The organism is Acinetobacter sp. SWAC5 (assembly GCF_003419885.1).
Taxonomy (GTDB): domain Bacteria; phylum Pseudomonadota; class Gammaproteobacteria; order Pseudomonadales; family Moraxellaceae; genus Acinetobacter; species Acinetobacter cumulans.
Genome location: NZ_QUWR01000001.1, coordinates 230,484 through 345,826 on the forward strand (window position 1 = coordinate 230,484; position 115,343 = coordinate 345,826).

99 protein-coding genes, 8 tRNA genes, 1 other RNA gene, 1 pseudogene and 1 riboswitch (2 of these 110 cut by a window edge) are annotated in these 115,343 nt (G+C 40.2%); of the genes and pseudogenes, 48 read left to right on the forward strand and 61 right to left on the reverse strand.

Going from position 1 to position 115,343, the window contains the following annotated elements:
* Together DYI81_RS01045 and DYI81_RS01050 are read right to left on the reverse strand one after the other, a co-directional pair.
* Positions 1–461, reverse strand: the 5' portion of a protein-coding gene (locus DYI81_RS01045; protein WP_106984473.1) for an amino acid ABC transporter permease. The gene continues 283 nt to the left of window position 1, outside the view; the window shows 461 of its 744 coding nt (coding positions 1–461); its start codon is at positions 459–461; its stop codon lies off the left edge, out of view.
* Positions 462–529: 68 nt separating this feature from the next.
* Positions 530–1,480 carry a transporter substrate-binding domain-containing protein gene (locus tag DYI81_RS01050; protein WP_106984474.1) on the reverse strand — a complete coding sequence of 317 codons (951 nt, stop codon included), beginning with the start codon at positions 1,478–1,480 and terminating at the stop codon, positions 530–532.
* Between the two features lie 630 nt (positions 1,481–2,110).
* Here DYI81_RS01050 and DYI81_RS01055 point away from each other — a divergent pair.
* The 3 genes from DYI81_RS01055 to DYI81_RS01065 all read left to right on the forward strand — a co-directional run bounded on the left by DYI81_RS01055 (position 2,111) and on the right by DYI81_RS01065 (position 5,547).
* Positions 2,111–3,781, forward strand: a complete 1,671-nt coding sequence (locus DYI81_RS01055; protein WP_117006469.1) for a sensor domain-containing diguanylate cyclase — start codon at positions 2,111–2,113, stop codon at positions 3,779–3,781.
* A 112-nt stretch (positions 3,782–3,893) separates the two neighbouring features.
* Positions 3,894–4,937: a molecular chaperone DnaJ gene (locus tag DYI81_RS01060; protein WP_117006470.1), complete on the forward strand. Its 1,044-nt coding sequence runs from the start codon at positions 3,894–3,896 to the stop codon at positions 4,935–4,937.
* Between the two features lie 235 nt (positions 4,938–5,172).
* Positions 5,173–5,547, forward strand: a complete 375-nt coding sequence (locus tag DYI81_RS01065) for an endonuclease domain-containing protein (RefSeq protein ID WP_117006471.1) — start codon at positions 5,173–5,175, stop codon at positions 5,545–5,547.
* A gap of 100 nt (positions 5,548–5,647) precedes the next feature.
* Here the strand turns inward: DYI81_RS01065 and DYI81_RS01070 are convergent, their stop codons facing one another.
* Both DYI81_RS01070 and DYI81_RS01075 read right to left on the reverse strand, forming a co-directional pair.
* Positions 5,648–7,933 carry a P-loop NTPase fold protein gene (locus DYI81_RS01070; RefSeq protein WP_117006472.1) on the reverse strand — a complete coding sequence of 762 codons (2,286 nt, stop codon included), beginning with the start codon at positions 7,931–7,933 and terminating at the stop codon, positions 5,648–5,650.
* 108 nt (positions 7,934–8,041) lie between these two features.
* Positions 8,042–10,936: a valine--tRNA ligase gene (locus DYI81_RS01075; RefSeq protein WP_117006473.1), complete on the reverse strand. Its 2,895-nt coding sequence runs from the start codon at positions 10,934–10,936 to the stop codon at positions 8,042–8,044.
* A gap of 178 nt (positions 10,937–11,114) precedes the next feature.
* Here DYI81_RS01075 and DYI81_RS01080 point away from each other — a divergent pair, with 178 nt between their 5' ends.
* Positions 11,115–11,780 carry a hypothetical protein gene (locus tag DYI81_RS01080; RefSeq protein WP_117006474.1) on the forward strand — a complete coding sequence of 222 codons (666 nt, stop codon included), beginning with the start codon at positions 11,115–11,117 and terminating at the stop codon, positions 11,778–11,780.
* A 41-nt stretch (positions 11,781–11,821) separates the two neighbouring features.
* A complete protein-coding gene (locus DYI81_RS01085; protein WP_117006475.1) occupies positions 11,822–12,628 on the forward strand; it encodes an SDR family oxidoreductase in 807 nt (268 codons plus the stop codon).
* Between the two features lie 91 nt (positions 12,629–12,719).
* Here the strand turns inward: DYI81_RS01085 and DYI81_RS01090 are convergent, their stop codons facing one another.
* From DYI81_RS01090 to sdsA, 9 genes are all read right to left on the reverse strand, one after another.
* A complete protein-coding gene (locus DYI81_RS01090) occupies positions 12,720–13,145 on the reverse strand; it encodes a hypothetical protein (RefSeq protein WP_117006476.1) in 426 nt (141 codons plus the stop codon).
* Between the two features lie 32 nt (positions 13,146–13,177).
* Positions 13,178–13,612 (reverse strand): heavy metal-binding domain-containing protein, encoded by a 435-nt coding sequence (locus tag DYI81_RS01095; RefSeq protein WP_106984484.1) that lies wholly within the window; start codon positions 13,610–13,612, stop codon positions 13,178–13,180.
* A gap of 4 nt (positions 13,613–13,616) precedes the next feature.
* Entirely contained in the window at positions 13,617–13,973 is a 357-nt protein-coding gene (locus tag DYI81_RS01100; RefSeq protein WP_106984485.1) for a YbjQ family protein, read from the reverse strand.
* Positions 13,974–14,080: 107 nt separating this feature from the next.
* Positions 14,081–15,529 carry a multidrug efflux RND transporter AdeIJK outer membrane channel subunit AdeK gene (gene adeK, locus DYI81_RS01105; protein ID WP_117006477.1) on the reverse strand — a complete coding sequence of 483 codons (1,449 nt, stop codon included), beginning with the start codon at positions 15,527–15,529 and terminating at the stop codon, positions 14,081–14,083.
* The gene (locus DYI81_RS01110; protein ID WP_117006478.1) at positions 15,529–18,708 is read right to left on the reverse strand and encodes an efflux RND transporter permease subunit; all 3,180 of its coding nucleotides are present in this window, start codon (positions 18,706–18,708) and stop codon (positions 15,529–15,531) included. Before DYI81_RS01110 ends, adeK begins: the two co-directional genes overlap by 1 nt.
* 12 nt (positions 18,709–18,720) lie before the next feature.
* The gene (locus DYI81_RS01115) at positions 18,721–19,968 is read right to left on the reverse strand and encodes an efflux RND transporter periplasmic adaptor subunit (protein ID WP_117006479.1); all 1,248 of its coding nucleotides are present in this window, start codon (positions 19,966–19,968) and stop codon (positions 18,721–18,723) included.
* 32 nt (positions 19,969–20,000) lie between these two features.
* Positions 20,001–20,606, reverse strand: a complete 606-nt coding sequence (locus tag DYI81_RS01120) for a phosphatase PAP2 family protein (protein ID WP_117006480.1) — start codon at positions 20,604–20,606, stop codon at positions 20,001–20,003.
* A 153-nt stretch (positions 20,607–20,759) separates the two neighbouring features.
* The gene (locus DYI81_RS01125) at positions 20,760–22,811 is read right to left on the reverse strand and encodes a site-specific recombinase (protein ID WP_106984490.1); all 2,052 of its coding nucleotides are present in this window, start codon (positions 22,809–22,811) and stop codon (positions 20,760–20,762) included.
* Positions 22,812–22,835: 24 nt separating this feature from the next.
* Positions 22,836–23,813: an All-trans-nonaprenyl-diphosphate synthase gene (gene sdsA, locus DYI81_RS01130; RefSeq protein WP_106984491.1), complete on the reverse strand. Its 978-nt coding sequence runs from the start codon at positions 23,811–23,813 to the stop codon at positions 22,836–22,838.
* Between the two features lie 453 nt (positions 23,814–24,266).
* Between sdsA and rplU the strand changes: the two genes are divergently transcribed.
* The 8 genes from rplU to DYI81_RS01170 all read left to right on the forward strand — a co-directional run bounded on the left by rplU (position 24,267) and on the right by DYI81_RS01170 (position 30,753).
* Positions 24,267–24,578: a 50S ribosomal protein L21 gene (rplU, locus tag DYI81_RS01135; RefSeq protein ID WP_106984492.1), complete on the forward strand. Its 312-nt coding sequence runs from the start codon at positions 24,267–24,269 to the stop codon at positions 24,576–24,578.
* Between the two features lie 19 nt (positions 24,579–24,597).
* Positions 24,598–24,852 (forward strand): 50S ribosomal protein L27, encoded by a 255-nt coding sequence (gene rpmA / locus DYI81_RS01140; protein ID WP_106984493.1) that lies wholly within the window; start codon positions 24,598–24,600, stop codon positions 24,850–24,852.
* A 209-nt stretch (positions 24,853–25,061) separates the two neighbouring features.
* Entirely contained in the window at positions 25,062–25,757 is a 696-nt protein-coding gene (lolA, locus tag DYI81_RS01145) for an outer membrane lipoprotein chaperone LolA (protein ID WP_106984494.1), read from the forward strand.
* Positions 25,758–25,960: 203 nt separating this feature from the next.
* On the forward strand, positions 25,961–26,749 hold the full coding sequence (locus tag DYI81_RS01150; protein WP_106984495.1) for an RsiV family protein: 789 nt from the start codon (positions 25,961–25,963) through the stop codon (positions 26,747–26,749).
* 131 nt (positions 26,750–26,880) lie between these two features.
* Positions 26,881–28,152 carry a serine--tRNA ligase gene (serS, locus tag DYI81_RS01155; RefSeq protein ID WP_106984496.1) on the forward strand — a complete coding sequence of 424 codons (1,272 nt, stop codon included), beginning with the start codon at positions 26,881–26,883 and terminating at the stop codon, positions 28,150–28,152.
* A 77-nt stretch (positions 28,153–28,229) separates the two neighbouring features.
* Positions 28,230–29,606, forward strand: a complete 1,377-nt coding sequence (gene cysG, locus DYI81_RS01160; RefSeq protein WP_117006481.1) for a siroheme synthase CysG — start codon at positions 28,230–28,232, stop codon at positions 29,604–29,606.
* 36 nt (positions 29,607–29,642) lie between these two features.
* A complete protein-coding gene (locus DYI81_RS01165) occupies positions 29,643–30,122 on the forward strand; it encodes a tRNA (cytidine(34)-2'-O)-methyltransferase (protein ID WP_106984498.1) in 480 nt (159 codons plus the stop codon).
* A 163-nt stretch (positions 30,123–30,285) separates the two neighbouring features.
* The gene (locus DYI81_RS01170) at positions 30,286–30,753 is read left to right on the forward strand and encodes a hypothetical protein (RefSeq protein WP_227865864.1); all 468 of its coding nucleotides are present in this window, start codon (positions 30,286–30,288) and stop codon (positions 30,751–30,753) included.
* 148 nt (positions 30,754–30,901) lie between these two features.
* Here the strand turns inward: DYI81_RS01170 and DYI81_RS01175 are convergent, their stop codons facing one another.
* The 6 genes from DYI81_RS01175 to rpoD form a co-directional block, all read right to left on the reverse strand.
* Positions 30,902–32,290, reverse strand: coding sequence for an APC family permease (locus DYI81_RS01175; protein WP_106984499.1), 1,389 nt, complete (start codon positions 32,288–32,290; stop codon positions 30,902–30,904).
* A 277-nt stretch (positions 32,291–32,567) separates the two neighbouring features.
* Positions 32,568–33,752 (reverse strand): iron-containing alcohol dehydrogenase, encoded by a 1,185-nt coding sequence (locus tag DYI81_RS01180; RefSeq protein WP_117006482.1) that lies wholly within the window; start codon positions 33,750–33,752, stop codon positions 32,568–32,570.
* A 3-nt stretch (positions 33,753–33,755) separates the two neighbouring features.
* Positions 33,756–34,289 carry a hypothetical protein gene (locus DYI81_RS01185; RefSeq protein WP_106984501.1) on the reverse strand — a complete coding sequence of 178 codons (534 nt, stop codon included), beginning with the start codon at positions 34,287–34,289 and terminating at the stop codon, positions 33,756–33,758.
* 75 nt (positions 34,290–34,364) lie between these two features.
* Positions 34,365–35,021: a lipoyl(octanoyl) transferase LipB gene (gene lipB / locus DYI81_RS01190; RefSeq protein ID WP_117006483.1), complete on the reverse strand. Its 657-nt coding sequence runs from the start codon at positions 35,019–35,021 to the stop codon at positions 34,365–34,367.
* Positions 35,022–35,159: 138 nt separating this feature from the next.
* Entirely contained in the window at positions 35,160–35,447 is a 288-nt protein-coding gene (locus DYI81_RS01195) for a DUF493 domain-containing protein (RefSeq protein WP_106984557.1), read from the reverse strand.
* Positions 35,448–35,573: 126 nt separating this feature from the next.
* Positions 35,574–37,463, reverse strand: coding sequence for an RNA polymerase sigma factor RpoD (gene rpoD / locus DYI81_RS01200; protein ID WP_106984503.1), 1,890 nt, complete (start codon positions 37,461–37,463; stop codon positions 35,574–35,576).
* A 407-nt stretch (positions 37,464–37,870) separates the two neighbouring features.
* Here rpoD and DYI81_RS01205 point away from each other — a divergent pair, with 407 nt between their 5' ends.
* A complete protein-coding gene (locus tag DYI81_RS01205; RefSeq protein ID WP_106984504.1) occupies positions 37,871–38,080 on the forward strand; it encodes a hypothetical protein in 210 nt (69 codons plus the stop codon).
* Positions 38,081–38,149: 69 nt separating this feature from the next.
* Positions 38,150–38,674, forward strand: coding sequence for a YecA family protein (locus DYI81_RS01210; protein ID WP_106984505.1), 525 nt, complete (start codon positions 38,150–38,152; stop codon positions 38,672–38,674).
* A gap of 59 nt (positions 38,675–38,733) precedes the next feature.
* Here DYI81_RS01210 and DYI81_RS01215 read toward each other — a convergent pair whose 3' ends face one another.
* From DYI81_RS01215 to DYI81_RS01225, 3 genes are all read right to left on the reverse strand, one after another.
* On the reverse strand, positions 38,734–39,186 hold the full coding sequence (locus DYI81_RS01215) for an ABZJ_00895 family protein (protein WP_205669733.1): 453 nt from the start codon (positions 39,184–39,186) through the stop codon (positions 38,734–38,736).
* A gap of 147 nt (positions 39,187–39,333) precedes the next feature.
* Positions 39,334–39,960, reverse strand: coding sequence for a DedA family protein (locus tag DYI81_RS01220; protein WP_106984507.1), 627 nt, complete (start codon positions 39,958–39,960; stop codon positions 39,334–39,336).
* 194 nt (positions 39,961–40,154) lie between these two features.
* Positions 40,155–41,087 carry a rhodanese-related sulfurtransferase gene (locus DYI81_RS01225; protein ID WP_117006485.1) on the reverse strand — a complete coding sequence of 311 codons (933 nt, stop codon included), beginning with the start codon at positions 41,085–41,087 and terminating at the stop codon, positions 40,155–40,157.
* 189 nt (positions 41,088–41,276) lie between these two features.
* Between DYI81_RS01225 and DYI81_RS01230 the strand changes: the two genes are divergently transcribed.
* Entirely contained in the window at positions 41,277–41,768 is a 492-nt protein-coding gene (locus DYI81_RS01230; protein ID WP_106984509.1) for a DUF1289 domain-containing protein, read from the forward strand.
* 49 nt (positions 41,769–41,817) lie between these two features.
* Positions 41,818–42,429 (forward strand): LysE family translocator, encoded by a 612-nt coding sequence (locus DYI81_RS01235; RefSeq protein WP_117006486.1) that lies wholly within the window; start codon positions 41,818–41,820, stop codon positions 42,427–42,429.
* On the opposite strand, the gene DYI81_RS01240 is transcribed toward DYI81_RS01235, so the two are convergent.
* A complete protein-coding gene (locus DYI81_RS01240) occupies positions 42,421–42,984 on the reverse strand; it encodes a TetR/AcrR family transcriptional regulator (protein ID WP_117006487.1) in 564 nt (187 codons plus the stop codon). The genes DYI81_RS01235 and DYI81_RS01240 overlap by 9 nt on opposite strands.
* A 105-nt stretch (positions 42,985–43,089) precedes the next feature.
* Between DYI81_RS01240 and DYI81_RS01245 the strand changes: the two genes are divergently transcribed.
* The gene (locus tag DYI81_RS01245) at positions 43,090–43,614 is read left to right on the forward strand and encodes an HPP family protein (protein WP_117006488.1); all 525 of its coding nucleotides are present in this window, start codon (positions 43,090–43,092) and stop codon (positions 43,612–43,614) included.
* A gap of 94 nt (positions 43,615–43,708) precedes the next feature.
* Here DYI81_RS01245 and ribB read toward each other — a convergent pair whose 3' ends face one another.
* Positions 43,709–44,368 carry a 3,4-dihydroxy-2-butanone-4-phosphate synthase gene (gene ribB, locus DYI81_RS01250; protein WP_106984513.1) on the reverse strand — a complete coding sequence of 220 codons (660 nt, stop codon included), beginning with the start codon at positions 44,366–44,368 and terminating at the stop codon, positions 43,709–43,711.
* Between the two features lie 104 nt (positions 44,369–44,472).
* Positions 44,473–44,622: riboswitch (FMN riboswitch) on the reverse strand.
* Between the two features lie 269 nt (positions 44,623–44,891).
* Between ribB and DYI81_RS01255 the strand changes: the two genes are divergently transcribed.
* The gene (locus DYI81_RS01255) at positions 44,892–46,691 is read left to right on the forward strand and encodes a DUF2157 domain-containing protein (protein ID WP_117006489.1); all 1,800 of its coding nucleotides are present in this window, start codon (positions 44,892–44,894) and stop codon (positions 46,689–46,691) included.
* Positions 46,688–47,221 carry a GDYXXLXY domain-containing protein gene (locus tag DYI81_RS01260; RefSeq protein ID WP_117006490.1) on the forward strand — a complete coding sequence of 178 codons (534 nt, stop codon included), beginning with the start codon at positions 46,688–46,690 and terminating at the stop codon, positions 47,219–47,221. The genes DYI81_RS01255 and DYI81_RS01260 overlap by 4 nt, the downstream gene beginning before the upstream one ends.
* Positions 47,222–47,333: 112 nt before the next feature.
* Here DYI81_RS01260 and panD read toward each other — a convergent pair whose 3' ends face one another.
* The 11 genes from panD to DYI81_RS01315 all read right to left on the reverse strand — a co-directional run bounded on the left by panD (position 47,334) and on the right by DYI81_RS01315 (position 53,776).
* Positions 47,334–47,714, reverse strand: a complete 381-nt coding sequence (gene panD / locus DYI81_RS01265; protein WP_067668515.1) for an aspartate 1-decarboxylase — start codon at positions 47,712–47,714, stop codon at positions 47,334–47,336.
* Between the two features lie 151 nt (positions 47,715–47,865).
* Complete coding sequence (pth, locus tag DYI81_RS01270) at positions 47,866–48,441, reverse strand: aminoacyl-tRNA hydrolase (protein ID WP_106984516.1); 576 nt, start codon at positions 48,439–48,441, stop codon at positions 47,866–47,868.
* A 19-nt stretch (positions 48,442–48,460) separates the two neighbouring features.
* A complete protein-coding gene (gene rplY, locus DYI81_RS01275) occupies positions 48,461–48,757 on the reverse strand; it encodes a 50S ribosomal protein L25 (RefSeq protein WP_106984517.1) in 297 nt (98 codons plus the stop codon).
* A 99-nt stretch (positions 48,758–48,856) separates the two neighbouring features.
* Positions 48,857–49,810, reverse strand: a complete 954-nt coding sequence (locus tag DYI81_RS01280) for a ribose-phosphate pyrophosphokinase (protein ID WP_106984518.1) — start codon at positions 49,808–49,810, stop codon at positions 48,857–48,859.
* 37 nt (positions 49,811–49,847) lie between these two features.
* A tRNA-Gln gene (locus DYI81_RS01285) sits at positions 49,848–49,922 on the reverse strand.
* 91 nt (positions 49,923–50,013) lie between these two features.
* A tRNA-Gln gene (locus DYI81_RS01290) sits at positions 50,014–50,088 on the reverse strand.
* Between the two features lie 18 nt (positions 50,089–50,106).
* Positions 50,107–50,181, reverse strand: a tRNA-Gln gene (locus tag DYI81_RS01295).
* A gap of 28 nt (positions 50,182–50,209) precedes the next feature.
* Positions 50,210–50,284: transfer RNA gene (locus DYI81_RS01300), tRNA-Gln, on the reverse strand.
* Positions 50,283–51,119 carry a 4-(cytidine 5'-diphospho)-2-C-methyl-D-erythritol kinase gene (ispE, locus tag DYI81_RS01305; RefSeq protein ID WP_106984519.1) on the reverse strand — a complete coding sequence of 279 codons (837 nt, stop codon included), beginning with the start codon at positions 51,117–51,119 and terminating at the stop codon, positions 50,283–50,285. Before ispE ends, DYI81_RS01300 begins: the two co-directional genes overlap by 2 nt.
* 323 nt (positions 51,120–51,442) lie before the next feature.
* Positions 51,443–52,054: a lipoprotein insertase outer membrane protein LolB gene (gene lolB / locus DYI81_RS01310; protein WP_106984558.1), complete on the reverse strand. Its 612-nt coding sequence runs from the start codon at positions 52,052–52,054 to the stop codon at positions 51,443–51,445.
* A 9-nt stretch (positions 52,055–52,063) separates the two neighbouring features.
* Positions 52,064–53,776, reverse strand: coding sequence for a tetratricopeptide repeat protein (locus DYI81_RS01315; protein ID WP_117006524.1), 1,713 nt, complete (start codon positions 53,774–53,776; stop codon positions 52,064–52,066).
* A gap of 78 nt (positions 53,777–53,854) precedes the next feature.
* On the opposite strand from DYI81_RS01315, the gene hemA reads away from it, so the two are divergent.
* Entirely contained in the window at positions 53,855–55,138 is a 1,284-nt protein-coding gene (gene hemA / locus DYI81_RS01320) for a glutamyl-tRNA reductase (RefSeq protein ID WP_106984520.1), read from the forward strand.
* Positions 55,139–55,201: 63 nt separating this feature from the next.
* Here hemA and DYI81_RS01325 read toward each other — a convergent pair whose 3' ends face one another.
* Both DYI81_RS01325 and DYI81_RS01330 read right to left on the reverse strand, forming a co-directional pair.
* Positions 55,202–57,136 carry a CHC2 zinc finger domain-containing protein gene (locus DYI81_RS01325; RefSeq protein ID WP_117006491.1) on the reverse strand — a complete coding sequence of 645 codons (1,935 nt, stop codon included), beginning with the start codon at positions 57,134–57,136 and terminating at the stop codon, positions 55,202–55,204.
* 222 nt (positions 57,137–57,358) lie between these two features.
* Positions 57,359–58,351, reverse strand: coding sequence for an outer membrane protein assembly factor BamD (locus tag DYI81_RS01330; RefSeq protein ID WP_117006492.1), 993 nt, complete (start codon positions 58,349–58,351; stop codon positions 57,359–57,361).
* Positions 58,352–58,422: 71 nt separating this feature from the next.
* On the opposite strand from DYI81_RS01330, the gene rluD reads away from it, so the two are divergent.
* The 4 genes and pseudogenes from rluD to DYI81_RS01350 all read left to right on the forward strand — a co-directional run bounded on the left by rluD (position 58,423) and on the right by DYI81_RS01350 (position 62,567).
* Positions 58,423–59,475 carry a 23S rRNA pseudouridine(1911/1915/1917) synthase RluD gene (rluD, locus tag DYI81_RS01335; RefSeq protein ID WP_106984523.1) on the forward strand — a complete coding sequence of 351 codons (1,053 nt, stop codon included), beginning with the start codon at positions 58,423–58,425 and terminating at the stop codon, positions 59,473–59,475.
* Positions 59,476–59,577: 102 nt separating this feature from the next.
* Positions 59,578–60,318 carry a peptidoglycan editing factor PgeF gene (gene pgeF, locus DYI81_RS01340; RefSeq protein ID WP_117006493.1) on the forward strand — a complete coding sequence of 247 codons (741 nt, stop codon included), beginning with the start codon at positions 59,578–59,580 and terminating at the stop codon, positions 60,316–60,318.
* A gap of 40 nt (positions 60,319–60,358) precedes the next feature.
* Positions 60,359–60,910: a flavodoxin family protein gene (locus DYI81_RS01345; RefSeq protein ID WP_117006494.1), complete on the forward strand. Its 552-nt coding sequence runs from the start codon at positions 60,359–60,361 to the stop codon at positions 60,908–60,910.
* Positions 60,911–61,142: 232 nt separating this feature from the next.
* A pseudogene (locus tag DYI81_RS01350) lies at positions 61,143–62,567 on the forward strand (hypothetical protein).
* Between the two features lie 86 nt (positions 62,568–62,653).
* Here the strand turns inward: DYI81_RS01350 and smpB are convergent.
* Positions 62,654–63,133, reverse strand: coding sequence for an SsrA-binding protein SmpB (smpB, locus tag DYI81_RS01355; protein ID WP_086176263.1), 480 nt, complete (start codon positions 63,131–63,133; stop codon positions 62,654–62,656).
* A gap of 136 nt (positions 63,134–63,269) precedes the next feature.
* On the opposite strand from smpB, the gene coaD reads away from it, so the two are divergent.
* The 4 genes from coaD to DYI81_RS01375 all read left to right on the forward strand — a co-directional run bounded on the left by coaD (position 63,270) and on the right by DYI81_RS01375 (position 64,580).
* On the forward strand, positions 63,270–63,761 hold the full coding sequence (coaD, locus tag DYI81_RS01360) for a pantetheine-phosphate adenylyltransferase (protein WP_106984528.1): 492 nt from the start codon (positions 63,270–63,272) through the stop codon (positions 63,759–63,761).
* 1 nt (position 63,762) lies between these two features.
* Positions 63,763–64,026 (forward strand): YfhL family 4Fe-4S dicluster ferredoxin, encoded by a 264-nt coding sequence (locus tag DYI81_RS01365; protein WP_106984529.1) that lies wholly within the window; start codon positions 63,763–63,765, stop codon positions 64,024–64,026.
* A gap of 26 nt (positions 64,027–64,052) precedes the next feature.
* Positions 64,053–64,430: RNase P RNA component class A (rnpB, locus tag DYI81_RS01370), an RNA gene on the forward strand.
* Positions 64,431–64,503: 73 nt separating this feature from the next.
* A tRNA-Met gene (locus tag DYI81_RS01375) sits at positions 64,504–64,580 on the forward strand.
* Positions 64,581–64,683: 103 nt separating this feature from the next.
* Here DYI81_RS01375 and DYI81_RS01380 read toward each other — a convergent pair.
* The 6 genes from DYI81_RS01380 to carA all read right to left on the reverse strand — a co-directional run bounded on the left by DYI81_RS01380 (position 64,684) and on the right by carA (position 72,835).
* A complete protein-coding gene (locus tag DYI81_RS01380) occupies positions 64,684–66,123 on the reverse strand; it encodes a hypothetical protein (protein WP_117006495.1) in 1,440 nt (479 codons plus the stop codon).
* Positions 66,124–66,155: 32 nt separating this feature from the next.
* Positions 66,156–66,770 carry a CatB-related O-acetyltransferase gene (locus DYI81_RS01385; RefSeq protein WP_117006496.1) on the reverse strand — a complete coding sequence of 205 codons (615 nt, stop codon included), beginning with the start codon at positions 66,768–66,770 and terminating at the stop codon, positions 66,156–66,158.
* A 56-nt stretch (positions 66,771–66,826) separates the two neighbouring features.
* A complete protein-coding gene (locus tag DYI81_RS01390) occupies positions 66,827–67,699 on the reverse strand; it encodes a class I SAM-dependent methyltransferase (protein ID WP_117006497.1) in 873 nt (290 codons plus the stop codon).
* A gap of 178 nt (positions 67,700–67,877) precedes the next feature.
* Positions 67,878–68,357 (reverse strand): transcription elongation factor GreA, encoded by a 480-nt coding sequence (greA, locus tag DYI81_RS01395; RefSeq protein ID WP_106984533.1) that lies wholly within the window; start codon positions 68,355–68,357, stop codon positions 67,878–67,880.
* Positions 68,358–68,448: 91 nt separating this feature from the next.
* Entirely contained in the window at positions 68,449–71,679 is a 3,231-nt protein-coding gene (gene carB, locus DYI81_RS01400; RefSeq protein ID WP_117006498.1) for a carbamoyl-phosphate synthase large subunit, read from the reverse strand.
* Positions 71,680–71,692: 13 nt separating this feature from the next.
* Entirely contained in the window at positions 71,693–72,835 is a 1,143-nt protein-coding gene (gene carA / locus DYI81_RS01405; protein ID WP_106984535.1) for a glutamine-hydrolyzing carbamoyl-phosphate synthase small subunit, read from the reverse strand.
* Positions 72,836–73,143: 308 nt separating this feature from the next.
* Between carA and DYI81_RS01410 the strand changes: the two genes are divergently transcribed.
* Positions 73,144–73,623: a hypothetical protein gene (locus DYI81_RS01410; protein ID WP_106984536.1), complete on the forward strand. Its 480-nt coding sequence runs from the start codon at positions 73,144–73,146 to the stop codon at positions 73,621–73,623.
* A gap of 322 nt (positions 73,624–73,945) precedes the next feature.
* On the opposite strand, the gene DYI81_RS01415 is transcribed toward DYI81_RS01410, so the two are convergent.
* The gene (locus DYI81_RS01415; RefSeq protein ID WP_117006499.1) at positions 73,946–74,485 is read right to left on the reverse strand and encodes a DOMON-like domain-containing protein; all 540 of its coding nucleotides are present in this window, start codon (positions 74,483–74,485) and stop codon (positions 73,946–73,948) included.
* A gap of 9 nt (positions 74,486–74,494) precedes the next feature.
* Entirely contained in the window at positions 74,495–74,818 is a 324-nt protein-coding gene (locus tag DYI81_RS01420) for a YhbY family RNA-binding protein (protein WP_106984538.1), read from the reverse strand.
* 194 nt (positions 74,819–75,012) lie between these two features.
* Between DYI81_RS01420 and rlmE the strand changes: the two genes are divergently transcribed.
* The 4 genes from rlmE (at position 75,013) to DYI81_RS01440 (ending at position 79,099) form a co-directional block, all read left to right on the forward strand.
* Positions 75,013–75,663, forward strand: a complete 651-nt coding sequence (rlmE, locus tag DYI81_RS01425) for a 23S rRNA (uridine(2552)-2'-O)-methyltransferase RlmE (RefSeq protein WP_106984539.1) — start codon at positions 75,013–75,015, stop codon at positions 75,661–75,663.
* A gap of 131 nt (positions 75,664–75,794) precedes the next feature.
* Entirely contained in the window at positions 75,795–77,684 is a 1,890-nt protein-coding gene (gene ftsH, locus DYI81_RS01430) for an ATP-dependent zinc metalloprotease FtsH (protein ID WP_106984540.1), read from the forward strand.
* 125 nt (positions 77,685–77,809) lie between these two features.
* Positions 77,810–78,667: a dihydropteroate synthase gene (gene folP / locus DYI81_RS01435; protein ID WP_117006500.1), complete on the forward strand. Its 858-nt coding sequence runs from the start codon at positions 77,810–77,812 to the stop codon at positions 78,665–78,667.
* A 117-nt stretch (positions 78,668–78,784) separates the two neighbouring features.
* On the forward strand, positions 78,785–79,099 hold the full coding sequence (locus DYI81_RS01440; protein WP_106984542.1) for a DUF5713 family protein: 315 nt from the start codon (positions 78,785–78,787) through the stop codon (positions 79,097–79,099).
* Between the two features lie 482 nt (positions 79,100–79,581).
* On the opposite strand, the gene DYI81_RS01445 is transcribed toward DYI81_RS01440, so the two are convergent.
* A tRNA-Leu gene (locus tag DYI81_RS01445) sits at positions 79,582–79,668 on the reverse strand.
* A gap of 199 nt (positions 79,669–79,867) precedes the next feature.
* Here DYI81_RS01445 and DYI81_RS01450 point away from each other — a divergent pair.
* Positions 79,868–81,646, forward strand: coding sequence for an alkaline phosphatase D family protein (locus tag DYI81_RS01450; protein ID WP_106984543.1), 1,779 nt, complete (start codon positions 79,868–79,870; stop codon positions 81,644–81,646).
* A 59-nt stretch (positions 81,647–81,705) separates the two neighbouring features.
* Here DYI81_RS01450 and DYI81_RS01455 read toward each other — a convergent pair whose 3' ends face one another.
* Positions 81,706–82,440 (reverse strand): hypothetical protein, encoded by a 735-nt coding sequence (locus DYI81_RS01455; protein ID WP_106984544.1) that lies wholly within the window; start codon positions 82,438–82,440, stop codon positions 81,706–81,708.
* Positions 82,441–82,619: 179 nt separating this feature from the next.
* On the opposite strand from DYI81_RS01455, the gene DYI81_RS01460 reads away from it, so the two are divergent.
* Complete coding sequence (locus tag DYI81_RS01460; protein ID WP_106984545.1) at positions 82,620–83,126, forward strand: hypothetical protein; 507 nt, start codon at positions 82,620–82,622, stop codon at positions 83,124–83,126.
* Between the two features lie 80 nt (positions 83,127–83,206).
* On the opposite strand, the gene DYI81_RS01465 is transcribed toward DYI81_RS01460, so the two are convergent.
* The 3 genes from DYI81_RS01465 to DYI81_RS01480 all read right to left on the reverse strand — a co-directional run bounded on the left by DYI81_RS01465 (position 83,207) and on the right by DYI81_RS01480 (position 87,651).
* The gene (locus tag DYI81_RS01465; RefSeq protein ID WP_117006501.1) at positions 83,207–84,547 is read right to left on the reverse strand and encodes a CitMHS family transporter; all 1,341 of its coding nucleotides are present in this window, start codon (positions 84,545–84,547) and stop codon (positions 83,207–83,209) included.
* A gap of 662 nt (positions 84,548–85,209) precedes the next feature.
* Complete coding sequence (locus DYI81_RS01475) at positions 85,210–86,535, reverse strand: hemolysin family protein (protein WP_106984548.1); 1,326 nt, start codon at positions 86,533–86,535, stop codon at positions 85,210–85,212.
* Positions 86,536–86,661: 126 nt separating this feature from the next.
* A complete protein-coding gene (locus DYI81_RS01480; RefSeq protein ID WP_106984549.1) occupies positions 86,662–87,651 on the reverse strand; it encodes a LysR family transcriptional regulator in 990 nt (329 codons plus the stop codon).
* Between the two features lie 645 nt (positions 87,652–88,296).
* Between DYI81_RS01480 and DYI81_RS01485 the strand changes: the two genes are divergently transcribed.
* Entirely contained in the window at positions 88,297–89,901 is a 1,605-nt protein-coding gene (locus tag DYI81_RS01485; protein WP_106984550.1) for an isocitrate lyase, read from the forward strand.
* Between the two features lie 154 nt (positions 89,902–90,055).
* Here DYI81_RS01485 and DYI81_RS01490 read toward each other — a convergent pair whose 3' ends face one another.
* Positions 90,056–90,439 carry a diacylglycerol kinase gene (locus tag DYI81_RS01490; RefSeq protein WP_106984551.1) on the reverse strand — a complete coding sequence of 128 codons (384 nt, stop codon included), beginning with the start codon at positions 90,437–90,439 and terminating at the stop codon, positions 90,056–90,058.
* A gap of 258 nt (positions 90,440–90,697) precedes the next feature.
* Here DYI81_RS01490 and DYI81_RS01495 point away from each other — a divergent pair, with 258 nt between their 5' ends.
* Positions 90,698–92,044, forward strand: coding sequence for an MBL fold metallo-hydrolase (locus DYI81_RS01495; RefSeq protein WP_117006503.1), 1,347 nt, complete (start codon positions 90,698–90,700; stop codon positions 92,042–92,044).
* Positions 92,045–92,134: 90 nt separating this feature from the next.
* Here DYI81_RS01495 and DYI81_RS01500 read toward each other — a convergent pair whose 3' ends face one another.
* A complete protein-coding gene (locus DYI81_RS01500) occupies positions 92,135–95,236 on the reverse strand; it encodes a multidrug efflux RND transporter permease subunit (RefSeq protein ID WP_117006504.1) in 3,102 nt (1,033 codons plus the stop codon).
* 547 nt (positions 95,237–95,783) lie between these two features.
* On the opposite strand from DYI81_RS01500, the gene mgtE reads away from it, so the two are divergent.
* Both mgtE and DYI81_RS01510 read left to right on the forward strand, forming a co-directional pair.
* On the forward strand, positions 95,784–97,124 hold the full coding sequence (mgtE, locus tag DYI81_RS01505; protein ID WP_228199173.1) for a magnesium transporter: 1,341 nt from the start codon (positions 95,784–95,786) through the stop codon (positions 97,122–97,124).
* Between the two features lie 61 nt (positions 97,125–97,185).
* Entirely contained in the window at positions 97,186–97,782 is a 597-nt protein-coding gene (locus DYI81_RS01510; RefSeq protein WP_117006506.1) for a DUF4112 domain-containing protein, read from the forward strand.
* An 82-nt stretch (positions 97,783–97,864) separates the two neighbouring features.
* On the opposite strand, the gene htpX is transcribed toward DYI81_RS01510, so the two are convergent.
* Both htpX and DYI81_RS01520 read right to left on the reverse strand, forming a co-directional pair.
* On the reverse strand, positions 97,865–98,770 hold the full coding sequence (gene htpX / locus DYI81_RS01515) for a protease HtpX (RefSeq protein ID WP_106986435.1): 906 nt from the start codon (positions 98,768–98,770) through the stop codon (positions 97,865–97,867).
* A 134-nt stretch (positions 98,771–98,904) separates the two neighbouring features.
* Entirely contained in the window at positions 98,905–99,720 is an 816-nt protein-coding gene (locus DYI81_RS01520; RefSeq protein ID WP_227865920.1) for a lytic transglycosylase domain-containing protein, read from the reverse strand.
* A gap of 561 nt (positions 99,721–100,281) precedes the next feature.
* Between DYI81_RS01520 and ttcA the strand changes: the two genes are divergently transcribed.
* Both ttcA and DYI81_RS01530 read left to right on the forward strand, forming a co-directional pair.
* On the forward strand, positions 100,282–101,211 hold the full coding sequence (gene ttcA / locus DYI81_RS01525) for a tRNA 2-thiocytidine(32) synthetase TtcA (protein WP_117006507.1): 930 nt from the start codon (positions 100,282–100,284) through the stop codon (positions 101,209–101,211).
* A 223-nt stretch (positions 101,212–101,434) separates the two neighbouring features.
* Positions 101,435–101,818, forward strand: a complete 384-nt coding sequence (locus DYI81_RS01530) for an SCP2 sterol-binding domain-containing protein (protein WP_106986432.1) — start codon at positions 101,435–101,437, stop codon at positions 101,816–101,818.
* 92 nt (positions 101,819–101,910) lie between these two features.
* Here DYI81_RS01530 and DYI81_RS01535 read toward each other — a convergent pair whose 3' ends face one another.
* Positions 101,911–103,023 (reverse strand): transglycosylase SLT domain-containing protein, encoded by a 1,113-nt coding sequence (locus tag DYI81_RS01535; protein WP_117006508.1) that lies wholly within the window; start codon positions 103,021–103,023, stop codon positions 101,911–101,913.
* Between the two features lie 1,167 nt (positions 103,024–104,190).
* On the opposite strand from DYI81_RS01535, the gene DYI81_RS01545 reads away from it, so the two are divergent.
* Positions 104,191–105,108, forward strand: coding sequence for a LysR family transcriptional regulator (locus tag DYI81_RS01545; protein ID WP_117006509.1), 918 nt, complete (start codon positions 104,191–104,193; stop codon positions 105,106–105,108).
* Positions 105,109–105,176: 68 nt separating this feature from the next.
* On the opposite strand, the gene greB is transcribed toward DYI81_RS01545, so the two are convergent.
* Positions 105,177–105,656, reverse strand: coding sequence for a transcription elongation factor GreB (greB, locus tag DYI81_RS01550; RefSeq protein WP_117006510.1), 480 nt, complete (start codon positions 105,654–105,656; stop codon positions 105,177–105,179).
* 271 nt (positions 105,657–105,927) lie between these two features.
* Here greB and DYI81_RS01555 point away from each other — a divergent pair.
* From DYI81_RS01555 to epmA, 5 genes are all read left to right on the forward strand, one after another.
* A tRNA-Ser gene (locus DYI81_RS01555) sits at positions 105,928–106,018 on the forward strand.
* A 319-nt stretch (positions 106,019–106,337) separates the two neighbouring features.
* Positions 106,338–106,428: transfer RNA gene (locus tag DYI81_RS01560), tRNA-Ser, on the forward strand.
* A 299-nt stretch (positions 106,429–106,727) separates the two neighbouring features.
* Positions 106,728–107,480 carry a class II aldolase/adducin family protein gene (locus tag DYI81_RS01565; protein WP_106986428.1) on the forward strand — a complete coding sequence of 251 codons (753 nt, stop codon included), beginning with the start codon at positions 106,728–106,730 and terminating at the stop codon, positions 107,478–107,480.
* A gap of 185 nt (positions 107,481–107,665) precedes the next feature.
* Positions 107,666–108,733: a 4-phosphoerythronate dehydrogenase gene (locus DYI81_RS01570; protein ID WP_117006511.1), complete on the forward strand. Its 1,068-nt coding sequence runs from the start codon at positions 107,666–107,668 to the stop codon at positions 108,731–108,733.
* The gene (epmA, locus tag DYI81_RS01575; protein WP_106986426.1) at positions 108,730–109,707 is read left to right on the forward strand and encodes an EF-P lysine aminoacylase EpmA; all 978 of its coding nucleotides are present in this window, start codon (positions 108,730–108,732) and stop codon (positions 109,705–109,707) included. The genes DYI81_RS01570 and epmA overlap by 4 nt, the downstream gene beginning before the upstream one ends.
* 38 nt (positions 109,708–109,745) lie before the next feature.
* On the opposite strand, the gene DYI81_RS18065 is transcribed toward epmA, so the two are convergent.
* The 4 genes from DYI81_RS18065 to DYI81_RS01595 all read right to left on the reverse strand — a co-directional run.
* Positions 109,746–109,955 carry a GNAT family N-acetyltransferase gene (locus tag DYI81_RS18065; protein WP_276310159.1) on the reverse strand — a complete coding sequence of 70 codons (210 nt, stop codon included), beginning with the start codon at positions 109,953–109,955 and terminating at the stop codon, positions 109,746–109,748.
* A 331-nt stretch (positions 109,956–110,286) separates the two neighbouring features.
* A complete protein-coding gene (locus DYI81_RS01585; protein ID WP_117006512.1) occupies positions 110,287–111,522 on the reverse strand; it encodes a multifunctional CCA addition/repair protein in 1,236 nt (411 codons plus the stop codon).
* An 81-nt stretch (positions 111,523–111,603) separates the two neighbouring features.
* Positions 111,604–113,883, reverse strand: a complete 2,280-nt coding sequence (locus DYI81_RS01590; protein ID WP_106986423.1) for an NADP-dependent malic enzyme — start codon at positions 113,881–113,883, stop codon at positions 111,604–111,606.
* Between the two features lie 143 nt (positions 113,884–114,026).
* Positions 114,027–115,343, reverse strand: the final stretch of a protein-coding gene (locus tag DYI81_RS01595) for an EAL domain-containing protein (RefSeq protein WP_106986422.1). The gene runs 1,548 nt beyond the window's last position; only the last 1,317 of its 2,865 coding nucleotides appear in the window; its start codon lies beyond the right edge, outside the window; it ends in the stop codon at positions 114,027–114,029.

Sequence of the window (115,343 nt, forward strand, 5' to 3'; positions counted from 1 at the left end):
TGCGCCGTACTAAAGCCCATGGCATAACCCGCATTGGTCTGGCCTTTGGGCACCGCTTCAATACCTGTGCGTACTTGTTCACAGACACGGGCTGCGGTAAATAAGCCAAGCCCAATACTTGCAGAAATTAGTGCTGTGGTATTGGCACCTAAGTCATTAATCCACCAGTTTCGAATGCCTTCTGGTAAGAAGTTTGGCACGACATAAAACCAGATAAACAATTGAACCAGCAATGGAATATTACGGAAAATGGTGACATAGGCAGTGCCGATTGAACGTGCTAATGGACTAGGGAGAGTGCGCATAATGCCTAAAATGCTACCCAGTACCATCGCAATGCTCCACGCGACAGCAGCAATCACCAGTAGCCAGCCTAAGCCTGTGAAGACCCAGTTCAGGTAAGTGGTATCGCCAATGCCCGTGGATTGGAACAATACGCCCCAATTCCAACTATAATTCATAGTGACTCCTTTTACGGCGTCAGCCAAAGTTAGTCGGCTGACGCAAAGGCATGTATGGCGGTTAAGGGTTAAGCATCACGGTCATGCGGGTTGCTAATCAGCTGTTTCAGCTGTTCAGACATCTCAAAGTTCAAATTAATATTTTTTGGTGGAATTGGAGAAAGGAACCATTTCTTATACATTTGGTTGATTTCACCAGAGCTATATACCTCTTTAATTGCGCCATCGACCACTTGTTTGAAGCTTGTATCGCCTTTACGTAGCATACAACCATAAACTTCATGAATTGGTGGTGTACCCACAATTTCCCATTTGTTTGGATCTTTGGCTTTCGACTTTTCACCTGCCAGTAAAATATCATCCATCATAAAGGCCGCCGCACGACCATTTTGTAGCATAAGGAATGATTCAGCATGATCTTTGGCTGAAATTACTTCGCCAATGCCTAGCTCTTTTTCATGCTGGCGAATATAGCGCTCTGAAGTTGTACCCGCTGTAGTTACCAGTTTTTTGCCTTTTAGGTCTGCAAAGTCTTTCACCCCAGAATCTTTAGCGGTGAGCAGGCGAGAGCCAACTTCAAAGAATCCGACAGAAAAGTCGACCTGTTGTTGGCGTTCTTTATTGTTGGTGGTTGAACCACACTCTAAGTCGACAGTACCGTTAGATACCAATGGAATACGGTTTTGGCTGGTCACAAGGTTATAGCGAACTTTCAAATCTGGCATGTTCAGCTGTTTTTTTAGCGCTTCAACCACTTTGAGTTGTAGATCATGTGCATAACCTACGGGTTGGTTTGGATTGTCTGCAATATAAGAAAATGGAATAGATGAGTCGCGGTAGCCCAGCACAATGGTGCCTGACTTTTTGATTTTATCCAGCGTACCCGAATTTGAGGAAGCTGCTGAATCTGTACTTGCACCTTGTTCTGCGGATGGTGCTTTATTGTTACCACAAGCAGTTAAACCGAGCATTAGAGAACTGGCGCAAAAAAGCGCAGTCAGTGTACGTTTTTGTGTCATGAGCAAAACTCCTTTTATTGTGCTGCATTGTTTGCTGTCATTTTCGATGGAACTTTTAAAATCCTAAATTCCTTGTTATGCAAAAATGCTTTTCTTTTATGTATGAAAAACATACTGAAAATCATCTTAAGCGAGATTTGAATGCTTGCTCAAGCAAAATTCTTTACCGAATTGTTAACGGTAACTCTTTAGGAATTAACATAATTTCAAATTTAGGTTTATGAGAAAGGTGGAGCAAAAAATATGCCATTCTTAGCTTTTTAAAGTGATCTTTATTTGCTGAAGTACTTGTGTTTATGGTGTTTTTACGGATAAAACAGGTTTTACTGCCAATGCATTATTTAAATTAAGCACGGCATAAATAATTTGGATTTTGTATGTATTTTGTTCAGCATATACTTTTTAGCATCATGTTTTTGCTTATGGGTATAGACCAAAGTATAAGCAATAAAAAACCACTATGGCTTTGCTTATATACCCAAGCATGCACATTGAGATGATTCATTTCGGCCGAGTGCTGAAATGAGCGTAGAAAAAATGATGGAAGGTTAGCTTTGGGGCAGACGTTGCAATTTTTTTTGTTATATAGTTATTCTTAAATCAATCACTTGAGTACTGGAGCTGTAGGGAATGCTGAATGTAGATACTTTCCGCAACCGCCTGCTGGTTTTATTTGCTGGCCTAGCATTTGTATTGGGTTTATCCATTACCTTATATATTGGCCACAAAGCCTCTGCGCAGATGACCAAAGCCAGTGCTCAAACTTTGAATTTGGTTGCCAAAAGCATCAGTACGACCTTGGCAAATTCGCTGACAGAACGTGAACGGGAAATGGTGCTACTGAGCGAATCGCCATTTTTTATGGCCACAGATTTTAAAAATGAACAACTGCAAGTGAAGTTGGATCAGGTTAAAAGTTCGTATAAATATTATGCGTGGTTAGGCATTGCCAATGTAGATGGTGTGGTAGAAGTCGCTGCAAATAAGATGCTTGAAGGGGCAGATGTTTCTGCTCGACCTTGGTTTAAGGAAGGCTTACAACGCGTATATTTGGGCGATGTACATGAAGCGATCTTATTGGCAAAGAAACTCAAAGCTATTAACCCGAATGAGCCAATGCGTTTTATTGACTTTGCCACGCCCATTTATGATGTCAAAACTCAGAAAATCCGTGGTGTGCTGGCGGCACATGCGGATTGGAGTTGGGCTAGCCAAGTACTACAAAGTGCACTGCCAGAAGATGCTGCTCAGCAAGGGATTGAAGTCTTTATTGTTAATGGCAAAGGCGAAATTCTGTATCCTTATAAGAGTATTGGACAAGTTCAGCTCCCCAATCAAAAAACTTCTGCACAGCCTTATTTTATTGATGACTGGCATGAAGGGCAGAACTATGTGACCACAGATGTACCTGTGGTCTCTAACACGCAAATGAGCATGGGTTGGCATGTAATTGTGCGTCAGCCAGTATCTGCAGCATTGGCAGATGTACGTGCCATGCAAAAACAAATTGGCTTGATTGGTTTGATTGTGACTTTGCTGATGCTGGTGGTGACTTACCGTTTAGCCAACCGTTTTAGTCGCCCGATCGAAAATCTGGCAAAAAGTGCCTATGCGGTCGAAAAAGGTCAAGACGATGTACATTTTGAGGCACAGAGTAGCATTCGTGAAATACAAGGGTTGTCTCAGTCTTTAAATAGCATGACCACCACGCTACTGACTCAAAAATACCAATTGGAAGAGGCAAACGCCACTTTAGAACAGAAAGTGCAAGAGCGTACGCTGGCATTAAAAGAAGCCAATTTGGAGTTGGAAAAATTAGCCAATCATGATGGCCTGACTGGCTTGTATAACCGTCGTGCATTTAACGACTATCAGGCTTATTTGTTTGCTCAGTTTCAGCGTCAGCAACAAGCCTATGCTGTGCTGCTGATGGATGTCGATTTCTTTAAAAAGGTTAATGATAGCTTTGGTCACGAAACAGGGGATCATGTATTGCAAAGTGTAGCCAGCTTAGTGGCAACAGCTGTACGCTCGACAGACTTTGTGGCGCGCTTTGGGGGCGAAGAGTTTATTGTGCTATTGCCAGCAACTGAGCAAGATGGTGCAGTATTATTGGCTGAAAAAATTCGTCAAAGCATTGAAAATGAAAATATTATTCAGGACTACCCAATTACTGCCAGTATTGGTGTGAGTGTTGTATTGGTTTCGGATCAAGATGGCAATGATGCGATCCGTCGCGCTGACCAAGCTTTATATACAGCGAAAAAACAGGGCCGTAATCGAGTTGTATCCGATGCATAGTTGGTGTAAATACAAGCCTGTTGTCTTAGGCTTAAAGGACATGTAGCTACTCGGATAGTCGTGCCATTTGTTTTATAATAGGCTTAAATTTATCTGTTCATTTCGCCTAAGTATGTCTTTCGATTTAAAAATCAGTTTGTTGCCTGAAACTGCAGCAACGCTTTCACCGCAGCATAAAAAGCTGAATAAACTGATTGAGCAAATTGAACAGCAAAAGCTAGATTTAGCACTTTGGCAAAATGCCAAAAGTGAAATTCAAAGCTATATCCAACTCAAACTCGTGCCGATCTATCGTGATTTGCATGCGGTCTACTATCGTCAGCTTAATCAACTTTGGCAGCACTTACAGCAAGAAGACTTTGCCAAAGCAGATTTAGTACAGCTCGATGTGAAGCTTGCGAAACTGGCAAAGCAGCTGAAAAAATCAAACTACTTAAATAGTGCCGAACTTGAAAAAATCGCAGAGGTCGATGTTTTTTATCAGCAGCACCATGCACATAATCAGAAGCCAAATAAAAAGGCCAAGTCAGCCCAAACTGAACAGAGCAACGTAAAAGGTCATGTTGATATAGAACAAGAAACTGCAGAAGAACACAAGTCTTATGAAGAATGGGACAGCGAACAATATCAACGTGAAAAAGAAGAGCATCAGCGTAAACGCTTAGCGCAAAAACGTGAGCAAGCTGAAAAGTTAGTGAACCAATCATTGAAAACCGTATATTTAAAAATCACCGCCATGATTCACCCAGACCGTGAACCTGATGAAACTAAAAAAGCGGAAAAAACCGAATTGCTACAAGTGGTGAACCAAGCCTATGAAGCGCAGGATTTGTTTTATTTACTAAAGCTGCAACTACAGCTTGAGACCAATAAAGGCAAAAGCCCTAAAGCTTTAACGGATGAACATTTAAAGTTTTATAAGATGGCTTTAGAGGCGCAAAGCCAGCGCCTAGCCAGTCAGATTGATGACATCACGAATAGTTTTCACTGGAGTGAAAACCCGAAGTCGAAAAATATGCAGGTGAAAGATGTGTATAAGGTGATTGATGGCGATGTTTCAGTCCTGAAAGAGCAAGTGAAGTGGGAAAAAGAACGGCTGAAATATATGGGAAAGGTGAAAGGGCTGGAAGTGTTGTTGGCACAGAGTGTACTTTGATGCTTTTCTCTCTCTCCTTTGGGATGAGAAGCACTGCTTCGCAAGGGGGTGAGGGCTGAAGTTATAATGAAAAATATTTAAAAAGCACCTCTCCCTAACCCTCTCCTAGGAGGAGAGGGAACGTTATCAATCGAATAGTTATTGAAATTCACATTGGAAATTCCCTCTCCCTTTGGGAGAGGGTTAGGGTGAGGGTAATCTGCTATAATTTTCAAAAATAAAAACTAAATCCAAAATGAACAATAAACTCGACCCCCAACTTTTAATGTTCGCCAAATCCATGCGCCACACCGCCACCGATGCAGAACAACTGATGTGGCAACTTCTACGCGCTAAACGCTTTATGAACCTGAAATTCCGCCGTCAGCATGTAATCAAACCTTATATTGTGGATTTTTACTGTCATGAAATTGGTTTGGTGATTGAGTTGGATGGCAGTCAGCACAATACGGAAGATGGGAAAGAATATGATGCTGAACGGACTAAGTTTTTAGAGGCTTTGGGCTTAACTGTAGTTCGGTATTGGAATCATGATGTGTTGGAACGGACGGATGTGGTCTTAGAACATTTATGGTCTGTATGCACTGAATTAAAAAATACCTCTCCCTAACCCTCTCCTAAAAGGAGAGGGAACATTCATTGAGTATCAAACTACAGTGGAATTCACAAAGATTGCTCCCTCTCCCTATGGGAGAGGGTTGGGGTGAGGGCTAATCATCAAAATCATCATCATGATTGTTAGCTTTATTTTCGAATCCTTTTTTTAGCATTTTGATTAAGTCATTTTCCTCTTCTGAAAGAATGGAAAGATCAGCAGAGTTTATTATGTTTGATATGCGAGGAACGTTTAAGAAATTTATAACAGTATCAGCTTTAATATATCTTTTAACATGAGGTTTAGTATATGAACTACGATAAGATGTAGTACTTTGGATCATTGTCTTAAGTATCTTTAGCATACCTTGTATATCCTGAGTTTGGGATTCAAACCAACTAAGAGTATCAGAAGAGTTCCCCCATTCCTTCCAACGCAACATAAGTGAAAGGAATGATGGATTTTTAATTATGCTGTCAGGATTTGAGATACTAAATTGACTCAATTTAAGGATGAAATCCTTTTTGAGTTGTTCAAAATCAGGATCATCTAATAGTGTATCAGTATTTCTTTCTCTATTTTTTTGTTCTTCAACTAAGATATTTCTAATAATGGAAAAGTTCGTAAATTGATTAACGTAATTATTAAGAAGTCTAGCTCTCTCTTGTCTGTCTTCAATACTTTCTAAACACCAGAATGATAATAAGAATAAATTTTTCTGTGCTGTGTCGAAGAAAGAGGTACTTGATTCAATATTTAATTCTTCCACAGCATCTAACATTGCATATATATATGACTCGAAATTTTCTTTCGGAACTTGTTTACTATATGCTTCAAATTTAGATAGAAAATCTTGTGCTAAATTTCTTGCATCTAGGGCAAGTATTTTTTCCTTAAGTTTTTCTCTATCGTTTGTTAGTTCTAGGAAATTTATAAATTCTGACGTAGAAAAATCTTCGCTATCAAAACTAAGTTTGAAATATTTATCAAAGTGGTCTTTATGGCATACTCTTAGTTGCGTAAACCATTCTTGATATGAACTATAATCGTGATAATAGTTACTTATGATCCACTGAATAGTGGGAAAGAGGGTTTTCAAAATACCTTTGACAGATTCTCTATTTATTTCTGACGCACTATTTATAATATCTTCAATTATTCGTGTATATTTTACTTTACTGGTTTCATTGTTACTTGAGGTAAAGCCTAAAGTGGTAAAAGCTTCTTTAGAGTTAGAGAGTTTGTTATAAACATTCGGTTCAAATACTCTTAAGCATTCAATGGCTATCAAATCTATTGGATCTGCTTCAAAAATGTCATTGTTTTTAAAAAGATTGAAGTTAAAACAAAGAGTCGAATTGAATCTATAAACATTTCTTAGATTAGTAAAATAGTTTTTTAAGCCTTTGCGATAAATCTCATGCCATCTATTTTGGTCAAATTTTTTATCAGCATCAGTATGACTATTTATTACATTGTTTAATAGATTAAATAAAACTTCGTGAACTTGTTGTAATTGAATCTGAGGAATTGTAAAAGGTATTTGAATAATTTTTTCTAGATAATTTTCACCAGACTGTGTGCAGTCAGTAAGTTTTTTTTCGACAATATCTTTCTGAAATAAAAGTAGAAATATTACATTAGGAAAATCAGTATTTGCCTTAATTAATTGAAAAATCATTCGTAACTCTACGGTTGTTAAACGATCAATATCATCCATAACAATTAAAAGAGGAGTTGTTCTATCCTTTAAAGCTGTAATTAACTCCTCACGAATTTCTGCTAAGTTCTTTTCATTTAATTTAGATTTTTTTTCGTAGTTTTCTGAAAGTTTCCCTAAAAATTCGCTCCCTTTTTCTGTGGCTGGTAAGATTAAAGCTATAAAAGATGTAATAGTTGCAATGAGTATTGGCAATTGTGAATTGTCAGTAAAGTAACTGCTAATTAAACCTGTACTTAGGATGGAAGTTACGAGAAGAGGTAGAGCTAAATTAGCACCCTTGAGAAAAGTGTGTGCCGTAGATAAATGATTGCCATATTTCGCAAATATATTTGCTAATTTTTGATCTTCTTTAGATGAATCCTTTCTTCCAATAGATTTTGATATTTCATCAAAAAAAGCCTGAACGATCTTATCTTGAGCTGACCATTCCCAAGGTGAAAATTCTATAATTGTGGGCGAGTCATCTTGTTGCTTTGAATACGATAACGCCATATTTTTAATTGATGATTTCCCTGACCCCCAATCGCCATGTAATGCAATAACTAAGCTTTCGTCACCCTTCCATTGAGAAATAGCGTCACTCAAGTTTTTCGCAAAATCAGCTCGACCTAATACATCTTGTTCTATTTTTTTAATTGGTCTATCGGCAGAAAATGCGAATTTATCAATATTTGTCATGTTGAGATATTTATAAAGTTTTAATCAAATAATTCTATCAAATATCATTATGATTTTAATAAAAAATCCCCTCACTAGGAGGGGATTTTTTTGAATCAAACTACAGCATTAAAGCGCTGCAATTTGCTCCATATTCGCTTTAATCTTCGCTAACTGGTCAGCAAACTCAGCAAGTTTCACTTTCTCGCCTTCAACCACAGCAGCAGGCGCTTTCGCCACAAAACCTTCATTGCCTAACTTAGTAGCAATTTGGTCATGCTGTTTTTGAACCTTGTCTAAGTCTTTTTGTAGACGACCCAATTCCGCTTTAGGGTCAATTAAACCCTTCATTGGAACAAATACAGACACGTGACCCACTACAGAAGAAGAAGACAATGGCGGTTGTTCACCGTCAGCCAAGAACGTAATGCTTTCAACTTTCGCCAACGCTGTGAATAACGCTTCAATACGAGTGATCTGCGCTTTTTCAGCATCAGTGGTGTTTTGAAGAAGAACAGGCAATAAGCGTGCATTACCTAAGCCCATCTCACCACGGATGTTACGTACCGCACCAATCAAACCTTGCAGCCATTGCATATCTGCTTCAGCTTGTTCGTTGATTTTCGCTTCATCTGCAACAGGGTACTGAGCCAACATGATTGTTTCGCCAGAAATGTTTAGTTTCGGCGCAAGCGTTTGCCAGATTTCTTCTGTTAAGTAAGGCATCAATGGATGAGCCAAACGTAAAGACGCTTCCATTACAGCAAGAAGAACACGACGTACTTCAGCTTTACGCTCAACCGATACGTTTTCATCATTGAGAACAGGCTTAGTCAGCTCTACATACCAGTCACAGTATTCATTCCAAATGAACTCGTAAATTGCTTGAGCAGCCAAGTCTAAACGATAAGTCGCGAATGCAGTTTGCACCGCTTGTTTCGCTTTTTGCAAACGGCTGACAATCCATTGTTCAGGCAATTCCCAAAGGTCTTGACGCACTTCTTGACCAATCACTTGCTCTTCACAGTTCATCATCACGAAACGCGTAGCGTTCCAGATCTTGTTGGCAAAGTTACGGTAACCTTCAACACGTTTCATGTCGAACTTAATGTCACGGCCTGTGTTGGCAAGCGCACAGAATGTGAAACGAACAGCGTCTGTACCGTAAGATTGAATACCTTCAGGGAATTCTTTACGGGTAGATTTTTCAATCTTCGCCGCTTGTTTCGGGTTCATCAAACCAGTCGTACGTTTTTGTACTAAAGTTTCAAGATCAACACCGTCAATCAAGTCTAATGGGTCAAGCACGTTACCCTTAGATTTAGACATCTTCTGACCTTCGCCATCACGTACCAAACCGTGAACGTACACAGTTTTGAACGGAACTTGCGGTGTGCCGTCTTCATTTTTCATGAAGTGCATGGTCATCATGATCATGCGGGCAACCCAGAAGAAGATGATGTCAAAACCTGTTACCAGTACATCAGTCGCGTGGAAAGTATTTAAGAAATAGTTTTCTTTATCTTTCGCAGCGTCGCCAGTCCAACCTAAAGTTGAGAATGTCCAAAGACCTGAAGAGAACCATGTATCGAGCACGTCTTCGTCTTGTTTCAATTCAACATCAGGTGCAATGCCGTTTTTCGCACGAACTTCAGCTTCATCACGACCTACAAATACGTTACCTTCAGCATCGTACCAAGCAGGGATACGGTGACCCCACCACAATTGACGCGAAATACACCAATCTTGGATGTTGTTCATCCACGCCATGTACATGTTGCTGTATTGCTCAGGAACGAATTTAATCTCGCCATCTTTCACTGCTTTAATTGCAGGCTCAGCAAGCGGCGCAATTTTTACGTACCATTGGTCAGTCAGTAGTGGTTCAACGATCACGCCTGAACGGTCACCGCGAGGTGGCTTCAATGTGTACGGTTGAATTTGGTCTAACCAGCCTTCAGCTTCTGCTTGAGCAACCAATTGTTTACGTGCAGCAAAACGTTCTAAACCAATGTAGTCCGCAGGTGCAGGAATGGTTTTAGAAATTTGCTCGCCCGCTTTCGCGATGTATTCAAACTCAGCAAGAACTTCCGCATTTTTGTTGAAGATGTTGATGATTGGAAGTTCACAGCGTTTGCCCACTTCATAGTCATTGAAGTCGTGCGCAGGGGTGATTTTCACACAGCCTGTACCAAATTCTTTGTCTACATATTCGTCTTTAACGATAGGAACAGCACGGCCTGTAATTGGCAAGATAATGTTTTTGCCAACAAGTGCTGCATAGCGTTCATCATCCAGTGCAACTGCAACGGCTGTATCGCCAAGCAATGTTTCAGGACGAGTCGTCGCAACAACGATGTGATCTTTACCGTCGTGGGTACGAAGTGACTTATCTTCAAAGAAATATTTGAAGTGCCATAATGAACCTGCTTCTTCTTTATCAGACTCTACTTCTAAGTCAGAAAGGGCAGTTTGTAGTTTAGGGTCCCAGTTTACAAGGCGTTTACCGCGGTAAATTAAGCCTTCTTCATGTAGCTTAACAAATACTTCTTTCACCGCATTTGATAAACCTTCGTCCATCGTGAAGCGTTCACGAGACCAGTCTACAGAAGAACCTAAGCGACGAATTTGACGGGTAATGTTACCGCCAGATTGTTCTTTCCATTCCCACACTTTTTCAATGAACTTTTCACGGCCAAGGTCATGACGGCTAATACCTTCAGCACCCAACTGACGTTCAACAACCATTTGCGTTGCAATACCCGCATGGTCCGTACCTGGTTGCCAAAGCGTATTTTTGCCAGACATACGGTTATAACGAGTCAGAGCATCCATGATGGCATTGTTAAAACCATGACCCATGTGCAAGCTACCAGTGACGTTTGGCGGTGGAATCATGATACAGAATGATTCACCTTTTTCAGACGGTTTGAAGTAACCGCGCTCTTCCCAAGTTTGGTACCATTTTTTTTCGATCTCGGTTGGATCGTAGGTCGTAGCAATATTTTGCGCTGAATCAGTCATAGTCTAAACAGATCAAAAGTGGATAAAAAATTAGACCTATTGTAGCAAAAAAAATGGAGATTTAGGGATGTTGCAAGAATGTAAACTTTCGCCAATTGGCAGTACCAATCCTTAGCATTATGATAGGCTTAAGAAAAGAACACGTAGACCGTTAAACACTATAACAAGGAGGCCTGCAATGAGTTATACAATTTTCCTTAAAATTCAGCCAGAAACACACCAACGTTTTATGGGCATACATCAAAAAATCAACGAAAATAATACCGATAGCATGGCAAAGCCCTTGGGGGATACTCTGGCGGATATAGCCTGCGATATTATCGATCAAGTCTTTGGAAGTATGGCAAAAATGTCCAGCTCAAGTGATCATGAGTCAGAAAAAATCATTAAGCAGGTGACTGAAATGACCCGCAAATATATGCCGTGGTCGGTGTCATTTTTTGGCAATGATCGTCTCAAACCCATGGTCAATTATCTGCATGAGCTGACTGTCGATCAAAATGGCAACACCTTTGTAACTTATCCAGTCGACAATGCCTTGATTACAGAATTACTGGGCTGTGTTGAACAGATTAAACTGGGTAATAACCAATATGTACCGACTGCACTGAAGGCATTTACCGAAGTGGTCGATCAAGGGGTTACACATTTGGTGCGTGAGCCTAAAAAAATGTTGAAATTCAATATAGTATTGGATAAAACCTTAAATGGGGTGATTAATCTAACTACTCAGCTGGGCTATAAGCGCTTTGATAAATTGGGTTCAATTTATAATGCCCAAGCAATAAGCCCATATTTTGATCATTTTATTGGCTTTATTCAGCAAGAAGCAGTAAAAAGTTAAATATCGAGTTTGATTTGCAGTTCGCATAACAGGGGAAGAACATGGCGCAACTGAAAAGTTTGCAAGGCAAAGTTGTTTGGATTACAGGTGCTTCATCTGGTTTAGGCAAGGCGCTGGCACAGGAATGTGCATTGCAAGGTGCACACGTTGTGCTAACTGCACGTCGTTTTGAGGAGTTGGAAAATGTACGTGTTGGCTTACTAAAACCTGAACAGCATTTATCTATAGCAGCGGATATTACTGATGAAAATCAAGTCCGCCATGCCTATGAACAGGTCTTACAGTGCAAAGGTCGTATCGATTGGCTGATTAATAATGCAGGCTTAAGCCAGCGCGCGCTCATTACAGAAACCACCATGCAGACTGAACGCGCCATTATGGAGCTGGATTACTTTTCACAAGTATTTTTGACCAAAACAGCATTACCATCTTTCTTGCAACAAAAATCAGGCCGCATTGTGTTTGTTTCTAGCGTGGCTGGTCTATTGGGTACGCAGTATCGCGCTTCATATTCGGCAGCTAAAGCAGCCATTCACTTATGGGCCAACAGTTTACGTGCAGAAGTTGCTGAGCAAGGGGTCGATGTATCTGTCATTTTCCCAGGCTTTGTCAAAACCAATGTCTCTATTAATGCTTTAAATGGAGAGGGCAAGGCGCAAGGCTATGATAATGAAGCCACGGCCAATGGTTTAGAAGCAGATGAGTTTGCAAAAATTACAGTAAATGCATTGCTCAAAGGGGAAGAATACATTGTGGTTGGTGGTCGTAAAGAAGTTTTGGGCACATGGGTATCACGCCTGTCGCCAAGTACGCTATATAAAATGATCCGTAAAATGAAAGTGAAGTGATTTTTTGATCTCACATTCATTAAATTAAATATAAAGTGAAATGACGCTTATTTAAATTTAAGCGTCATGAGATATGCCACTACATTGGGCATCAAATTCTGCACAACTTTTTATCAATTGGAATAGTTTGTAGAATTTGGTTGTTGGTATCCTTATAAATAAAATCGTAGTGAATGTTATGTTCAAATGTATGAGCAACTGATGCGCATAAATTTTCCTTGTGTCTTTGAGTTGAATAATTCATTAAAGGACTATTCTGAATCTGTGCAGCATTCAGTTCGGATGTGTAGGCAACACTTAATTCACGTCGATCAATAGCAATTAACGTACTATATTTATCTATTCTTAGTGGTAATTTACGACGTAAATGATTTAATTCTTCATCAAGTGCTATTGTGATCTGCTCTTGAACTTTATCTGCATTGCTTCCAAGAAAATAAGGTGAAATCACATAGTGACTAAATATATACCCACCAATTCCACCTAAAATATAACCAATAACTTTTTTCTTATTCATGATTTAAGCCGAATATTTTTTCTAACGATTTATTATTTTTGAATGGCTGTTCCATAAGCAAATACTTCTACCATACCACCTTCCATGCCCATTTCAGTGGTGCTGAGGCGTAACCCTAATATTTCAGATGCGCCGATTTTTTCTGCTTCAAGCTTTAAGCGAACTACGGCTTCGCGGCGCGCACGTTCTACGACTGTTTCGTAGCTGCTCAGGTTGCCGCCAAAAAAATTCTGAATATTGGCAATCACATATTTAAAATAATCATGAGAAATGACCACATTGCTGCTGATCATTTGTCCCGGCTGTTCGCTGGTTTTAAAACGACTACTGTCTAAGCGGATATAGGCAAGACGTTTTTCCTGTACCTCAAGCTCAGCCAAGTGTTTACTTTCGGCACGACGGCCAAAACCCCAACCGATAGCAAATAAAATAACAAAAATGACAACTTTAAAAAGAAAAGCATCCATAGCCTTAGCCTTGTGTTGGGAATGGATCAGGCAGTTTTGGCTGATTGGCTTCTACGCGCACAGCAGTCCCATAAACAAACAATTCAGATGCACCTTGCGCAATATTTGAAGTCGAAAAGCGAATACCCACGATTGCATTGGCACCCAAAGCTTGCGCCTTTGCCACCATACGGTCCATGGCTTCTTGGCGTGATTCTTCTAATAGTTCGGTATAGGCTGTAAGTTCGCCACCAACAATATTTTTAAGTCCTGCTAATAGGTCACGTCCCACGTGTTTACTACGTACAGTGCTCCCATAAACCACATCAAGTTGTTGGGTAATGGTATGGCCAGGTACAGATTCAAGATTACTCAGTAGCATTTTTAGTGATCAATATCAAAAAAAGAATACAGTGAAGATAGAAAAGTTATAGCTAAAAAGCAATAAAAAAGCCCACCGAAGTGAGCTCTTTATTAAGTGTCGCGCAATTATTTGGTAGTTGCTGCTTTACGTTCTGCACTTGATGGCTGTTGTTGTACAGCATCGCTAGTGTTAGCCTTAATACCACCACCGAGTGTTTTGTATAACTCAACTTGGTTGTTTAAATTTGCTTGCTCAAGGAGCAACAAGCCTTGTTCAGAAGCATAAGACGTACGCTGTGCATCTAATACAGTTAAGTAGCTATCAATACCAGCACGGAAGCGGGCATTCGATAGTTTGTAAGTCGTATTGGTTGCATCAACTAAGCGTTTTTGTGCAGATAGACGGTCGCCAATGTTTTGACGTACAGCTAGTGCATCATTCACTTCACGGAATGCTGACTGTATTGATTTTTCATAATCAGACAAAGCAATTTGCTGGTCTGTTTCTGAAATTTTAATGTTGGCTTGACGTGTACCCCAATCGAAGATTGGTAAGTTTATGCTTGGACCTACACCCCAAACAAAGCTACCTGACTTAAATAAATCACCTAAGTCTGTAGACGCATAACCCGCAGAGCCTGTGAGGCTAATCGTTGGGAATAAACGTGCTTTGGCTGCGCCAATATTTGCACCTGCAGCTGATAATTTATATTCAGCAGCGCGAATGTCAGGACGGTTGTTCAGGAGTTCGCTTGGTAGACCAGAGCCAATAGTATTGTTTGACGTAATACGTGTTACACGTTGTTTCGCTAACAAACTCTCAGGCACTTGCTCACCCACCAAGAGGTTGAGTAAGTTTTGTGCTTGAGCAACTTGGGTCTTGTAGTTCGCAACATCATTACGTGCAGTTTCTACAGAAATTTGTGCCTGACGAACAGGAACTTCACTGTCAATACCTACATCAAAGCGTTTTTTGTTGAGGTTATAAGACTCAAGCTGTGCTTTTAAAGTTTGATCAGCAAGCTTTAGATTCGCATTGGCAAATGAGTAGTTTAACCATGCTTGTGCAACTTGGCCGATGAGTGCAATTTGAGTCGCATCACGTGCGCTGGCAGTGGCAAGATAACTGTCTAAAGCATTGTCTTTTAAGCTACGTACACGACCCCAAAAATCAAGCTCATAAGCAGTCACACCAAGGCCGACGTTATAACGTGTTTGGGCACCCGCACCTTGGTCTTGGCGTAGCACATCACCACTTGCACCAATGGTTGGAAGTTGGTTATTTGCCGTAATTTGATACTGTTGTTGTGCACGTTGAATATTGAGTGCAGCAGTACGTAAATCACGGTTATTTGCTAAAGCCAAATCAAGAACTTGAACCAAACGCTGGTCAGCGAAAAAGTCTTTGTAACCTTGCGCAGCCACAGACGTGCCAGAAGCACTTGCTGTATAGCTTTGTGGGATATTTGCCTGTGCGACCGGTTCTGGACCGCGCATGCTTTGGCAGGCAGCCAAAGCAAGCGCAAGTGAAGAAACCGCAATGCTACGACCTGTAATAGACCATATATTTTGCATCACGATGTGTGCTCCTGATTGTTTTGTTGTTTTGGTTTGTATTTAAAGATACTTCGAATCCATACGTAGAACACAGGAATGAAGAAGATACCTAACAGCGTCGAGCTGATTACACCACCCAAGACACCATAACCTACAGAATGCTGACTACCTGCACCCGCGCCAGAAGCTAAGGCAAGCGGTAATACACCAAAACCGAAAGCTAAAGTTGTCATAATGATTGGACGTAAACGCATTTTTGCTGCATGCATTGTTGCATCAAATAGCTCTTCGCCTTTTTCCTGAAGTTCTTTGGCAAATTCTACAATCAAAATCGCGTTTTTGGCAGCCAAACCAATGACTGCTACGATCGCGACTTGGAAGTAAATGTTGTTTGACAGGTTCGGATCTTTAAACAACACCATACCTAAGAATGTTAATGCAACAGCACCCATTACACCCAAAGGTACGACCAATAATACAGAGAATGGAATAGACCAGCTTTCATACAACGCTGCTAAGCACAGGAATACGATAAGCAATGAAAGTGCGTATAAGAATGGAGCTTGTGCGCCAGACTCACGTTCTTCAAGAGATAACCCAGTCCATTCGTAATCGAAACCTTGTAAGCCCATAGATGGCAATTTCGCAACGATTTCTTCCATAGCCGCCATCGCATCACCCGAGCTCACACCTGGTGCTGGCGTACCTTGAATGTTCATGGATGAAATACCATTATAACGCTCAAGACGTGGTGAACCATAAGTCCATTCGCCAGTAGCAAATGTTGAGAATGGAATCATTACACCTTGTTTATTACGTACATACCACTTATTCAGGTCTTCAGGCATCATGCGTGAGTCTGATTCACCTTGGATATATACTTTTTTCACACGGCCACGGTCAATGAAGTCATTGATGTACGAACCGCCCCAAGCCATACCCATCGTGGTGTTAATTTCAGAAATACTCACACCCATTGCACCAGCTTGCGCTTGGTCAACAATGATTTTGTACTGAGGTGTATCTTCTTGGCCGTTTGGACGCACACCCATTAAGCGTTTGTCTTGAGCAGCCATGCCTAGGATTGCATTACGTGCATTAAGAAGCTGTTGATGACCAGCACCACCAGAATCTTTCAACTGTAAGTTAAAGCCTGCGCTCACACCCAATTCAGGCATTGCTGGTAGTTGTAATGGCATGATGTAAGAAGCATCTTTAACAATCATGTTTAATGCCATACCACGGCCAATAATTGCACCTACTTGAGACTCAGGTGAAGTACGTTCAGACCAATCTTTTAACTTAATAAATGCCAAACCGGCATTTTGCCCCACACCTGTAAACGAGAAACCAGATACGCTGAATACAGATTCAACATAATCTTTTTCTTTATGCAGGAAGTAGTCTGTCATGGTGTTAATGGTTTTGTCAGTACGTTCTAAGGTTGCGTTAGGTGGTAACTGAACCAAAGTCATGACTACACCTTGGTCTTCATCTGGTAGGAATGAAGAAGGCAGTTTGGTAAACAAGAAGCCTAAAATAACGATTACAACACCGTATAACAAGCCAGAGAAGAGCTTGGCATGGGTCATGCGGTTAACGCCGTTTTGGTATTTACCTGCAACTTTATCGAAGCTTGTGTTAAACCAACGGAAGAATCGGGCAGGTAAGCTGTTACTCGGCGCTTTGTTTGGATCATGTTGTTTCAACAAGGTCGCACAAAGGGCCGGGGTAAAGGTAAGAGCCACAACTAATGACAAAATCATTGCCGTTACAAGCGTAATAGAGAATTGACGGTAAATAACACCTGTTGTACCACTCATAAATGCCATAGGTACGAATACCGCAGACAATACAGAGGTAATACCAATTAATGCACCCGAAATTTGCTTCATTGAAATTTCAGTCGCATGTACTGGGTCTAGGTGTTCTTCCACCATAATACGTTCAACGTTTTCGACCACAACAATCGCGTCATCCACTAAAAGACCAATGGCAAGTACCATCGCAAACATAGTGAGAGTGTTGATTGAGAAACCAAATACATTAATTACAGCAAAAGTACCAAGTACAACAACTGGTACAGCCATGGTTGGAATGATCGTTGCGCGCCAGTTCTGTAAGAACAAGAACATCACAAGGAATACCAAGATCACCGCTTCAATCAGTGTATGTACAACACTTTCAATTGAAAGTTGAATAAATGGTGTTGTATCAAAGGCCAATTGGTCTTTCATACCTGTTGGATAGTTCTTGCGCAGTTCAACCAAACGCGCTTCTACTGCTTTTGCAGTATCTAGGGCATTTGCGCCTGTAGCCAGTTTAATGGCTACACCACCAGCGGGCTTACCATTGAACTTAGAGTCGAATTGATAGCTATCGGCACCAAGTTCTACGCGCGCAACATCGCCTAAGCGAACTTGAGCACCATTAGATGTATTTTTTAAGAAGATATTTTTAAATTCATCAGCCGTTTGCAATAAGCTTTGTGCATTGACTGTCGCATTTAGCACTTGGCCTTGTACCGCAGGTGCACCACCTAACTGACCCACTGCAACTTGTGCGTTTTGGGTTTTGAGCGCACTTGCAATATCGCTAGGAGTGACTTGTAAGTTGGCCATTTTGGATGGATCCATCCAAATACGCATAGCGTATGACCCACCAAATACTTGTACTTCACCTACACCTGCCACACGGCTTAGAGGTTCAGAAATATTTGAGTTTACATAGTCTTTAATGTCATCTGCTGACAAGTTGCCATCTGGTGAGTAAAACGCTAAAACTTGTAAGAAGCTTGCGCCAGACTTGGTTACTTTTACACCTTGACGTTGTACGTCTTCAGGTAAAAGTGCAGTAGCAGATTGAAGTTTATTTTGTACTTGAACTTGGGCGATATCTGGATCAACGCCTTGTTCGAAGTTTAACGCAATCGATGCTTGACCATTACCTGCGCTGTTTGAAGAAATGTAGCGCAAGCCATCAAGGCCATTCATTTGCTGTTCGATAATCTGTGTAACTGTGTTTTCAACAGTGGCAGCAGATGCACCAGGATAAGTCGCAGAAATCGTGACCGTTGGTGGAGCAATGGTTGGGTACTGTGCAATCGGCATTTTTGTCAGCGTGATAATACCCGCCAACATAATGACTAATGCAATCACCCACGCAAAAATGGGGCGATGAATAAAGAATTGTGCCATTCAGTCTACCCCTTATGTATTTGAAGTAGCTTTTTGTTCAGGTTTAGCGGCAGCTTCAGAAGCTGGTTTGGCTTGACCTTGAGCACCTTGTGGAGCAGCAGCTTGAGGCTGGTAAGGTTTAGCAACCACTTGTTGCTCAGGTTTTACTTTTGCAATACCGTCTACAATCACTTTATCACCTGTGGTTAGACCTTCAGTGATAATCCAATCTTTGCCATGTACACCAGCTGTGGTTACAGGGCGAGACTCTACAGCACCTTTAGCATTCACAATCATGGCAATTGCTTGGCCAGTAGGTGTGCGTGTAATCGCAATTTGTGGTACCAAATATGCATTTGGAATTACGCCTTGAACGATTTTAGCATTGGCAAACATACCAGGAAGCAAGAGGTGATTTGGGTTAGGGAACACCGCGCGCAGTGTAACTGTACCAGTATCAGGATTCACGCTGGCATCAGAGAAAGCTAAACGACCTTCTTGTGAATACTCACTACCATCTTCTAGCGTTAACTTCACTTTAGTGTTGTTACTGCTGTCCAAAGAACCTTTGCTTAATTGCTGGCGTAGGCGAAGCAATTCTGCGCTTGATTGGTTAATATCAACATAAATTGGATCTAAACGCTGAATTGTGACCAATGGGCTTTCTTGGTTCATTGTTACCAAAGCACCAGATGTCACTGTAGAGCGGTTAGTTTGACCAGAAATTGGCGCACGAACTGTAGAATAACCTAAATTGATTTCGGCATTTTTCAGTGTTGCACGGCTCGCATTTAATGTAGCTTCAGCAAGTTTAACCTGTGCAACGATATCGTCGTATTCTTGTTTTGAAATCGCATTGCTACCAACCAATTGGCGGTAACGACCTTCTTTAACACGTAATACGCCTAAATTCGCTTCTGCACTTGCAATCGAGGCACGTGCATTGTCTACATTAGCGCGATTGGTACTTGAGTCGATTTCATATAATGCTTGACCTTCGCGTACATAACTTCCTTCAGCAAAAAGACGTTTCAGAACGACACCGCTGGTTTGCGGACGCACTTCAGAAATTTCAAATGCTGTCGTACGGCCTGAAAGTTCAACAGACTGTTCAACGCTTTGCGGTTGCGCAACGATAATTCCAACTTCAGTTGGTGGCATTTGCTGAGCAGCGCCTGCTTGCTGTGCCTCCTTTGGATCTTTACTGCAACCAACAAGTGCAATACTTGTTGCTAATGCGCAAGCGGTTAGGGCAGGGGCCCAAAGCTTTGCAGACATCATTCTTCCACCTCAATTAGATTTATATCTAAAGTTTATTTTTTATTTGCGCTTTGGTATTTGCTTATCGCGAGATATAAAAGCGTGATCCAAATAAAACTTATGCTCCAGCCAGAAAGGACATCGGAAGGATAATGCGCACCTGCGTACACTCTGGATATACCCATAACAATCATCCATAAACTCATCGCTAAACAAATGAGTTTATGGTGTGTATACTGCAGATATACGTACATTGCAAGACACCCCAGCGTTGCCGCATAGAGGCTATGTCCACTTGGAAATGAATCTCCATAGGTTTGCACTAAGAAATACATTTCAGGTGGACGTGGTCGAGAAATGAAGTATTTGAGTGCCCAAGTGAGAACAATACTTCCAATAATTCCTATACTGATAAAAACAATATTTATATATTTTTTATACCATGCCAAAGTTAAACACCATAGCGTGGTCATAAATAATACAAATGGCATGCCACCAATAATTGATAATCCAATAGCGATGCTGTTGAGACTGTGGCTACGATGAGCAAACATCCATTGCACTGCACCTAAATCAGAAGCTTTAAATGCAGGAATTTTCAGTAAAATTATACTGATTAACAACAACAAACCGCCGAGGAACAGCAATTGCTTTGGCATGCATGTATCCTTGTCATGTTAACCGAGTGAAACTGGGTTAAATAATGGGTTAAAGTGTACTCATCAGTACACTTTATTTCAAGTGTGTGTAAATTATGCTAATTTCTTTTTCGTACTTTTTTAACACTGTGTAAAATAAAATAACAAATCCTTTTAGTGGGAATTCTTTTGAGGGGCGTTATTTTCACGAATTTCTAAAGCTTGTTTAGGTGGCCAGAAAAAATCACTTGGGCGTGTGAGGAAGTGTGTTAGCACCAGTTTTGCGAGCGGTTTCCATTGTTCAAATCGTACACGACGTGCACGAAGTGCCACAATAATGGTTAAAGTAAAACTCACAAATAAGTTGGTTAAACCAATCATGAGTACGCCCATAAAGGACACAATAATGAGTCCGATATCTGGGCTACCATTAATTTGCATTAAGCCTTGAATAAAATTGGCAGACGCAAAAGCAATGTGTCGAATATCTAAAGGCAGACCTAAAATATAACCAATGGTGCCCATACTGCCGAGCATAATCCCGAATAAGAAGTTACCCGCCAAAGCCCCTAAATTTCGTTCTATATAGGCTGCAAAGGCGTTTAAGCGCTCTTGGCTCATTATTTTTTTCAGCTTAGGATGAGCTTTAATTCGAGGCCCAACCTTGCGATAAATGGCCATATTGTCAAAATACCCCGCCAACAGGCCTGACAAAAACAAGCAAATACCCGCTATAGCGGCATGGGGAACGGCCAAAGAGGTAAAGGGATTGAGGTCATGCAAAGTTTTGGTTGCTTTGGCATGTGTCATGAGGTGTTCATGTAACACCACATCCCAAAACATCACAATGAGTGCGGCCACGGGAATCGCAATTGAAATATTACCTAGAATTGCAATAAATTGAGTGCGGATAATATTAATAATCAGGGCGGCCAATTCTGCAATTTGCGTGGTCTTTGAGCCTTTACGATGTTGTACTGTGGCTGCAAGTGCTGCCGCTGTCATAGCTGGCTGTTTGGTAGCTACGGTAAAGTGCATCACATGTATGAGCATAAAGCCTAAAGAATAATTCATGCTATAGCTAAAGGCCTGCATTAACGGGGCCATCGATACGCGTGCCATCAGGGTTTTAAGTGTTGCCATTATGGCAATAATCACACCGGCGCCTGCTGCCGATTTGTACATCGAAAAAAAGCCTTTTTTGTCTGTACTTACATAATGTTCACCAGTTTTACTGGCATTTTCTGTGACTTGTAAGGCCATCAATTCACTGTTGGTTGCCAGTAAAGAGCGTACGCTTTGCTCACTGTAGATTGCATCAGTGATATCTGCAAGGAGTGTGCCTAAGGCAAAGTAACGCTCGTTGTCTTCTTCAACAATGAGTTTTAAGAGAAGTTCTACGCGGTCGAGGCACTGTTCTAATAAAGACAACAAATAGGTGAGGCTGACGCTCACGCCAATTCGTTTAGTGGCACGGCGAATTTTAAGAACGACTTCACGACATTGATCCAACATGACGAGCGCTTGTGATGCGTCGGGTGGCACAACTGCATGCATGAGTTCTGTCGATTGGTGAAGTTGTTTATATTGATGAATAAATTCGTTAATTTCTCGGTTTTGAACCAAAAAAGGGGATTCGTATTCTGTTAAATCTGGCTGTGCATTAATAAACTCGGGGTATAGACCAATTCCACTCACACGATAGGACAGTACCGTTATAGCTTTAATTAATTCACGGCGAATTTGTTTTTTTTCGTCTTGGTTACTGTGGCCTTGATTGAGAAGCTTAAACAGCTTTTGCCATTCATGCGCATCAATTTGATCAAGCCAATATTTATCACTACGTTCGTGAAATACACGGCGGACTAGGTCTTGTAACTGGCTTTGATCATTAATCAGCGGTAAAAAATGTGCACCTAGACGTTGTGAGAGCTGATTCCAAAAGCCATCGAGCGATAAAATACCTGTATCAGCATACAGTCCTGTTTGCTTATATTGGCTAATGAGCTTTAAAACAAAGCTTTGCAGTGTAGATGCTGCATCTGGTGTTAGTAGGAGTGCTTGTAAAAAAGCATTAAACTTCGTATGTATTTCTTCGTTATTTTTACTGTTTTCTGGACGGATACGATCAACGAGATCAATCAGTAATTGGTCATCTAACACAGCCCGAGGTTGCTCGAGCTGATGTTGCATAGATAAAAATAAATCGTTGAAATTTATATGCATAGGCAAAGTAAAAATGATAAAAGATTACTGAATTCGATGAAGTGCCAACTGTGCCAAATTCATCAGCGCTTGGCGGTAAATTGTATCGGGTAGAGCTTGCAGTGCATTTAATGCTGCTTGAGTTTCTTCCTCAGCACGTTTGCTGCAGTAATCGAGTGCGCCTGAGCTTTGTACGATAGCAATCACGCGCTCTAAATCTGCTGTTCCACCAGTGGCAATACTACGACGAATAATGTCGTGTTCTTCACCTTGTGTATTTTTCAATGCTGAGATTAAAGGTAAAGTTGGTTTACCTTCCATTAAATCATCACCAATATTTTTACCTAATGTTTCAGCATCTGAGGTGTAATCTAAAATATCATCAATAATTTGGAAGGCATTACCAAAGTGACCCGCAAATTTGCGTAGCGGTTCACGGTAGTCCTGTGTGCCTGTCAAAATAGCAGCACCTTCAGTTGCTAATTCAAACAAACGTGAAGTTTTGCCATGAATAATATCTAAATAGGTCTGTTCATTTGTATCTGGTTGATGCTGTGCTTGTAATTGTAGGACTTCGCCTTCAGCAATTTCGCAAGTTCCAGTCGAAAAGTCTTTGAGCAAGACCATATTGTCTAAATCAACCAATAAGTCAAAAGCACGAGAAATAAGAAAATCGCCCACTAATACCGCAGTTTGATTGTTCCATGTTGCATTTGCTGTCGGACGACCACGTCTTAAACCAGATTCATCAACCACGTCATCATGAACAAGCGTTGCTGTGTGCAACATTTCAATAATTGCGGCTAATTTACGGTGTTTTTCTAAATCTTCTGCACCACACGCTTTGGCTGCCAGTAAACACATAATTGGACGCATGCGTTTACCGCCTGCTTCTACAACATGCTTACTTACGGCCATGACTAAAGCCACTTTTGAGGTAATTCCTTCATTAATAAATGTGTCCATCGCGGCAAAATCAGTTGCAACAGGAGCGAGTATATCTTGCTTAAAGTCGATGGTCATGTGAAGAAAAACCTCATTTGGTTTGAAATTACTCTAAATTTTAAAAGAGCAATTGTGGTGGTATTTACAGATAGAAGCGACCAGTTTTGTCGCAAGCATAAGGCTTTCATGCGACAAAAATCATCCTTCTAATCTCCCTATGCGAATGCACATGGCTGATTTCTGGCAATAATAGCGCATGTGCTTATGTTTATAAGGACTATAGTAACGAATAGTTTTTAAAAATCTATGTCATTTTTCAAAGAAGTATAAGCCTTAAGCAATATTTAATCATGTTCTAAGATATTGTTTATTAAATAATCGTTAATTCTAGATAATTTTTTGTGCAAATGACTTGTTGTTTGTTCTATTATCACTTAAAATCCTTGCCCTTGTATAACCCCAGTGGCGATCGTATTAAGATCGGTATATTCCTTTATCGGCACGACGACACGGGCATGTTTGGAGTACGTTATGTACGCAGTTATCCAAAGCGGTGGTAAACAACACCGTGTAGTTGAGGGTGAAACCCTTAAAGTAGAATTATTGAAAGCTGAAACTGGCTCAACAATTACGTTTGATGACGTATTGATGCTTGTAAACGGCGACAGCATTCAAATCGGTGCTCCAGTTGTTGCTGGCGCTACTGTTACTGCTGAAGTAGTAAGCCATGGTCGCCACGACAAAATCCGCATCATCAAAATGCGTCGTCGTAAACACTATCGTAAACAACAAGGTCACCGTCAATGGTTCACTGAGTTGAAAATTACAGCTATTTCAGGCTAATTACGAGGAGTAAAGAGACATGGCATCTAAAAAAGCCGGTGGTTCGACTAAAAACGGTCGTGACTCGAACCCAAAAATGTTGGGTGTTAAAATCTACGGTGGTCAATCTGTGACTGCTGGTAACATCATCGTTCGTCAACGTGGTACTGAATTCCACGCTGGTCAAAACGTAGGTATGGGTCGTGACCATACACTTTTTGCTACTGCTGATGGCGTAGTAAAATTTGAAGTGAAAGGTCAGTTTGGCCGTCGCTACGTATCTGTTGACGCTTAATCGCTGATATAGAAAAAAGCCCACTGTAAAGTGGGTTTTTTTATGCTTAAAATTTGACAAACGTCTTCATCATGATGAATAAAACTATGCATTTTGCATTAATAACAATACAAAACTTCTTATTTTCTCTCATTTTAGTGATTCAAATTGGTTTAAGATGTGTGCATAGATTGAAATTGCGATCACGCAAATATTAGAAAAGGTGAATTATGAAAATGCTTCGTAAAACCGTATGTGCAATGACATTGGGTGTAGTAATGTTAGCACCAGCCATGAGTACGACTGTGTTTGCTGCTACAGCAGCGTCGGAGCAGCAAGCGACAGCAAGCTTAGTTAAGCAGTTAAATGGCATTCGTAGTCTAAGTGCAACATTTGAGCAAACTTCTAAAGCAACTGCAGGTGCAAAGCCTGTGCAGAAAAAAGGTTTATCTGCACAGCACATGAATCAAACTTTTAAAGGGGTGATGAAGGTTGAACGCCCAGGTAAATTTTACTGGGAAACCACCAGCCCATCTAAGCAGACTATTGTGACTTCGGGTAAGACGGTATGGATTTATGATCCAGACTTACAGCAAGCAGTAAGACAAGGTTTGGATGATCAAGTTGCAAATACACCTGCATTGTTACTTTCGGGTAATACCAATCAAATTATGCAGTCATATCGTGTAACACAGCCAAACAAAGCTAAAACTTACTACACGCTATATCCAAAACAAAAAGATGGTGTTTTTCAAAGTTTAACCATCAGCTTTGGTGTCAATAAAGCACCAAACTTAATGATTTTAGCGGATTCTTTAGGTCAAACCACTTATGTGCGCTTTAATAATGTAAAAGTGAATGCGTCTATTCCAGCATCGACCTTTAATTTTACCCCGCCAAAAGGCACAGATATTATTGATCAGTAAGATGATGATCTTGAATAAATCTGAGATACAAAAAGCAAGCTGAGGCTTGCTTTTTTTATGTCTATGCTGAGTGAGTTAAGTATATAACGCTGATGCATCAATGAATTATTTTTAGGAGCTTTGGTGTTTTGGCTATACTTTTGACTTTGAATAATGTGAAAATTCAACTTTACTTCGGCTAGAAATAACCATAGGGATTTCGGATGAACTCAGTACAACTTAAACCAGTGTTGTTAATGACCTTGCTGGCGACAATGTTTGTAGGTTGTCAGCGCCATGACTTACCTAAAAAAGATCAAGAGGCTGCAGCATCTGCGCCTGTGGTCGCTGAGACACCATCTGTTCCGTTGTTACAAGTTAAAGCGGTGAATGTAGCGAATTACCAGAAGAATGTTTGTGAAAAAGAAGGTTGTACTCAGTTTGTGTTGCAAACCGTTGAGTCGGGTGTGCCTTGGATCGATGATTATTTTAATGATCGTATTCGTAAGGCTGAACCGATTGCATTTGCAGAACATGCGCCACAAAAGGTGGATGTTTCTGAAGGGAGTCAAGCGGGTTTAAATCAGCAAAATATGTCTGTTCGTTATATTGGTCAGCAGTATAATCTTGCGACGTTTGCAATTTATAGCTATAGCTACAGTGCAGGGGCTGCACATGGTATGTATCATATTGAATATGTAAATTTTGATTTAAAAACGCATAAACGATTGTCTTTACAAGATATATTGAAAAAAGGTGCGGAGCAAAAAGTACTAGATTCACTCTATGATGCCAATATCAACTGGTTATATAACCATAAAATTGAAAAGGCGCAGTTAAAACTCAGCGATAATTTTTATTATGGCCCGAATGGTCTGATGTTTGTTTATCCATTGTATGAATTGGCCAGCTATGCTGAGGGAATGTCTGAGCTTAAATTGCCCTATGAATCTGCGGGTGAAGTGATTCAGGCGCAATATTTGCCAAGTTTGCCAAAATATAACAATCAATAATCGCGATGAGGATTTGTACAAAATCTTCGCAATATTGTTCTAATAAGGCACAGCTGTATGCCCAGTCACTGTATTTTTTAGCATGAAGAGCTTACACTATAGCCAGTTTTTTTCTTATTCCAAGACTGGCTATGATCGACCCGAAATTACTCAGAAATAATATTGAGGCTGTAAATTTAGCCTTAGCTAAACGTGGTGTGCAATTAAATGTAGAAGAGTGGGCATCACTTGAAGCACGTCGTAAAGAAATTCAATCAAAAACTGAATCTTTGCAAGCAGAGCGTAATGCGGGTGCGAAGCAAGTGGGTCAGCTTAAAAAAGCAGGCGAAGATGCTTCTGAAATTATGGCGCGTATGTCGGCTATTGGTGATGAAATTAAAGCCGCTGAAGTTGCTTTAGCAGAATTACAAGCAGAGTTAGAAGAAAAATCATTATCGATTCCAAACTTGCCAGATGAGTCTGTACCAGAAGGTAAAGACGAAGCGGATAACGTTGAGATTCTAAAGTGGGGTACACCACGTACATTTGATTTTGAAATCAAAGACCATACTGACCTTGGCGAAATGATGGGCGGTTTGGAATTTGAAACTGCAACAAAATTAACAGGTTCGCGTTTTAGTGTATTAAAAGGGCCTTTAGCGCGTTTACAACGTGCGATTACTCAGTTCATGTTAAATACGCATACTGAGCAAAATGGCTATACAGAGGCGTACGTACCTTATCTTGTTAATGCGGATTCTTTACGTGGTACAGGCCAGTTGCCTAAATTTGAAGAAGATTTATTCAAGCTTCAAGGCGAAAAAGAATTTTATTTAATTCCTACAGCTGAAGTGCCAGTAACGAACTTTGTCCGTGATGAAATCATTGATGCAGATCGTTTACCACTTCGCTATGCGGCGCATACACCGTGTTTCCGCAGTGAAGCAGGCTCATACGGTCGTGATACACGTGGTCTGATCCGTCAGCACCAATTTGACAAAGTAGAAATGGTTCAGATTGTAAAACCTGAAACTTCTATGCAAGCGCTAGAAGATCTTACAGGCCATGCAGAAGGTATTTTGCAAGCTTTAGGTTTGCCATACCGTAAAATCATTCTTTGTGGTGGTGATATGGGCTTTGGTGCAACCAAGACTTACGATTTAGAAGTTTGGGTGCCGAGCCAAAATACCTATCGTGAAATTTCTTCATGTTCAAACATGGGTGATTTCCAAGCACGTCGTATGAAAGCGCGTTACCGTGCAGACCAAAAGAAAACTGAATTTGTGCATACACTTAATGGTTCAGGTTTGGCTGTCGGTCGTACTTTGCTTGCAGTGATGGAAAACTACCAACGTGCAGACGGTTCGATTGAAATTCCAGAAGTATTACGTCCATATATGGGTGGTAAAACTTACATCGACTAAGTTCGAGTTGAATCAAGTGCACACAAAAGTGTGCACTTTTTTTTAAGCAGTCAGATATAGTTTTTTTGAGGTCTCTTGTGGATATTTTTCCAATCTCGCTAAAGTTGCAACAGCAACCTTGTCTGATTGTTGGCGGTGGTCATATTGCCTATCGTAAAGCAGTCTTATTGGCCAAAGCAGGCGCAGTCGTCAATGTTGTTGCACCAGCAATTGAAGCTAACTTATTAGAGATCGTTGAGCAATCGCAGGGGCAATATGTACAAGCACCATTCAGTGCTGACATACGACTGCGTCAATATCGCTTGGTGATTGCTGCTACAGATCATGCTGAAGTCAATCGTCATGTATTTGAAGCCTGTGAAGCTGAGAATGTGTTGGTAAATAGTGTTGATGATCCGCCACATTGTCGTTTTATGGTCCCAGCCATTATAGATCGTTCACCCTTGGTCGTGTCTATTGCCAGTAATGGCACATCACCTGTGTTGTCTCGTCAAATTCGTACCCAGCTTGAAGCCAGTATTCCGCATGGAATGGGAGCTTTGGCAGAGTTTTCGGGAAAATGGCGCAGTGTCGTAAAAGCCAAAATTATCAATCCAGATGAACGCCGTATTTTTTGGGAGGACTTATACGCCAGTCCACTCAAAGAGCAGGTGTTTAATGGCAATCTTGCTGAGGCAGATCGTTTAATTGAACAAGCTTTAATTGAATGGACAAAGCCGAAAGGTGAGGTGTATTTGGTTGGTGCAGGGCCGGGCGATCCAGAGCTTTTGACTTTGAAAGCCTTACGTCTGATGCAACAAGCTGATGTGGTGATTTACGACCGTTTGGTCTCTGCCCCAATCATGGATTTGTGTCGTCGTGATGCAGAAAAAATCTATGTGGGTAAGGCGCGTTCAAACCATGCTGTGCCCCAAGAAGGTATAAATGCCTTATTGGTTCAATATGCACAGCAAGGTAAGCGTGTTTGTCGCCTAAAAGGTGGCGATCCGTTTATATTTGGACGTGGCGGTGAAGAAATTGAAGAGCTGTTTGCAGCAGGTATTGCTTTCCAAATTGTACCTGGGATTACCGCAGCCTCTGGCTGTTCTGCTTATGCGGGTATTCCTTTAACGCACCGTGATTATGCGCAAAGTGTACGTTTCTTAACGGGCCATTTAAAGGAAGGTTCACCTGAACTCCCTTGGCAAGAATTAGTTTATGAAAACCAAACACTTGTGCTGTATATGGGCTTGGTTGGATTGGAAAAAATCTGCCAACGTTTGATTGAACATGGTCAACGTGCAGATATGCCAGTGGCTTTGGTGTCTAAAGGCACTACACCTGATCAAAAAGTTGTGGTCGGGACATTGGCAGATATTGCCTCCAAAGTGAGTGATCATCAAATACAAGCGCCAACGCTAACCATTATTGGTGAAGTAGTACGCTTGCGTGAACAATTACAGTGGCAAGGCTAAGCGCCTTGCGACATTGAAAAGAGTAGAGTAAATCCTGTGATTCATGTTGTTTTATACGAGCCAGAAATTCCAGCAAATACAGGGAATATCATTCGTTTATGTGCCAATACAGGAGCGCAATTACATCTAGTAAAGCCATTAGGTTTTGAGTTAGATGATAAAAAATTGCGTCGTGCTGGATTGGATTATCATGAATGGGCACACATGAAAGTATGGGAAAATTTTGCTGAGTGTCTAGCACATTTAGATAGCGTAGGCATTGCAGCAGATGCGATTTATCCTTTGACGACCAAAGGGACAGAAACGCCACATACTTCTAATTTAAACCGTCCTGTTGCCTTGCTGATGGGGCCAGAAACACGTGGTTTACCTGAAGATGTACGTTTAATGTTCCCACAGTCTCATTGGATTCGCTTACCAATGGCTGCGAATTCGCGCAGTCTAAATTTATCTAATGCGACGGCTGTGATTTTATACGAAGCATGGCGTCAGCAAGATTTTAAAGAACTGGTTTAAAACTCCATAAAAAAACCACTCGAAAGAGTGGTTTTTTTATGCCATTTCATAAGCAAAAGGCGGGACTAAAGTTTGTGTTTTATGTAAGTAAAATGTGTTGAATATTTTGCTTGATGTTGAAACTGTGTATAACTAAAAACAATAAAAACTGAGCTGATGAGGGATGATTTTGAAATATCGCCAATGGATCAATGTAAGTAGTATGTTGTTCGTTAGTTTTTTGTTCTCTCAGTATGCATCTAGTGCTACAGATAGCGAGCCGAGTGCGAGTGCTACACAAGCAACAACAACTGTCTCTCCAATCACTTCTGCCGAAATGGAGCAAGGTTTAGCACAAATGATGCAACGTCAGAACCAGCGTATTGAAGATTGGGGGAAGACTTTGACAGATAAGGACTTTGAACGTAGCTTTTTGTTGGGGCGTCAATTGAATAAAACCAAGCGACAAGAAGTCTGCGGTATTTTTCAACGTACAGTCGATGAAATGTTTAATAGTGCTGTTACTAATCGTGAACGTTTGAGTGAGCAAGATCAGAAGCTTTTGACCGATCGAAATTTATTTATTCAAAGCTTGGGCTATAAAGATAATATTGTAGATACGCGCATGGGCTTTAATTGTCGCTTACGTTAAGAAAATATAGTACGTAAAGGTTTGAGTGGATATTTTAAAGCAATATTTTTAGATCATTTATAAGTTAGTTATTTTGAAGTGTTCTTTTTCCGTCCCGTTGAACGGAAAAAGAATTTATTTGATTAATTAAGCATGAATCATCTTAAAATTATTCAAATTCATTATGCTGTGGTGCAGGGTGTTTAAAGCCCTTAGTTTTGTAGCCTAAGTACAAGATACCAAACATCGCCCACCATAAACCATATTTCAATGCTGTTTCTTCAATCTCTAACCACATGGCAAAGATACTGAGGAAACCACACATTGGGATGACGACAAAACTGAAGATATCCTTGAAGTTTTTAGTACGACCATCACGTAGTGCATAGCGTGAAATGACAGAAAGGTTCACAAACGTAAAGGCAGTTAAGGCACCGAAGCTGATCATAGAAATCACAATATCAAGATCCATGAAACCAGCAGTTAATGCAACAACGCCTACAATGATAATGTTATAAGACGGTGTGAAGCTTTTTGGACTGATATGACCAAAGATCTTCTTGTTAATTACGCCATCACGACCCATAACATACATTAAACGTGATACACCTGCATGCGCAGAGATCCCTGATGCCATAACGGTAACGATTGCAAATGCAAGTACATACGATTGGAATAAAGAGCCACCGACAAGCAGTAAAATTTCTGGTTGTGTTTCGGCAATATTCTTAAAGTACGTTCCTGGTGCAGAAGGGAAGTACAATTGCATGAAATAAGTACTGATAATGAAAATTACACCTGCAATCAACGCTGTTAAGAAAATCGCTTTAGGTAGGGTTTTTTCAGTATCTTTGGTTTCTTCAGCCAGTGAACTTAATGAGTCAAAACCGGTAAATGAGAAACACAGTAAAGTTGCACCAGTAATGAGGGCACCAACGCTAGTGAGTTCATTCCAAAATGGTTCGAGACTCCACAATTGCGCACGTGTTTCTGCTGTAATTGGGCCATCTGCATTGAATCCAGCTTGAAGCTTGCTGTATACCAACCACGTAAATGCGCCAATCACGATCAGCTGAATCAATACAATTAAGCTGTTAAAGTTGGCAACAAAGCGTGCACCACGAAGGTTAACACCCGTCATAAATGCTGTAAGCACAATGACCCAAACCCAGTGGTTTACAGAAGGGAATAATGCTTCAAGATAAATAACGGCCAAAATAATGTTGACCATTGGCGACAATAAATAGTCAAGCCAAGACGACCAACCCACCATAAAACCGACGTTTGGGTGAATTGACTTTTGTGCGTAGGTATATGCCGAACCCGAAGAAGGGTAGCGACGGATCATATGACCATAGCTAATAGACGTAAATAAAATTGCAATTAAAGCAATAATATAAGAGGTAGGCACATGAAAATGACTTTCTTCAGATACTAATCCGAACGTGTCAAATAAGGTCATCGGTTGGATATAGGCCAAACCAATGATAATGATGTGCCAAAGCCCGAGTGTTTTTTGCAGTTTAGCTGCCGATTGAGTCCCAGATAAATTTGTCAACGGCGTTATCCTCTTAATCGTTGATCAAGGATCAGTCTTATTGTGTCAGGATCGTTTGAGACGAACGATCCCCCCTACATTTTGAAACAAAAGCGCGCCAATTTACTCCAAGATGTAAATTTTTGCCAGTGATTTTATTTCTTTTCTGAGCAGAAAACATGCCAACTTACATGAAGATAAAGTGAAAGTCGCTGTTTTTAAGGCTTACAGATAAAAGCCTGATGCTTAAAAAAACATCAGGCTGGAATTTTCGCTATATTGGCTTATTTTTCAGTAATTACCAAGCTTTTTCTAAGATAGTTTTTAAATCTTTGAGTGTTGCTTCTTTCGGATTGTAAATGATCGAACCATCATTTAAAGCCTTTTCTGCAACATCGTCGAGCTGAGCTTGAGTTACTTTGCCAGTCTCACTCAGTGTACGTGGTAATTTTGTTAGGCTATAGATACGATCACGCATGGCTAAAATAGTTGAAATCGCCTTATCTGCACGTAAGTGAGCAGGGGTTTGCGAGTAAATATCTGGGCCAGCAAGTGGAAGTAAAAGATCTGCGATTTTATCGGCATTCACTTCTTTGTTGTATTCCAGTACATAAGGCAAAAATAGATTCATACATAAGCCGTGGGGCAGATGTGCAACTGCACCTAAAGCGTGACCAAGAGAATGTACTAAGCCAACCATCGAGTTTGAAAATGCAATGCCTGCCATTGTAGATGCTTGAGCTAATTCTAAGCGGCCTTGTGCATCAGTTGGGTTATCCAGTACGTTAAATAAATGATTACTTACCTTTTTAACGGCTGCTGTTGCATAAGCATCAGAAATTGGATTGGCTGCAAGGCAGGTATAGGCTTCTACTGCATGTGTCATGGCATCCATTGCCGTCATCGCAGTGAGGTGCGGTGGCAAAGTTTGCGTCATACGCGGATCTAAAATAGCTGCATGTGGCATCAAGTAATAAGATGCAAACGGCATTTTGACATTTTTTTGGTTATCGGAAACCACGGCAACCATGGTCACTTCTGAGCCTGTGCCTGATGTGGTTGGAATCACAAAAAAAGGTTTTAAAGGTTTTGGCAGATTATGTGCACCCGAATATTTCAGCAGGTCATCACCACCTTCAGACACTAAAATATTAGTGGCCTTAGAAGTATCAATGACTGAACCACCACCGACAGCAATAATCGCGTCGCAATTGTTATCGCGATAAAGCTGAGCGGCTTTACGTACAGTTTCAAGGCTTGAATCGGGTGGTACATCGTCAAAAATATGCCCAATAACGGCATCTGTAGATTCAAAAGCCGCTTCAATCGGTGCCAATAGGTTGTTACTGCGTACGCCTTTGTCTGTAATAATTAAGGGACGAGTAGCACCTAAAGTTGCAAGTTCAAAAGGGATATGCTCTAGCGCAGCATGCCCAGCAATGACTTTAACTGGACAAAAAAATTCGTAATATGGTTTAGCCATGTGTTATGCGCTCCGCTTGAAATAGGATTGAGCTACCTTAAGATAGATATTTGCAGCTCCAGTTAATTTTTCTTTTAGGCTTAAATCGCTTGGATATTCTTTGACTGCCAGCTCTGCAACCAGTTTTGGCAAAATCAGCGCTTCCATTTTATTTAGGCAACGAACCAGTCGAATCGCATAAGAAATATCACCATTAGCAATCATGCGGTCATTGGCAAATGCTTGCGCAGTACTTTCTTGGAAAGAAAATACTAAAAATGCATGATTAAGATGCTTAAAGGTAATCGTTAAATCTGGCTTTGTTGCTAAATCAGGAACCAATTCTAATTGCTTATTTGCCGTCACACGTGCAATGAATGCTGGCCCATTGGGGAATACATTCATTGAGAGTGTGAAATGATCTGGAAACTGAGCGACTTCCTGTTTAACTTCTGCATCGACTTGACTCGCCATCACTAAGCCTCTGCCAATCACATCCATCATGAGTTTGACATAGGCTAGCTGCAAAGCGGGCTTGACGGATTTAGTTGCAATCACGTATTCATCCCTTTTCAAAATATTATTTATTTAGAGTAAATACTCTAATTTATTTTATGTATGAAAGCAAAGGCTTTATTTTTGTTCGACGTGAACGTCTTTAAAGTAACCGCTGTTCTGCAATGTTTCAATCATATCGACGCATAAGTTTTCAAATTTAGGGTAGTCTGCTACCAGATCTTGTATGCGGACCATTTCTAAACCTGCATAACCGCATGGATTGATGGTATGGAAGCCAAATAAATCACAGTCAATATTCAATGCTAGCCCATGATAAGAGCGACCTTTGCGGATTTTAAAGCCGAGTGAGCCAATTTTACGCTCGTCTACATATACACCGGGTGCATCTGCTTTGGCGTATGCTTCAATGCCATATTTTTTAAGCAGATCAATCATGAGGTTTTCAGCATAGCTGACCAGAGTACGTACATTCCAGCCTAAGCGATTTAAATCAAACATGAAGTAAGCCACCAATTGACCTGGGCCATGCCAAGTGACTTGTCCACCGCGATCGCTTTGTACAACGGGGATGTCACTGTGCAATAAAATATGTTCGGGTTTGCCAGCTTGGCCCTGTGTAAGGACATCATGATGTTGCAAAATCCACAATTCATCTGGTGTGTGTTCGTCACGTTGTTCGGTCAATTGTTTCATTTCCAGAAAACGCTCTTCATAAGAGGTTAACTGAGTGTAATGACGAATGATCAGTTGTGGTTTAGCCTCAATCTCCACGATTTTAAGTCCTTAAGGAATGCATGATAAAAATCTATTATAGATAAATTGGATGAGATAGGGGGCGAGAATGGACAGATTTTGTCTGTTCGTTTGGTGAGGTTTGCATAAAAAAACACGCCCGAAAGCGTGTTTTTCTTAGAGTGCTGTTTTGATCAGTGGACAAGCTGCAAGGTCTGCATAGACAGCATGTACTTGCTCAAGTTCTTCAAAACGCAGTTGTGCAGTAATTGAGTGGTATTTCCCTGTGCGTGATGGCGTAACAGTCATTTTTGCACCATCAAATTCTGGAAAATGTTTCACGAAAATTTCATTTACTGCTTGGCGTAATTCATCGCCTGCATTACCAATGAGTTTAATCGGGTAGTCCATTGGGAAGACCCAAAGATGCTCTTGTAATTCACGTGATGGAGTACGATCAGTCATGTCAGTCATAGGACACCTCAATATTAAAAATACCTGCAATGTGCAGGTATTTTGATTCATTTGCTACATGCTCTTATTATGGGGGAGCTTCCCCCATATTCAAGCCTGTATTATCCCACTGATGGGTTAGTCATTCTCAAGGAATGAACGTAAGTGTTCAGAGCGAGAAGGATGACGTAATTTACGTAATGCTTTTGCTTCAATCTGACGGATACGTTCACGTGTTACGTCAAATTGTTTACCAACTTCTTCCAAAGTGTGGTCGGTAGGCATATCAATACCAAAACGCATTTTCAAGACTTTCGCTTCACGTTCAGTCAAGTTTTCCAGTACTTCGCGTGTTGCTTCTTTTAAGCCTTCAGAGGTTGCGGCATCAATTGGAGAGGTAATGTTACCATCTTCAATGAAGTCACCAAGATGCGAATCTTCGTCATCGCCAATCGGCGTTTCCATAGAAATCGGCTCTTTGGCAATTTTCAGTACTTTACGTACTTTGACTTCGTCCATTTCTAGACGTTCGCCCAATTCTTCAGGTGTTGGTTCACGGCCCATTTCTTGAAGCAATTGACGAGATACACGGTTGATCTTGTTAATGGTTTCAATCATGTGCACAGGAATACGAATCGTACGTGCTTGATCGGCAATTGAACGGGTAATCGCCTGACGAATCCACCATGTTGCATAAGTTGAGAACTTATAACCACGGCGGTATTCAAACTTATCTACCGCTTTCATCAAGCCGATGTTACCTTCTTGAATCAAGTCGAGGAATTGTAGACCACGGTTGGTATACTTTTTCGCAATCGAGATTACAAGACGTAAGTTTGCTTCAACCATTTCTTTTTTAGCACGGCGTGCTTTCGCTTCGCCTACAGCCATACGTTTAGAAATTTCTTTAATTTCTTTAACGCTTAAATTAAGGTCTTTTTCAATGTCTGAGATTTTTTGCTGGAAAGCTAAAATATCAGGGCGTACTTTTTCTAAGTAGCCTTTCATTTCTGCAGGTGCTTTCGCAATTTGCTCATCTAACCATGCTTGGTTTGATTCTTGACCTGGGAATGAGGTACGGAATTGCGTACGATCCATACGACCACGACGTACTGCATAACGCATCACTTCACGTTCTGATGTACGAATTTGTTCGTGTGTACCGCGAATCATTTCACTAATGATATCAAATAGGCGCGGTGTAAATTTAAACATCATAAACACAGAAGCTAAATCTTCGAGTGCTTGTTTGCCTTCTTTACTGTTACGACCATGTTTTTCAACCAGTAATTTGGTATTGGTCCACGCATTTTCTAGTTCAGTAAAACGTGCTTTGGCAATTTCAGGGTCTGGGCCTGAATCACCTTCAGAGTCGTCATCACTTTCAGATTCTTCGTCTTCATCATCATCATCCAATTTTACATCTTTGGTTGATTTGTTTGATGATGCATCGTCTTCGTCTAGATCTTCAGACTCATCTTCTAAAACTTCAGGAATATCATCGTCAGTTTCAGGGTCTAGGTAACCCGATAAAATATCAGCAAGACGACGTTCACCTGCTTCATAATCTTTATATTCTTTTAAAACGACTTCAACTGCGTTTGGCCAATAAGCGATTGAATTTAAAACGTCACGAATACCTTCTTCGATACGTTTTGCAATGCTAATTTCGCCTTCGCGTGTAAGGAGTTCAACTGTACCCATTTCACGCATATACATACGTACAGGGTCAGTGGTACGGCCTGGTTCATTTTCAACTGATGCAAGTACAGCAGCGGCTTCTTCTTCAGCAACTTCATCCGTTGCGTCGCTGCCACCTTCAAACATGGCATCATCAGTTTCAGGTGCACGGTCATGTACAGGAATACCAACGTCATTCAACATTTGAATGATGTCTTCAATCTGTTCGCTTTCTGTGATTGAATCCGGGAGATGATCGTTGACCTCAGCGAAAGTTAAGTAACCTTGTTCTTTGCCTCGGCTAATCAGCGCCGCTACTTGTGAAGTAGGGGAATTCATATCGCTCATCTATGCTTACTCTTCGTTGAATCTGTGACAGTAAAAAATCGTATAGTAGACTTATACGATTCATCTCAATAAAAATTTATCAATAGCTTGCTTATTCCATCAAATATTCAGTCTTATTTGAAAGACGATTCGATGGAATATTAAAAAATTAAATTCAGTAATTTAGGTGGGGCTGAAATTGTTGTTTTCAAGTTCATCCCGTACGTATTTGGTCAGATGAAATCATCTCGATATTCATAAAACTGAAAGACGCAGGGTGGATTATATCATGCCATAACTTAGGTTAAGAAAAAAGCCTAATTTACGGCTTTAACAGCTAAAAATACAAATAAAACTTGACAAGGTTCTATAACCCATATAAATAGCGCCTAGACCCCTTTAAATTTTTTCATTATGAGGTAGTTTCAGTGTCTTCGACAGATTTTGAACTAGATGATAACTACGGTGATGATGATGTTAATTTCGATGAGGCCGGCGGAAAAATTAGCGCTAAAGAATCGCTAGAAAAACGTCGCTTGATTGATGAACTTCTTGCACAACGTCGTTTAGAGCGTGAACTCAAAGATTTTGACTATGACTTTGACGATGACGACGATTTTGGCGATGAAGACGACTAAAATCAGTTTTGGCGTAGTGTTTTTAAATGCTATGCTTACACATTAAGTTTCTATGTTTGTGGATGTAAAATGAGTGCTTTAGATTTAGACCGTTTGAGCGACTATCTAGACGGCGATCAGAATGAGTTTGGTCTGGATTTTGCTGCAACTCATGGTTTTTTGTGTGCAATTGCAGTTGGCCCGCAATTTGACAAATGGTTAGAAGAACTATTTGACAATAACCATAAAAAAGTTCCTGCAGACATTATTGCTCAGGTGAAAGCTTGGTTAGAATCACTGCGTCAAAACTTAGCCAATGAAGAAGGAATTTCATTTCCTTTTGAAGTGGAAGAAGCAGACGTAGAGTCAAGCCTAGGCGACTGGAGCGTTGGTTTTGTTGATGCAATGTTCTTAAATGAAGAAGCATGGTTCGCGCCTGAATTTGAAGAACAATTAGTTGATTTGACTTTGCCAATTATGGTGTTTAGCGGTATTGATGAAGAAGATCCTCAAATGGAAACCTTCCGCCGTAATGGTCAATTAATGGATGAGCTTGCAGAAGAGATTCCAGAGAACTTAAACGAATTGTATTTGATGTATCACACACCAAACTAATTCAAATAAGTTATAAAAAAAGCACCGAGTTTGGTGCTTTTTTTATATAAGTTTGTCGTTCAGCTTATTTTGGATTTACGTTGCTTTTGCTTTTGCTTTTGTTTTTGTAAACCTTTGACGGCATTATTTGCCATCCAGCCAAAACTCATGGCAAGAATTAAATAATGAATAAATAAGGTAAAGCCGACTGCAACACAGATGATCCAAAGTGGTAGTGCTGTGAATAAAGTGAAAATAGCAAGCGATTTAAATACTACAAGTATAATGATGATGGTGGTGATGAGACTGATTGCAATAGAGGTTGCAAGACACCCCCAGATGAGTTGTATTTTCTCTGCTGCTTCAGGCGCTCTTTGATGGTCTTGCACGAATTTATTGGCAGTTACAAAGCCTGCAGTCATGATGCAGGCAACAGATGTACCGTTAGGTAGGTTAAAGAAATAAATAATTACTGCCATGATGGCCATAGCGATTAAATAGGTTATAGCAAAATATATAATGTATTTTTTCATCAGTTTTAGGTTCGAATGTTATTGGTATAAGGCGTCACCACAGTAGGGTGTTAAGCATTTTTTTTGTGATGAATGAGTATAAGGGATTGTTTATTCATGTAGAAGTGACATTGAGCGATTTGATATATCACTCAATTGGCTGTGCATTTATTTTTGTTGTGATGCGGCTTTTTTACGTTGCTGGCGACGGTATAAAATCCATAAGATGATCATGATGGCGATCGCAATAATCACGTAGCCAACGCGACTGAAGATTTCATGCATGAGTGCTTGGTTTTCACCAAAGTAATAGCCAACACAGGCTAAAAAGGTGGTCCAAATAATGGTGCCTAAAGCGCTGTAAAGCATGAATTTCCAAAAAGGCATTCGGCTCATGCCTGCAGGAATGCTGATCAGTGAGCGTACAGCAGGGATCATGCGACCAAAAAATACAATACGATGACCATATTGCTCAAACCAAGCCAATGCTGTTTTAACATCTTCTGTTTTAATGAATAAATATTTTCCATATTTATCAACACAGCGAAAAATATGCTCGTTATTGAACTTATAGCCCACCCAGTAGAGTACAGCGGCTGCAATCAATGAACCAATACTTCCTGCAATAATGACCCCTGTGAGCAGAAGCTGGCCCTGCGATGCGGTATAACCCGCAGAAGGCATAATGATTTCTGAGGGAATGGGCGGGAAAACATTATCTAGAAACATGAGGAAGGCGATACCCAAATAACCGAGCTGTTGCATGATGGTTAATATCCATTCGGTTAAATTCATGGGCCTTCCAAAAGTAATAGGGGTAAATAAAAGGAAAATCTCATTTGAGTATGCAAGATATTCCGCATAATGTGTGTTACAAAATCATGAAATTTGTGTTTAAGGCAGATTTGGAGCATGTGTTTGCCATTTAAATAAGGGCCAATAAAAAACCCTCCTGAGGAGGGTTTTTCAAGCTGTTAGTTCAATACAACTTAGAGGCGTTTACGTTTAGCCGCTAAAATTTGTGATTGACGCATACGGAAGCCTTCTTTTTGCTTATCGGTTGTTTTGTCGATGCAGTAGACACAAGATACACCATGCTCGTAGCTAGGCAGTTCAACTTCTGCAGGAACAAGTGGCCAACCACATGCGTGACATTTAATGTTAGCGCCTTCTTCCATGCCATGTGTTACTGCGGTACGGCCGTCAAATACGAAACATTCACCTTCCCACATGCTTTCGTCAGCTGGGGTTTCTTCTAGGTATTTAAGAATACCGCCTTTGAGGTGATAAACTTCATTGAAGCCTTCTTGAAGAAGCAATGATGTTGATTTTTCACAGCGAATACCGCCTGTACAGAACATCGCAATTTTTTTATCTTTGTGTTGTTCCAACTCTTTTTTTACATAGTCTGGAAATTCACGGAAAGTTTCTGTTTGTGGGTCAATCGCGCCTTTAAACGTACCAGCTTTGTATTCATAGTCATTACGTGTATCAATTAGAATCACGTCATCACGCGCAATCAGCTCGTTCCATTCTTTCGGGTCTAAGTAATGGCCTACTAGATCACGTGGTTTTACTTCTACACCTAAAGTGACAATTTCTTTTTTGAGTTTAATTTTCATTTTACGGAAAGGTTTTTCCGTACTGTGTGACTCTTTATATTCCATAGACTTAAAGCCTTCGTCTAAAAGAAATTGATGGATGGCATCAATTGCTGCGCGGTCGCCCGCAACAGTACCGTTAATGCCTTCGTCTGCCACAATAAGAGTACCGCACAAATTGATTGAGCCGACTAAGTTCAATAGGCGTTCTTTTAACGCAGCTGCGTCTTGAACTTCTTTAAATTGATATAGCGCGGCAACAACCCAACCTGTGGTCGCTTGCTGTTCTACAGGTGCAAGCTGTTCTACAGTAGCGTTCATGGAGTACTCCAAAATAGAAAAATAAAAAAACAGGAATTTCGAAAGGCGCATATTTTAACGTGTATTGATGGAATATGCGAGTAAAACAGTACATGCAGATGACTTCTATTCATGTGCAACTGCGTGTATATTCGGGGCCTCACGTTGTGTTTTGTTTTAATAGCAACAGCAGAATTTTAGGAGTTTGTTTTGAGTAATGACCGTCGAATTGCTTCACTTACGCCATGTGCAGGGCGTTGTTCAACGGTATTTGGTGATGCAGTGTGTCGTGGCTGTCGCCGATTCAATCATGAAGTTATTCAGTGGAATACTTATAATCCAGTACAACAAACCGCTGTGTGGAAGCGCCTAGATGCACAGTTAGATCAAATTTTAGTGCCCATGCTGCCCTTTGCAGATCTTCGTCATGTTGAAGGTTTTGTTTTGTCTAAGCGTGTGCGTCTGCGTCCAGATGCGAGTAAAGGGCGTAAGTTGTACCATGCCTTAAAATTGTGTGAAAAAAACCGTCATTTTACCGATGATAGTGGACTTGGTATTCACTACAAACAAGTGCGCCCATTGTGGGAAGAATTCGAGCGTCGCGTGTTGGCACTTGCGACAGCCAGTTATGATTTTGCCTTTTTGCGAGCAGATGGCATTAGTCATCATTTACTGAAAGGATATGAAGAAGAGGACGAATAGTCCTCTTTTTATTTAATGAGGGAATATAAGCTGATCTTGGTATACAAATATGAACTACTCTGAATATTTTTTATATTGCGTGGCTGTGATTGTGATGATTGCAACGCCTGGCCCAGTCATGCTTTTGGTGGCAAGTGCTGGTTTAAAAGGTGGATATAAAAAAGCCCTACAAACGATTTTTGGCACGAATTTGGCCTCATTGGTTCTTATTGTATTTTCTGTATTGATTTTAAAAGGTGCGTTGAATATTAATGAGCAATGGCTCAATGCAATTAAGGTGCTGGGATGTATCTATATTGCTTATATTGGTCTACAGGTTTTAAAAGAAGCACGTGAAGCTCAGCCTGAGCAAAGTCAGGTGGTACTCCCAGATACGCAGGGTGGCTTTAAACAAGGCTTGCTGGTGGGTATTTCTAATCCTAAAGATATTATTTTCTTTGCATCTTTCTTTCCGCAATTTACAGGTATTACAGCGGATTTAAATTTGAGCCTGAGTATTTTAACCATCAGTTGGATTATTCTAGATTTTGCTACGTTGTCTTTAGTTTATTTAGCTTTTAATCGTTTATCGCGCTCAGCAGTCTATCCAAAATTACTGGGAATCTGTGGCGCCGTACTGGTTGTGGTGGCTTTATACGGCATTTACAGTGCTTTATTTTGAAGGCTGAGCCATCAGTAAATAGATTAATTGAAAGATCAGCGCTTTTTGTTGGTTGCAGGTTTGGGCATTAAAACCATCGACCAATATTGTGCTGATGAGTCCTTCAAGCTGAAGATAAAACAAGGCACTTATTTTCTGCTGCTGAGGAAGGCAGGCAGTTTTGCTTTGAATTAAATCACGGATCCATTGTTTATGTGCCTGAGAAATGGCAAGTATATCTGTGTCTGCAGCATTTGATTCACCCACAGCTCGAACAAATAGACAGCCTTTGAAATGATCTGCTTGAAACCAGTGGATATGCCAGTCATAAATTTTTTCTAAAGCCTCTAGACCTTCAAACTCTTGAACGGCTGTCAGTAAGCTTTGCCTAAAGCGTTCATCTCGCGCTTGCAAAACGCTGTAAACCAGCTGGTGCTTATTTTTAAAATAGGTATACAGCGTAGTTTTAGAACAGCCTGATTCATCTCGAATCAGATCGACACCAACAGCACTAAAACTTTGCTGATTAAACAGCTGTTCTGCAGCATTTAAAATTTTCTGTGCTGATTTAGACATCGCGGTTTTACCTCATCTGAAATAGCATATTTACAAATAGTACAGATCTGTACTATTTTAATTATAGCGCGCGCTGTATCTAATATCAATCAAGAGGAAATCAGCATGAATATATTCGCGGGTAAAGAGAAACTAGCACCTCGACCATCAGGGCGGGCCTTGCTGCGTGGATTTTGTGGGGGAACGCTCAGTATCTTTATTTTGTTGCTGATTGGGCAGTATTCACATCATGCATGGATCATGGCACCTTTTGGTGCGAGCTGTGTACTGTTGTACGCTGCAGCGCAGTCGCCATTGGCCCAGCCACGCAATCTTATTTTTGGTCATGTCATTTCTGCGACAATCGGTTTATTTTTTGCTTTATATCTTCCTATTAATATTTTCACAATTGCAATTGCGGTAGGCCTTGCTATTGTTGGTATGCAATATCTACGCTGTGTGCATCCGCCCGCGGGAGCGAATCCATTGGTTATTTTATTAACTGCGAGTACAACCGCTTATGATTGGAGTTTTTTGCTTTTTCCAGTGCTTTCGGGCGCGGTGAGTTTGGTATTGGTTGCTTATGCTGTAAACAATATTGGCAAAGGAGCAGTGTGGCCTGAATATGGTTTAGGCTTGATGAAAAAGTAGGAAAATAAATTTTGATCTAAAGCTGATCTTGCATATCCATAAAAAATCCCAGCAGGAGAGTTCCAACTGGGATGCATTTTAAACTGCGTATGAATTATAGATTGTGTGCTTGACGATACTGTACCAGTTCTTCAATGTTAATGAGCGTGAGCTTGTGCTCATTCGCATAATCTAAGACTTGCTTGCCTGAGGCCATACTGCCATCTGGATTTGTGACCTCACAGAGTACTCCTGCGGGCTGAAGACCTGCTAAACGGGCAAGATCAATAGAGGCTTCAGTATGACCACGGCGGCTAAGTACGCCACCATCACGTGCACGTAAAGGAAATACATGTCCTGGGCGGTTTAAATCACTTGCTACAGCACCTGTTTTAATTGCCGCATGAATGGTGGTCGTGCGGTCTTGTGCAGAAACACCTGTAGTAACCCCTTGAGCAGCTTCAATTGTGACAGTGAATGCTGTTTTGAATTGGCTAGAGTTGTTTTGCACCATAGGTGGAAGTTCAAGGTGATCTGCGAGTGCATTGGTGAGCGTAAAGCATACAATTCCAGATCCATCACGTATCATACGTGCCATGGTTTCGACATTCAGTGTTTCTGCTGCAACGATAAGGTCGGCTTCATTTTCACGGTCAAAATCATCCATGACTAAAACAGGTTTGCCTTGACGAATATCTTCCAGTGCTTGTAAAACACGTTGCTCAGATGGGGGAAGGGCTTTAAAGAAAATTTCGGGTTGAATTAAATTAGACATTGAAACGCTCGCGTAAGTTTTAAGGTACGGTTGAACATTTCAGGACATGTGAAATAGTGTGGCGTTACGGCATAGCTTGAAAATAGCAAGCTATTAAAATGTGACGTCGTCTTCTTTCATCCGGACTATACCGTCGGCTTTGGAATCTCACCAAATCTGCCATCTCATGCAATGAGATCGGCTCGTGGGCTATGGGGGATTAATATCCAACCAATTACCACCGGTGGGGAATTACACCCCGCCCTGAAGCGATGTCATTTGATTATAAGCCGATTGCGCATAAAGGCCAGCTTTTCTATATGACTAGTCAAGCTATACATATTCAAAATATGAGAAAGTCTTTTGTGAAGCTAGGTTTATAGTGCTTTATCACTGGTATTATTGGGTGTGTCGCTTTAAGCTTTAGCATTAAAATATAGCGTGCTATGCACGTTATTTACGTATGATAAAAATAAAAATGTATATGTAGCACTGAGCATTTACGGGCCCCAAGATAAAGAAGAAAAGGGTTAAAACAGAAATTATGGAAAATTTACTGAATCGGCAGAGTTTTCAGCATCATTTAGTTGCAATTGGTTTTGGCTTATTGGGCGTGAGCATCCTGTACTTAATTGCAGCCAATTGGTGGATGCTACCTCAGATTATACAACTGGCTTTACCACAAGTATTACTGTTGATTATTGCCGTACTGAGTGTGTATTTTTCTCGTGCGTCTGAAGCGGTGATACAAACATTACACGCTTTGTGTGGGTTAATGCTCGGTTTGTCTCTTGCAGTGATTGGGCAGGTGTATCAAACAGGAGCAAACAGTTATTTGTTATTTCTGTTGTGGTCTATTTTGTTGCTTCCTTGGTTGTATCGGCAGAATGCAGGGATTTTTATTTTATTGGGTTTGACTGGTTTTTTAGCACTTTACTTGGCCTCGGTGCAGTTGGGTTTTCATGATTGGCAGAGTATTGTGTTATTGCAAATTTGGTGGTGTGGCATGTGGTTGCTGGCTTATTGGCAATATCATGCTTTAGAAAAATATACTTTGCTTTGGATTGTGGTCTTATCTGTAGTGAGCATGGTTGGCTTTTTCTATGCAGACCACCTAAGTGCTGCCGTTTTATTGATCAGTGCTTTTGTGCCACTTTCTTTGCTGGCTTGGCAAAGCTACCGCAAGCAAGATACCTTGGCTGTGAGCTTGCTCAGTGCAGGCATAGGTATCAATATTTTAATGTGGGTAGCGTATGGGCTGATTGATCAATTAAATTTAGGTACCTTCGGGTTTTTAATTTTGGTCATTTTGAGTCTTGGAATTTTTTATTTAATTACACGATTTATATTGCAGGTCTTACCAAAATCTTATGTGAGTACTATTCCCTTGGGGATTGGCGCATGGTTAGCAGGCATATTTCTCTCGGCCTTTATTTTTGGCATGGTGCGCTCCGCATGGGGTGCATTGCTGTGTGGCGCTATTGCGTATGTGGTAGTAGTTTTTCAATTCAGAAAGGGAGAGCAAATCGGCCATCATTTTAAAAATCAATTACTGTATTGCTTACTGATTTTTTCACAAGTTGGCATGTATGGTGGGGTACTTGGGCTGACAAAAAATCCTGTGTGGGCAATGCTAGTAATGCCTCCATTGATTCTGGTTAGTTATGTATTATGTCTACGCGCTTGGTTGCTGTGGTTACAGTTGATTTCTTTTTATTCGATGTTATTGCTGTGTTTGAACTTCGCAGTTTATGAATGGCAGATGGGGCAGGAGCTGTTTAGTTGGCTTTGGTATGCCTTGCATTATGTTGTATATAGTTTGGTCGTGGTTGGTTTATTTGTTTTAGATCAAAAATATCAGCGTAGTTTATTGTTTTGGGGTTTAGCAATTTTATTAATTGGCCCAGCATCACTCATGATGGGGCGTGACTTGTTTGCCCCATCAGGCAGTTTAATTACTGTTGAGTGGTGGGCTAAGCTGATCTTTGTAAGTCTATGGTGGCTTGCATTTGCCTATATATATCAACACTTTTGTTCGCAACGATTTACGATTTTTCAGTGGGCGCTGTGGGGGATATTTTCCATAGTTTTATTGGCTTTAGGGTATTTTGAAATTTTTCTGTGCATGTTGATGCTGGCATGGGCGTTGGAGCGCAAAGATCGGCTGATCTATGCATGCAGTATTGTCGTACTATGTCTATTGCTTACTCATTTATATTATTTCTTAGGGCTGAGCTTTTTGGTGAAAAGTCTGAGCATTTTTATTTCTGGTCTCGCTGTATTGTTATTGGCTTATTTGGTGCGCCGTAATCAGTTGCCAAATACTCAGCAGGAGCAGATATGAAAAAAATAATTCCGATCTTGTTGACCATCTTAAGTCTGATTTTATTTGAAACCTTAATTGCAAAGAATGAGCAACATTTAGCAACAGGTCAAAGCATTTATGTTTCTTTGGCACCAGCTGACCCGCGTGCATTGCTTCAAGGGGATTATATGGCGCTCCGTTATAACTTAAATTTTGTGGGTGCTATAGTGCAAGCCCCCTGGGGTGCATTGCCTTTGGCTTATGTGCTGGTTGACTCACAAGGGCGTGTTTTAAAAACCAGCTTTAAACAAGATATATTGCTGGGGCAGGGCCGTGTTTATCCTTTACAGCTCAAAATGGGGCATGGTGAGCGCCCATTTCCAGCATCAGACAGCTACTTTTTTGCAGAGGGTTTAGCAGGTTGTTATGAACAAGCACGGTTCGCCTTATTTAAAGTGTCGGCTGAGGGTAAACCATTACTGGCGGATTTGGTGAATGAGCAATTGCAACCACTGCATTGTGAAGCACAACAAAAATGGCAAGAGGGTACTGAAAAACCAGTGAGTTAAATAAAATTAATGGTTTTTTTTGAGTCGTTGTGAGCAAGCGTGATGCAATTAATTATGAGTGTTTAGGTATAAAAAAACCCGCAGTTTACGGGTTTTTTAAAATCTTGGACTTTTAAGCCACTTGAACTGGAATACAGTTAGCTGTGTGGTTTACAGTATTGTTTGGGTTTGCATATACCAAACGAGGTTTATGAGCATTTGCTTCAGCTTCAGTGAAATCACCAAATGTTGCAATAATCATTAGGTCGCCAACGTCAGCTTGAAGTGCTGCACCACCATTGACAGAAATGATGCCTGAACCTTCTTCGCCACGAATTGCATACGTTGTAAAACGCTTACCATTAGTCACGTTCCACATGTGAATTTCTTCATATTCGCGGATACCGGCTAAATCCAAAAGAATGCCATCGATCGCACAAGAACCTTCATAATGTAATTCTGCTTGTGTTACGACACAACGGTGGATTTTTGCTTTTAATAAACGAGATAGCATGGCTAGCGTCTCCTTAGTGGACCTAAGATTTTGATCTTATGGTTAAATCAGTTTTCTACTTACAGATTACGTTCAGCAAGCAAGCGCATTTTGCTCTGAAATGAGCAACATGGCAAGAAACATTGTTCAACAATTTATGGATTGATCAGTTCTATTTGTAAGCATTGATTTGGTTCATGGCTTGTTGTATGTCTCCGTTTATCAGTAGTTTGCTACGTGATAAAGCATGAGCAATAGCATCATCCATTAAACCTTGTTCACTGCTAGGGGCTTTACCCAATACATGTCCAGATACACGGTCTTTAGAACCTGGGTGACCAATACCAATGCGTAAGCGATGGAAATTAGGACCTGTATGCGGAACGATATCACGTAAACCATTATGACCACCGTGACCACCACCTGTTTTAAGGCGAATGACACCTGGGTTCATGTCCAGTTCATCGTGTGCAATGAGCATTGCTTCAGGAGCAATTTGATAGAATTTTGCGAAGGGAACAACACTTTTACCAGAAAGGTTCATAAAGGTTGTAGGTAATAACAGACGAACGTCCTGACCTTCAATATTACCGCGACCACTAATTCCGTGAAATTTTGGGTCTGCTTTGAGCGAGATACCATAAGCTTCGGCTAAACGTTCTACGAACCAAAAGCCAGCATTATGGCGGGTTTGGGCATACTCAGAACCTGGGTTACCCAAACCTACAATCAGTGAAATATTTGACACTAATTTACACCATTAACACTTATGCGCGTTTGAAGTCAGCGTGCATAGGAGTGTTTTTAGACGGGTGACGTTGTAAAGCTTGGATTTTAACGCTTTCAACTTTACCGTCGATGTTGATTTCTACAGTTTCTTCAAAGAAAGCTTTGTTTTCTAAAGCTTTAACAAGCTCACGAAGCTCTAAAGTTACTGCTACAGGAGCTGCTTCGCCACCGTAGATGATTGCTGGAACTTTAGCTTGAAGACGAAGGCGGCGGCTCGAACCTTTCCCTTGTACTGCTTCTTCACGTGCTACTGCATTTAATACGAAGTTTGCCATGATAGACATCCTTAATTTAAGTTTAATTGACTAGACCTTCGACCAGTCTAGTGAGTAAAAGCCCCGCCAAAAGGCAGGGCTTAGGAATTCAGCGCTATATTATAGATAAGAATCAAACATTGCGCTAATAGATTCTTCGTTGTTAATACGACGAATCGTTTCAGCAACCATACTTGCTACTGAAACTTGACGAATCTTGCCAAGAGCTAAAGCTTCTTCTGAAAGAGGAATTGTGTCAGTAACAACAAGTTCATCAATAACAGAGTTCTTTAAGTTCTCAATTGCTTTACCAGACAATACTGGGTGAGTTGCGTATGCAACAACTTTACGCGCACCAAAAGTTTTTAATGCGTCAGCTGCTTTACACAAAGTACCCGCTGTATCTACCATGTCATCAACAATGACACAGTCACGGCCTTTTACATCACCAATCAAATGCATCACTTGTGATTCATTTGCTTTTTGGCGACGTTTATCGATGATTGCAAGATCGATATCACCCATTTGTTTAGCAACAGCACGCGCACGTACTACACCACCAACGTCAGGAGATACAACCATAAGGTTGTCATGTGACTGTTGACGAAGATCAGCTAAAAGAGCAGGTGTACCGTAGATGTTGTCTACAGGAATATCGAAGAAACCTTGGATTTGGTCTGCGTGAAGATCGATCATCACAACACGGTCAATACCTACAGTAGTGAGCATATCTGCTACAACTTTAGCAGTAATAGGCACACGGCTTGAACGAGGACGACGGTCTTGACGAGCATAACCAAAGTAAGGGATTACAGCAGTGATACGGCCAGCGCTCGCACGGCGTAAAGCGTCTGCCATAACCAAGACTTCCATAAGGTTGTCATTTGTTGGGGCACACGTAGGCTGTACGATAAATACGTCTTTACCACGAACATTCTCAGTGATTTCTACAGCAATTTCACCATCAGAAAAGGTAGAAACGGCAGCAGCACCTAGAGGAATATGTAAATGGCTTACGACTTTTTGAGCGAATTGTGGATGCGCAGTTCCACTAAAAACGACAAGATTGGGCATGAAGCACCCTTGGCGGTTGATATATAGGGAAAATAGATGGCAGGGGTAGCTGGATTCGAACCAACGGATGCCGAGATCAAAACCCGGTGCCTTACCACTTGGCGATACCCCTAATGCGGCAGAACTTTAATATTTTTACAGCTTTTTGTCAAGATTATTTAACATCGAAGCTACAAAAGAATGTTCTGTCTTTTTTGAGAAAATGGCAGGGGTAGCTGGATTCGAACCAACGGATGCCGAGATCAAAACCCGGTGCCTTACCACTTGGCGATACCCCTAATTTGATGACTGTAAGATGGCAGGGGTAGCTGGATTCGAACCAACGGATGCCGAGATCAAAACCCGGTGCCTTACCACTTGGCGATACCCCTAATACAGTACATCTACAGGTGAATTAAATGGCAGGGGTAGCTGGATTCGAACCAACGGATGCCGAGATCAAAACCCGGTGCCTTACCACTTGGCGATACCCCTAACACACCTTGAATTTGCGTAATGGCGATTCTTGTAAACTATTGACCAAGTAAGCTTTACATGGTGAATTTTCAAGAATGTCATTTACATTCAAATTTTCGGTTAACTCAATAAACACACAAGCACCTGTACCTGTAAGTTTTGCAGTACCGAACTGATCTAAGTATTGCATTGCTTCATCTACTTCTGGATATAAACTTCTTGCCAGTGGCTCAAAGTTATTGCCGAAACTCGATGGCGTTAACTGATAGGCGCAAAATTTAGAGGGCTTTGAGTTTCTTGTCAACGTTTTTTGTGAAAAAAGTAGTTGAGTGCTGATAAAACAGTCAGGTTTGAGCACAATGAACTTTTTTTGAGCTAAATCTATGAATGTTAAGTGTTCACCGATGCCTTCAGCCCATGCATTTTGACCGTGTACAAAGATTGGAACGTCTGCACCCAATTGAACGCCGAGTGCTGCGAGTTGTTCAATTGTTAGCCCGCACTGCCAGAGTTGATTCAAAATAAGCAGTGTAGTGGCCGCATTAGATGACCCACCGCCCAGACCTGCACCCATTGGAATATGCTTTTCGATGCTTATTTTTAAGCCAGTCGGTGTTTTTGCATACGGTTTTAGGATTTGTGCGGCTTTGTAAATCAAGTTTTGTTCTAATTCAACCGAACCAATGCCATCAATTTCGATGTTCTCTGAATTTGTTTGTTTAAAATCTATCCAGTCGTATAAATCGATTAGCTGAAAAATGCTCTGCAATTCGTGGTAACCATTTTCACGGCGCCCCGTAATGTGCAAAAACAAATTTAATTTGGCTGGGGACGGAACTCGAATTACATTCACGATCGTTTTTTCCTAAAGCTTTGTGCTTATAAATGCATCATATATAGGCTGGCATTATAGTCGAATATTGTTTTGTGTTGATTGCAATTTGAAATTGTGAGGGATGTGCTTAGTTTGAAAAAAAATAAGTGATGGAATTTTGCTCGAAAGAAATGGGCATGAGTTGTTTAGTACTTTGCTTGTTTGTGCTTGTTTTAGGTTGAGCAAATTAAAAAAAGCTCATGATGTATTCATTTGCTGTTTTATTATCAAAATAAAAGATTAGCCACTGGTTATAGCCAAGCACTTGTTGATTGGGCTTGGCTATACCTTAACTCTGGTGTTTAACGATTTTGAATTACCATGGTAATGCGGTTTTCTTTACCCGATTCGAGGGCTTGTTTCAAAATCAATTTATTTGGCAAGGTTGCATGTTCTGCATAGCTTAAGTCAACATTCCAGTCATCTTCAATAATTTGAGTTATGCGTTGCTGTTCATCTTTGTTTAGTTGGGCAGATGCTGTCGCGGGTTTTGCTTGTACCCATTTGATTAAATGTGTAATAGGTGCATGCCATCCTGTTGCGCGTTCGAGTAGCTCTTCGGGGCTATCTGCGTGGATTTCACCAGTTTTAGCACTGTTAAGCGTTACTTGGCCTGTGTGGCCTGTAATTTGCGTTTTACCCACGCCTAAGATGCCACTTAGCTCGATATCAAATTTATCTTGTTGCTGTTGCCACGTAAAAAATGCACTACCAGATTGTTGTGGTGTACGTACACCAATTTTTCCTTGTAGGGCAAACTGATCTTTAGCTACGTTTTGCGTTTGGGTTTCTTCAGGCGCGGTTGGTTGGATAGCTTGTGGGGGAAGCTGTGGTTTACTAAATTGTTGGCAACCTGTCAAAGCCAAAGTACTGCATGCAAAAAAGGGAAGGGTGTATTTGGACAGTTGGCGCATCATGCGGGTTTAACTCTTTTTAATATATTGAGGTAACAATAGCGAATTTAATTGATCTAATTGCGGATCATTTGGGTATTTTTGTTGCAGTTGCTGTAACACTTGGTTGAATTTATTCATATCACCTTGCATAAAAATAGCACGAGCATAGCGTGTGCCAATATTGACGCTATGGCTTAAGTTGTAAGCTTTTTCGAGCACTTGTGCAGAGGTGATAAAGTCATTTTGTAAAAAGCAAATATAGCCCAATGTATCTAAAATAGATGCTTGTTCTGGTGCATATTCCAGCGCATGTTCGACATAACTACGCGCTTCATCTAAGCGTCTATTTTGCATTGCCAAGGTGTAGGCATAAGCATTGAGATAGGTTGGGCTATTGGGTTCTAATTTGAGTAGTTTTTTGAGTAAGTTGTCGAGTTTTTCCCGATCTTGAAAAGGATCAAGCATCAGCACTTCGGCATAAATCAGCTCTGGATCATCAGGCAAGTTTTTAACGGCTTCATCTAATAAGCGCACAGCTGCTTTTTTATTGTTCATTCGCTTTAAAATATCAGCCTGAGCAAGATATAAAAAGCTGGCATGCTGGGGGTAGTTCACACGCTCTTGGGTTAAAAATCGTAGTGCATCGTTAAGTTTGTCTTGTTCAGCAAATATATGAATCATATTGCGACGTGAAACCGTATATAAACTGCCGTCTACTAAGCGATAGTAGGCTTTAGCAGTTTCAAAGTGTTGTTTTCGCTCAGCATTGACTGCAAGATAATAGTAGGCTTCATTTTGATATTGTGCTGAATAACGTAGTTCGACCAAATATTTTTCGGCCTGTTCATAATGCTCTAAATCAATACTGGTTAAGCCTGCAATAAAAAGTGCCTCATCGGTTTTTGGCCATTTCTTGAGTAAATCTTCTAGTTTGCTCAGGGCTAATTCTGATCGATTGATATTGATTAAATACTTTGCTTCCGCAAGGCGAATATCGATATTGTTGCGATGCTTATGACTGGCTTTAGCATACCAATTGACGGTGTCATCCACATTGCCTAAAGCATTTAAAATATTGGCTTTTAATAAAATATAACTGGTGACTTTAGGGCGCTTATTGAGTGCAAGATTAATAGTGCTGAGGGCATTCTCTAGCTGGTTGTTTTGAGCTTCTAAGCCTGCAATAAGTACCAAAATAGATGGGTTGGAACTCTCTTTGCTTGCCCTTAATGCGCGAATTAAAAAGTCACGATCTTCCTCAGACTCAGGAGAAATTCCAGTTAAAATTTGAGCTAAATCAGCATTTGGATCAATATTTAATATCTTATTTAAGGTATCTGCAGCCAAATCATATTCATGTGTTTTGAGGGCAATATGCGCCAAGTAGAACATGGCTGGCACATCTTCAGGTTCTTGTACCACCCAAAATGTTGCGATGTCTAAAGCCGCACGTAGATCATTTTGTTCAATTGCAATATTTAATGCGCGTTGTTTAACCGTTGTTGAATTGCTTTTTATGGCCAAAACAGTGTAATTATGAACTGCGGTAGGAATATCGTCATAAGCCAGTGCAAACTCAGCAATCATGCTTTGCTTGAGTGCATCATAATTTGAATTTGCATGGTAAAATTCTCCAGATGCTCGAATTTGAGCACTAGAAGCCATGCTACCAAGTAACAAGAATGTGGTAGAATACTGCTTTATTGTCACGCCACTAATTCGGCTATTTGTTTGACGCAATTTTTCTTGATCCAAGTAATGCTTTTTATGACACCGATGTTGCACAATAGCATAAATTTAGCGAAATGATGACCTGATATGTCTTTCTTTGCATTAGGTGTCAATCATCAAACCGCCTCTGTAGAGCTACGCGAACAGATTGCATTTAACCCAGAAAAGTTAAGTGCTTTACTCGCGGAGCAGAGTCAGTGTGCCGATTTAAACGACATGGTTGTGGTCTCGACTTGTAATCGGACTGAAGTCTATGCGATGTCTGAAAATGCAGACATGGTGATGAATTGGCTCGCACAATCAAATGGTTTAGATGTTCGGCAGTTAAGCAATCATGTTTATCGCTATGAAAATGCCAATGCGGTAACACATCTGATGCGTGTGGCAAGTGGTCTTGATTCATTGATGTTGGGCGAGCCACAAATTTTGGGTCAAGTCAAAACAGCATTGTCTTTGGCCAAAGATGCTTCTACCGTTTCACCAAATTTAAACCGTATCTTTGAATATGCCTTTTATGCAGCCAAGCGTGTACGCTCGGAAACTGCTGTAGGTAGTCATGCTGTATCAATGGGATATGCTGTAGCGCAACTGGCGTTGCAGGTGTTTAGTAAGCCTGAACAGCTGACCGTCATGGTGGTGGCTGCTGGCGAAATGAATAGCTTAGTGGCAAAGCATTTGGCTGAAATGGGTGTGGGTAAAATCATTATCTGTAACCGTACTCGCAGTCGTGCCGAAGCATTAGCACAAGAAATCGCACATCGTGTTGATGTAGAAATTATCGAATTTTCTCAGTTAGCAGAAAATCTGCACCGTGCAGATGTGATTTCGAGCTGTACGGGGAGTTTGCATCAGGTCATTCATTTTGCAGATGTAAAAGCAGCACTCAAAAAGCGCCGTTATAAGCAGATGTTATTGGTTGATTTAGCTGTACCACGTGATATTGAACCTAAAGTTGAAACACTAGATGGCGTGTATTTGTACGGTGTAGATGACTTACAGTCTGTAATCGATGAAAACCTTGCACAGCGTCGCCAAGCTGCAGTAGAAGCAGAGGTGATGGTCAATCAATTGGCCACAGAATTAATTACACAGCAAAAAGTAAATCTTGCGGGTGAGACAATTCATGCTTATCGTCAGCAGGGGCAAGAGTTGGGTCAAGCAGAGCTGAGCTTGGCATTGGCACGTTTGCAAAAAGGTGAAGATGCGAGCAAGGTGGTAGAAGAGCTAACGCATCGACTTACTCAAAAGCTACTCCATCCGACATCTGTATTATTGCGTCATGCAGCAGCATCAGAAGATCCAGCATATTTTGAAATGCTTCAGCAAGATTTAATTGAAACAGCAGAAAAGCGTCGTAAACCTAAAAAGTAAATACATGAAAAGGTTGCTTAAAGTTTGTGCTGTATTTTAAGTCAAAAAGAAAATGAAGATCGCTTATTCGTCTATGAGGGTAAGCGATCTTTTTTTATCAATATCATAAATGCGCTGTTTTAAATTTCTCATCTCAGACAAACTGGCAAATTTTTTCGATTTTAATTTTTGCTGTAGGAACTGATATTGCAGTTTGGTCGAAAAGTCGGCTGCAAGTTTATCAGCCTGTTCGGGTGAAGAAGTATAGTCGTCTACATTGGCCTGAGGCAGAATCTGGGCTAATTCATGATGATAATTCGCACAAGCGCCCATCACATAATAACTCGACAATTCTGGATCATCAGGTAAGTCATCAAAAATGATGTTTAAGACATTTAAGATTTTAAATAACAGTTGATCTTGTGGAACCAACGCACGTAAAGGTTCAAAGTGAATATATAAGTAAGGATGATTCATTAAAATTGCGATGACATATTCTTCAGCATCAATTTTAGTACTAAAGCTGAGGGAAGCATCTGTGTTGACTTGAGGTTGCCAACGTTTATTAAAACCAAGCTTTTCTCGGAAATACTGCTGTAATAAGTAGCGATATGACCCCGCTTTTGGTAAAAGTTCAGTTAAGTTGCGTAGTTCACCCATCACCTGACTTTTGCCTTCAGGTGAAGCAATATCTTGTTCACGTGTCAGCTGAGCAAATACAAATTCGGACAGAAGCGGAGAGGTGTCTAATAAACGACGGAAGTTTTCAATTCCTTCACGACGGATTAATGAGTCTGGGTCGTGATCATTTGGTAGTACAAAGAATTTTAATTCACGACCGTCATTGAGTAAGGGTAAGGCAATTTCCAGTGTGCGACGGGCAGCTTTTTGGCCTGCAGCATCACCATCAAAGGCCAAAGTAATACGGTTATTCTTTTTATCATTTTGATTAAAAAGAATATTGAGATGTTCTGTATTACTGGCTGTTCCTAAAGTCGCCACTGCACCAGCAACACCATATTGTTGCAAGGCGATTACGTCCATATAGCCTTCGACCATAAGCCAGTCATGGGCTTTTTGCTTACGTCCTTCATATAGGCCGTACAGCAATTGGTTTTTATGGAAAACTTCGGAATCAGGGGAGTTGATATATTTGGGTTTAATTTCGTCGTTAAGTGCACGACCACCAAAGCCAACAACCCGACCTTTTACATCTCGAATTGGGAAAATCACACGGTCGCGTAATAAGTTAAAGCTACGGCCATTATCATTGGTACGAATAAGTCCCAGTAACTTAATGCCTTCAATATCTTGCGGAAATGCTTTTTCTAAATGTTGCCAATCTTCGGGTGCATAGCCCAAACGCCAATAAGCAATGGTGTCGCTTGTTAGGCCACGTTGTTTAAAATATTGCTGTGCTGTTTGGCTTTGAGGTAATTTTTGTTCATAAAATTGCGCAATATTTTCCAACAAATCATACAAATTACCATCTTGAGCAGCCTCTTCAGGCACATTGAATTGATCAAAGCCTACGAATGGGTCTTGAAAAGCAGATTCGTCAAATGCTTGAAATTCAGCAAATGGGTCATGTTCTAAATTAGGGGTAAATGCGTCATTGCTGGTTTGTGCTTTAGTTGGATTGTCTTTATTGGGCGCAACTGTAGCTGCAGTGACTTTGGGTTTGGCTGCTTCGCGTTTGTATTTAAGTTTATTGGCGTCGCGGTTATCTTTAGGTAACTCAATTCCTGTCTGACTCGACAAATCCTTCATGACATCCACAAAATTGCGACTGCCAATATCCATTAAAAAGCGAATGGCATTCCCGTTGGCTTGGCAACCAAAACAGTGGAAATATTGTTTATCGCGATAAACATGAAAAGAAGGTGATTTTTCTTGATGGAAAGGGCAACAGCCTGAATAGGTACGGCCAGTCTTTTTCAATTTCACGAATTGACCAATCACATCGACAATGTCGGTGCGATCTAAAATTTGATCAATTGTATGTTGAGGGATAGCCATGCCGTTGCCGATTTAATCTAGAAATTTAATGTGAAACAAATAAGAAATTGTTTTTACAGCACAAATATTGAGTGATTCAATAAACGTAGCTGTAGGGTAAAAGGTTTAAGTCTATCTTTTATACAATTGTTGAGCTGTTGAGCACAAGCCCAAAACTAAAATATAAAAGGGCAAGTATGATAACTTGCCCTATGAAAAATTGCACCCAGAATAGCGGTGGAATTACTCAGCTGGTTTCTCAATGGTCGTCGTTTCAGTTTTTGGACGGTCCAGTAGGCCGAAACTCAAACGATTTGTGAGGCTACGCTCGTCATTGTCAGCAGAAGACTGCGTTTTGCTGTCTTGCTCAGAGTGGGTACGACCTTCTTTACCAAAAATACCAAGGGTGGCACGGTTGATTAAACTGCCGTCACTACGTGCTGCACGCATATTCACTGTGCCATCTGCTTTTACAAGCTCAGGATAGTTTTGTTTTAAAACGTTAATATATTGTTGAGCAGTGGCTTTATCACCAAGTTTATCATAACCGTATGCTGTGGTTGCCAGTGCTTCTGGAATTTGTGGGGTTTGAGGATAGTGTTCAATGACCCAAAGTGAACGTTCAACAGCAGCTAAATAAGCCTTACGTTTGATATTAAAACGAGCCGCATTCATTTCACTTTCAGCCAATTCTTGGCCAATAAATTTCATGCGCTGTGCTGCATCTACCGCATATTCGCTAGATGGATAGCGACGAATAAAGTCGACAAAGTTTTGATATGCAAGTTTTAAATAGCTCACATCACGATGTGCTTGCTTTAAAGAAGTGTAACGAAGTAGGCCATCATAGTTTTGTTCCATGTTTGAAACGCCACGAACATAATAAGCATAGTCTACTTTCGGGTGTTGTGGGTTTAGGCGAATAAAGCGGTCTGCTAAAGCCACTGCACCTTCATAATCTTTTTGCTGGAATTTCACATACAACAATTCAAGCTGCGCTTGTGTTGCATAATTACCTGTTGGGTAATACGTTTCTAAAGCTTCTAGGTGTTTTGCGGCATCTGTATATTGATGACGATCTAACGCTTTTTGTGCTTTTTCAATATAAACTTGCTCACTAGAGAGTGGGCCAGTATCTACAACTTCTTTTTTGGGATTGCTGCTGCAGCCTACCATTGCCGATGCAATGCCAATTGTTAGAGCAAGCATTGTCATTTTATAATGTGGTAGTGACATAAAAATTCCTCTGTTATTACGGGCAATGAGCTACAATTGCACTATTAAACCACTTTTGTCTGAATGAGCAAATGAGTCAAGCACAATCTTCCAATTCTACTTTCCCTGAAACTGATTTCAATTTACTTGAAGATTCTGAGGATGCAGATAACCATACTTCAGACTCAACTGCAACACGTTTATCGTTGCAATTTCAATTGGATGAAAGCTATCTGGGACAGCGTATAGATCAAGTTGCAGCAGCAGTTTGGTCAGACTTTTCACGTGAGAAGCTAAAACAATGGATTAAAGACGGCAGTTTGCTGGTCGATGGCGTAGTCGTAAAGCCAAAATTTAAATGTGAAGGTGTTGAATTATTAAGCCTTGATGTTGAATTAGAGCCTCAAACACGCAGTTTGCCTGAAAATATTCCACTGGATATTGTTTATGAAGATGATGATATTATTGTCATTAATAAACCCGTAGGTATGGTTGTACACCCAGGTGCCGGTAACATTACAGGTACTTTGGTGAATGCCTTGCTGTATCACTATCCAAAATCTGTTGAACTTGCACGTGCAGGTTTGGTACATCGTATCGATAAAGACACGTCAGGCTTATTGGTTGTTGCAAAAAACCTAGAAGCTCAGTTTGCGTTAAGTCGCCAACTCGAGAAAAAATCGGTTTACCGTATTTACGATTTAGTCGTGTACGGCAACATTATTGCCGGTGGCACGGTTGATCAACCGATCAAGCGCCATCCAGTTGACCGTGTAAAAATGGCTGTATTGCCAGGCGGTAAAGATGCAGTAACACACTATAACGTTAAAGAACGTTTCCAACATTTTACACGTGTACAAGCTCGCTTAGAAACAGGTCGTACGCACCAAATTCGTGTGCACTTTACCTATATTGGTCATGGCTTGGTGGGCGATCAAGTATATGTGCCACGTGTGCGTTTACCTGCGGGTGCTTCTGAGTTATTAGAAGACACTTTACGTGGTTTTAGACGTCAAGCACTTCATGCAGCTAAACTCGGTCTAGTGCACCCACGTACACGTGAAGACATGATGTTTGAAGCACCTTGGCCTGAAGACTTTACACAATTGGTTGAAGTCTTACGCACAGAAAATAAAGCGTACTAATTTCAATATGAAATTAAGCCCATATAAAGGCAATCTAAGTTGCCTGAGTATGGGCTTTTTTCGTTATGATGGGTTTAATGTTGTAAATGAAAGGGAATGGACATGCAGTTTGTTGAAGGCTTGCCGAAAGGGATCTATGTTGGTCAGACCCGTGTACACCACGCGCAGACCTTGGCAACTAGCAATGAAGCACTCAGTGGATTTAATTTAGCATTACATGTTCAGGATGATGCACAGCGTGTGCAACGCCATCGTATGGCATTGCTCAACGATTTTGCTACTTATGGCGTAAATAAAGTTACATGGATGACGCAAACCCACAGTACGATGTGTCATACCATTAATGAACAAATTCCTTTTGAAGCATTAGAGGGAGATGGCTTGGTCACTCAGCGTCAAGGTCATGCGCTGATGATGATGACAGCAGATTGTTTACCTGTGGTTTTGGGCAATGCAATGGGCACTGAAGTTGCAAATTTGCATGCAGGTTGGCGCGGTTTGGCAGGCGGTATTATTGAAAACACCATTGCAGAAATGCAAACAGCGCCAACATGGGCGTGGTTAGGTGCGGCCATTAGCCAAGCGTGTTTTGAAATTGGTGCAGAAGTAAAACATGCATTTTGCTCAAAATATCCTGCCTTAGAAGATGCCTTTAAAACAGGTGAAAAAGCCGATAAATATTATGCAGACCTATATGCTATTGCACGTTACATTTTAGCCCAACATGGGGTACAGACCATTTTAGGTGGCGATCAATGCTCATACAGCCAAGCAGACGAGTATTTTTCATATCGCCGTCATGCCGAAACAGGGCGCATGGCAACATTCGTGTTTATGGCTTGAAAATGTTAAACTTGAGTGAATCTATCAGCTTTTAATTGTTATGTCTTTGTCTGATCAATCTCTCGCTATTGTTTATCACAGTCCATACGGGCATACCGCTAAAGTTGCTGATTTTATTGCACAAGGGGCTAGAAAAGTCGGGGTTCAAGTTCATTTAATGGATATTGAACATTTAGATTGGGAAGCACTAGATGCAGCTCAAGCGATTGTATTTGGTTGCCCAACTTATATGGGTAATCTTACCTCGGGCTTAAAGCTATTTATGGAGCAGTCTTCTAAGCGTTGGCTCGCGCGTTCATGGCAAGGCAAATTAGCTGCGGGTTTTACCAATGGTGGTGGATTGAGTGGTGATAAGTTGGCTGTCTTACAGCAAATTAACTTATTTGCCATGCAACATGGCATGTTGTGGTCAGGCTTACCGATGATGCCTACAGGCCGTGGCACTCAAGATTTGAATCGTATGTCGAGCTTTTTAGGATTAATGACACAATCTGACAATGCACCTGTAGAAGTAACACCACCTTCAGGAGATTTGGAAACTGCACTTTGGTTTGGTGAGTATTTGGGCTTATTGTTAAGTCGCCTTAAATAATAATGTATTGTTGGAATTAATTGTTAATATATATTTCAACTATAAATGAATGAAAAGCCAAAAGAAATTGCTTGCTTTTGGCTTTTTTTTGCCTTGAAATTGGCATTTTATAGGGTTTTAGTGTGATTTTAGTCACATAATGATATATAAATTTGAGATATTTCTTGTTCTAATCTTCTCATAAAACCGCCGAGGACGGCGCGATTAAAAAAGAAAAGAAGGATGAGCTAAAATGAAAAGAACAACACTTGTCGTTGCGCTTACGCTCTGTTTTGCAAATAGCGTATATGCAGCAGATGGGCTAAATCTCTTGGACGATCAGTAGCTCTCCAAAGTCAATGGTCAAGCTTTACTGAGCATGACCGTAACCGATCCAGAATTTACCAATGCGCAAATGAAAGCAGAAAATATTGGCTTTTATAAGCTTGGTATGGATGCTGTCATGGATTTAAATATTAATGTGAAGAGCTTAAAACTCGGCTGTGGCGGTGTAAATGGTGCAGGTGGCTGTGATATCGATATTGATAATTTAAGCCTGAGCGGGCAAAGCAATACTGCAGATGGACGAGCATCATCTTCTGCTCAACTCACCAATCCGTTTATTGAATTTGCAGTGAAAAACCCTAAAAGTGCAGCTGCACGTGAAATCGTAGGTTTCCGTCTTAGTGCAGATAAAGTTGTGGGCTTGCTCACCACGGGGACAGAAAATAGTTCTAAACCCAATGGGATTAATAGTTTATCTGGCTATATGAAAGTACAGTCAGACAGCAGTGGCACCATTAAAGGCTTAGCCAGCACAGCGGCGACGCGATACAACTTATATGGCTCAAATCAATACGGCAATCTTTCTGTAAATGGTCGATTACAAGCCTTAGGTTTAGGCGGAATTGCAGAAGTTGCATTTACCACCACGGCGGGTGGTTTTAATATTCCAGATATCAATAACAACCCATTTACCACGCCCGCAATTGTGGTGAATGGTACGCGTATGAAATCCGTCACACTGGTATCTCGGGTAAATGTACCTGATATTTTGTTGGGCGATGATAAGAGTGGTTATGCGCCTGAAGGTAAAGTTAATTACGACCCAACCACTGGATACCCAACAGGTGTTACTGCTTTGGGCGGAAAGGTAACAGCAACCGTGACCAGTTGTAATTTATTGGCTTGTTTATTGGCACCAACAAACTCTAAGTTTGAAAATGTATATATGAACGGAAAAATTACAGGCGTAACTGCGGATTTAACATTGAATCAGTCTTTGGGCTTAATTCATAATTTACCGATCAACTCCGCCGTATCCCTAAGTTTGCAAAAGCAAGCGGTCAAATGGTTGGGCACCAATGATGATGATATTGCACAAAAAGGTTGGTGGTTGTCTGCAAAAGATCCAGTCAATATTGGTGAAGTAATTCCACAAGATTTGATTAATATTGATCAACTGTTCCCACAAATTGGTACGGCCGTCAGTGATTATTTACAAAAGAATCCTGCCAAAACCAATGATTTGGGGGGCTTGTTAAAGCTAGGTGCATTAACTGCCAATATTGGTAATATTGATTTGAGTAACACGCCATTGAAATTAAATGTTGAAAACTTAATTTTAAAAGGCCAAAGCTTTGCATCTAACTGCTATGGTGGTTTGAAATTCTGTTAATTGAAGATATTTAATTGACTAAGTTGAAGCATATAAGTAAAAAAACCTCCGCATTGGGAGGTTTTTTTACAGATAAAAATAAATTTTTATTTGTGCATAATGCGGGCTTTGTCACGTTGCCAGTCACGGTCTTTTTCAGTTGCACGTTTATCGTGCAATTGCTTACCTTTTACTAAGGCAATTTCTAGCTTGGCATTTGGACCTTTCCAATAACATGCCAGCGGTACACATGAATAACCTTTTTGATTAATCGCACCCATGAGTTTTTCAATTTCACGGCGGTTGAGTAAAAGCTTACGTGTACGCGTTGCTTCAGGTACAACATGCGTAGAAGCACTGAGTAGGGGCTGAACCTGCGCGCCAAATAGAAAAGCTTCGCCATTTTTAAAAGTAATATAACTTTCAACAATGGTCATACGGCCTGCACGCATTGATTTGACTTCCCAACCTTGTAAAGAAAGTCCTGCTTCAAATTTTTCTTCAATAAAATAATCGTGGCGTGCACGCTTGTTGAGTGCAATAGTGCCGCCGTTATTTTTTTTAACTACAATACTTGCTTTCGCCATAATCTGATACTTCCAAACTTAAGACTATTGTACCCGAACTTACATAGATATGAAGTTTTTAAATGATGGAGTTTCTTCACCCAAAAACAAGATTTTGCTAAAATATAGTCCTACAAAATAAACTGAGTACAAATGGATGTCTAAAACTCGCGTAATTTATCCGGGTACATTTGATCCTATTACCAATGGGCATATTGATTTGGTTACACGTGCAGCCCGCATGTTTGATGAGGTTGTGGTTGCAATTGCGATTGGGCATCATAAAAATCCGGTATTTAGTTTGGAAGAACGTGTCGAGTTGGCAAAGGATTCTTTAAGCCATTTGAACAATGTTGAATTTGTAGGATTTGATGGTTTGCTGGTGAATTTTTTTCATGAGCAAAATGCCACAGCGGTATTGCGCGGTTTACGCGCCGTATCGGATTTTGAGTATGAGTTCCAATTGGCTAACATGAACCGCCAATTAGATCCACACTTTGAAGCGGTGTTTTTAACACCATCTGAACAGTATTCATTTATTTCAAGTACCTTGGTACGTGAAATTGCTCGCTTACAAGGTGATGTAACGAAATTTGTTCCTGCAAATGTCGAAGCTGCCTTTAAGCGCAAACTTAAACAAGGCTGGTAGAGTGTCTTTATATATCACCGATGAATGCATCAATTGTGATGTTTGCGAACCTGTATGTCCAAATGAGGCAATTTTTATGGGGGAGGTCATTTATGAAATTAACCCTAATTTATGTACAGAGTGCGTTGGGCATCATGATAAACCGCAATGCCAATTGTTTTGTCCTGTCGACTGTATTCCGCTTGATCCCAATCATGCGGAAACGCAGGATGAGCTATTTGCAAAGTATGAAAAACTGACTGCTCAAAAAACATCAAGCAATTAGTTCAAATTTTTGCTAAGATGCGCCTCGAAGTGAGCCAGACGATCGCTGCTGTGGAAATCTCCGTGATTGAAGCAGGGGAGGAAAGTCCGGGCTTCATAGGGCAAGGTGCCAGGTAACGCCTGGGCGGTGTAAACCGACGGCAAGTGCAGCAGAGAGAAGACCGCCTTCATTATGTTTTCGAGCAATCGGAATCGGAGGTAAGGGTGAAAGGGTGCGGTAAGAGCGCACCGCATGGCTGGTAACAGTTCATGGCGAGGTAAACCCCACCGGAAGCAAGACCAAATAGGGATCCAATAGGCATGGCCCATGCTGGATCCGGGTAGGTCGCTTGAGCGTATGAGTGATTGTGCGCCTAGAGGAATGATCGTTCTAGACAGAACCCGGCTTATCGGCTCACTTCAACAAATTTTGATCAATTAAGCGCATTAGGTACTTGACGTGCCGTGGATAAAACCACATAATGCGCGCACAGTTTAAGGCTATGTAGCTCAGTTGGTTAGAGCACCGCACTCATAATGCGGGGGTCACAAGTTCAAGTCTCGTCATAGCCACCATATTCTGAAAAAACCCGCTCCGATTGAGCGGGTTTTTTTATCTAAGGTAAATATTTTTTAATTAAAAAAAGCACCTAAATTTCAGGTGCTTTAACTAGATTTATTAACTACGTAGTCCTAAGTATTCCCAATAAGAAATATGTATTGACCAAGTGAAATCATTATTTCTATTCATCTGGGTATTAAATAGATCAGGATTATCATTATATGAGGTAAAGTTATTTTCATCTTTTCGAGAAATTAAACCTATTTTATAAGCAAAATTTCCTAGGTCATGTGCATCTTTGTAATCTAAACCATCAATTTTACCTATTTGTTCAGGTGAGCGTCCTCTTATGAAATAACTCTCAATAGCAAAAATTAGTTCGTTATAATTATATTCTTTTTTATGGCCTCTAAAGCTATCAATGAATTTATCTAACTCTTTAAATTGATGCTTGTGCTCTTTAATTAGATCAGATTTTCTTTTTTCACCGAATGTGTGCAAAATTTGATTGATATGCTCTAAGCTTACTTTTTGCTTACGTGGGTTTTCGGCGGCTTTTTCTAATGCCATTCGACATACTTGATTTAGCCATCTTGGTCTCTTATTTGAAAAAGATTGGATAGCAAAAAATATAGATTGTTCTTTGTTTTGCCAAGTAATAGGAGATTCAAAGACAACTTTAATTAAATCATGATATTGATTTTCATAATTATATTTTGCTTCTTTTGATGTTGGATATTTCCTATTTATATAGGCTAATATTTGTTTTGATAAAATGTCTCTTATTTGTCTAGATGACCAACTTATTTCTGTAATGTACTGTTCCCATTTATCTAAATCCTCTAATGTTCTGAGATTGGACCATACATCAGATCTAATTGTTGATCTTATAAAAAGACCGTTCATTTCATTGGAAAGTGATCTAATAGCACTGAAGAATGCGCCAACACGTGCTTGATTGAGAGCGTCATCTAGATATTTTGCATCGATATCATCTATAAGAAACCAAATTTCAATATTTTGATTTTCTTCTTGGAATCTATTGAGCAATGCAATTGGATCAACTTTATTAGTAATTTTTTTTTCGGGTAATAAAGGGATCTTTAGTGTAAGTCGATCGATCAAAGCACTTAGTAAATTTCTGCCCTTGAGACCATTTAGTTCGGATGCTTCAACTAAAGATATATCTGTATCATTCAGTGCAACAGAAATTTTAGAACCAATTTCAATATTTATTCTTTGGCAAATTACTTGTTTCCAGTAATTTTCGAGATAAGCTTGGTCAGTACTATGGAAATTCCCAAGACCTAATAAATTATTTCCTGTTTCCCTAATTACAAACTTTTTATTATTATCTAAAAGTTTTTGGTGAAAGACTGATAATAAAGCAGATTTTCCCATACCCTTTTTAGCGCTAACTACACTAATTTTCTTGTCAAAATTAAAAAATTTGGAAAATTTAGGATTCTCTACGAAATAGCTTTCGAGAACGTTAATATCCTCATCTTCGCCAGCCTCATTACCAAAAATTTCATCATTTAAATTTATTCTAAGCATTTAAAAATTTTCAAAAATATAGTTGGATGAATTTACAGTATATTAAAAAGTCTTTCAATATCATTACTTTGAAAATCATCTCGCATCTTTAAAAACTGCTTTTCATCTAAGTCATAGAGTCTTAGAGAAAGCAGTTTTTCTATATCTTCTTCGGAGAAGCGGTATTTAATAATTTTTGCAGGTACACCGCCTACGACTGCATAAGGTGGCACATCTTTGGTCACTACTGCGCCTGTTGCGACCACAGCACCTTCGCCAAGTGTCACACCTTGCATTATCATGGCGCGTGAACCAATCCAGCAACCATCGCCAATGATTGTATCGCCAGCAGGTACAAAACTACGCGTATCGAATGGAAAAGCTGAAATCCAGTCCGTACGGTGCAATTGATTGCCACCCATCATAATCACGCACTCTGCGCCAAAACAGACAAAATTACCGATATGTAGCTGATCAATTGGTTTATCTACAGTTGAAGGCTTGTCATGCAAATAACGCACGACACAGCGCTCAAAGCCCTGATCCCAGTAAGCTGAGTAATAGCTGTAATTGCCCTTAATATGAATGTTGGGGTTTTTAACTGTTTTAGAGATAAACTCAAATTCACACCAATGATTCACAGGAGAATTAATCAATTTTTCAGACATACAATTTAAAAAGCTAAACAAGTGCAGTGCTATTTTATATCACTGGGTGCAAAAGTCTAAATAAACTGTAAACGGATTAAATGTGCTGCATCTGTATGACGCATTCCATTCTTACGCCATGCGAGATAACGCTCTGTAATATCTTTTCCAGATAAATCTTCTACAACAAGATAGCCCAAATCCCACATTAAGTCGTGCAGTTGTTGTGTATTAAAAAAACCAATGATTGGTTCATTGAGTAAGTGTGTCACTTGACTGAGTAACATGGTGCCAAGGCGTTCAATACCCTGTAAATTTTGATATGGCACCGAATAATCAAACACAAGTTCACTGTCAGTGGCGGCGCAACTTGCCAGATCTTTTAAAGTACTGAGTGTTGTTTCTGGTTTGAGATAATGTGTTGTGCCTAGCCAAGAAAAATGTGCAATTTGATTGGCATCGTAGCTACTTTTTCCAAGTGCCTCACTGAGTTTTTCTTGTTCAAAATTAATGGGCACAAATGCGACATTCTCTGGAATTTTTCCATGTTCGCTTAAAATTTTAATTTTTAGTGCTTGAGTATCTGGATGATCGACTTCGTAAATTTTGACATCAGGGTATTTGGCTGCAGCACGTAAAGCAAAAGAATCTAGGCCAGCGCCAATCATCACATATTGCTTTACGCCACGATCGAGTGCTTCGTATAGCCAGTCCTCACTATAAGCCGAACGTAATGCAACTTGTGTGACCAGCAAATCCCATGCGTGTCGTACGGGCGATGTTTTTAATAGTCGCATGAGCGCCTTATTTGAAAGTATAAATCGCCATGCGGGACTGGTCATGTTGATAGCATAAGCATCATGAAATAACGGTCGCTGATTGCTAAGGTTGTCGTATGCGCGAATAGCGGCGGCTGCTTGAGCGGTATTGCTGGCACGTCCAGTTTTCATAATGCATGCACACTTCAATTATTTTAATTTGATGTGATTACACTAATAGAATGCGCAAAATTTGCAATGACAATAATGATTTAAACGTTTGAATGTTGTTGCAAGTTGGCAAGTAAGTATTTTCAAATGGCAATAAAAAACCCCTCTAAAGAGGGGCTTCAATGGTGAATCATTTCAATTAAGAAAGGTATTCAACTTTAACAACTTCATATTCAACTTCACCATTTGGTGTTTGAATTTTTGCTTCGTCGCCTTCATTTTTACCCAAAAGACCACGTGCAATCGGTGAGTTCACAGAGATTTTATTAATTTTAAAATCAGCTTCGTCATCACCAACAATACGGTAAGTTTTTTGTTCTTCAGTGTCTAGGTTTTCAATCGTCACTGTTACACCAAATACGACACGACCGTTTTGCTCAAGGTCTTTTACATCAACAACTTGGCATGCACCTAGTTTGCCTTCGATGTCCTGAATACGACCTTCACAGAAACCTTGTTGCTCACGGGCTGCATGATATTCTGCATTTTCTTTTAAGTCACCGTGTTCGCGTGCTTCAGCAATAGAAGCAGTAATACGTGGGCGATCCACAGTTTTAAGTTGGTGTAATTCTTTCTCTAAGGCAATTTTGCCTTCAGGAGTCATAGGATAACGTTGCATGGTTGTCCCTCAAAAAATTGTCAAAAAGACAAAGTATATAAATGAAAAAAGCCCGCCACCAAGAAGGTGACGGGACTTCTCGGTAGCTTAATTAACCTTTGGTAAGGTCTTGCAAGCGGTATACATCCATTGGCAATTTAATTGCTAGGGCTTGGCATACAGCATCTGCACCGTTTAATGTAGTGGTGTTGTACACTTTACCTTGGAGTGCTGAACGGCGGATAGAGAATGAATCCTCTTGTGCCTTTTTACCTTCAGTCGTGTTGATCACAAGGTGGATTTCGCCGTTTTTAATACGGTCCACAATGTTAGGACGACCTTCAGTGACTTTATTCACGCGCTCACATTCAAGACCAGCTTCACTGATAACGTTAAATGTACCATCAGTCGCAAGAATCTTGAAGCCTAAATCAATAAGTTGTTTCGCAATGCCTGCAGCACGTGGCTTGTCTGAATCACGCACTGAAATAAATGCATGTTTCACTTCACCTTCAGTTGGTAGGCCAGGTAAACGTTCGTTTGCACCTAAAACAGCTTTGTAGAATGCTTCACCAAATGTTTTACCCACACCCATTACTTCACCTGTAGATTTCATCTCAGGTCCAAGAATTGGGTCAACGCCAGGGAACTTGTTGAATGGGAACACTGCTTCTTTTACAGAGAAGTGCTCAGGGATAATCTCTGCAGTGAATCCTTGAGATTCTAGAGATTGACCTGCCATACAACGTGCAGCCACTTTCGCTAAAGATTCGCCGATGCACTTAGATACGAATGGAACAGTACGTGATGCACGTGGGTTCACTTCTAAGATGTAAACGTCATTACCTTTAACAGCAAACTGTACGTTCATCAAACCAATTACGCCAAGCTCTTTCGCCATTGCAATTGTTTGACGGCGCATTTCGTCCTGTACTTCTTTAGATAAAGAGTAAGGAGGGATAGAACATGCAGAGTCACCAGAGTGAATACCAGCTTGTTCGATGTGCTGCATGATACCGCCGATCACAACGTCTTTACCGTCAGATACGCAGTCTACGTCAACTTCGATTGCGTCATCTAGGAAACGGTCAAGAAGTACTGGCGCTTCGTTTGATGCTTGAACCGCATCACGTAAGTAGCGTTTTAATTCTTCGTCGTTGTAAACGATTTCCATTGCACGACCACCCAATACATAAGAAGGGCGTACTACAAGTGGATAACCAACTTTCGCAGCTTCAGCCATACCTTCTTCAGCAGATTTTACGATGCTGTTGTTTGGTTGGCGAAGTTGTAGACGTTGAATCATTTGTTGGAAACGTTCACGGTCTTCTGCACGGTCAATCGCGTCAGGTGAGGTACCAATAATTGGCGCACCAGCTTCTTCCAAAGCACGAGCCAATTTTAAAGGTGTTTGACCACCGTACTGTACGATAATGCCTTTAGGCTTCTCGATACGCACGATTTCAAGTACATCTTCAAGTGTAATTGGTTCGAAGTACAAACGATCTGATGTGTCGTAATCTGTAGAAACAGTTTCAGGGTTACAGTTCACCATGATTGTTTCATAGCCGTCATCACGCATAGCAAGCGCTGCGTGTACACAGCAGTAATCGAATTCGATACCTTGACCAATACGGTTAGGACCGCCACCAATTACCATGATCTTGTCACGAGTTGAAGGATTTGCTTCACATTCTTCATCGTAAGTTGAGTACATGTAAGCTGTGTCAGATTCGAATTCTGCAGCACATGTATCCACACGTTTGTAAACTGGCGTTACGCCCAAGTTCCAACGGTGTTTACGGAATTGTTTTTGTGAAATGCCCATCAAGTTCGCAATGCGAAGATCTGATAAACCTTTACGTTTGAATGAACGGATGTTGTCCGCGTTCAAATCACCAAAACCTAAAGTTTTGATTTGGTTTTCAGATTTGATGATGTCTTCGATTTGGATTAAGAACCAACGGTCGATATTGGTTGCAGCAAATACTTCGTCTAGTGTGAAACCATGACGGAATGCATCGCCTACATACCAAATACGCTCAGGACCTGGAACTTTAAGCTCTTGTAAGATTTTCTCACGCGCGCCCTCAGAACCCACTTCGATTTTTTCGTCAAAACCACAAGCGCCAACTTCAAGACCACGAAGGGCTTTTTGTACAGACTCTTGGAAGTTACGACCAATCGCCATCACTTCACCTACAGATTTCATCTGAGTTGTAAGCGTTGCGTCAGCTTGTGGGAATTTTTCGAAGTTGAAACGTGGAATCTTTGTTACAACGTAGTCGATCGCAGGTTCGAACGAAGCAGGAGTTGTACCGCCAGTGATGTCATTTTTCAATTCATCAAGGGTATAGCCAACAGCCAATTTCGCAGCGATTTTTGCAATTGGGAAACCAGTTGCTTTAGACGCAAGGGCAGATGAACGAGAAACACGTGGGTTCATCTCGATCACAACCATACGGCCGTCTTTCGGGTTGATACCAAACTGAACGTTCGAACCGCCAGTTTCAACACCAATTTCACGAAGTACAGCTAAAGATGCATTACGGAGTAATTGGAATTCTTTGTCTGTTAATGTTTGTGCAGGAGCAACAGTGATTGAGTCACCTGTGTGCACGCCCATTGGGTCAAAGTTTTCAATGGTACATACAATGATACAGTTGTCGTTTTTGTCACGAACAACTTCCATTTCGTATTCTTTCCAACCAATTAACGATTCATCGATCAATAATTGTTTAGTCGGAGAAAGATCGAAACCGCGTTCACAGATTTCAATGAACTCTTCACGGTTGTACGCGATACCACCACCTGAACCACCCATCGTGAATGATGGACGGATAATCACAGGGAAGCCGAAACGTGCTTGGATTTCCAAAGCGTGTTCCATGCTTTCTGCAACGTCAGCACGTGGACATTCCAAACCGATTTTGCGCATTGCGATATCGAAAAGTTTACGGTCTTCCGCTTTTTCGATTGCTTCTTTTGTCGCGCCAATCAATTCAACATTGTATTTTTCTAAAATACCGTGCTCATCAAGTGCAAGCGCACAGTTCAATGCAGTTTGACCACCCATTGTAGGAAGAACAGCATCTGGGCGTTCTTTCTCAATGATTGCAGCTACAGTTTGCCAAGTGATTGGCTCGATGTAAGTTGCGTCTGCCATAGCAGGGTCAGTCATAATCGTAGCAGGGTTCGAGTTTACAAGAATAACTCGGTAACCTTCTTCACGAAGCGCTTTACACGCTTGAGCACCTGAGTAGTCAAACTCACATGCCTGACCGATGACAATCGGACCAGCACCAATAATTAAGATGCTTTTAATGTCAGTACGTTTAGCCATGATGCTTCCTTAATTACTTCTTAGATGCTTCGATAAGTTCGATGAAATGATCGAACAATGGTGCGCAGTCATGTGGACCAGGGCTTGCTTCAGGGTGACCTTGGAAACTGAACGCAGGTTTGTCTGTACGATGAATCCCTTGAAGAGTTTGGTCGAACAGTGATTTGTGCGTAGCTTTAAGGTTTGCAGGAAGAGTTTCTGCATCCACTGCGAAGCCGTGGTTTTGCGAAGTAATCATCACTGTGCCAGTTTCAATGTTCTGTACAGGATGGTTGGCACCGTGGTGACCGTGAGGCATTTTCACAGTCTTAGCACCGCTTGCAAGTGCAAGAATTTGGTGACCCAAGCAAATACCAAATACAGGTACGTTGCGAGCGTCTTCTACAATTGTTTTTACAGCTTCAATTGCGTAGTCACATGCAGCTGGATCGCCGGGGCCGTTCGATAAGAACACGCCATCTGGATTCAACGCAAGTACGTCAGCAGCAGGAGTTTGCGCAGGCACGACAGTCAATTTACAACCGCGGTCTGCGAGCATACGCAAGATGTTGGTTTTGACACCGTAATCGTATGCAACAACATGGAATTTAAGTTCAGGCTGAGAAAAGCCTTTGCCAAGTGTCCAAGAGCCTTCAGACCATTCAAAGCCTTCAGGGTCGCAACATTCTTTTGCGAGGTCTAAACCATTTAAACCACCAAAAGCGCGTGCTTTTTCTAATGCTTGTTCTTCAGTGATATTTTCACCAGCAAGAATACAGCCGTTTTGCGCGCCTTTGTCACGTAAGATACGTGTTAATCGTCGGGTATCGATATCCGCAATGGCAACAACATTATGTTCTTTTAAGTATTCACCTAATGACTGCGTAGATCGGAAGTTGCTATGCAATAAAGGTAGGTCACGAATGATCAATCCGTTGGCCCATACTTTATGAATTCGACCTGACTCAGCGTCTTCATCATTACAACCTGTATTACCGATATGTGGGTAAGTTAGGGTTACAAGTTGTTGTGCATAACTTGGGTCAGTCAAAATTTCTTGATAGCCAGTCATGGCAGTGTTGAAAACGACTTCACCAGTCGTACTACCCGATGCACCAATAGAAGTACCTTTAAAGATAGTTCCGTCGGCAAGGGCTAAAATTGCTGGGGTGCTCAAACCAAAGCTCCTGAAATTTAGGCTGTAAAAAAGCGAGAAGACGAAAAAAAAGGAAGGTTACTTTAAAACCTACCCTCCCTATGTCTGCTCGCTTGAACTTAACACGGCATTATACGCAGGAACCCCTTGAAAGTCCATTCTAAAAGTCGTGAATATATGAGATAAAGCGCTTGCATTTCTTTAAAAAGTTTGTTTTTGCTGTTTGTCAAAAAATGTAAGCAATTAATTATTGTCTGACAAATCATAAATTAAAATTTATCAACAATCGCTAATATGTAGTTTCATGAATAACTATAGGTATAACAATCATGGCAACTCAAGAAAAAGCAAGTACAGAGAAAACGACCCTGAAGGCTATTGCAACAGAGGGTGCTGATAAGCTTGAAAAAGTGGCGAAAGAAGCAACTGAACAAGCTGTAGAGGCAGTTGTAGATAGTAAAGAAAAACTTCAGGAAGAAGCGAAAGTGCTGAATGCAAATGTGCAAGGTCAACTACAGCAATTGAAACAAGACATTTTGCAAAAAATTGAATTGTTAAAAAGTCATTTTGGTACATCGCAAAAAGATTTCACTGAGTTGAAAACATTTGTCAAAACTGAATTTAATGCTGTATTAGATGATTTATCTAAATTAGGTAAAGAATTGAAAGCAGATGTCTCTGAAATTTCAGGTAAGCACAAAGAGCAAATTACGGAAACGTTTAAGCGCTCAAAAGAGCATACGTTAGAAGCATGGAAAAAAGTGAATCCAGTTAAAGCAGATGCTCAAAATTCAACGTTAAAAAACTAAATATTTCAGCTGAAGTTCACTTGAAAGGGAAATTTACTGAGTAATGAATATACATAAGTAAACTCAAGTGGGTGTTTAGTATAAAAAATGGGTAGGGCAGGGACTGCCCATTTTTTTGTCTTAATTTTGAGTTTTGAATTTAGCCTAGTTGTTGTGTTAGTTCTGAGTTTGGCTATGCGTGCAAAATTTAAGGTAAAACAAATAAAGAAATAAGTTGTCGTTGAATGACGATTAACATGAGTGAAGTATTTGTTATTAAAGCTAAGTTCTAGGCGAAAAAAATGAGGCTAATCGCCTCATTTTTTTGTGCTTTTGATGGACATCAAAATTGATGTAGCCAGTCGCGCTTGTTATGAAAATCTGCTTGTGGGCTACTATGTTGCATTGCGTAATACTGTTCACCTTGTGAGGTTTGGAGTACTGCGCTTAGACCAATATAAAGATCGCTCCACTTTAATTTATGAACCAGCATAAATTCGGTCAGATCAAGACTGACATTTAATCCGTAATGCGTGCGCTTTAATTGGTTCAGCTCAATATCATACGCTGCTTGCGGCGGCATATTTTCCGGATAGCGGTATTCTTCAAACTGATAGGCTTGCCATGCTTCGGAAGGAGAAAGATTGATTTCACGGTAATAGTCTTCACCGTGTACACCAATAAAAATCTCGAAGCAGGTCTGTTCCCATAGAAAGTCACGGCGCGGATTAGATGCAGCAGCTTCTGGCCATTGGATCATTAGATTAGGGTCACGTATCCAAAAACCTGTGTTTAAGGTAAACGGACTTTGTTGTTCAATTGCACCAACTACAGAAATCGCTTGAAACCGGCGATCAAAGGCACTGAGTTCGAAACTAGCCATATAGGGAGATTAGTTTGACAAATGTGCGTGACGAACAAGATTTGAAAGTTTTGGATTTTGCTTTGGTGCTTTTTTGTAAAGCAATGCAATTTTACCAATTGTTTGTACAACTTCAGCACCAGACACTGCCGCCACTTCAGCAATAAGCGCAGCACGTGCTTCACGGTCTTCAGCTACAATTTTAACTTTAATCAGTTCGTGGTCGTTAAGCGCGCGGTTTAATTCTTCAGTTACGCCTTCAGATAAGCCTTTGTCGCCAAGCATTACAACAGGATTTAATGCATGACCAATTTGACGTAAGCGTTTACGTTCTTGAATAGATAAAGCCGCCATAAGTATAACCTAAATTTTAAAACGGCTTAGTATAACAAAAGTGAGATTGAAACGCTGTAAATTCTATGCAATTTATCGATGTAATTTATTGGAAAAACATGTGTTGGATAATGATTTATATACACATGCATACTGCAAAAAGTGTGTTTTTCACGTACAATAAAATATTAGAAGTTATTTTTATTTAGAGAGTTATGGCGACGCGCATTACCAACCAAAAGTTATCTAAAAGTAGTCGTGATTGGATGCGAGAGCATTTAGATGATCCTTTTGTGAAAAAAGCACAAAAGGAAGGCTATCGTGCTCGTGCAGCTTACAAGCTTCTAGAAATGCAAGAAAAATATAAGCTTATTAAGCCGGGCATGGTCGTTGTAGACTTGGGTGCTGCACCAGGCAGTTGGTCGCAAATTGCGGGTAAATTGGTTGGTGAAAAAGGCTTAGTTATTGCTTCTGATATTTTGGAAATGGATGCATTGCCCGATGTTACTTTCTTGCAAGGTGACTTCCGTGAGCAAGAAGTGTTCGATAAATTGTTAAATATTTTAAATGGACGCAAGGTTGACGTTGTAATTTCTGATATGGCCCCCAATACATCAGGTAATAAGGCCGTAGATCAGCCACGTCAAATTTATCTTTGTGAGCTTGCGCTTGATTTTGCGAACAAAGTACTTGGTCCAAATGGTCAATTTGTTGTTAAGGTTTTCCAAGGCACAGGTTTTGATGAGTTTCGTAAGCAGATCGTAGACAGTTTTGATGTATTAAAAACTGCTAAACCTGCTGCATCGCGTGCTCGATCTAAAGAAGTATTTTTAGTCGGGCAGGGGCGTAAGAAAGCTTTGAAATAAAGTTTACTTGCCAATGCGTTAAAAATTGTGCATTTTGTACGGTTTACATTATTGCTTGCTGATCTGCAGCGTTAAATTAGGGTCACCCAGTATTGGGCATGATCAAATTAGATTGAAATGGGAATAAAGCTTTGAGCGATCTTTTTAAGAATGCCGTGTTGTGGCTTGTCATACTGGGTGTGCTGGTGCTTATCTTCAGCAACGTCAGTGACCGCAATCAGCCGACAGCGCTGAATTATTCAGAGTTTGTTGCAGCGGTGAATGCTGGTCAAATTAAACGCGTCACTATTGATGGTGAAAGAATCCGTGGTGAAAAATCAAACGGTTCTGAGTTTGAAAGCATTCGCCCAGCGGTTCAAGATCCTGAACTGATGCCGAATTTGATTAAAAATAACGTTGTTGTTGAAGGTACTGCACCTCAGCGTCAAGGTTTATTGATGCAACTTTTAATTGCAAGCTTCCCAGTATTGTTAATCATTTTGTTATTCATGTTCTTTATGCGGAATATGGGTGGCGGTGCTGGTGGCAAAAATGGTCCGATGAGCTTTGGTAAGTCTAAGGCCAAAATGCTGACAGAAGATCAAATTAAAGTAACATTTACCGATGTTGCTGGCTGTGATGAAGCGAAGCAAGAAGTTGTTGAAATTGTTGATTTCTTAAAAGATCCTGCAAAATTTAAACGCTTAGGTGCAACAATTCCTAAAGGCGTGTTGATGGTTGGTCCTCCGGGTACAGGTAAAACTTTACTTGCGAAAGCCATTGCGGGTGAAGCCAAAGTTCCATTCTTTAGTATTTCTGGTTCTGACTTTGTTGAAATGTTCGTGGGTGTGGGTGCGTCTCGTGTACGTGACATGTTCGAACAAGCAAAACGCCATGCACCATGTATCATCTTCATCGATGAGATTGATGCAGTAGGTCGTCATCGTGGTTCGGGTACAGGTGGTGGTCACGATGAGCGTGAACAAACACTGAACCAAATGTTGGTAGAAATGGACGGCTTTGAAGGTAATGAAGGTATTATCGTGATTGCTGCCACTAACCGTGCAGACGTTCTCGATAAAGCTTTACTGCGTCCAGGTCGTTTTGACCGTCAAGTGATGGTGGGCTTACCAGACATTAAAGGCCGTGAACAAATTTTAAATGTTCACTTGAAGAAATTGCCATCAACAACTGGCGTTGACGTTAAAGTATTAGCTCGTGGTACACCAGGATTCTCTGGTGCGCAATTGGCGAACCTTGTAAACGAAGCTGCATTATTTGCTGCTCGTCGTAATAAAAACACTGTCGATATGCATGATTTTGAAGATGCAAAAGACAAGCTTTATATGGGCCCTGAACGTAAATCGATGGTACTTCGTGAAGAAGAGCGTCGTGCAACGGCTTATCATGAAGCAGGCCATGCAATTGTTGCGGAAATTTTACCGGGCACTGACCCTGTACATAAAGTAACGATCATGCCACGTGGTTGGGCATTGGGTGTGACTTGGCAGTTGCCAGAGCATGACCAAACGAGCCATTACAAAGACAAAATGTTGAATGAACTTTCTATTTTGTTTGGTGGTCGTATTGCGGAAGAAGTGTTCATTAATCAAATGTCGACTGGTGCTTCAAATGACTTTGAGCGTGCAACTAAAATGGCACGTGCAATGGTAACGAAGTACGGTATGTCTGATAAATTAGGCGTTATGGTTTACGAAGATGATTCTCAACAGTCGTTTATGGGAAGCATTGGTAGCCGTACGATTTCTGAAGCAACGCAACAACAAGTAGATGCTGAAGTTCGTCGTATTATTGATGAGCAGTACCGTGTAGCTCGCGATATTCTTGAAAACAACATGGATATTGCACATGCAATGGTGAAAGCATTACTTGAGTGGGAAACGATTGATCGCGAACAAATTCGTGACATTATGGAAGGTCGTGAGCCTCAACCACCTAAAGTATATGTAGCAGAAAATCCTGTGATTGATGTTACGCCTACAGATGGTCCAGCTACGCCACCGCCGTTACCTGCAAATTAATGCATTAACTGCGTAAGTTTAAAAAAGAGTCTCAATGAGGCTCTTTTTTGTTTTTGGGTTAGCACAATTGCGCCTTCACATACACAAAATTGATAACATAGTCAGATTCATGTAGGAGATGTTGTATGCGCTTAATGCCTTTACCAAATAAAATCTTAAAGTGTGGCAAATTGACATTAGATCTGTCGACACCACATGTGATGGGGATTTTAAATGTGACACCAGATTCATTTAGTGATGGCGGGCAACACAATGGTAAAGATGAAGCGGTAGCACGTGCAAAGCAAATGATTGCCGAAGGGGCAACAGTCATTGATGTAGGGGGCGAATCAACCCGACCAGGTGCATCTGTAGTTGCTATCGAAGAAGAAATCCGACGCGTGGTACCAGTAGTAGAGGAATTAGCAAAATTAGGTGTGGTGATCTCAATTGATACCTCTTCACCAGAAGTGATATCTGCAGCTGTAAACGCTGGAGCACATATTTGGAATGATGTACGTGCCTTAACTCGTCCACAAGCATTAGAAACTGCAGCTCGCTTAGACATACCAGTGATTATTATGCACATGCGTGGTGAGCCAACCACGATGAATCATTTGGATCAATATAATGATGTAACTATGGATGTCATGGCGGAAATCTCACAGCGAGTACAAGATGCTCTAGATGCAGGTGTAAAAGCTGAAAATATCATGATTGATCCAGGCTTTGGTTTTGCTAAAAATGCCCAGCAGAATTTAAAATTATTAAAAGAGTTATATCAGTTGAATGCACTTGGTTATCCAATTTTGTCAGCGTTGTCGCGTAAGCGATTTATTGGTGAGGCTGTGGGGGCTGTGGATGCAAAAGAGCGTGCAGTTGGATCTGTAGCAGCACATTTGATGAGTATTCAGCAGGGTGCTTGTATGGTTCGTGCGCACGATGTAAAAGCCACTAAAGATGCAATTTTAGTGTGGAATGCTATGCGTTCGGCCGAAGACTAAACATAATATGACACAGGAGGTAAATCTTGTGGTATGAAATTTTAAGCGGTTTCATTTGGCGAAATTTAATCAATATGGTATATAAGCTCGCTTAATGTGTTTGTATTGAGAACCTGTATGTTTGCAGATCTTCTTCTCCCGATGTTTGACGATGATTATTACCCAGATATCTTGGTTGCTGAAGTTAAACAATTGATTGTCCTGTTTGCTAAAAAAGTCGCTAAAGCGAATCTTTCTGAAACTGATATTTATCAATTTGCCAATGAAACAATTTCACTGGTGAATAAGATGAAACCTCAGTTTGAAGATTTGGACTCTTCACTTGATGATACGGCTGCTGATTATATTGCTGAAGCAATGATGATGGCTGTACAAGAGGAAGGGTATATGGATATTGAAATGGAAGAGTTGGTTGCAAATAGAGAGTGGTAAGCCACTCTCTTGTTGTATCTGGCTATTGGTTTTTTAGTGATTGAGTCTTAGGAGTTGTTTAGTAAATTAATCAGTGGTTGGTTGAGGTGAGGCGTTCAGAAATCTTTCTGCAATTTTAAGTACTGATAAGTTGTAGCGAACATTTTTATTTCAGTATATACACGTAAATCTAGCTAAAAATTTTATGTCCCAGCATGATTTTTATTAACTGTAATTTATCTGACTTAAGCTTAGAGCTGGGTGCGAATTTCGAGCTTTATTGTTTTATGGTTAACATTGAGGATGTTTTTTCTCATGGTATGAGACGGCACATTGATCACAATAAGTCTTCATATTGGGTTTTGGTTGAAAAACAGAGAAATGAAGATCTAAAGGGTTGAGAAAGTTTTAATTATTTTTTGATGAGATATTTTTATTAAATTTTAGACATAAAAAAAACAGCTTAAAGCTGGGTTCTTTATTTGTACCATCTAGTAGAAGGATGGTGCCCGAGGCCAGACTCGAACTGGCACGACTTGAAGGTCGGGGGATTTTAAATCCCCTGTGTCTACCGATTTCACCACTCGGGCATGAGCGCAATAATAGAGGAGCAAATGTAACTTGGCAAGCATAAATAACATTAATTGTTTTATTTTCAAGCAAAACATGAGTTTATGTCTAAAAAAAATCCAAAAATAGCCATTAAGTATGAAAATTAATCAAATATTCATGTGTTTGAGATGAAATTGAAATACGGATTTCTTATTTTGCTTAAAAAAGGAAATCTTTATGAAACCAATTTTAAATCGACGTGAATTGATTCAGCGTGCATTGGCTGGAGTGAGTGCGGTGTCATTGCCTATTGGTTTAACCGCCTGTGGCAGTGATGATGCATCTGACGCATCTAATACAATTGCATTACAATTTTTGCATGGGGTTGCAAGTGGGGATCCGCTCCAAGATAGAGTCATCCTTTGGACGCGGGTAACGGTCGCTGATGTAAATTTACGTTTGGAACTAGATTGGGAAATTGCCACAGACTCCGAATTTAAAAATATACAAAATCGTGGTAAGGCCCAAACCAGTAGTGCAGATGACTTTACCGTGAAAGTAGATGCCGATAAATTAAAAGCCAATCAAAATTATTATTATCGTTTTAAATTTGGTGCTGTCATTTCAGCTGTGGGGCGTACCAAGACTTTAGCTGAGCCGTCTACAGCGCTCGAGCAGGTCCGTTTTGCTGTGTGCTCGTGCTCAAATTATCCAGCGGGTTATTTTCATGTGTATAAAGAAATGGCCACGCTTGATGTCGATGCAGTTTTGCATTTAGGTGATTATATTTATGAATATGGCCAAGGTGGCTATGCGACAGAAGATGCTAAAGCCCTAGGTCGTGAGTTTGCATCTGACAATAGTCAAGAAATTCTCAACCTCAACGACTACCGTAAACGCTATGCTTTGTATCGTTTAGATCCAGATTTACAAGCTTTACATCAGCGCCATCCTTTTGTTGTTATTTGGGACGATCATGAGCTAAGTAACGATACATGGTTAGATGGTGCAGAAAACCATCAAGCCAATGAAGGCAGTTTTGCCGAACGGAAAGCTGCCGCTTTGCAAGCCTATTTTGAATGGATGCCAATTCGAGCTAAAAGCGCTGAAGATCATTTACATATTTACCGTCAGTTTAATTATGGCAATTTAGTGCAACTAAATATGCTAGATACACGCATACTAGCGCGCAGCGAACAGCTTGATTATGCAAACTATATGACAGCAGTAGGTGGCTTAGAGAGTGCAAAATTTACATCTGATTTGTATAACAGTTCTCGTACTTTAATGGGTGCTGAACAATTCGCATGGTTAAACACGTCGCTTGCTAATTCTCAAGCAAAATGGAATGTACTGGGCCAGCAGGTTTTAATGGCTAAAATGCTGATACCCGCAGAAGTATTAACTATTTTAGCAAAAGTGCAAAGTGGTACGGCTGGTGCTACAGAGCTAGCAGCAATTAAGCAGATGATTACAGAATTATCTGCAATTAAAATCCAGTATTTAACAGATCCATCTAAATTGACAACACAGCAATTGACACGGATTCAAACGGTATTGCCTTATAATTTAGATGCTTGGGATGGCTATGCCTATGAGCGTGAAGCATTGTATGGCATGTTACAAAAGCTGAAAAAGCAAGTGGTGGTATTGGCTGGCGATACACACAATGCTTGGTATTCGACCTTGTATGCACAAAATGGCCAGAAAGCAGGTCTAGAGTTGGCAACCAGTTCTGTGTCATCTCCAGGGATGGAAAAATATTTGCAAATTAGCCCAACAGATTTACACAGCTTTGAGCAAGCTTTTGCTTTATTGATTGATGAATTGCAATATTGTAATTTGAGTCAACGTGGTTATTTACTTGTAGAGTTTAAGCAAACAGCTGTAAATGCAAATTGGGTTTTTGTTGATACGGTAAAAAATAAAAACTACCAAATAGACTCAACAACTGCGAAAGCTGTATCTTTCGACTCAAACTTCAAAACTGTTGTGACGGTTGCAAAGAGTGCTTAGACAGTTGTAAAGAGCACTTAGATGTTAAAACTAAAAACTGGGCATGTTGCCCAGTTTTTTTATTTGCTCATTTCTTCTAAATAAGCATCGATATCAATATGTTTAATGCTTTTACATAGTTTATGTTCAAAATGTAGGGTTTCTAAATGTAAGTCCTGCATTTGTTTGAGTTGTTGTGTAAGGGTAGTGTACTGAGCAGATTGGCTTTTGCAAAAGCGCAAACGGAGTTTGGTTTTTAATATCTGCTTATAGGTCCAATAATTGACGCGACGTATTTCTTGTAAGCAAAAATAACCAGTAGTTTCACAATCTGAACGAAATAAATTTTCTTTGTAAAATTTAACAAAGCCAAAGCTTAGCGCAAAGAAAAACAGCAAAGCTTGTAAAAAAGAACTTTCGATATAAGCAATATTGATAGCTTGTATAATAATCAGCACAGTGAGCTTAATGGGGGTATGGCGCACTTGCTTATACAATGAAATTGAGCTGTGCTTCATTTGCTTAATAATCAGTGGGCATATCAGCATAAAAAAAAGCATGATCGCAAGTACAGCAAGGCCTTCAGCGCGAAACTCACTCCAATTGGGTAATGTCTTTTGCAAAAAATCTCCGAGTACCATGCTACTCGAAACAAAAATCATAGCTGCCAATAACCATGGCAAAAGCTCTTTGATTTCATCAATTAAGCCTTTGGTTTTAATGAGGCTATAAAATAGAAAATTACGCTTAAAGGCTGCAGGATACTGTGATTTTAATTGTTCTAGATACTGTAAAGCCTGTGGAATTTTAAGCATGGAAAGAATAAACGATTTAAAGACGCTTCAATATAAAACAATTTTTACACGGATGAGCAATTTTTTATTCACCAATTGAATTATCTAGGCTAAAAAGCAAAACGCAATGAAAGATATTTCCCTTTTTATAAGCTGAATATGAGAAAATACTGCTTTAAGAATTTTTGTAAAGGCAGTGTATGGCTGGTCAATCTCCTGAATCTTTAAGCGATATCGAAATTTTAGATATTTTAACATCGATGAAAAGTGATGTTTTAAATACTGAGGCTGCGCAAATTATCCGTAATGGGGGTAAAGCAGGCCGTCAAGAATCGCATAAGCAGGCATTGGTCGCACTCAACCAGTCTTTTGAAGATAAATTTGTTGAAGCGGTAACTTTGGCTTTAAATCTTAATGAAGCACAAAGTAAAAAAATTCGTTATAAAAAAGACCGTATCCGTATTTTAAAAGTACGTGGTATTGATTATATGGCTGTAGATGGTGCTGAAACAGCTCAGGTGTTGTCACAAGTTGCTCAAGCTATTCTGCGTGAAGACGCAACAGTAACGCATGATTTGCATAATATTTTCCCATTCTGGAAAGAAGGCTGGCCAATGGTTCAGTTTGATAATGCCTATGCTATTTTAGAAGATGATATTTCAATTCATTATCAAGCACTTTTGGATGCATTAATCAGTAAACACTGATATGTATGTAGCCACAAAAAAAGCGCCTTTTGGCGCTTTTTTTGTGGTTATTTTTAAATAATGTACAGAATATATCGCGTTTAGCTAATGGATGAATAAAACGGGAACATGCCAAAAACTAAGCCAGATACCAGCATAACCAAACAAGTGATAATGGCCCAAAGAATCGTAAAGCGTTGATGTTGACCAAATTCAATCCCTGCTAAGCCACAGAGTAAATAAGTTGAAGGAACCAGTGGCGAAAGTAGGTGTACGGGTTGCCCGACAATGGATGCACGTGCCATTTCGACAGGTTCAATACCATAGTGCATGGCAGCATCAGATAAAATTGGTAGTACCCCATAATAAAATGCATCATTCGACATAAAAAAGGTCATAGGCATACTAATGACCGCTGTAATAGGTGCTAAGTAGGGGCCCATGCTGGTTGGAATAATGCCGACCAATTCTTTAGACATTGCTTCGACCATACCTGTACCAGCCAAAATACCGGTAAAAATGCCTGCAGCAAAAATAATCCCTACGACATTGAGCGCACTTCCTGCATGGTGTGCGACCAATTGTTTTTGCATGTCAATTTGGCGGTAATTAACTACCAGTGCAATACATAATGCCACCATAAATAAAATAGGCATAGGTAGTACATTCATGACTAAACAAACCATGAGTGCAACAGTAAGCAAGCCATTAAACCAACGTAGATGTGCACGATTTGCTTCGGGATTTGTCGAAATTTGGATATTGTCGCCATGGCTAATATCGAGTTCTATAACGCCTAAGCGTTTACGTTCCATACGGCCATACATATAACCTAAGAAATACACCCAAGCTATTGCAAACAGCATGGGTAAAACCATCGGAATGAAGACATCGCTAGGATCAACATGTAAAGCACTGGCTGCACGTGCAGTAGGGCCACCCCACGGTGTTAAGTTCATAATGCCACTCGAGAGCATCATCAGGCAGGCCATAATTAGTGGGCTCATATCGAGACGACGATACAAGGGAAGCATGGCTGCCACACAAATCATATAAGTTGTTGAGCCATCACCATCTAGCGACACAATAATAGTAAGGGTAATGGTGCCTAAGACGACTTTAAGTGGATCACCTTTAACCAAACGTAAAATAAACTTAACTGAGGGATCAAATAATCCTGTATCAATCATAATGGCAAAATACAGAATCGCGAATAACAGCATAATCCCCGTTGGCGCTAATTTTTTAACGCCTTCAAGCATCATTTCGCCAATTTCATGAATTTGAATATGAGCAAGGCTGTCGAAATAAAAACCCATTAACCATGCAAGAAGTGCAAACAATAGGGGAATTAGGGTGAGTGCGACGAGTGGACTCATTCGGCGAGACATAATCAAATACATAAAGCAGATGATCATGCCAAGGCCAAGTAGCGTTAACATGGTTTTTCAATCCTTTGAGTTTTTATTCATGAGGGCTTTCAAAGCGCTCATGGAGGATATAAAAAAAACAACAGGGGCAAAACTATGTAATTAAAATGTGAATTTCATCATTATTTTTTGAAAAAATAAAATTAATAAAACAAAAGCTTAGTTGATTGAAAAATCATGTGATTGAGGCTGTGGAATTTTATAATGTAAGTCATTGTAATTTAAATAAACACAACCATAAGTGCTTTGATGTAGTTTGGTAACTAAGATGGATGATGTTGTGGCTACATAAAGCATCTTAATAGCTAATCATGCAGCCAAAAACGAAAGATAAAGCGAATAGGAAACATAAACAGACGCCACCAAAAGATGAGTGGATCAAAGAGCATTGAATCCCAGCCCATTTGCATCGTTTGGTCGTAATTTCTGCGCTTTCGACTGTTATGACTTGGAACGACTAACCAAGAACAAATAAATAGAATTAGCGCAAAAATTAAATATAAGGGTTGGGGCTGAACCGCAAAAAAGCGGTAAATTAAATACACTGCAGAATAAAAACTAAAGCAGGCGATTAAAGCATGTATCGACATGAGGTAAATCCGTTATTTTTTATTGTTTTGTCTTTTGTGGTTGAAGTTGTAGGGCACGCTTGTGCCCTACATTCAATCGTTTGTTTAACTTGTTGCTTCTTCAGGTGGTACTTCGGATTGCTCTAATAAGCGCGTTACCAGTAATTGGTCAATTTTAAAATGATCGACATCGACCACTTCGAATTTATAACCACCATAAATGACTGCATCAGCAGGGCGTGGAATTTTGCGAAGCTTATACATCATAAAGCCCGCTAAGGTTTCATAATTGTCTGTATCAGGCATTTCATCAATCGCTAGCGCATGCATCATGTCTTCGATTGGTGTGCTACCTTCAATCAGCCATGAATTATTATCACGTTTAATAATTTGCTGATCTTCCTCAATCGGCGTAACCCAATCACCCATTACCGTAATCATGATATCTGACAAGGTAATTACACCAACGACCAGCGCATATTCATTAATAACGACCGCAAATTTCTCTTTGGTGGAACGGAAACGGTCGAGTAATTCAGACAGTGTGAGCGTATCTGGAATGGTGAGTACATTACGAATGGTATTTTCGTTTAATTGTAAAAGGGATTGATTATTGAGGATACGAACCAAAATATCTTTGGCATCAACATAACCAATCACATCGTCAATATTTTCACTGCAGACTAAAAATTTAGAATAAGGATATTCTGCCAGCTTTTGACGAATACTCGATTCAGATTCCTTGAGGGTAAAATACACCACGTTTTCACGGGTCGTCATACTTGAAGGGACGTTACGTTCTTCGAGTTCAAATACATTTTCAATGAAATGATGTTCTTGTTTTTGCAGAACACCAGCTTGTGCGCCAGCATCCATCACGGCTGAAATATCATCAAAAGTAATATTATCGTCGCGGGTGGTGTTCACTTTAAATAAGCGGAACAGCATATTGGCAATGGCATTGATAAACCATGCCAATGGTCTGCAGACCACAATGAAGACTTGAATCGGGTTAATCACAGAAACCGCGATTTTTTCAGGTGCAATCATTGCCAAACGTTTTGGCATGAGGTCTGCAAATAAAATAAATAAAGAAGTAACTAATGTGAAAGACAAGGCAAAGCTAATACTTTCCGTCCAGGGGCCATGATAAAAGCGTGCAACCATGTCATAGAAATAAGGGCGAAATGCACCTTCACCCAAAATACCGCCGAGAATTGCGACTGCATTTAGGCCAATTTGCGAGGCTGCAAAGAAATCTGCTGAATTTTCTTGTAAATCGAGCACTTTCTGAGCACGCTCATCGCCCGATTCTGCCAAGATTTTTAATTTAACTTTACGTGCACCGGCAAGGGCGATTTCAGTTAAAGATAAAAAACCAGCTCCCGCAATAAGGATGACGATGATTAGGATGTTTTGGAAGAGGCTCACTGAGGCACCTGTGGATCATCATTATTTTGAATATTTTTAACATAAAAAAACTCAAGGAGATCAGTTTAATGATTTCCTCGAGTTCTAGTATAAGCTTAAAAAAGAAGAATTTAAGAAAATTTATGTTTAATAATGAGAAAATTGAGAGTTATTCATTAAAAATTCACGGTTTTCTTCTTCAATCATTTGGCGTGCAACATACAAAATAAGCTGACGTAACCAGCGATGTGCAGGGTGATGATGTAATAAAGGACACCAAGCCATTTTTAATTCAAATTCTGGAATATAAAATGGTGGGTCTTTAATCAGTAAGTTTTGGCTTTTTGCTTGAAGGCGCGCAATACGTGTCGGTAGGGTCGCAACTAAATCAACATTGGAAGCCAATAGCCCAGGCATTTGATAATGACGTGTAAATACAGAAATTTTACGCTTTTGACCAATACGTTCTAGGGCTTGGTCAATCCAACCTAAGCCTGCTTGCTTTTCTGGATTGACACCAAAGCCAACGCCCATACCTGTTTTAGATACCCAGATATGTTGAGCATCTAAATAGCTTTTTAAATTGAGGTTGTTTGCAGCAGGGTGTTTACCATTGAGTAAGCAAGAAAAGCTGTCACGCCAAACTAAAACTTGGTGAAAACTTTGCGGTATTTCATTAAAACGGTTAATTGCAAGATCGACCTTACCTTGTTCCATATCACGATAAGACACATCACTTGGTGTTAAAAAGTCGAGTACGACATTTGGTGCTTCTGAGCGGAGTGCTTTGACTAAGCGAGGTACTAAAGTCGCTTCGGCATAGTCAGAAGTCATAATGCGAAAAACGCGATTCGATGTATAAGGTCGGAATTCAGTACGTGGTTCCAAAATCATCGAGAGATCAGAAAGCGCATCGCGAATACGCGGTTGTAATTCTAAGGCGCGTTCTGTCGGGGTCATACCTTCAGAAGAACGAATCAAAAGCGGATCATTAAATAAATTACGTAGACGACGTAAAATATTACTCATTGCAGGTTGGGTTACGCCTAATTGTTCTGCAGCACGCGTTACATTTTTTTCACGAAGTAGCACGTCAAGGTAAATGAGTAGATTAAGATCGACACGCTCCAGATTCATAAAATAAATACCGAAAATAAAATCATGAAATTATTTTGATTATGCCATAAGCCATCCGCCTTGTGTAATAAACTGATGAAAAAAAAGACGTCCAATTGCAGGCTAAAAAATACAGTTAGCCTAATAAATTCAACTGTTCCGCGAGGGCATGAGCGCTACATAGCGTCTTAAAGAAGATAAAAATTCGCATTCACATGTGAATATGAACAGGAATATTTAATACTTATTTTTACTGATGAAATTAGCATTTAAAAGCTAAAAACAAACCGCTCAGTTAAGTTAAAAAGTGTTGTGATTTTGATCAAATTTGCCAATTTTTAGTAAAAAATCACACTTTTAAAGCCTTTCAAGACTTAAGTCTAATGAATAAAAAGAAAACAACTTGGGTGAAAAGTAAACTAAAAATAAATTATATAAATTATTTAAAAATAATAACTTATATAATTTTGGTTAAAATATATTTAGACTTTGATCTACCCATTTTTTAAATAAATATCGAAAATTAATACAGAATATTGGATTAATTTTATTGGCCAATCTAATCTAAGTTCATCGAAACGAAGCGCTCTAAATCTGAACAATAAATTGAGGGTATGATTTTAGCCATTCGTTTGGGAAATCCTAATATTATTACAGGAAAATATCATGACTACATATTTATCAGCGATTGATGCAATCCGCGAATTAAAAGCAAAATTCGGTGCAACATGGCGCGACATCAGCCCAGAAGATGCTGCACGCATGCAACTGCAAAACCGTTTCAAAACTGGTTTAGACATCGCGAAATACACAGCTGCAATTATGCGTCGTGATATGGCTGCATACGATGCAGACTCTAGCAAATACACTCAATCACTAGGTTGCTGGCACGGTTTCATCGCACAGCAAAAAATGATTGCGAACAAAAAATACTTCGGTACTACAGAACGTCGCTATATCTACCTTTCTGGTTGGATGGTTGCTGCGCTTCGTTCAGAATTCGGTCCACTTCCTGACCAATCTATGCACGAAAAAACTTCAGTACCTGCATTGATCGAAGAAATCTACACTTTCCTTCGTCAAGCTGACGCTAAAGAATTAAACGACTTGTTCCGTGCGCTTAAAAAAGCAAACGAAGCTGGTGATACTGCTAAAGCTGCTGAAATCACTGCTCAAATCGACGGTTTCCAAACTCACGTTGTGCCAATTATTGCGGACATCGACGCAGGTTTCGGTAACGAAGAAGCAACTTACTTACTAGCTAAGAAAATGATCGAAGCGGGTGCTTGTGCACTTCAAATCGAAAACCAAGTATCTGATGCTAAACAATGTGGTCACCAAGCTGGTAAAGTAACAGTTCCACACGAAGACTTCATCGCGAAAATCCACGCTCTTCGCTATGCATTCTTAGAAATGGGTCTTGACGACGGTATCATCGTTGCTCGTACTGACTCTGAAGGCGCTGACTTGACTCAAAAAATCCCAGTGGTTAAAGAGCCAGGCGACATCGCTTCTCAATACATCAGCTACTTAGATACTACTGAAATCGACATTTCAGAAGCTCAAGAAGACGAAATCCTAATCAAGCGTAACGGTAAACTTCACCGTCCAAAACGTCTTGCTTCTGGCTTGTACCAATTCCGTCCAGACACGCAAATCGACCGCGTTGTACTTGACTGTGTATCTAGCCTTCAAAACGGTGCGGACCTTCTTTGGATCGAAACTGCGACTCCAAACGTTGAAGAAATCGCTCACATGGTTAACCGTGTTAAAGAAACAGTTCCAAATGCTAAGCTTGTTTACAACAACTCGCCTTCATTCAACTGGACTTTAAACTTCCGTCAACAAGCTTACGACCGTTGGGTTGCTGAAGGTAAAGACGTTTCTGCTTACGACCGCGCTAAACTAATGAGCGCTGAGTACGATGCGACTGAATTAGCTGCTGATGCTGACGAAAAAGTACGTACATTCCAAGCAGATGCTTCTCGTGAAGCTGGTGTGTTCCATCACTTGATCACACTTCCGACTTACCACACAGCTGCTCTTTCTACTCACGAGCTTGCTCAAGGTTACTTCGGTTCTGAAGGTATGTTGGCTTATGTTGCTGGCGTACAGCGTAAAGAAATCCGTGGCGGTATCGCTTGTGTTAAACACCAAGCAATGGCTGGTTCGGACATCGGTGATGACCACAAAGAGATCTTCTCTGGTGACAACGCTCTTAAAGCACACGATGATGCTAAAAACACAATGAACCAATTCGCTGCTCACTAAGCACTGAACTGATTCGAAAAACCCAGCATAAGCTGGGTTTTTTTATTCCTATTACTTAGTTATTTAAGTCAAAAATATATACATAAAAAAAGCAGGCTTTGGCCCGCTTTTTATTGATTATTCGCATTAGTCTTGCACTATATTTATAGAGTATTTAGCTTTGATTTGGCCAAAGAATAATGAGCCAAGTAAAGAAAATAATGGCTAATGCGACAAATTGTGCAGCACTGCCCATATCTTTGGCATTTTTAGAAAGGGGGTGTTTATCTAAAGAAACCCGATCTACAACAGCTTCAATTGCAGAGTTAAATAACTCAACAATAAGTGCAAACAAGCAGACCGCAATCATCAGGGCATGTTCTGCACGACTCACCTGAAGAAAACAGCTGATTGGAATAAGGATCGCATTTATCAACACGATTTGTCGAAATGCGGCTTCATTTTGAAATGCGGCTTTAAAACCAGCGATAGAATATTGAGTTGCGTTTAAAATACGCTTAACGCCAGTTTTGCCTTTGTATGGGGAATAGCTACTCATGTGTCATGGTGAAAGTTTTATATTTCATTCATTTTATGAGGCATAACTTAAATGTGACTGAAAATTGAGTAAGACAATTACACTAAAACACATGCTTTTAGCAGTAAATTTAAAATTTAATGTGATTAAAGTCAGTTTAAGACTTAAAAAATGCATAAAAATCAGGCAAAATTGCCGCACAAAATTCCTATAACGACATTGAATAATAAGATTACTACTTCAGTTTAGATTGAGGTAGCGTTTTGATAAGGCAGTACCATGAAAAATAATATATTCCTCATCCTATTGGCTTGTTTGACTTTTCAGGCCAATGCCACCGAAGTGCAACCTACAACAGCGACAGTCGTCAATGAAGCACTGACTGAGCAAGGTTATTTTGCATTTAACTTTGGTGAATATAAAGTGATTGCGCTACGTGATGGCTCGATTGATCTAAAAGGAAGTTTGTTTAATAAAAATCTGAGCCCAGAAGAGGTACAACAAGTTTTTGCAAAAGCCAACTTGTCTCAATCCCAGTATTTGCCTACCAGTGTCAATGCGTTTTTAATTGATGATCGTCACGGTAATTTAACCCTTGTAGATAATGGTGCAGGGAGTTGTATGGGCGATAAACTCGGTGCGATGGCCACGAATATTCAGGCAGCAGGTTATAAACTATCGCATATTAATAGCATAATGCTGACGCATTTACATTTAGATCATGTATGTGGTTTGACGCAAAATAATGTCGCTGTTTTTCCACTCGCGACGGTATATGTGAGTGAGCCCGAGCTTGCTTTTTGGTCGGCAGAGCAAGTTCCGCAAAGTGTTGCAGAAGACAAGCGAGCAAATTATCAAGCTACAGCAGCGCAAATTAAGGCGGTATTGGCACCTTATCAGTTGTCTAAAAGTTTAAGGACATTTAAAGCAGGTTCAGATATTAATGGCATAGAGGTTATACAAAGCGCTGGACATACACCTGGGCATTATTCTTATTTGTTAAAGAGCCAAAATAAGGCATTGGTCTTTGTTGGTGATATTGTCCATTCGCATACTTTACAGTTTATTGAACCTAAACTTTCGGTTGATTTTGATACTGATCCTGTACAGGCCAGTCACACACGTGAGTCATTATTTGCACAGTATGCACAGGCTCATACTTGGATTGCTGCACCGCATTTGCCTTTTCCTGGGGTGGGTGAAATTGTAGAACTTAGTACTGGTCATTATCAGTGGAAGCCTTTAGGCTCACCTGCAACACCTGCAACACCTGCAACACCTGCAACACCTGCAACACCTGCAACACCTGCAACACCTGCAACACCTGCAACACCTGCAACACCTGCAACAACATCTATGCAACCGACTGTACAGACAGTGGTAGAAACATCAGCAGTATCAGCCGTTAATACACAGGAACCTGAACAAGGAGCGCTGGTAATTCCTACAGCAAAAGTACAAGAAGCAAATGCTGAACATCAACTTGAGCGTCGTTTGGATGAGGCGCATGTTGAAAATCCATCAGCGGATGTAGTGACTGCAGAGATAGGAACAACGGTAAAGCCTGTTATTGAGCAGGTTGTTGACGTAGTGCAGAATACGACATCTACAGTACAGCCCAAATGATGTCATTAAAGATCATATTGTCTAAATTTTAGGTTGATCGGTAGCACATAAAAAAAGACGCATTTTGCGTCTTTTTTTATGTTAGAAACGTTATTTTGTTGGGCTGGCTTTGGGTTTAAACCATGTGCGGATCATCACGAAGGCAAAAGGAATAAAAATGAGAACCAAGACCGTACCAAAAATCACTCCACCAAATACACTCAGGCCGATTTCTTGACGACTGACTGCACCAGCACCTTGTGCAAATATCAGTGGAATAACACCAGCACCAAAGGCCAATGATGTCATTAGGATTGGCCGAAAACGTAATGAAGCTGCTTCTATAGCTGCATTAATCACATGTTTGCCTTCGCGCTGTGCCATTGCAGCAAACTCAATAATTAAGATGGCATTTTTACACGATAAGCCAATGGTTGTGAGTAGTGCGATTTGGAAATAAATATCATTTGGGAAACCACCCAAGAATGAAAAGATCACACAGCCTCCAATCCCTAAAGGAATCGCAATCATGACTGCAGCAGGAATGGACCAACTTTCATATAAAGCTGCTAAACATAGAAAAATAAATCCGATAGACACTGCATATAAAAACAGTGCTTGATTACTGGTTTTTTGTTCCTCAAAAGACAGTCCGCTCCAAGCCAAATCAATATCTTTGGCTTGATCTACCAAGCTTGCGACTTGTTGCATTGCTTGGCCTGAGCTAACTGCTGCAGTTTTGTCGGCATTAACTTCAAGTGCACTATAACCATTAAAGCGGTTGACCAATTCTGGACCACCAGACCAATTAATGGTTGAGAAGCTCGCAAAGGGTACCATTTCATTTTGATTGTTGCGTACAGACCAGTATTGTAAATCTTCTGGTGTAGCTCGGAAGGGCGCATCACTTTGCATCATGACGCGTTTAATTCGGCCTCTATCAATAAAGTCATTGATATATTTACCACCCAATGCAGCTGATAAGGTGCTGTTGATGTCTGCCATCGCGAGGCCAGAAGACATGGCCGCTTTAGGGTCGATATTAACCTCTAATTTGGCTTTGTCTGGCGCAGCTTTTTTATCAAGATTTTCAAAACCTGAGTATTGCGCAGAATCTTGCTTTAATTGCGTGAATTGCTGATTTAAAAATTGACGACCTTGACCATTAATATCACGAATCCAAAAACTTAGGCTGTCGGTATCTCCTAAGCCAATCACAACTGGCGGTGCAGTAATGTTAATTTTGGCATTGGCATGACTACGGAAATAAGCATTCGCACGCTCACGTATAGCATTGGCATTATTTTTTTGCCCAGTACGTTCATCCCACGGCTTGAGCTTAATAAAGCCTTGGGCCATGTGTTGACCTGTACCCGTACGGTTGCTGCCATAGCGGAGCATAACCAGATCAACATTATTTTTTTCATGTTCTAAGAAATAATCACGAACCGATTCACCCACTTTCATGGTCTGTGACATTGGTGCATTGTCTTGTAAGGTAATTTGTACACTTAAACGACCTTGGTCTTCATTGGGTAAGAAGCTGGTTGGTAAGGCACGATAAAACAGTGCAAACACAAGAATAAGAGCAGCAATGATTACAAAGCTCACCCATTTAAAATCAATAATGGTATGGCTAAGTTTTATATATTGATGTTTTATAGCTTCAAGCAAGCGGTTAAATCGTGTCGCCCAAGTAAATGGTTGTGTCGTTGGTTTTAAAATAAGTGCACACAATGCAGGTGTAAGTACTAACGCGACTGCAAGTGAGATCGACATGGCTGTAATTAAAGTCAGTGCAAACTGACGATAAATGACCCCAGTAGAACCACCAAAAAATGCCATTGGAATAAATACAGCAGTGAGCACCAAGGTGATACCAACCAGAGCGCCACTAATTTCATGCATAGAAGCTAAAGACGCTTGTTTGGCATCTAAATGTTGTTCGTGCATCAGCCGTTCAACATTTTCAACCACCACAATGGCATCGTCCACCAGTAGGCCAATGGCCAGTACAAGTGCAAATAAGGTGAGGGTATTAATACTCAAACCTAAAAGCAGGAGTACACCCATTGTGCCTAAAAGCACAACAGGAACAGTAATGGCAGGAATTAAAGTTGCACGCCAGCTTTGCAAAAACAGGAACATGACGATAATAACCAAAAGAATGGCTTCAAATAATGTTTTGACCACTTCTTTAATGGATTCACGGACAAATGGTGTGTTGTCGCTTGGATAAACCAGTTTATAGCCATTTGGTAAAGACTTCGACAAATGATCGACGGTGTCTTGAATACGTTTTGCAGTTTGAATGGCATTAGCACCAGAGGCTAAAGAAATAGCCATACCTGCAGAAGGATAACCATTAATGCTGTTGTAAGATTGGTAATTTTCTGCACCTAACTCCACTCGTGCAACATCTTTTAAATAGACAAAACTACCATCAATATTGGCTTTTAAAATAATATTTTGAAATTCTTCAGGCGTTTTTAAACGAGAGCCCGAACTGACTTTGGCATTTAAATATTGTTCTTGTGCGCTAGGAAGTTCACCAATACCACCAGCAGCGACTTGCGTATTCTGTGCTTCAACTGCTTTTTGAATATCGCTTGGGATGAGGTTGTATTTTTTGAGTTGATTTGGATTTAACCATATCCGCATGGCAAACTTTGAACCAAATACGTCAACTTCACCAACGCCTTCAACGCGTCCTAATTCGCTCTCTAAATGCGTCAATAAATAATCAGACAGTTCAATATTGCTGCTTTTATGTTGCTCATCATATAGGCCAATCACCATATAGGTATCACCTAAAGACTTGAGGACTCTAACCCCTTGGCGTTGGACATCATCTGGTAAGCGACTTAATACACTATTAATAGAGTTTTGTACTTGAACTTGCGCTGTATCTGGATCAGTACCATTTTCAAAACTAATATTAATGCGGCTACGGCCATTGGCATCACTGCTGGAGCTAAAATACAGTAAATGATCCAGCCCTGTAATTTGCTGCTCTAATATTTGGGTGACGCTTTCTTCTACAGTTTGCGCATCTGCACCTGAATAGGTTGCGCTAATGGAAATACGCGGTGGCGCGATATCTGGATAACGCTCTACAGGTAAATTTAATAATGCAAATACACCAGCAACCATCACAAAAATGGCCAGTACAAAAGCAAAAATAGGGCGCTGGATAAAATATTTAGAGAGCATAATTTAATTACTTTCCATTGCGCTGAAAAGTTCCATTTATAGGTTAAGCTACGAGCGCCAACGCTTTAAATCAGCCAAAATAGACTGAGCATAAACACAGAAATTACTTTGTACTTATATACTAAAAACATGAATAAAAAATGTAGCTCATGCAACAAGTCTAAAAAATAAATACAACTTGATTGACTGCATGCCTTTGCAAGCGTGCCTATATGTTACAAATGTAAACTGAAGCCATGATTGGATTTAAGGAAAATATAGATTATCTCTAAATAAAGCACTTCATTATGCTTAGTGATTAAATTGCGCATAATTTAAAAATATTTTTACTTTGGCTGGGTCTTATGGTTTTTGCGTGTGTAGAGTGCTCTGCAGTTTGAGGTTCTATCTCCAATCAGTACAAGCGTTTTAAACCCATTGAGAATATTTATTTATTGTACTTTTGGGCTTTTATAAGCCGACTTGAGGGCATAATGAGTATAAAGAATGTAGTAAAAATTTATAAAAAATGAAGATGACATGAATGCATAAATAAGTGGAGGCGATGATGGTTGAAAGAGAAAACTTAGTTGAGCAAATAAAAATCGCAATCCAGTCCCAACAATATGAACAGGCTAATCATTTATTACAATATTTAAATGCAGCCGATATTGCACTGGTACTACAGCAATTTAAGCCAAGCACTCAGGTGCAGTTATTGCATTTATTGGGAAATAAGGCTGATGTATTTTCATTTTATAGCCCAGCCGAGCGCGTTAAATTAGCTGAGCAACTGAATATTGCAGATTTGGTTGAAATAATTGAGCAAATGCATTCAGACGATAGTGCAGATTTGGTCAAGGCATTATCGCCCATCGTACAAAAGCAGTTATATACCCGACTCAGTTTAAATAAGCGACTACAAATTCGTTCCTTAGCAGCATATCAGGAAGAATCCGCTGGCGCGATTATGAGTTTGGATGTCGCGACTTTGCCTGCGGAAATTACTATTCAGCAGGCGATAGAACAACTCAGACAAGATACGTCTAATCCAGATACCTTGTACCAAATTTATATCGTGAATGAACACAAACAACTGCAAGGCGTGATTTCATTACGAGAAATGATTTTAGCCAATCCTGAGGACATCATTGCCGATGTAATGCATAAAGAAGTAATTTATGCACATGTGGATGATGACCAAGAAAGCGTTGCTAAAAAGCTTAGTTATTATGATTTTATTGCTTTGCCGATTGTGAATGATCAAATGCAATTACTGGGTATTGTGACGTATGACGATGCTTTGGATGTGGTCAGTGAAGAAGCCACTGAAGATTTTTTAAAAGCGGGTGCGGTCAATGCCAATAGCAAACTGAGTTTAAAAACAGCGCCAATCTTTCAGCTCTATCAAAAGCGGGTATTTTGGCTGGTGTTTTTAGTATTTGGCAGTTTGCTATCGGGATTTGGAATTGCACACTTTGAAGATATTATTGCCACAAATTTAGTATTGGTGTTCTTCTTACCTTTATTGGTTGGCAGTGGCGGAAATGCAGGATCACAATCTGCAACTTTAATGGTGCGTGCCTTGGCAACAGGGGATGTGCATTTTAAAGACTGGTTTTATCTGATTGGCCGTGAAAGTTTGGTGGCATTATGTCTTGGCGCCACGATGGCAATTGCCGTCTCTGCATTGGGCTATTACCGTGGTGATGAAATGGTCGCTTTGGTGTTGGCACTCAGTATGATGGCAATTGTGATGTTGGGTTGTTTGATTGGTATGAGTCTGCCATTTATATTAAACCGCATGGGGCTAGACCCAGCCAGTGCATCTGCACCCTTAGTGACTTCTATTTGTGACGCCTCTGGGGTATTGGTGTATTTATTTATTGCCTCTCAGCTATTACTTTAAGTAAGTTACTATGGATTTATAACTTATGTTTTGCCTGATTTAATCGCATTTGGACAATACAATGACCGAAAATAAACAGATTAAAAATCTTGAAAAAAAATTGTCAGAGCAAGAGGTGATTCGCTTAGAACGTGACTTGGCTAAATTTGCCAACATGATGGACTCTGTCATAAGGATTCCATTTACTAAGCAAGGCGTAGGTGCGGATGCAGCTTTAAGTACCATTCCTATTGCAGGGGACATCGCAGGTTTTATTTTGACCTGTTATGCCATTATGAAAGCCAAACAAATTGGTGTACCACAGCAAAAATTAAACCCTGTGATTAAAATGGCAATGTTAGATGCTGTTGTGGGCTTTATTCCTATTGTAGGAACGGTATTTGATGTTTTTATTCGTCCAAGTCGTAAGGCCTTAGATGTGGTACATACGCATATTCGTGAAGAATATCAAATTCGTAGTGATACACACGTGGTGCATCCTTTTTTGCACGAACAATTAGAACAGAAGCAGCAACATTCAGCTTTTTGGCGTAATCCAATTGTGGCGTGGATCTGGATTCATATTCCAGACTTGTTGGGGCTGTTGTTCATTGTATTATTTTTATTTGCGATGTGGATGGGTGGTGTTTGGTTGTGGCAATGGATACAGCATTTTTAAATGTGATGTATTTAAACAACAATACAGACATTAAAAAAGCCTCCGCGAAGGAGGCTTTTTTCATCGAATACTTAAGCTAACATTATGGGCAATCTAATTGCTGTAATGCGGCAACACGTTGTTCGATTGTTGGGTGAGTTTGGAACAAAGCAGCTAAACTAAAACCTTCTTCACGTCCTGCAGAAATCGCAAAAGCTTTCATTTCTTTAGGCATTGCATCTGGCATTTCAGATTCTGCTTGTAAACGTAACAATGCAGAAATCATGGCTTGTTTGCCTGCTAGGCGAGCACCCGCTTCGTCTGCGCGGTATTCGCGATAACGCGAGAACCACATCACGATAGATGAAGCAAGAATACCAAACACGATATCCAGCACAATCGTAATCACAAAATAAGCGATACCAGGTGCTTCACCTTCTTCGCGACCAAAGACATTACGGTCAATAAAATCGCCTGCAACACGTGCAAAGAACATCACAAAGGCGTTGACTACACCTTGAACCAAAGCCAAGGTCACCATGTCGCCATTGGCTACGTGGCCAATTTCATGTGCCAATACAGCGCGAAGTTCGTCTTTGTTCATACGTTCTAGCAAACCCGTTGAAACAGCGACAAGTGCGTCGTTTTTGTTCCAACCTGTTGCGAAAGCGTTAGATTGATAAGAGGGGAAAATACCAACTTCAGGCATTTTAATGCCAGCACGTTGCGCAAGTTGAGCAACTTCTTGTAAAAGCCACGCTTCAGCTTGGCTACGCGGTGCGTTCGGGTCGATAATTTCAGTACCAGTGGTTTTTTTCGCCATCCATTTAGACATGAATAGAGAAATTAAAGAACCAACCATACCAAACACAAAACAGATTACCATTAGGTTGCCAAGCTGTAAGCCGCCTGCGCCGTGGTAACTGCCGACACCGAAGAGTGACAAAATAATGCCAGCTACAATCAGTACCGCGAGGTTGGTTAGCAAGAACAAACCAATCCGCATCATTGAGAAAATCCTCGTATTATGGAAAAATAATCTGATCTACAAATCATAATCATTAAGTTCAATATGAGGTGAAAGTCTAATAATTTCAAGAAATAATTAGTAAATCTCTCAGAAAAAAGAAAAATGCTGTCTTTTTAATCTTTAAAATAGATATGTGCAGAGGCAGTCGCATTGGCCGTGGTATAGGAGCCTGGTGCATCAGTAAAGCTATTGCTCGCATTTTGAATTACATGACGCTGATATTTATTACTGGCTTTAAGTTCAGTCGATGTTTCATTTTGCTCATAATTGGCTGAGCTAGCAATGATTTTGCCTGCACCTGAATTTGATGCTGTACTGGTATTGTAATCGCTGATTGTACTTGCGCCGTTTGCATATAAGTTGTTATAGCGACTGGTCACACGGCGTACATAGTCTTGTGTTTCACGAAAAGGTGGCACACCGCCGTACTTTTGCACATTGCCTTCTCCTGCATTATAACCAGCTAAAACTAAAGACGTGTTGCCATTAAAGCGCTTGGTTAACCATGCCAAGTAACGTGCACCTGCCATAATGTTTTGAAATGGATCATAAGCATTTGACACATTAAAGCGTCGAGCTGTTGCTGGCATCAGTTGCATTAGACCTTGGGCACCGACTGGGGAACGGGCATTCACATTAAAGCCAGATTCAGTATGCATGACGGCTTTAATTAAACCTTCAGAAACACCGTGTTGTTGAGCGGCCTGTTTAATAATGTGGTCGAATGCATTTTTGTTACGGCTATAGCTGGGCAAAACTGAAGATTCGTTTGATCCCCAGTTATTATAAGTGTGGATATTACTGTCTGGATAATAGGTCACTTTCACTTTTGTGAGTGATTTATCTGCACTTTGACGGTTGGTGAGTAGGGTGCTGCCTTGTTTATCTTTATAAATATAAATTTTTCCTGCATGGCTTATTTCAACCATGCCGAAAGACAGTACTGATCCCAAAATGCAAAATGCAAAATTTTTTGATTTATTTTTCATTGTCGTCGTCGAAAAAACTTCTGTCCCCAAACAGTACAAATAGAGTGTAGCAAAAATAAAAGCGATGAAAAGCTTTGATCTGTTTATTTATCGGCTAGTTTGTAAAAAGCAAGTCATTTTGCTGATTCAATAATCAAAAAAAATATTTATTTTTTTTTAATGAGCATAACTTGACACATTTAAGGTATTGATATTTAAGGAATATTAAATTGATCAAAAAATGATCAATTTAAATGAAAGCCTTAAAATAAGGGTGGATCAAGCTGTCAAGCCTTTTAGAATCCACAAAGTTATCCACAGCTTTTGTGGAAAACTGTGGAAAAGTCCAAAAGATAAGCATCTTGGCTAAAAAACAGACGCAAGCGTTCAAATTTACCGCGCTTCGATTACTTGATTATGACTGTATTTTGACAATTTATGGAATTTACATTCTTTTAATGCGGTGAGAGAGCGAATCAGCTAAAATTGCGCGGTTATTTTATTTATGGGTTAATCTCGTCTATGTACTCGCCAGTTGAGTCCGAACAAGGATTTAATTTCAAGCCTGAACTGCCTACCAGCTCAGCTTACTATCGTTTGCTGAAAAAGCTCCGCCGTCAAGTCGGTCATGCGATCCGCGATTTTAAAATGATCGAAGATGGTGACAAGGTTATGGTGTGTATTTCTGGTGGTAAAGACAGTTATACCTTGCTGGATATCTTGCTTCAGTTTAAACGCATTGCGCCAATCAACTTTGATGTGGTTGCAGTTAACCTTGACCAAAAACAGCCAGGTTTCCCTGAAGAAGTACTGCCACGTTATTTAGAAGAAAATAACATTCCGTACTATATCTTGGAAAAAGACACTTATAGCATCACAAAAAAACTTACCCCTGAAGGTAAAACTTATTGTGCTGTGTGTTCTCGTTTACGTCGTGGTTCTTTGTATGGTTTTGCGCAAGAAATTGGTGCAACTAAAGTGGCTTTAGGTCATCATCGTGATGATATCTTGGCGACTTTCTTTTTGAACTTGTTCCATGGCGGTAGCTTAAAAGCGATGCCACCAAAACTTTTATCTTCGGATAAAAAGAATATCTTGATTCGTCCACTGGCTTATGTGGAAGAAAAAGACATTATCAAATATGCTGAAATGCGCAAGTTTCCAATCATTCCATGTAACTTATGTGGTTCGCAAGAAAACTTACAGCGTGCCATATTGAACGATATGCTTCGTAGCTGGGATAAAGAATATCCAAAACGTTTGCACAGCATTTTTGGTGCATTGCAAAATGTATCACCATCACAATTGGCTGACCGAGAATTATTTGATTTCGAAGCGCTAGATAGTGAACGTGAGTTTGACTTCAAAGAGGGTGCATGCTCAACTGAAGAAGCACCAGAAGGCGAAAGCAAACGCATTAACATGGTGAATTTAGGTTTTGCTGCGGACTAAGTTCTAAAGGCATTCAAAAAAGCATCTGAAACTCAGGTGCTTTTTTTATGTATTTGATTTTATTCATTGTTGTATGGTTTTGATTAAAATTGAACGGTGCGTGCAAAATTCTTTAGCTATTTTGCAGGTGATCATGCTATAACAAGCGACAAGCAAAAAATGCTTCTTTTAAAATGCTGTCTGGATAGGCTGCACACACGAACAAAGAGATTGAGGATAGAACATGCCAGCTTTTTTAACTGACGATTGGTTTTCGACTGTAGAAACTCTAACTGCTCAAGCAGGTGACTTAAACTTACCACCAGCTCTGGCAAATCTTGCGATTAATTTGGTTGTTGCAGACGCTTCTGGCAATACTGAATTGTCTTTAGACGGTGGCGCAATTAAAAAAGGCTTATCTGCAAACGCAAAAACAACGCTAAACATGGATGCTGAAACTTTACGTAAAGTATTCCTTGAGTTTGATATGGCTGCAGCTATGCAAGCATTCATGACAGGCAAAATAAAAGTTCAAGGTGACATGTCACAATTGATGGCACTGCAAACTGCAAAGCCTAGCCAAGAACAAAAAGACTTATTCAAAAAAGTACTTGAGCAAACGGCTTAAGACTCATGAGATGAAGTGAATCACTTCAAATCAAAAAGCTTACCCTTGGGTAAGCTTTTTTTTCGATCTTTGAGCGAGGCGTATAAAACCAGCTAGATATTCACCAATTGCGGTGTGGTCTTAATATGCTCTAAATAGGCACGGATACGTGTGACATATTGTACAGCTTGACGATAACGACCATTGCTGGCTTTGTTACGGTCTAAATAAGCGTAGAGGTTCACCCATTTGTTTGGATTTTTACCCTGAGCTTTAATTTTGCTTTGCAATTGCGAAACTGCACCAGGCCCCATGTTATATGCAACCAATGCATACCAGTTACGGTCAGGCATTGGAATATGTGCATAACGTGCCAGCATTTGATCATAGTACTTCGCACCGCCTTGGATGCTTTGCGCTGGATCTGTGCGATTACTTACACCCATTGCTTTCGCTGTGCTGTTGGTCAGCATCATCAGCCCGCGTACGCCAGTAGGCGATACAGAGTCCGGTTTTAAATATGACTCTTGATAACCAATAGCTGCCAATAAATGCCAGTCAAGATTATATTGCTGTGCAGTTTTCTTAAAGCTTGCCTTATATATAGGCATACGTTTGCTCAGATCCCGTTGGATCGTGTTGAGCGCATCTTGCTTTAAAACATTACGATTATAAAAAGATGCTAATTGCCCAATGGAACCATTTTGCTTTGCACGGCAAATAAAACCACTTGCAGTTTGGCTAAGTGGATCACTGGCGTCTTTAAAAACCCAATTCAGGTTGCTATTTAAGCCATTTTTTTGCAGTGAAACGGTATCGCCACAGCTCGCAGAAAATGAAGTTAAATGCTTAGCTTCAATCGATTGAATGCTACTGGTGGTCATGGCGAAGTTGGCTTGACCTTTAGATACCATTTTTAAAGCGGTTGCATTGTCTGGAACAATTTTAAAATCAAGTTTTACATTGATGCTTTCTGCATAATTGCGCGCAAGGTCATAACCAAAGCCATGTAAGTGCTGGCCATCTTTAAAGGCAGTGCTTACATCTGCAACTGATACGACAATTAGTTTGTTGCTATTTACAACCGAATCATATTGATGGGTTGTCTTACTTGCATTAATACTGTGAAACGGAATTAAGACAGTACTAAATACAAATGCTTTTAAAGGGAGAAAGTTAAAAGAGTTAAGGCAAAGCCTCGACCCAGAAGTTGAACTACTGTGCATGTTGTCTCCGCTACAAGTAATTTATGCCCTAAAAAGTGAAGACAAAAAATGCCTCATACTTTCTCAAGTTTGATAAATTCAATAAGGGTTGGGCAGTCATGAACGTCATTCAGAATGACTAGGAAAAAATGGGAAATATGTAGAATTTCTACACTGATGAAAAAACAAATTCGCTTAAAAGATGTGCGCATAATAAAGAGCAAAAAAATGCTTGTCAAATTTTGTACGAAAATATTTAAAAATTAACAATATAAGTTGTTGAAAAACATAGATAAAAAAAATTGCAAAATATGGTGGTACAAGTGTTGTGTTAAAAGTGAGCGAATTGTGTAAATTTTGATACTTGAAAATGAAAGTAAATATGTCAAAAAATCTTATTAAATTGAAAATGTCATTCTTCAAAAAATGACCTGAAATGAGGCTGTTTTGTATCTTAAATGGACTTATTTTATGCGTTAAATAAACTCAGATTTTACGTATATTACAGTGTATTTGATGGTTCAATTTAAACTTTGGAGTATTGGGCTACTTTAAAAAAAAATGCACTAAATATGCAATAAATAACAACGAGATATTGTTGTATGCTTGATTGTAAAAATAGACAAAATTAACTTGTTTTATAGGTGAAAACGATAGTTGTAAATAAGCCATTAACAGTACAACGAGCTTAAGCGCTAACCACCGATAAGATTAGGCCATCATGAGAGCTTTAAAAACTGAGATTTTTAAATAAAATTCAGGATGTATATATGAAGAAAAGAGTTGATCTAATGTATGAAATTTATGCAAATTTTAGTGTTCAGCTCGATAAGTAAAAATTGCTGTGTTTTTGCAGGAAATAACAGCCAATCATGTCCCATTTTTCACAGACACTTTTTAGTCATATTTACGATTTTAGCTATTAAAAGTTTGATGCCTATATTTGATAGATCCCTGATCTATAAATGTCGTTGTATTAAGGCTAGTCATTTAAAGCATTCTTGATGCTATTTGATTTGCAGAGCAAGTCTTTCGTTGAGACTCTGGATTTGGACGGAATTCCACATATAGGAGGACTGTATTTGAAAGGAAGAAAACTTTGTTTGTGAAGGAATCTAATGATTAAAATTGAAAGATGAAAAATATTCACTTATAGTGTTTGCATTGATTATTACATCTAGATCTCCCATGATTGAACTTCGTCATTTAAAAACGCTGATCGCTTTAAGAGAGCATGGTTCTTTGGTATCAGCAGCCAATGATTTGTGTCTCACACCTTCTGCGATTTCGCATCAACTTAAAGAGCTTGACCATTGGTTTGGTGTTGAGGTAGTTAACCGTCGCAGTCGCCCGGTAAGTTTTTCCAATGTAGGGCAACGTTTATTAAAGTTAGCCGATGAAATTTTACCTCAAGTGCAAATTGCCCAATCGGATATTACGCGTATTGTGCATGGGCAAACGGGTCGAATTACTTTTTCTTCAGAATGTCATAGTTGTTTTGATTGGCTCATGCCATTGCTCAATCAATATCGCCAGCAGTATCCAGATGTCGATTTAGACTTTGCCTCAGGTTTTGAAGCGAATCCACATGAACTGTTACAAACAGGGGAGTTTGACTTATTAATTACTGCGGATCCTATTGCACTAAAAGGCATTGAATATTTTCCTATCTTTGAATATGAATCACGTTTAGTTCTGTCGAATACGCATCCCTTAGTTAGAGCGAAAGATATTACGGTACAAGAGCTTGCAGATGAAACATTGGTAACTTACCCCGTCGATAAGCATCGTTTGGATATTATGTCGCGCTTGTTTATACCTGCAAATATTTTGCCGAAGCAAATCCGTACCACAGATTTAACGCAAATGTTAATTCAATTGGTCGCAAGTGGTAGAGGTATTGCTGCTTTACCTGATTGGGTGGTAAATGAATATGAACAAAAAGGCTGGGTGACTTCACGCCGTTTAGATTGTGTGTCAGCAACGGGTTTGTGTCGCACCTTATATGCTGGCTATCGAACTGAAGAGAAAGAAAAAGATTATTTTGAAGGCTTTTTAAAACAGCTGGATAAATTTTCTAAGAAGCGCACCATTTACTATGTATAAAGTCAGCTTAGCTTTACCTACAAATACATACACAGTGTTTGGGGTTTAATGGTAATCTTGAATTGAGATTAGGCTGGTGCATCATATTGAATTTGAATGATATACCAGCTTTTTTTACCATTGGGTGTTTGTACTTGTATTTCATCATCGATGGATTTGCCTAAGCAGGCTTTGGCTACAGGAGATTGCAAAGAGATATAATCTTTACGCCCATATATTTCTTCATCACCGACAATACGAAATTTAATGCGTTCAGCATCATCATTTTCGAGTTCGACCCACGCCCCAAAATATGCTTTACCATCTTGTTCTGGGCTGTATTCGACTTTATGTGCCACTTCAAACAGCTTGGTTAAAAAGCGAATACGACGGTCAATTTCACGTAGCTTTCTTTTGTTGTAGTGGTAGTCAGCATTTTCTGAGCGATCGCCAAGACTGGCAGCCCAAGACACAATTTTGGTGATTTCAGGACGTTCCTTACGAACCAAATCGTTTAACTCATCTTGTAGTCGTTGATAACCTTCAGCTGTGAGTAGTTTTCGATTCAAAAGATTCGTCTCCAATTTGTGTGATAAACGATGCCGTAGTAAGAATGAGCTGTTATCAGCTTGCTACTATCATAGGGCGCTGAAGCTGAATATCAAGCGCTTTGATTTGAAAGATCTTATTCGATTCAGCACGGAGTTTTTGCTGATCGTTTCCTCACAAGCGATATGTAAAGTTGTGGAATGAGTATTTTGTTTTTATTTTGAGCACTCAAACCGAAATTGTTGAAAAATAATTGCCAAGCACTCATTTTATTTATATGATGCGCAACATGGAAGCGTGGCAGAGCGGTTTAATGCACCGGTCTTGAAAACCGACGAGGGCTTATACCCCTCCGTGAGTTCGAATCTCACCGCTTCCGCCAAATTCAAAAAACCCAATCGAAAGATTGGGTTTTTTTATACTTGGAATTTTATTTGTTGTTGATAGCAAAGTCGTCTTAAAATGCTCACGCTAAGATGACGTCTATTTCTAAGGCAAAATCCACGCTTGTATTTTGTTTTATAAAGACGCTAACGATCTAGAACACAATGCTGAGTAAGACATTTAAATGTACATGAATGCCTAAAAAACATGTCGCTCTCGTTGAATTGAATAAAAAATAATTAAACAGTGCTAAATTACTATGAAATATCTGAAAAATATTTGCCATTCTGAAAGAATATTTATATGATAGCGCCCATGGAAGCGTGGCAGAGCGGTTTAATGCACCGGTCTTGAAAACCGACGAGGGCTTATACCCCTCCGTGAGTTCGAATCTCACCGCTTCCGCCAAATTCAAAAAAGCCCTTGTGAAAACAAGGGCTTTTTTTTTGTGTCTCATTTAGGCCAATATCCATTCATGAGCCGAAAGAATAGATAGACTTGATACAAATAAACATTCTACTATTGAAGTACTTTGCTTAAGTCCAACATTAAATGCGATAAAAGCATAGTAACCATAAATCTGTATGAAATAGACTGTAGTCTGAAACAAGAGATTCGTGGTAGCACTATGATAAAATTGCTAAGAATAATTCATACGAATAATCAAATAAAAAGTCGCTGAGTTATCAAATAATAAGGAGTGAGAAATGGATAAACCACTAGAAATTGATGAACAGGAATGGCAAGCACGTTGTCAGCTGGCGGCCTTATATCGTTTGATTGCTTATTATAAAATGACTGACTTAATTGATACGCACATTAGTTTACGTTTAGCACATCAGCCTGAATATTTTTTAATTAATAAATATGGCGTTACCTTTGATCGTATGCGCGCTTCAGATTTGGTCAAAATTGATCATGAAGGGAACATCGTCGCACATTATGATGAAGGTAAAATGGTTAATGTTGCAGGTTTTGTAATTCATTCCGCCTTACATCATGCGCGGGCAGATATAAACTGTGTAATACATACCCATACTGCGGATGGTATTGCGGTTTCAGCACAGACACAAGGCCTATTACCTTTATCACAACATGCGCTGAAGTTTTATCAAAATATTGCTTATCATGAATATGAAGGGATTGCTTTTTCGACTGAAGAGCGGGTACGTTTGGTGAAAGACATGGCCCATTATCGGTGCATGATTTTACGTAATCACGGGTTGCTGGCAACAGGTGATACGGTTGCACGAGCCTTTCATGAAATTTACTTTTTAGAACGTGCATGCCAAATTCAGATTAAAGCCTTGAGCAGTTCATCATTGCATTATCCTAGTCCAGAAGTGCGTGAACACACACTCAAACAATTTGAAAGTCCACAGGCAGAGCCTATTATTAGGGTGGCCTGGAATGCCGCATTGTCATTAATTGAAGATCAAAAAGCGGATTATTGCCAATAGTTTGACGAAGCATTGCCCAATCAAAAAATCGACATGGTTTTAGCTTTATATAAAGCTAAGGCAGAGTACGAATTGAATAAGATGTGGCTTATTTTATCTTAGTAGGTCTGGGCGTGAGGGAAGAGAGAATAGTCAGCGTCTAGCCAAAGCGTTATCATAGTGCCATTACAGTAGTGGAATGTATTATGAAAATTGTTGCAGATGAAAATCTGGCATATACCGAATATTTCTTTGCAGAATTTGGTGAAATACAACAAAAAGCAGGTCGCACTTTAACGGCAACTGATGTGCAAGATGCGGATACACTTTTGGTTCGTTCTGTAACGAAAGTAAATACAACGCTTATTGCTGGATCATCATTAAAATTTGTGGGTAGTGCAACGATTGGAACAGATCATTTAGATATCGCTGCAATTGAGCAACAAGGCATGACATGGTCAAATGCGGCAGGTTGTAATGCGCAAGCTGTTGCAGAATATGTCATTACTGCTTTATTAAAATTAAAACCTGAATTATTAGACGCTGGCGATGCTTTTACTTTGGGTGTTGTTGGTTTGGGTAATGTCGGTTCACGTTTGGCGACAATGGCACAGCTATTGGGTTGGAATGTGATTGGCTACGATCCTTTTGTGCAACGCGATCATGTCAAGCAAGTAGAATTTGCAGAACTATTAAAAACTGCCGATGCGATTTCAACACATGTGCCGTTGACCAAAAATGTTCAGCATTCGACTTATCACTTAATCGATGCATCTGCATTGTCGCAAATGAAAAAAGATGCAATTTTGATTAACTCTGCACGTGGGCCAGTGGTTGCAGAAGCGGATTTAATTACAGATATTCAAAAAAATCAGCGTCAAGTCGTGCTTGATGTATTTGAACATGAGCCAGAAATTTCAGAAAAATTGCTTAACTTAATCACTTTGGTTACACCTCATATTGCGGGTTATAGCTTAGAAGGCAAAGCACGTGGCACACAAATGATCTATGAGGCTTTTTGCAAAACCTTTCATTATGTTGCAAGCAAACAATTTGAAACGCAATTACCCACTTGCGAAGCACTATTCGTTAATCAGACACTAAAAGAAGCGCTAAAAAATCATCTGACAGAAATTTATGATATTGCTCGTGATGATGCAAATCTGCGTGCCTGTCTGGCGGATGGTAAGGTAGATCAAAAAGCTTTTGACTATTTACGTAAAACCTATCCGCTTCGTCGTGAATGGGCTGCGCATGGAGGGCCTAAAGCATGAGTCATGTACATTATCAACCGACTTGTGATTTAGAAGCGATGCGTGCGCGTGCAAAAATGTATGCACAGTTACGTCAGTTTTTTGCATCACGTGATGTATTGGAAGTGGAAACGCCAGTCTTATCTCAAGCAGGGGTAACGGATGTGCATTTGGCTTCAGTACAAGCCCAGCGTCATGTTTTAGGTAAAAAGGCCACGCATTACTTACAAACTTCGCCTGAGTTTGCTATGAAGCGTTTATTGGCGCATGGTAGCGGACCCATTTATCAAATTTGCAAAGTATTCCGTGATGATGAGCATGGTCGTAAACATAATAGTGAATTTACCATGTTGGAATGGTATCGACCTGCATTTTCACTGAAAGATTTAATGTTAGAGGTTACCGACTTATTAAATGTTGTTTTAGCACATCGCTTTGGTGAAGTTAGACCCACCATTTATAGTTATAAACACGCATTTATGGATCGTTTGGATTTGAACCCACTTAAGGCAACGCTACAAGAGCTGAAAGATGCTTGTCGCCGTGTGGGCTTAAATTTAGATTTAGGCGACGACCGTTTAGCCTATATCGATTTATTGTTTTCACACATGGTAGAACCGAGTTTAGGGTTTGATACCCCCGTATTTTTAACGGACTTTCCACCTGAAATGGCATCACTCGCAAAAACGCGTATTGATGAAGACGGTGAGTTGGTGGCGGCACGCTTTGAACTGTATATCGAAGGTTTAGAATTGGCCAATGCCTATGATGAACTGATTGATGCAGATGTGCTTCGTAGTCGTTTTGAGGCGGATAATGCGGAACGTGAAAAGCTTGGTTTGCATATCATGCCGATTGATGAGTATTTGCTAGCTGCCTTACCCAATATGCCCGAATGTTCAGGGATCGCTTTAGGCATTGATCGCTTGCTAATGGTGGTGCAAAATCAAATGAAATTGGAAAAAGTCATTACTTTCACCGCTGATATTTCATAAGATCTATTCAATGATCGGCTGATGATTAAATCAGCCGATCATTTTAAGTATTTCGTAAAGCCCAAACTATAGGCTTCAAATCCTAAGCTTTTATAAAAAACATGGGCTGGATACCGTTCGGGACGATTGCCACTATTAAGTAAAATACGTTTTAAACCTTGTTCGATCGCTATTTTCTCAATAGCCTGCATCAGTGTTCTACCTAAGCCAAGACTTATATACTGCTCATCAATGACAAAAGCTTGAATTCGAAAAAAACCTCCTCAAATTCCCAGCTGTATTGTTTGATCAATCCTGCATAGCCAATGACTTGTGCATTAGATTCGATAACCGAGTTGGTAGGTAAGACGATGAATATCTTTGAGATCAGTATCTAATTGAAGTGGGCGAATATAGGCATGCATGTAGCAACTGCTCCATTGTTTAGTTAGAGCATAAATGTTTTATTGGTAGATTGATGGTAAAGATTGTTGCAAAAAAGATGAACATTAACGCTGTTATTATTATTTTTACATCTTTATTACTGTTTCGCCAAAAATAAAAAAGCTCCCAAAGAAGCTTTTTTATTTCAGAATGTGCTTAATCAGCAAGAGCAGTGTATTTAGCTTTTAAAACGCCAAGTGCTGCAATTCGGCGCTCAATCAGCATTTCTCCAATATCTGGCCCTTGAATTTCAGGTGGCAAATCCTGTGCTTTAATATTACGCACCACTTGCATAGCATCCAAAACATAGCGTGATTGAGGGTAGTCACGGTCTTCTAAGCCTAAACGGCCTCTAGAATCACATTCACAAGCTTGTACAAAGGCTTCAACACGTTCTGGGCGACGTAATACATCTAAACGTTGTAATAGGCGCCATAAAGTACCCGGTTTTAGGGTAAGTGCTTGGTGGCACTTTAAATGCTCCTTACATACAGCAATTGCTAACTGCTTGGTATTTGTTGGAACTTTTAAACGATCACAAACATCAGATACAGGTTTAACACCACGTTCCTCATGCATAATATGGCGTGGCCATTCTTCTGCAGGTGTGAGTGCTTTACCAAGGTCATGAACCAATACTGCAAATCGTACATCAAGGGAATAGCCAGCACGGCAAGCTTGATATAATGACATCATGGTATGAATGCCACAGTCAATTTCAGGGTGGTACTCGGGGCGCTGAGGAATACCGTAGAGTGCATCCAATTCAGGGAATAAGACTTTTAATGCACCGCAACTTCTGAGTACTTCAAAGTATTCATCGGCATGATTTTCCATTAGTGCACGAGACGTTTCCTTCCACACACGTTCAGACGTTAACGCATTTAACTCACCAGAAGTGACCAATTGACGCATTAACTCAAGTGTTTCATCTGCTACACGAAAACCGAGTGCTTTATAACGGGCTGCAAAACGCGCAATACGTAATACACGTAGCGGATCTTCCGCAAATGCATCGGATACATGGCGCAATAGGCGCAATTGTAAATCACGTTGACCGCCGTATGGGTCGTAGATATTTCCATCCTGATCTTTTGCAATTGCATTGATCGTCAGGTCACGACGAATTAAATCCTGCTCCAATGTTACGCTGACATCGGTATAAAACTCGAAGCCATGATAGCCATGTCCGGATTTACGTTCTGTACGCGCTAAGGCGTACTCATCTTTGGTCTCTGGATGAAGGAAAACGGGGAAATCTTTACCCACAGGTTGATAGCCTTGGGCAAGCATGTGTTCCGGCGTCGCGCCGACCACTACATAATCTTTTTCGTGATAGGGGTGTCCAAGCAATTGATCTCGAACTGCACCGCCCACTAAATAAACTTGCATGAAAAAACCTCTATTCTTGCAGTCATCATGCTACAGAATAGAGGTTTTCTCAAGTCAGAACTGTGGATTCAGTGAACTAAATCACAGTGCATTTTTTTCGTTTTCTTGAATTTCAGCAACTGTAAGTGCTGTCATATTCACTAAACGACGTGTTGTCGCTGTTGGTGTTAAAATATGAACAGGCTTCGCTGCACCAAGCAAGATCGGGCCAATGGTGACATTGTTACCTGATGTTGATTTCAACAAGTTAAACGAAATGTTGGCTGCATCTAAGTTCGGCATAATCAATAAATTTGCAGAACCTTTGAAGCGTGAATTCGGGAATGCAAAATGACGAATATTTTCGTCTAATGCCGCATCGGCATGCATTTCGCCTTCAACTTCTAGTTCAGGTGCAATTTCAGTTAAAATTTCGAATACTTTACGCATTTTTTGTGCACTTGGATCATTTTGATCTGAACCAAAGCTTGAGTGCGAAAGTAAAGCAACACGTGGTGTGATACCAAAACGACGTACTTCTTCAGCAGCTAAAATGGTCATCTCAGCCAGCTGTTCAGCCGTTGGATTAGTATTTACGTAGGTGTCGGCAATAAATAAATTGCGATCTTCAAGCATCAATGCATTGAGGGTGAAGAATGTGCTACGACCTTCTTTTAAACCAATCACATTTTTTACGAAGTCAAGGTGAATGTCATAGCTTGAATAGGTACCACAAAGCATACCGTCTGCTAAACCATGACGAACCAGCATTGCTGCAATGAGCGTAGAACGACGACGAGACTCACGTTGCGCGTATTCAGGTGTTACGCCTTTACGTGCCATAAGCTCATAATAGTCATCAGCAAATTGTTCATAGTGCGGGTTTTTCTCTTGATCTACGATTTCAATGTTGAAACCATTTTCAAGGCGTAAACCAAGCTTTTTAATATTTGCTTCAATCACAGCAGGGCGACCCACCAAGATTGGTTTAGCCATACCTTCATCAACTGCAATTTGAACTGCACGAAGTACACGAAGGTCTTCACCTTCAGCGTATGCAATGCGCTTCGGATCTGTTTTTGCTTGCGCAAAAATAGGTTTCATCATGAATGCTGAGTTATAAACAAACTCAGACAAACGTTGACGGTAGTGAGCAAAGTCTTGAATTGGGCGAGTTGCAACACCTGAGTCCATTGCAGCTTGTGCAATTGCTGGTGCAATTTCCAAAATCAAACGTTGATCTAATGGGCGTGGAATAAGGTAATCACGACCAAATGATGCAGATTTTTCACCATAAGATGCAGCATCTGCTTCTACATGTGCCATACGCGCAATCGCGTGTACACATGCAATTTTCATTTCTTCGTTAATGGTGGTTGCGCCAACATCCAATGCACCACGGAAAATATATGGGAAGCAAAGGGCGTTGTTTACTTGGTTTGGATAGTCCGAGCGGCCTGTAGCCATAATCACATCTGGACGTGCAGCGTGGGCATGTTCAGGTAAAATTTCTGGATCTGGGTTAGCCAAAGCGAAGATGATCGGGTTGTCCGCCATCTCTTTAACCATATCTTGAGTCAAGATACCAGCAGCAGAAAGGCCAAGGAACATATCTGCACCCGCCATAACATCGGCAAGTTGTGTACCTTCAATATCTTGTACGTATGCTTTTTTAGAATCATCAAGGCCTTGACGTTGCGTAGTTAATAAACCACGTGAGTCAGCCACAATGATGTTTTCTTTTTTTGCACCTAAGGCACAAAGCAAGTTAAGACAAGATAGAGCAGCAGCACCTGCACCTGAAGCGACAATTTTGAGTTCTTCAATTTTTTTGCCATTCAGTTGTAGGGCATTTAACAGCGCTGAACCAACAATAATTGATGTACCGTGTTGATCGTCATGGAATACAGGAATATTCATGCGTTCACGGAGTTTTTGCTCAATATAGAAACATTCTGGTGCCTTGATGTCTTCAAGGTTAATACCACCAAAAGTTGGTTCTAATGCTGCAACAATATCAACAATTTTGTCTGGATCATTTTCAGCAATTTCGATGTCAAATACGTCAACACCAGCGAATTTTTTGAATAATACGCCTTTACCTTCCATCACAGGTTTAGAAGCTAAAGGACCAATATTACCTAAGCCAAGAACGGCAGTACCATTCGTTACTACGGCAACCAAGTTACCACGTGCAGTATACAGTGCAGCTTTAGATGGGTCTTTTTCAATTTCTAAACATGGTGCAGCGACACCTGGAGAGTAAGCAAGCGCTAAATCATGTTGGTTAACAAGCTGTTTGCTTGGTGTTACGCTAATTTTACCTGGCGTTGGAAACTCATGATAATACAATGCCTGCTGTTTTAAAGATTGATCGTCCATCTGTATCTCGATTGTTTTAAGTTGCCCAGAAAACGGGAGTTTAATAGCTATTAATCAACTGAATATATCACTTGTTAGACAGTTGGGACAGACTCAGCGTGTCATTTTTTGAATCCTGAACTGTCACATTTTTTTGTCTTATATTAAGTAGCTATAAGTGAGGCACAGGTATTTTGTTCTAAATATTCGGTTGCTTCTTGTTCTGGTAGCGGCTTAGAAAATAGGTAACCTTGTGCAATATCACAATCGAGGTCTTGTAAGTATTGAAGTTGCTGTTCGGTTTCAATCCCTTCAGCAACGACGGTCATTCCCATGGCTTTGCCCATTGCAATCATGGCACTCACAATGGCGGCTTGTTTGTTTTGCCCAATTTTAGATACGAAACTGCGGTCAATTTTTAATATATCAATTGGAAAATCAGCAAGATAGGAGAGTGAAGAATAACCAGTTCCAAAATCATCGAGTGAAATATTAATATTACGTAGCTTAATTTCGTTCAGTTGATTTTTAACATCCTCGGAATTTTCTAACAGTGAAGATTCGGTAATTTCGAGTTCTAAATCTTGGCCTTCAATTTGGTTGAGGCTCATTGCATCGTCTAAAACTTCGAGCAATTGTCCGCGTCTGAGTTGCTGTGCAACAATATTCACTGAGACGCAAATATTATTAAAGCCCATGTCTTTCCATTGGCGGATTTGTTTGGCAGTTTGTTGTATTACGATACGACCAATGTCTGATATTAGGCTAGTTTGCTCTGCAAGTGGAATAAAAAGATTAGGTGGAATAATTCCCTTTTCAGCATGATTCCAACGTACTAGTGCTTCAAAACCACATACATTTTTATCTCTAAAGTTGATTTTAGGCTGGTAATAAACCATTAATTCGTTGTTTTGAATGGCTTTGCGTAAGTCACGTTCGAGGAATATACCTTGCTCTAAAAGGGCTGTATTTTCTTTCGAATAATAACGAATCGTGTTGCCACCTAGTGTTTTAGCTTCGGTGAGGGCTTGCTCGGCACAATTGTTTAAATAATCCAATTGGCGTCCATGCTCTGGGTAGAAAGCAACGCCCATAGAGATGGTAATTAAATGATCTTGTTTGGCAATATTAAATGGCAAGCCAAATGCTTTGTTAATACGTGCACATTGATCGTGTACCGAAGGGCATAAGTGGGACACTTCATACACAATGGCAAAGTCATCACCATTTAAATGCGCCATGAATAGTGCTTCTGGGTTGGTCAAACGCAAACGCTGAGCAACTTGGCGTAGTAATTCATCACCACCGTTATGGTTTAAATATTCGTTGAGTGGGCGGAAGCGATCGATATTGAGGCGAATAATGGCAAATTGTGAGTCACGCTGTGTTACCAAAAGTTTATGTAATTGATAGTTGTAGTAAAAACGATTAGGTAAATCTGTCAGCGTGTCATAATTTTCTAAATAAGATAAACGTTGCTC

Bases quoted from the DNA above. Each gene is read 5' to 3' on its own strand.
- DYI81_RS01050 (WP_106984474.1), bottom strand. From the start codon at position 1,480: ATGACACAAAAACGTACACTGACTGCGCTTTTTTGCGCCAGTTCTCTA.
- DYI81_RS01055 (WP_117006469.1), top strand. From the start codon at position 2,111: ATGCTGAATGTAGATACTTTCCGCAACCGCCTGCTGGTTTTATTTGCT.
- DYI81_RS01060 (WP_117006470.1), top strand. From the start codon at position 3,894: ATGTCTTTCGATTTAAAAATCAGTTTGTTGCCTGAAACTGCAGCAACG.
- DYI81_RS01065 (WP_117006471.1), top strand. From the start codon at position 5,173: ATGAACAATAAACTCGACCCCCAACTTTTAATGTTCGCCAAATCCATG.
- DYI81_RS01070 (WP_117006472.1), bottom strand. From the start codon at position 7,933: ATGACAAATATTGATAAATTCGCATTTTCTGCCGATAGACCAATTAAA.
- DYI81_RS01075 (WP_117006473.1), bottom strand. From the start codon at position 10,936: ATGACTGATTCAGCGCAAAATATTGCTACGACCTACGATCCAACCGAG.
- DYI81_RS01080 (WP_117006474.1), top strand. From the start codon at position 11,115: ATGAGTTATACAATTTTCCTTAAAATTCAGCCAGAAACACACCAACGT.
- DYI81_RS01085 (WP_117006475.1), top strand. From the start codon at position 11,822: ATGGCGCAACTGAAAAGTTTGCAAGGCAAAGTTGTTTGGATTACAGGT.
- DYI81_RS01090 (WP_117006476.1), bottom strand. From the start codon at position 13,145: ATGAATAAGAAAAAAGTTATTGGTTATATTTTAGGTGGAATTGGTGGG.
- DYI81_RS01095 (WP_106984484.1), bottom strand. From the start codon at position 13,612: ATGGATGCTTTTCTTTTTAAAGTTGTCATTTTTGTTATTTTATTTGCT.
- DYI81_RS01100 (WP_106984485.1), bottom strand. From the start codon at position 13,973: ATGCTACTGAGTAATCTTGAATCTGTACCTGGCCATACCATTACCCAA.
- adeK (WP_117006477.1), bottom strand. From the start codon at position 15,529: ATGCAAAATATATGGTCTATTACAGGTCGTAGCATTGCGGTTTCTTCA.
- DYI81_RS01110 (WP_117006478.1), bottom strand. From the start codon at position 18,708: ATGGCACAATTCTTTATTCATCGCCCCATTTTTGCGTGGGTGATTGCA.
- DYI81_RS01115 (WP_117006479.1), bottom strand. From the start codon at position 19,968: ATGATGTCTGCAAAGCTTTGGGCCCCTGCCCTAACCGCTTGCGCATTA.
- DYI81_RS01120 (WP_117006480.1), bottom strand. From the start codon at position 20,606: ATGCCAAAGCAATTGCTGTTCCTCGGCGGTTTGTTGTTGTTAATCAGT.
- DYI81_RS01125 (WP_106984490.1), bottom strand. From the start codon at position 22,811: ATGCATATAAATTTCAACGATTTATTTTTATCTATGCAACATCAGCTC.
- sdsA (WP_106984491.1), bottom strand. From the start codon at position 23,813: ATGACCATCGACTTTAAGCAAGATATACTCGCTCCTGTTGCAACTGAT.
- rplU (WP_106984492.1), top strand. From the start codon at position 24,267: ATGTACGCAGTTATCCAAAGCGGTGGTAAACAACACCGTGTAGTTGAG.
- rpmA (WP_106984493.1), top strand. From the start codon at position 24,598: ATGGCATCTAAAAAAGCCGGTGGTTCGACTAAAAACGGTCGTGACTCG.
- lolA (WP_106984494.1), top strand. From the start codon at position 25,062: ATGAAAATGCTTCGTAAAACCGTATGTGCAATGACATTGGGTGTAGTA.
- DYI81_RS01150 (WP_106984495.1), top strand. From the start codon at position 25,961: ATGAACTCAGTACAACTTAAACCAGTGTTGTTAATGACCTTGCTGGCG.
- serS (WP_106984496.1), top strand. From the start codon at position 26,881: ATGATCGACCCGAAATTACTCAGAAATAATATTGAGGCTGTAAATTTA.
- DYI81_RS01170 (WP_227865864.1), top strand. From the start codon at position 30,286: ATGATTTTGAAATATCGCCAATGGATCAATGTAAGTAGTATGTTGTTC.
- DYI81_RS01180 (WP_117006482.1), bottom strand. From the start codon at position 33,752: ATGGCTAAACCATATTACGAATTTTTTTGTCCAGTTAAAGTCATTGCT.
- DYI81_RS01195 (WP_106984557.1), bottom strand. From the start codon at position 35,447: ATGACTGATCGTACTCCATCACGTGAATTACAAGAGCATCTTTGGGTC.
- rpoD (WP_106984503.1), bottom strand. From the start codon at position 37,463: ATGAGCGATATGAATTCCCCTACTTCACAAGTAGCGGCGCTGATTAGC.
- DYI81_RS01210 (WP_106984505.1), top strand. From the start codon at position 38,150: ATGAGTGCTTTAGATTTAGACCGTTTGAGCGACTATCTAGACGGCGAT.
- DYI81_RS01215 (WP_205669733.1), bottom strand. From the start codon at position 39,186: ATGAAAAAATACATTATATATTTTGCTATAACCTATTTAATCGCTATG.
- DYI81_RS01220 (WP_106984507.1), bottom strand. From the start codon at position 39,960: ATGAATTTAACCGAATGGATATTAACCATCATGCAACAGCTCGGTTAT.
- DYI81_RS01225 (WP_117006485.1), bottom strand. From the start codon at position 41,087: ATGAACGCTACTGTAGAACAGCTTGCACCTGTAGAACAGCAAGCGACC.
- DYI81_RS01235 (WP_117006486.1), top strand. From the start codon at position 41,818: ATGAACTACTCTGAATATTTTTTATATTGCGTGGCTGTGATTGTGATG.
- DYI81_RS01240 (WP_117006487.1), bottom strand. From the start codon at position 42,984: ATGTCTAAATCAGCACAGAAAATTTTAAATGCTGCAGAACAGCTGTTT.
- DYI81_RS01245 (WP_117006488.1), top strand. From the start codon at position 43,090: ATGAATATATTCGCGGGTAAAGAGAAACTAGCACCTCGACCATCAGGG.
- ribB (WP_106984513.1), bottom strand. From the start codon at position 44,368: ATGTCTAATTTAATTCAACCCGAAATTTTCTTTAAAGCCCTTCCCCCA.
- DYI81_RS01255 (WP_117006489.1), top strand. From the start codon at position 44,892: ATGGAAAATTTACTGAATCGGCAGAGTTTTCAGCATCATTTAGTTGCA.
- DYI81_RS01260 (WP_117006490.1), top strand. From the start codon at position 46,688: ATGAAAAAAATAATTCCGATCTTGTTGACCATCTTAAGTCTGATTTTA.
- panD (WP_067668515.1), bottom strand. From the start codon at position 47,714: ATGCTATCTCGTTTATTAAAAGCAAAAATCCACCGTTGTGTCGTAACA.
- rplY (WP_106984517.1), bottom strand. From the start codon at position 48,757: ATGGCAAACTTCGTATTAAATGCAGTAGCACGTGAAGAAGCAGTACAA.
- DYI81_RS01280 (WP_106984518.1), bottom strand. From the start codon at position 49,810: ATGCCCAATCTTGTCGTTTTTAGTGGAACTGCGCATCCACAATTCGCT.
- lolB (WP_106984558.1), bottom strand. From the start codon at position 52,054: ATGCGCCAACTGTCCAAATACACCCTTCCCTTTTTTGCATGCAGTACT.
- hemA (WP_106984520.1), top strand. From the start codon at position 53,855: ATGTCTTTCTTTGCATTAGGTGTCAATCATCAAACCGCCTCTGTAGAG.
- DYI81_RS01325 (WP_117006491.1), bottom strand. From the start codon at position 57,136: ATGGCTATCCCTCAACATACAATTGATCAAATTTTAGATCGCACCGAC.
- DYI81_RS01330 (WP_117006492.1), bottom strand. From the start codon at position 58,351: ATGTCACTACCACATTATAAAATGACAATGCTTGCTCTAACAATTGGC.
- rluD (WP_106984523.1), top strand. From the start codon at position 58,423: ATGAGTCAAGCACAATCTTCCAATTCTACTTTCCCTGAAACTGATTTC.
- pgeF (WP_117006493.1), top strand. From the start codon at position 59,578: ATGCAGTTTGTTGAAGGCTTGCCGAAAGGGATCTATGTTGGTCAGACC.
- DYI81_RS01345 (WP_117006494.1), top strand. From the start codon at position 60,359: ATGTCTTTGTCTGATCAATCTCTCGCTATTGTTTATCACAGTCCATAC.
- smpB (WP_086176263.1), bottom strand. From the start codon at position 63,133: ATGGCGAAAGCAAGTATTGTAGTTAAAAAAAATAACGGCGGCACTATT.
- coaD (WP_106984528.1), top strand. From the start codon at position 63,270: ATGTCTAAAACTCGCGTAATTTATCCGGGTACATTTGATCCTATTACC.
- DYI81_RS01380 (WP_117006495.1), bottom strand. From the start codon at position 66,123: ATGCTTAGAATAAATTTAAATGATGAAATTTTTGGTAATGAGGCTGGC.
- DYI81_RS01385 (WP_117006496.1), bottom strand. From the start codon at position 66,770: ATGTCTGAAAAATTGATTAATTCTCCTGTGAATCATTGGTGTGAATTT.
- DYI81_RS01390 (WP_117006497.1), bottom strand. From the start codon at position 67,699: ATGAAAACTGGACGTGCCAGCAATACCGCTCAAGCAGCCGCCGCTATT.
- greA (WP_106984533.1), bottom strand. From the start codon at position 68,357: ATGCAACGTTATCCTATGACTCCTGAAGGCAAAATTGCCTTAGAGAAA.
- carB (WP_117006498.1), bottom strand. From the start codon at position 71,679: ATGGCTAAACGTACTGACATTAAAAGCATCTTAATTATTGGTGCTGGT.
- DYI81_RS01410 (WP_106984536.1), top strand. From the start codon at position 73,144: ATGGCAACTCAAGAAAAAGCAAGTACAGAGAAAACGACCCTGAAGGCT.
- DYI81_RS01415 (WP_117006499.1), bottom strand. From the start codon at position 74,485: ATGGCTAGTTTCGAACTCAGTGCCTTTGATCGCCGGTTTCAAGCGATT.
- DYI81_RS01420 (WP_106984538.1), bottom strand. From the start codon at position 74,818: ATGGCGGCTTTATCTATTCAAGAACGTAAACGCTTACGTCAAATTGGT.
- rlmE (WP_106984539.1), top strand. From the start codon at position 75,013: ATGGCGACGCGCATTACCAACCAAAAGTTATCTAAAAGTAGTCGTGAT.
- folP (WP_117006500.1), top strand. From the start codon at position 77,810: ATGCGCTTAATGCCTTTACCAAATAAAATCTTAAAGTGTGGCAAATTG.
- DYI81_RS01440 (WP_106984542.1), top strand. From the start codon at position 78,785: ATGTTTGCAGATCTTCTTCTCCCGATGTTTGACGATGATTATTACCCA.
- DYI81_RS01450 (WP_106984543.1), top strand. From the start codon at position 79,868: ATGAAACCAATTTTAAATCGACGTGAATTGATTCAGCGTGCATTGGCT.
- DYI81_RS01455 (WP_106984544.1), bottom strand. From the start codon at position 82,440: ATGCTTAAAATTCCACAGGCTTTACAGTATCTAGAACAATTAAAATCA.
- DYI81_RS01460 (WP_106984545.1), top strand. From the start codon at position 82,620: ATGGCTGGTCAATCTCCTGAATCTTTAAGCGATATCGAAATTTTAGAT.
- DYI81_RS01465 (WP_117006501.1), bottom strand. From the start codon at position 84,547: ATGTTAACGCTACTTGGCCTTGGCATGATCATCTGCTTTATGTATTTG.
- DYI81_RS01480 (WP_106984549.1), bottom strand. From the start codon at position 87,651: ATGAATCTGGAGCGTGTCGATCTTAATCTACTCATTTACCTTGACGTG.
- DYI81_RS01485 (WP_106984550.1), top strand. From the start codon at position 88,297: ATGACTACATATTTATCAGCGATTGATGCAATCCGCGAATTAAAAGCA.
- DYI81_RS01490 (WP_106984551.1), bottom strand. From the start codon at position 90,439: ATGAGTAGCTATTCCCCATACAAAGGCAAAACTGGCGTTAAGCGTATT.
- DYI81_RS01495 (WP_117006503.1), top strand. From the start codon at position 90,698: ATGAAAAATAATATATTCCTCATCCTATTGGCTTGTTTGACTTTTCAG.
- DYI81_RS01500 (WP_117006504.1), bottom strand. From the start codon at position 95,236: ATGCTCTCTAAATATTTTATCCAGCGCCCTATTTTTGCTTTTGTACTG.
- mgtE (WP_228199173.1), top strand. From the start codon at position 95,784: ATGGTTGAAAGAGAAAACTTAGTTGAGCAAATAAAAATCGCAATCCAG.
- DYI81_RS01510 (WP_117006506.1), top strand. From the start codon at position 97,186: ATGACCGAAAATAAACAGATTAAAAATCTTGAAAAAAAATTGTCAGAG.
- htpX (WP_106986435.1), bottom strand. From the start codon at position 98,770: ATGATGCGGATTGGTTTGTTCTTGCTAACCAACCTCGCGGTACTGATT.
- DYI81_RS01520 (WP_227865920.1), bottom strand. From the start codon at position 99,720: ATGGTTGAAATAAGCCATGCAGGAAAAATTTATATTTATAAAGATAAA.
- ttcA (WP_117006507.1), top strand. From the start codon at position 100,282: ATGTACTCGCCAGTTGAGTCCGAACAAGGATTTAATTTCAAGCCTGAA.
- DYI81_RS01530 (WP_106986432.1), top strand. From the start codon at position 101,435: ATGCCAGCTTTTTTAACTGACGATTGGTTTTCGACTGTAGAAACTCTA.
- DYI81_RS01535 (WP_117006508.1), bottom strand. From the start codon at position 103,023: ATGCACAGTAGTTCAACTTCTGGGTCGAGGCTTTGCCTTAACTCTTTT.
- DYI81_RS01545 (WP_117006509.1), top strand. From the start codon at position 104,191: ATGATTGAACTTCGTCATTTAAAAACGCTGATCGCTTTAAGAGAGCAT.
- DYI81_RS01565 (WP_106986428.1), top strand. From the start codon at position 106,728: ATGGATAAACCACTAGAAATTGATGAACAGGAATGGCAAGCACGTTGT.
- DYI81_RS01570 (WP_117006511.1), top strand. From the start codon at position 107,666: ATGAAAATTGTTGCAGATGAAAATCTGGCATATACCGAATATTTCTTT.
- epmA (WP_106986426.1), top strand. From the start codon at position 108,730: ATGAGTCATGTACATTATCAACCGACTTGTGATTTAGAAGCGATGCGT.
- DYI81_RS01585 (WP_117006512.1), bottom strand. From the start codon at position 111,522: ATGCAAGTTTATTTAGTGGGCGGTGCAGTTCGAGATCAATTGCTTGGA.
- DYI81_RS01590 (WP_106986423.1), bottom strand. From the start codon at position 113,883: ATGGACGATCAATCTTTAAAACAGCAGGCATTGTATTATCATGAGTTT.